Source organism: Agarivorans litoreus (genome assembly GCF_019649015.1).
Lineage (GTDB): Bacteria > Pseudomonadota > Gammaproteobacteria > Enterobacterales > Celerinatantimonadaceae > Agarivorans > Agarivorans litoreus.
In genome coordinates this window covers 577,501-692,843 of sequence record NZ_BLPI01000001.1, presented here as the reverse complement: position 1 = coordinate 692,843, position 115,343 = coordinate 577,501, and the positions used below count along the sequence as shown (strand labels likewise).

General features: G+C 43.9%; 102 protein-coding genes and 1 rRNA gene (2 of these 103 only partly in view). 70 read left to right on the top strand and 33 right to left on the bottom strand.

The window, feature by feature from the left end; all coding sequences use genetic code 11:
• A protein-coding gene (locus K5L93_RS03160) for a bifunctional transcriptional activator/DNA repair enzyme AdaA (protein WP_220718442.1) crosses the window boundary here: on the top strand, window positions 1–488 show its 3' portion. 391 nt of this gene lie to the left of the window's left edge; 488 of the gene's 879 nt are visible here — the last part of the coding sequence; its start codon lies off the left edge, out of view; it ends in the stop codon at window positions 486–488.
• Window positions 485–964: a GNAT family N-acetyltransferase gene (locus tag K5L93_RS03155; protein WP_220718441.1), complete on the top strand. Its 480-nt coding sequence runs from the start codon at window positions 485–487 to the stop codon at window positions 962–964. Before K5L93_RS03160 ends, K5L93_RS03155 begins: the two co-directional genes overlap by 4 nt.
• A 62-nt stretch (window positions 965–1,026) precedes the next feature.
• On the opposite strand, the gene K5L93_RS03150 is transcribed toward K5L93_RS03155, so the two are convergent.
• The 6 genes from K5L93_RS03150 to K5L93_RS03125 all read right to left on the bottom strand — a co-directional run bounded on the left by K5L93_RS03150 (window position 1,027) and on the right by K5L93_RS03125 (window position 8,192).
• Window positions 1,027–1,233: a cold-shock protein gene (locus tag K5L93_RS03150; protein ID WP_163132538.1), complete on the bottom strand. Its 207-nt coding sequence runs from the start codon at window positions 1,231–1,233 to the stop codon at window positions 1,027–1,029.
• A 253-nt stretch (window positions 1,234–1,486) separates the two neighbouring features.
• Window positions 1,487–2,149 (bottom strand): tRNA-uridine aminocarboxypropyltransferase, encoded by a 663-nt coding sequence (locus tag K5L93_RS03145; protein WP_220721430.1) that lies wholly within the window; start codon window positions 2,147–2,149, stop codon window positions 1,487–1,489.
• Window positions 2,150–2,399: 250 nt separating this feature from the next.
• Window positions 2,400–4,268, bottom strand: coding sequence for an aspartate:alanine exchanger family transporter (locus tag K5L93_RS03140; RefSeq protein ID WP_220718440.1), 1,869 nt, complete (start codon window positions 4,266–4,268; stop codon window positions 2,400–2,402).
• 83 nt (window positions 4,269–4,351) lie between these two features.
• Complete coding sequence (gene gad, locus K5L93_RS03135; protein WP_220718439.1) at window positions 4,352–5,725, bottom strand: glutamate decarboxylase; 1,374 nt, start codon at window positions 5,723–5,725, stop codon at window positions 4,352–4,354.
• 317 nt (window positions 5,726–6,042) lie between these two features.
• Window positions 6,043–6,408: a hypothetical protein gene (locus K5L93_RS03130; protein ID WP_220718438.1), complete on the bottom strand. Its 366-nt coding sequence runs from the start codon at window positions 6,406–6,408 to the stop codon at window positions 6,043–6,045.
• A 173-nt stretch (window positions 6,409–6,581) separates the two neighbouring features.
• The gene (locus K5L93_RS03125) at window positions 6,582–8,192 is read right to left on the bottom strand and encodes a glycoside hydrolase family 43 protein (protein ID WP_220718437.1); all 1,611 of its coding nucleotides are present in this window, start codon (window positions 8,190–8,192) and stop codon (window positions 6,582–6,584) included.
• Between the two features lie 91 nt (window positions 8,193–8,283).
• Here K5L93_RS03125 and K5L93_RS03120 point away from each other — a divergent pair, with 91 nt between their 5' ends.
• Together K5L93_RS03120 and K5L93_RS03115 are read left to right on the top strand one after the other, a co-directional pair.
• Window positions 8,284–9,159, top strand: a complete 876-nt coding sequence (locus K5L93_RS03120; RefSeq protein WP_220718436.1) for a helix-turn-helix transcriptional regulator — start codon at window positions 8,284–8,286, stop codon at window positions 9,157–9,159.
• Between the two features lie 580 nt (window positions 9,160–9,739).
• Window positions 9,740–11,182 (top strand): DUF2867 domain-containing protein, encoded by a 1,443-nt coding sequence (locus K5L93_RS03115; protein ID WP_220718435.1) that lies wholly within the window; start codon window positions 9,740–9,742, stop codon window positions 11,180–11,182.
• 36 nt (window positions 11,183–11,218) lie between these two features.
• On the opposite strand, the gene K5L93_RS03110 is transcribed toward K5L93_RS03115, so the two are convergent.
• Entirely contained in the window at window positions 11,219–12,271 is a 1,053-nt protein-coding gene (locus K5L93_RS03110; protein WP_220718434.1) for an aldo/keto reductase, read from the bottom strand.
• Between the two features lie 175 nt (window positions 12,272–12,446).
• On the opposite strand from K5L93_RS03110, the gene K5L93_RS03105 reads away from it, so the two are divergent.
• Window positions 12,447–14,813, top strand: coding sequence for a helicase-related protein (locus K5L93_RS03105; protein WP_220718433.1), 2,367 nt, complete (start codon window positions 12,447–12,449; stop codon window positions 14,811–14,813).
• Between the two features lie 69 nt (window positions 14,814–14,882).
• Here the strand turns inward: K5L93_RS03105 and K5L93_RS03100 are convergent, their stop codons facing one another.
• Window positions 14,883–15,419, bottom strand: coding sequence for a cytochrome b (locus K5L93_RS03100; protein WP_220718432.1), 537 nt, complete (start codon window positions 15,417–15,419; stop codon window positions 14,883–14,885).
• Window positions 15,420–15,628: 209 nt separating this feature from the next.
• On the opposite strand from K5L93_RS03100, the gene K5L93_RS03095 reads away from it, so the two are divergent.
• The 9 genes from K5L93_RS03095 (at window position 15,629) to K5L93_RS03055 (ending at window position 23,554) form a co-directional block, all read left to right on the top strand.
• Window positions 15,629–16,282 carry a SanA/YdcF family protein gene (locus K5L93_RS03095; RefSeq protein ID WP_246614968.1) on the top strand — a complete coding sequence of 218 codons (654 nt, stop codon included), beginning with the start codon at window positions 15,629–15,631 and terminating at the stop codon, window positions 16,280–16,282.
• A gap of 4 nt (window positions 16,283–16,286) precedes the next feature.
• The gene (locus K5L93_RS03090; protein ID WP_220718431.1) at window positions 16,287–17,237 is read left to right on the top strand and encodes a S1 family peptidase; all 951 of its coding nucleotides are present in this window, start codon (window positions 16,287–16,289) and stop codon (window positions 17,235–17,237) included.
• A 77-nt stretch (window positions 17,238–17,314) separates the two neighbouring features.
• Window positions 17,315–18,361 carry a tRNA preQ1(34) S-adenosylmethionine ribosyltransferase-isomerase QueA gene (gene queA, locus K5L93_RS03085; RefSeq protein ID WP_220718430.1) on the top strand — a complete coding sequence of 349 codons (1,047 nt, stop codon included), beginning with the start codon at window positions 17,315–17,317 and terminating at the stop codon, window positions 18,359–18,361.
• 87 nt (window positions 18,362–18,448) lie between these two features.
• Complete coding sequence (tgt, locus tag K5L93_RS03080) at window positions 18,449–19,573, top strand: tRNA guanosine(34) transglycosylase Tgt (RefSeq protein WP_220718429.1); 1,125 nt, start codon at window positions 18,449–18,451, stop codon at window positions 19,571–19,573.
• A gap of 105 nt (window positions 19,574–19,678) precedes the next feature.
• The gene (gene yajC / locus K5L93_RS03075) at window positions 19,679–20,017 is read left to right on the top strand and encodes a preprotein translocase subunit YajC (RefSeq protein WP_016401246.1); all 339 of its coding nucleotides are present in this window, start codon (window positions 19,679–19,681) and stop codon (window positions 20,015–20,017) included.
• A gap of 28 nt (window positions 20,018–20,045) precedes the next feature.
• Window positions 20,046–21,899 carry a protein translocase subunit SecD gene (secD, locus tag K5L93_RS03070; protein WP_220718428.1) on the top strand — a complete coding sequence of 618 codons (1,854 nt, stop codon included), beginning with the start codon at window positions 20,046–20,048 and terminating at the stop codon, window positions 21,897–21,899.
• Between the two features lie 49 nt (window positions 21,900–21,948).
• Window positions 21,949–22,860 (top strand): protein translocase subunit SecF, encoded by a 912-nt coding sequence (gene secF, locus K5L93_RS03065; protein ID WP_220721428.1) that lies wholly within the window; start codon window positions 21,949–21,951, stop codon window positions 22,858–22,860.
• Window positions 22,861–22,909: 49 nt separating this feature from the next.
• The gene (locus tag K5L93_RS03060; protein WP_220718427.1) at window positions 22,910–23,281 is read left to right on the top strand and encodes a rhodanese-like domain-containing protein; all 372 of its coding nucleotides are present in this window, start codon (window positions 22,910–22,912) and stop codon (window positions 23,279–23,281) included.
• Window positions 23,282–23,284: 3 nt separating this feature from the next.
• Window positions 23,285–23,554, top strand: a complete 270-nt coding sequence (locus K5L93_RS03055; protein ID WP_220718426.1) for a hypothetical protein — start codon at window positions 23,285–23,287, stop codon at window positions 23,552–23,554.
• Here the strand turns inward: K5L93_RS03055 and K5L93_RS03050 are convergent.
• Together K5L93_RS03050 and suhB are read right to left on the bottom strand one after the other, a co-directional pair.
• On the bottom strand, window positions 23,547–24,083 hold the full coding sequence (locus tag K5L93_RS03050) for a hypothetical protein (RefSeq protein WP_220718425.1): 537 nt from the start codon (window positions 24,081–24,083) through the stop codon (window positions 23,547–23,549). The two genes, K5L93_RS03055 and K5L93_RS03050, sit on opposite strands and share 8 nt — an antisense overlap.
• A 98-nt stretch (window positions 24,084–24,181) precedes the next feature.
• On the bottom strand, window positions 24,182–24,985 hold the full coding sequence (gene suhB, locus K5L93_RS03045) for an inositol-1-monophosphatase (RefSeq protein ID WP_220718424.1): 804 nt from the start codon (window positions 24,983–24,985) through the stop codon (window positions 24,182–24,184).
• Between the two features lie 171 nt (window positions 24,986–25,156).
• Here suhB and trmJ point away from each other — a divergent pair, with 171 nt between their 5' ends.
• The 20 genes from trmJ (at window position 25,157) to K5L93_RS02945 (ending at window position 42,431) form a co-directional block, all read left to right on the top strand.
• The gene (gene trmJ, locus K5L93_RS03040) at window positions 25,157–25,888 is read left to right on the top strand and encodes a tRNA (cytosine(32)/uridine(32)-2'-O)-methyltransferase TrmJ (RefSeq protein WP_220718423.1); all 732 of its coding nucleotides are present in this window, start codon (window positions 25,157–25,159) and stop codon (window positions 25,886–25,888) included.
• 90 nt (window positions 25,889–25,978) lie between these two features.
• Window positions 25,979–26,452: a Fe-S cluster assembly transcriptional regulator IscR gene (gene iscR, locus K5L93_RS03035; protein WP_220718422.1), complete on the top strand. Its 474-nt coding sequence runs from the start codon at window positions 25,979–25,981 to the stop codon at window positions 26,450–26,452.
• Window positions 26,453–26,487: 35 nt separating this feature from the next.
• Entirely contained in the window at window positions 26,488–27,702 is a 1,215-nt protein-coding gene (locus K5L93_RS03030) for an IscS subfamily cysteine desulfurase (RefSeq protein ID WP_220718421.1), read from the top strand.
• 31 nt (window positions 27,703–27,733) lie between these two features.
• Window positions 27,734–28,117, top strand: a complete 384-nt coding sequence (gene iscU, locus K5L93_RS03025; protein ID WP_016401236.1) for a Fe-S cluster assembly scaffold IscU — start codon at window positions 27,734–27,736, stop codon at window positions 28,115–28,117.
• An 18-nt stretch (window positions 28,118–28,135) separates the two neighbouring features.
• Complete coding sequence (gene iscA, locus K5L93_RS03020; protein WP_016401235.1) at window positions 28,136–28,459, top strand: iron-sulfur cluster assembly protein IscA; 324 nt, start codon at window positions 28,136–28,138, stop codon at window positions 28,457–28,459.
• Window positions 28,460–28,471: 12 nt separating this feature from the next.
• Window positions 28,472–28,990, top strand: coding sequence for a co-chaperone HscB (gene hscB, locus K5L93_RS03015; RefSeq protein WP_220718420.1), 519 nt, complete (start codon window positions 28,472–28,474; stop codon window positions 28,988–28,990).
• 5 nt (window positions 28,991–28,995) lie between these two features.
• Window positions 28,996–30,849 carry a Fe-S protein assembly chaperone HscA gene (gene hscA, locus K5L93_RS03010; protein WP_220718419.1) on the top strand — a complete coding sequence of 618 codons (1,854 nt, stop codon included), beginning with the start codon at window positions 28,996–28,998 and terminating at the stop codon, window positions 30,847–30,849.
• Between the two features lies 1 nt (window position 30,850).
• Entirely contained in the window at window positions 30,851–31,189 is a 339-nt protein-coding gene (gene fdx, locus K5L93_RS03005) for an ISC system 2Fe-2S type ferredoxin (protein WP_016401232.1), read from the top strand.
• A gap of 11 nt (window positions 31,190–31,200) precedes the next feature.
• Window positions 31,201–31,401 (top strand): Fe-S cluster assembly protein IscX, encoded by a 201-nt coding sequence (gene iscX / locus K5L93_RS03000; protein ID WP_220718418.1) that lies wholly within the window; start codon window positions 31,201–31,203, stop codon window positions 31,399–31,401.
• Between the two features lie 43 nt (window positions 31,402–31,444).
• On the top strand, window positions 31,445–32,740 hold the full coding sequence (gene pepB, locus K5L93_RS02995) for an aminopeptidase PepB (RefSeq protein WP_220718417.1): 1,296 nt from the start codon (window positions 31,445–31,447) through the stop codon (window positions 32,738–32,740).
• Between the two features lie 61 nt (window positions 32,741–32,801).
• Window positions 32,802–33,227, top strand: coding sequence for a nucleoside-diphosphate kinase (gene ndk / locus K5L93_RS02990; RefSeq protein WP_016401229.1), 426 nt, complete (start codon window positions 32,802–32,804; stop codon window positions 33,225–33,227).
• 157 nt (window positions 33,228–33,384) lie between these two features.
• A complete protein-coding gene (gene rlmN / locus K5L93_RS02985) occupies window positions 33,385–34,503 on the top strand; it encodes a dual-specificity RNA methyltransferase RlmN (protein WP_152779309.1) in 1,119 nt (372 codons plus the stop codon).
• Window positions 34,504–34,525: 22 nt separating this feature from the next.
• On the top strand, window positions 34,526–35,299 hold the full coding sequence (pilW, locus tag K5L93_RS02980; protein WP_220718416.1) for a type IV pilus biogenesis/stability protein PilW: 774 nt from the start codon (window positions 34,526–34,528) through the stop codon (window positions 35,297–35,299).
• Window positions 35,289–36,326: a RodZ domain-containing protein gene (locus K5L93_RS02975; RefSeq protein WP_220718415.1), complete on the top strand. Its 1,038-nt coding sequence runs from the start codon at window positions 35,289–35,291 to the stop codon at window positions 36,324–36,326. The genes pilW and K5L93_RS02975 overlap by 11 nt, the downstream gene beginning before the upstream one ends.
• Before the next feature lie 15 nt (window positions 36,327–36,341).
• On the top strand, window positions 36,342–37,439 hold the full coding sequence (ispG, locus tag K5L93_RS02970; protein WP_016401225.1) for a flavodoxin-dependent (E)-4-hydroxy-3-methylbut-2-enyl-diphosphate synthase: 1,098 nt from the start codon (window positions 36,342–36,344) through the stop codon (window positions 37,437–37,439).
• Window positions 37,440–37,524: 85 nt separating this feature from the next.
• Window positions 37,525–38,802: a histidine--tRNA ligase gene (gene hisS / locus K5L93_RS02965; RefSeq protein WP_220718414.1), complete on the top strand. Its 1,278-nt coding sequence runs from the start codon at window positions 37,525–37,527 to the stop codon at window positions 38,800–38,802.
• A gap of 13 nt (window positions 38,803–38,815) precedes the next feature.
• Complete coding sequence (locus K5L93_RS02960; RefSeq protein ID WP_016401222.1) at window positions 38,816–39,451, top strand: YfgM family protein; 636 nt, start codon at window positions 38,816–38,818, stop codon at window positions 39,449–39,451.
• A complete protein-coding gene (gene bamB / locus K5L93_RS02955) occupies window positions 39,444–40,634 on the top strand; it encodes an outer membrane protein assembly factor BamB (RefSeq protein WP_220718413.1) in 1,191 nt (396 codons plus the stop codon). The genes K5L93_RS02960 and bamB overlap by 8 nt, the downstream gene beginning before the upstream one ends.
• 84 nt (window positions 40,635–40,718) lie before the next feature.
• Complete coding sequence (der, locus tag K5L93_RS02950) at window positions 40,719–42,188, top strand: ribosome biogenesis GTPase Der (protein ID WP_220721427.1); 1,470 nt, start codon at window positions 40,719–40,721, stop codon at window positions 42,186–42,188.
• 9 nt (window positions 42,189–42,197) lie between these two features.
• Window positions 42,198–42,431, top strand: a complete 234-nt coding sequence (locus K5L93_RS02945) for a zinc ribbon domain-containing protein (RefSeq protein ID WP_220718412.1) — start codon at window positions 42,198–42,200, stop codon at window positions 42,429–42,431.
• A gap of 48 nt (window positions 42,432–42,479) precedes the next feature.
• Here K5L93_RS02945 and K5L93_RS02940 read toward each other — a convergent pair whose 3' ends face one another.
• Window positions 42,480–44,309 (bottom strand): alpha/beta fold hydrolase, encoded by a 1,830-nt coding sequence (locus K5L93_RS02940; RefSeq protein WP_220718411.1) that lies wholly within the window; start codon window positions 44,307–44,309, stop codon window positions 42,480–42,482.
• Window positions 44,310–44,787: 478 nt separating this feature from the next.
• Window positions 44,788–46,167 (bottom strand): exodeoxyribonuclease VII large subunit, encoded by a 1,380-nt coding sequence (gene xseA, locus K5L93_RS02935; protein ID WP_220718410.1) that lies wholly within the window; start codon window positions 46,165–46,167, stop codon window positions 44,788–44,790.
• A gap of 86 nt (window positions 46,168–46,253) precedes the next feature.
• Between xseA and guaB the strand changes: the two genes are divergently transcribed.
• The 6 genes from guaB (at window position 46,254) to rlmM (ending at window position 53,651) form a co-directional block, all read left to right on the top strand.
• A complete protein-coding gene (guaB, locus tag K5L93_RS02930; RefSeq protein ID WP_220718409.1) occupies window positions 46,254–47,714 on the top strand; it encodes an IMP dehydrogenase in 1,461 nt (486 codons plus the stop codon).
• Window positions 47,715–47,789: 75 nt separating this feature from the next.
• A complete protein-coding gene (guaA, locus tag K5L93_RS02925) occupies window positions 47,790–49,370 on the top strand; it encodes a glutamine-hydrolyzing GMP synthase (RefSeq protein ID WP_152779295.1) in 1,581 nt (526 codons plus the stop codon).
• Between the two features lie 330 nt (window positions 49,371–49,700).
• Entirely contained in the window at window positions 49,701–50,876 is a 1,176-nt protein-coding gene (locus K5L93_RS02920; protein ID WP_220718408.1) for an MFS transporter, read from the top strand.
• 426 nt (window positions 50,877–51,302) lie between these two features.
• Window positions 51,303–52,229, top strand: a complete 927-nt coding sequence (locus K5L93_RS02915; protein WP_220718407.1) for a transcriptional regulator GcvA — start codon at window positions 51,303–51,305, stop codon at window positions 52,227–52,229.
• Window positions 52,230–52,231: 2 nt separating this feature from the next.
• On the top strand, window positions 52,232–52,597 hold the full coding sequence (locus K5L93_RS02910) for a DUF423 domain-containing protein (RefSeq protein WP_220718406.1): 366 nt from the start codon (window positions 52,232–52,234) through the stop codon (window positions 52,595–52,597).
• Window positions 52,590–53,651: a 23S rRNA (cytidine(2498)-2'-O)-methyltransferase RlmM gene (rlmM, locus tag K5L93_RS02905; protein WP_220718405.1), complete on the top strand. Its 1,062-nt coding sequence runs from the start codon at window positions 52,590–52,592 to the stop codon at window positions 53,649–53,651. The genes K5L93_RS02910 and rlmM overlap by 8 nt, the downstream gene beginning before the upstream one ends.
• 68 nt (window positions 53,652–53,719) lie before the next feature.
• Here the strand turns inward: rlmM and K5L93_RS02900 are convergent, their stop codons facing one another.
• The 7 genes from K5L93_RS02900 to queF all read right to left on the bottom strand — a co-directional run bounded on the left by K5L93_RS02900 (window position 53,720) and on the right by queF (window position 63,992).
• A complete protein-coding gene (locus K5L93_RS02900) occupies window positions 53,720–54,727 on the bottom strand; it encodes an isocitrate dehydrogenase (protein ID WP_220718404.1) in 1,008 nt (335 codons plus the stop codon).
• A 194-nt stretch (window positions 54,728–54,921) separates the two neighbouring features.
• A complete protein-coding gene (locus tag K5L93_RS02895) occupies window positions 54,922–56,808 on the bottom strand; it encodes a methyl-accepting chemotaxis protein (RefSeq protein WP_220718403.1) in 1,887 nt (628 codons plus the stop codon).
• 160 nt (window positions 56,809–56,968) lie between these two features.
• Window positions 56,969–57,751, bottom strand: a complete 783-nt coding sequence (gene xni / locus K5L93_RS02890; protein WP_220718402.1) for a flap endonuclease Xni — start codon at window positions 57,749–57,751, stop codon at window positions 56,969–56,971.
• Between the two features lie 24 nt (window positions 57,752–57,775).
• Complete coding sequence (ppnN, locus tag K5L93_RS02885; RefSeq protein ID WP_220721426.1) at window positions 57,776–59,137, bottom strand: nucleotide 5'-monophosphate nucleosidase PpnN; 1,362 nt, start codon at window positions 59,135–59,137, stop codon at window positions 57,776–57,778.
• A 92-nt stretch (window positions 59,138–59,229) separates the two neighbouring features.
• Window positions 59,230–60,822, bottom strand: a complete 1,593-nt coding sequence (locus K5L93_RS02880; protein WP_373869964.1) for a GGDEF domain-containing protein — start codon at window positions 60,820–60,822, stop codon at window positions 59,230–59,232.
• 116 nt (window positions 60,823–60,938) lie between these two features.
• On the bottom strand, window positions 60,939–63,062 hold the full coding sequence (locus K5L93_RS02875) for a hypothetical protein (RefSeq protein ID WP_220718400.1): 2,124 nt from the start codon (window positions 63,060–63,062) through the stop codon (window positions 60,939–60,941).
• Window positions 63,063–63,128: 66 nt separating this feature from the next.
• Window positions 63,129–63,992: an NADPH-dependent 7-cyano-7-deazaguanine reductase QueF gene (gene queF, locus K5L93_RS02870; protein ID WP_220718399.1), complete on the bottom strand. Its 864-nt coding sequence runs from the start codon at window positions 63,990–63,992 to the stop codon at window positions 63,129–63,131.
• A gap of 60 nt (window positions 63,993–64,052) precedes the next feature.
• Here queF and syd point away from each other — a divergent pair, with 60 nt between their 5' ends.
• The gene (syd, locus tag K5L93_RS02865; RefSeq protein ID WP_220718398.1) at window positions 64,053–64,595 is read left to right on the top strand and encodes a SecY-interacting protein; all 543 of its coding nucleotides are present in this window, start codon (window positions 64,053–64,055) and stop codon (window positions 64,593–64,595) included.
• Here the strand turns inward: syd and K5L93_RS02860 are convergent.
• Genes K5L93_RS02860 through K5L93_RS02850 form a run of 3 tightly spaced genes read right to left on the bottom strand, consistent with a single transcriptional unit; the run spans window position 64,592 to window position 66,708 of the window.
• Window positions 64,592–65,365 (bottom strand): Zn-ribbon-containing protein, encoded by a 774-nt coding sequence (locus tag K5L93_RS02860; RefSeq protein WP_220718397.1) that lies wholly within the window; start codon window positions 65,363–65,365, stop codon window positions 64,592–64,594. The genes syd and K5L93_RS02860 overlap by 4 nt on opposite strands.
• Before the next feature lie 2 nt (window positions 65,366–65,367).
• Window positions 65,368–65,652: a hypothetical protein gene (locus tag K5L93_RS02855; protein WP_220718396.1), complete on the bottom strand. Its 285-nt coding sequence runs from the start codon at window positions 65,650–65,652 to the stop codon at window positions 65,368–65,370.
• A gap of 9 nt (window positions 65,653–65,661) precedes the next feature.
• Window positions 65,662–66,708 carry a DUF3549 family protein gene (locus K5L93_RS02850; RefSeq protein ID WP_220718395.1) on the bottom strand — a complete coding sequence of 349 codons (1,047 nt, stop codon included), beginning with the start codon at window positions 66,706–66,708 and terminating at the stop codon, window positions 65,662–65,664.
• Window positions 66,709–66,835: 127 nt separating this feature from the next.
• On the opposite strand from K5L93_RS02850, the gene K5L93_RS02845 reads away from it, so the two are divergent.
• The 5 genes from K5L93_RS02845 (at window position 66,836) to K5L93_RS02825 (ending at window position 71,745) form a co-directional block, all read left to right on the top strand.
• A complete protein-coding gene (locus K5L93_RS02845) occupies window positions 66,836–67,147 on the top strand; it encodes a YqcC family protein (RefSeq protein WP_246614967.1) in 312 nt (103 codons plus the stop codon).
• Window positions 67,147–67,908, top strand: a complete 762-nt coding sequence (truC, locus tag K5L93_RS02840; protein WP_220718393.1) for a tRNA pseudouridine(65) synthase TruC — start codon at window positions 67,147–67,149, stop codon at window positions 67,906–67,908. The genes K5L93_RS02845 and truC overlap by 1 nt, the downstream gene beginning before the upstream one ends.
• Window positions 67,909–68,326: 418 nt before the next feature.
• A complete protein-coding gene (locus K5L93_RS02835; RefSeq protein WP_220718392.1) occupies window positions 68,327–69,688 on the top strand; it encodes a carbohydrate porin in 1,362 nt (453 codons plus the stop codon).
• Between the two features lie 79 nt (window positions 69,689–69,767).
• Window positions 69,768–70,655, top strand: a complete 888-nt coding sequence (locus K5L93_RS02830; RefSeq protein WP_220718391.1) for a MalM family protein — start codon at window positions 69,768–69,770, stop codon at window positions 70,653–70,655.
• Window positions 70,656–70,800: 145 nt separating this feature from the next.
• Window positions 70,801–71,745, top strand: a complete 945-nt coding sequence (locus tag K5L93_RS02825; RefSeq protein ID WP_220718390.1) for a MalM family protein — start codon at window positions 70,801–70,803, stop codon at window positions 71,743–71,745.
• A gap of 320 nt (window positions 71,746–72,065) precedes the next feature.
• Here K5L93_RS02825 and lamB read toward each other — a convergent pair whose 3' ends face one another.
• On the bottom strand, window positions 72,066–73,358 hold the full coding sequence (gene lamB / locus K5L93_RS02820) for a maltoporin LamB (protein ID WP_220718389.1): 1,293 nt from the start codon (window positions 73,356–73,358) through the stop codon (window positions 72,066–72,068).
• A gap of 542 nt (window positions 73,359–73,900) precedes the next feature.
• On the opposite strand from lamB, the gene ptsG reads away from it, so the two are divergent.
• Window positions 73,901–75,334 carry a PTS glucose transporter subunit IIBC gene (gene ptsG / locus K5L93_RS02815; protein ID WP_220718388.1) on the top strand — a complete coding sequence of 478 codons (1,434 nt, stop codon included), beginning with the start codon at window positions 73,901–73,903 and terminating at the stop codon, window positions 75,332–75,334.
• A gap of 124 nt (window positions 75,335–75,458) precedes the next feature.
• Window positions 75,459–76,769: an IS4 family transposase gene (locus tag K5L93_RS02810; protein WP_220718387.1), complete on the top strand. Its 1,311-nt coding sequence runs from the start codon at window positions 75,459–75,461 to the stop codon at window positions 76,767–76,769.
• Window positions 76,770–76,815: 46 nt separating this feature from the next.
• Here the strand turns inward: K5L93_RS02810 and K5L93_RS02805 are convergent, their stop codons facing one another.
• From K5L93_RS02805 to map, 4 genes are all read right to left on the bottom strand, one after another.
• Window positions 76,816–77,193, bottom strand: coding sequence for a DUF3461 family protein (locus K5L93_RS02805; RefSeq protein ID WP_220718386.1), 378 nt, complete (start codon window positions 77,191–77,193; stop codon window positions 76,816–76,818).
• A gap of 190 nt (window positions 77,194–77,383) precedes the next feature.
• On the bottom strand, window positions 77,384–78,421 hold the full coding sequence (gene dapD, locus K5L93_RS02800; protein WP_220718385.1) for a 2,3,4,5-tetrahydropyridine-2,6-dicarboxylate N-succinyltransferase: 1,038 nt from the start codon (window positions 78,419–78,421) through the stop codon (window positions 77,384–77,386).
• A gap of 36 nt (window positions 78,422–78,457) precedes the next feature.
• Entirely contained in the window at window positions 78,458–81,067 is a 2,610-nt protein-coding gene (gene glnD / locus K5L93_RS02795; protein ID WP_220718384.1) for a bifunctional uridylyltransferase/uridylyl-removing protein GlnD, read from the bottom strand.
• 24 nt (window positions 81,068–81,091) lie between these two features.
• Window positions 81,092–81,886 carry a type I methionyl aminopeptidase gene (gene map / locus K5L93_RS02790; protein ID WP_220718383.1) on the bottom strand — a complete coding sequence of 265 codons (795 nt, stop codon included), beginning with the start codon at window positions 81,884–81,886 and terminating at the stop codon, window positions 81,092–81,094.
• Window positions 81,887–82,192: 306 nt separating this feature from the next.
• Between map and rpsB the strand changes: the two genes are divergently transcribed.
• The 18 genes from rpsB to tilS all read left to right on the top strand — a co-directional run bounded on the left by rpsB (window position 82,193) and on the right by tilS (window position 102,412).
• Window positions 82,193–82,927: a 30S ribosomal protein S2 gene (gene rpsB / locus K5L93_RS02785; protein WP_220718382.1), complete on the top strand. Its 735-nt coding sequence runs from the start codon at window positions 82,193–82,195 to the stop codon at window positions 82,925–82,927.
• A gap of 102 nt (window positions 82,928–83,029) precedes the next feature.
• Window positions 83,030–83,878, top strand: coding sequence for a translation elongation factor Ts (tsf, locus tag K5L93_RS02780; protein WP_220718381.1), 849 nt, complete (start codon window positions 83,030–83,032; stop codon window positions 83,876–83,878).
• Window positions 83,879–83,953: 75 nt separating this feature from the next.
• The gene (gene pyrH / locus K5L93_RS02775; RefSeq protein WP_220718380.1) at window positions 83,954–84,703 is read left to right on the top strand and encodes a UMP kinase; all 750 of its coding nucleotides are present in this window, start codon (window positions 83,954–83,956) and stop codon (window positions 84,701–84,703) included.
• 11 nt (window positions 84,704–84,714) lie between these two features.
• Window positions 84,715–85,272 carry a ribosome recycling factor gene (gene frr / locus K5L93_RS02770; protein ID WP_220718379.1) on the top strand — a complete coding sequence of 186 codons (558 nt, stop codon included), beginning with the start codon at window positions 84,715–84,717 and terminating at the stop codon, window positions 85,270–85,272.
• A gap of 69 nt (window positions 85,273–85,341) precedes the next feature.
• Complete coding sequence (gene uppS, locus K5L93_RS02765) at window positions 85,342–86,133, top strand: polyprenyl diphosphate synthase (protein WP_220718378.1); 792 nt, start codon at window positions 85,342–85,344, stop codon at window positions 86,131–86,133.
• Window positions 86,126–86,968 (top strand): phosphatidate cytidylyltransferase, encoded by an 843-nt coding sequence (locus K5L93_RS02760; protein WP_220718377.1) that lies wholly within the window; start codon window positions 86,126–86,128, stop codon window positions 86,966–86,968. The genes uppS and K5L93_RS02760 overlap by 8 nt, the downstream gene beginning before the upstream one ends.
• Before the next feature lie 6 nt (window positions 86,969–86,974).
• The gene (ispC, locus tag K5L93_RS02755) at window positions 86,975–88,177 is read left to right on the top strand and encodes a 1-deoxy-D-xylulose-5-phosphate reductoisomerase (protein WP_220718376.1); all 1,203 of its coding nucleotides are present in this window, start codon (window positions 86,975–86,977) and stop codon (window positions 88,175–88,177) included.
• A complete protein-coding gene (gene rseP, locus K5L93_RS02750) occupies window positions 88,174–89,526 on the top strand; it encodes a sigma E protease regulator RseP (RefSeq protein WP_220718375.1) in 1,353 nt (450 codons plus the stop codon). Before ispC ends, rseP begins: the two co-directional genes overlap by 4 nt.
• Before the next feature lie 27 nt (window positions 89,527–89,553).
• Window positions 89,554–91,983, top strand: a complete 2,430-nt coding sequence (gene bamA, locus K5L93_RS02745; RefSeq protein ID WP_220718374.1) for an outer membrane protein assembly factor BamA — start codon at window positions 89,554–89,556, stop codon at window positions 91,981–91,983.
• Window positions 91,984–92,007: 24 nt separating this feature from the next.
• Window positions 92,008–92,517, top strand: a complete 510-nt coding sequence (locus tag K5L93_RS02740; protein ID WP_220718373.1) for an OmpH/Skp family outer membrane protein — start codon at window positions 92,008–92,010, stop codon at window positions 92,515–92,517.
• Between the two features lie 2 nt (window positions 92,518–92,519).
• Window positions 92,520–93,545, top strand: coding sequence for a UDP-3-O-(3-hydroxymyristoyl)glucosamine N-acyltransferase (gene lpxD / locus K5L93_RS02735; RefSeq protein WP_220718372.1), 1,026 nt, complete (start codon window positions 92,520–92,522; stop codon window positions 93,543–93,545).
• A 14-nt stretch (window positions 93,546–93,559) separates the two neighbouring features.
• Complete coding sequence (gene fabZ, locus K5L93_RS02730) at window positions 93,560–94,015, top strand: 3-hydroxyacyl-ACP dehydratase FabZ (protein WP_220718371.1); 456 nt, start codon at window positions 93,560–93,562, stop codon at window positions 94,013–94,015.
• A 12-nt stretch (window positions 94,016–94,027) separates the two neighbouring features.
• Entirely contained in the window at window positions 94,028–94,816 is a 789-nt protein-coding gene (gene lpxA / locus K5L93_RS02725; protein ID WP_220718370.1) for an acyl-ACP--UDP-N-acetylglucosamine O-acyltransferase, read from the top strand.
• Window positions 94,816–95,958 carry a lipid-A-disaccharide synthase gene (lpxB, locus tag K5L93_RS02720; RefSeq protein ID WP_220718369.1) on the top strand — a complete coding sequence of 381 codons (1,143 nt, stop codon included), beginning with the start codon at window positions 94,816–94,818 and terminating at the stop codon, window positions 95,956–95,958. The genes lpxA and lpxB overlap by 1 nt, the downstream gene beginning before the upstream one ends.
• Before the next feature lie 31 nt (window positions 95,959–95,989).
• Window positions 95,990–96,586, top strand: a complete 597-nt coding sequence (rnhB, locus tag K5L93_RS02715) for a ribonuclease HII (protein ID WP_220718368.1) — start codon at window positions 95,990–95,992, stop codon at window positions 96,584–96,586.
• Window positions 96,587–96,588: 2 nt separating this feature from the next.
• Window positions 96,589–100,074, top strand: coding sequence for a DNA polymerase III subunit alpha (gene dnaE / locus K5L93_RS02710; RefSeq protein WP_220718367.1), 3,486 nt, complete (start codon window positions 96,589–96,591; stop codon window positions 100,072–100,074).
• 12 nt (window positions 100,075–100,086) lie between these two features.
• Window positions 100,087–101,043 (top strand): acetyl-CoA carboxylase carboxyl transferase subunit alpha, encoded by a 957-nt coding sequence (gene accA / locus K5L93_RS02705; RefSeq protein WP_220718366.1) that lies wholly within the window; start codon window positions 100,087–100,089, stop codon window positions 101,041–101,043.
• A 46-nt stretch (window positions 101,044–101,089) separates the two neighbouring features.
• Complete coding sequence (gene tilS, locus K5L93_RS02700) at window positions 101,090–102,412, top strand: tRNA lysidine(34) synthetase TilS (RefSeq protein WP_220718365.1); 1,323 nt, start codon at window positions 101,090–101,092, stop codon at window positions 102,410–102,412.
• Here the strand turns inward: tilS and K5L93_RS02695 are convergent.
• The 6 genes from K5L93_RS02695 to rcsF all read right to left on the bottom strand — a co-directional run bounded on the left by K5L93_RS02695 (window position 102,390) and on the right by rcsF (window position 108,062).
• Complete coding sequence (locus K5L93_RS02695; RefSeq protein WP_220718364.1) at window positions 102,390–103,271, bottom strand: GGDEF domain-containing protein; 882 nt, start codon at window positions 103,269–103,271, stop codon at window positions 102,390–102,392. The genes tilS and K5L93_RS02695 overlap by 23 nt on opposite strands.
• A gap of 80 nt (window positions 103,272–103,351) precedes the next feature.
• Window positions 103,352–104,497 carry a patatin-like phospholipase family protein gene (locus tag K5L93_RS02690; RefSeq protein ID WP_220718363.1) on the bottom strand — a complete coding sequence of 382 codons (1,146 nt, stop codon included), beginning with the start codon at window positions 104,495–104,497 and terminating at the stop codon, window positions 103,352–103,354.
• Between the two features lie 104 nt (window positions 104,498–104,601).
• Window positions 104,602–106,302, bottom strand: coding sequence for a proline--tRNA ligase (locus tag K5L93_RS02685; protein ID WP_220718362.1), 1,701 nt, complete (start codon window positions 106,300–106,302; stop codon window positions 104,602–104,604).
• 59 nt (window positions 106,303–106,361) lie between these two features.
• Entirely contained in the window at window positions 106,362–106,982 is a 621-nt protein-coding gene (locus tag K5L93_RS02680) for an acyltransferase (protein WP_220718361.1), read from the bottom strand.
• Entirely contained in the window at window positions 106,972–107,691 is a 720-nt protein-coding gene (gene tsaA / locus K5L93_RS02675; protein ID WP_220718360.1) for a tRNA (N6-threonylcarbamoyladenosine(37)-N6)-methyltransferase TrmO, read from the bottom strand. The genes K5L93_RS02680 and tsaA overlap by 11 nt, the downstream gene beginning before the upstream one ends.
• Window positions 107,691–108,062 (bottom strand): Rcs stress response system protein RcsF, encoded by a 372-nt coding sequence (rcsF, locus tag K5L93_RS02670; protein WP_194164041.1) that lies wholly within the window; start codon window positions 108,060–108,062, stop codon window positions 107,691–107,693. The genes tsaA and rcsF overlap by 1 nt, the downstream gene beginning before the upstream one ends.
• Before the next feature lie 168 nt (window positions 108,063–108,230).
• Here rcsF and K5L93_RS02665 point away from each other — a divergent pair, with 168 nt between their 5' ends.
• The 4 genes from K5L93_RS02665 to K5L93_RS02650 all read left to right on the top strand — a co-directional run.
• Window positions 108,231–111,902: an ATP-binding protein gene (locus tag K5L93_RS02665; protein ID WP_220718359.1), complete on the top strand. Its 3,672-nt coding sequence runs from the start codon at window positions 108,231–108,233 to the stop codon at window positions 111,900–111,902.
• 107 nt (window positions 111,903–112,009) lie between these two features.
• Window positions 112,010–114,010 carry a HAMP domain-containing methyl-accepting chemotaxis protein gene (locus tag K5L93_RS02660; RefSeq protein WP_220718358.1) on the top strand — a complete coding sequence of 667 codons (2,001 nt, stop codon included), beginning with the start codon at window positions 112,010–112,012 and terminating at the stop codon, window positions 114,008–114,010.
• 36 nt (window positions 114,011–114,046) lie between these two features.
• Window positions 114,047–114,601: a D-glycero-beta-D-manno-heptose 1,7-bisphosphate 7-phosphatase gene (gmhB, locus tag K5L93_RS02655; RefSeq protein ID WP_220718357.1), complete on the top strand. Its 555-nt coding sequence runs from the start codon at window positions 114,047–114,049 to the stop codon at window positions 114,599–114,601.
• 481 nt (window positions 114,602–115,082) lie between these two features.
• Window positions 115,083–115,343: ribosomal RNA gene (locus tag K5L93_RS02650) — 16S ribosomal RNA — on the top strand; it runs 1,284 nt beyond the window's last position.

Genomic DNA, 115,343 nt, shown 5'->3' with positions numbered 1-115,343 from the left:
CATTTATTGCGACTACGCATAGAGGGATTTGCCAGTTAAGTTTCTGTGAAGCAGAGCAGCAGCAAATACCATTGGAAGAGCTCACCAAGGCGTGGCCTAAAGCCAAATGTATTCATGATGATGATGCGATAAGGCCCTTGTTGACTCAAATATTTAGCCAAAAAGCGCCTCCTAAACAAGCTTTATCGTTATGGCTAAAAGGAACAAACTTTCAGTTACAAGTGTGGCAAGCTTTGTTAAAAGTGCCTAGCGGCAATTTGTGTTCTTACCAGTTTTTGGCACAGCAGGTGAGCTCGGCTAATGCGACTCGCGCAGTTGCCAGCGCTGTCGCAAAAAATCCCATCGCATTTATTATCCCTTGTCACCGTGTGATTCGCAGAAGTGGTGCTTTGGGTGGCTATCGCTGGGGGCTAGATAGAAAACAATTAATGATGGGCCGCGAAGCGGTATTGGCTGAGCAAAGTAATCAATATGGGGAGAGTGCATGAGGCCAGAGATGGATTTGCAGCCTTTTGCAGAACAATATTTAGCGCAGGTTTTGGCGCTACAAGTAGCTCCGGAGCAGCAAAACTACGTAAAAAACATCGCAGATATTTTACAACAACTGAGTGAGCAACAATCAGCGCATTTGATGATGGTTGATAAACAATTAGTCGGTTTTTTTGTGATTGATCAGCATTATCCATATCACCAAAGTTTGCCACTGAACAAGGCTGTATTGTTGAGGTCATTTTTCATCGACCATCGTCACCAAGGAAGAGGTTACGGATATCAAGCGGGTTTGCAGCTTAAGGATTATGTCTCTCGGTTACATTCAGGTTTTGAATTTTTATGCTTAACGGTAAATTGTCGCAATCACGCTGCGCAGGGTTTATATAAAAAGTGTGGATTTAAAGACAGTGACGTTTTGTATCGGGGAGGGCCAGCAGGGCCGCAGCATATCTATTTAATGAAACTAAAGTGAATAAGCGAAAATTACAGATAGGAAGCATAACCTAATCCCAAGGTTATGCTTCTAAGCGTTATTTATACAAGCTCTACGTTGGCTGCTTGTGGGCCTTTTTGACCGTCTTCAACGTCAAATGCTACTTTCTGGCCTTCTTCAAGTGATTTAAAGCCGTCTCCTAAAATTGCACGGAAGTGTACAAACACATCTGCGCCAGATTGCTGAGAAATGAAACCAAAACCTTTCTTTTCGTTAAACCACTTAACGGTACCAGTGCTTTTAGACATTATGTCTCCTGAAACAATTGAAATAATACTTTATTTTTGAATTTGCTTGGTCTGCAGGGTTTAATAATTTTGTTCAAATTATGCGCTGTCTTGTCAAGCGCCAACATCATAACAACAACTAAAGGCTTAGGCATAGTGACAAAACGCAGCAAAACCAATTTTGCTTGATAACGTTTTCAATGCGTGATGTGTCTCACGAAAGTAGTCGCTTAAACCGCTGGTTTTTGACGCTAAACATGGTGATTAATACTGGTTAATGGCTCCTGCCAGCAAGGGTTTGTTGAGTAAATTGACTAAAGCGTTGCTCCAGCAGTTTGCCATTGTTTTTTTCTCCATTCATCGCGAGTAATTGGGCTGCTACTTCTGCTGTGGCCCATTGGCCTTTTATGGGCCGCGAACGTAATCCATAACTAGAAGCTTGCTCGGGATTAATCGAAATGACGGGAAATTTATCTAACCAAGGGCTTTGGTGAAACATTTTTCTGGCCTCGCGCCAACTACCATCCAGCATAATGAATAAGGGCTTACAACCTTGTGTTAATTCTACTTTTTCTCTTACTCGCTCTGGTTGACTAAATGCAGCGGGGAAAACCACATAAGGTTGCCATTGTGGTTGCTCGCATAGCTTAATTAAGGCTTGGCAAGGATCTGTTCGTTGCCAAATAAACGCGTAGGTGTCAGGGATAAGATCAGCAATAAATCGCCCAGTATTGCTGGGGCGCAATACTTCCTTGTTGTGCATTAGTAGCACAAAACCACAGTTACTATCTTGTAAAACAGCTTGCTCACAAAAGCAATGTTGCTGAGGCATTTGGCAGGTTTGGCAACGCTCTCGGCGTGCTCCACGACCTTTAAATTGAGTTGTGGCGGAGGCTTTGCGTTGGGCATAAAGTTGTAAAAAGCGATTCACTAGCATTAACACAGTAGAAAAAACAGCAGTATACGCGAACACTTAGATCAACACGAATAAAGCGCAGTGCTTGTGTTATCGGCTGCTTTAGTAAATTATTTTGTTACCAAAACAAGGGCTGTAAGCGTCACAATGTAAAGCGGAAAGCGTAGGGGGGGCTAAGCTTTTAGAGATGGCAGGAAAAAAGCCTTAACAATACTCAAGGTAGTGTTAAGGCTTCATCGTGTGGTCTATGGAGCGGTAATATTGTTGTTACTTATGAGAACACCATCGCTATATAGCCAAGGATTAATACAATGGCAGAAGTAAGCGCATAAGGTACTGGGTAAGCTACCGCGGCAATACCACTTTTAGAGATGTCCTGTATGCCATTTAGTGCTGGTGTGCTATTGCGTCCGCCAGCACAGGCTCCCGCTAGTACGACAGGGTTCATTTTTCTAAAGTAGTAACCATATATCCAAGCTAAGAATGGTGGAACTAGTGCACCTAATAGACCTAGTACCGCAATCCAAATCACCACTGTACCTTGGAATGATGACATGATTTTAGGACCCACGCCTGCGGCTAGCACTGCAACAAACAAGCTTAAGCCAATATCGTTCAAGAATGCGCGTGCACCTTCGCTAGTTGGACCACCAAAATCTGGATTTCTGGTACGTAACCAAGATACTAAAATCCCCATAAGCATACAGCCTGCTGAAGTACCTAAGGCGAAAGGAATACCGCCTATTTCAACACTGGCATGGCCAATCACAAAGCCAATAAATAGTGCGAAAGACATAAATGATACTTCTGTATAAGTGCTTTCTACGATTGGTACAGCTTTTAATTGTTTTGCGGCTTTTTCTACGCACCAAACAGGGCCTGCAATACGTAATACATCGCCTTTTTCTACAATAGTTTTAGGTAAGTGAGGAATGGCCACACCAGCTCTAAACATTGATTTTAGGTGAATGCCAAACCCTATTTCATTGGCTACTTCTGTTAGGGTTTTTCCTGCAAATTCACTTTTGCCTACGTGAACGTCTGCAACTTCTATCTCGGTCATTCGGGCACGAGGTTCTGATACTTCTTTACCTACTTTAGTTTCACCACTAAGTAGTAGATTGTAATTGCCCATTACGCCAACGATGTCACCTAGTTGCAGAGTTGGGTTGTCTTGTGCGTCAATAACTTCGTCATCACGCACAACTTTTAAAATGGCAGCATGTGGATTCATTTTAAATAGTTGGTTTACAGTTTTACCCACTAACTCTTGATGCTCGACTAAATAAGAGCGAATTTGCTTGTCTGTAAAGCCTAGTTCTGAAGTTCCTGCTGTGCCTGGGAGCGCTCCACCGTCTTCACCACCACCAAATTCACCTTCAGCTTTTTGTGCTTCAATCACTGGATCTTTACCAAACATTTTTGGTAGGTATTTAATTAACAAGATAATGAAGATTGAAGATAATACGTAGCTGATGGCATAACCGGCAGCCATGTTTGCCCCAACCATATCGGCAGTAACACCTTCTGGTAAATGGAAAGCTCCACTATTTACCGCGGATTGAGCAACCCCCATAACCGCAGTTACGGTATAACTACCTGAAATAATGCCCGCAGCATAACCAGGGCCTAAATCGAGAACTTTCACTCCAAAGAACACTATTAGGAAGTTAGAGAACACAACAATTAATCCAATAACTAGAAAATCTACCCCACCACGCGCTAGGCCAGAAAAAAATTGTGGTCCAACACGCATACCTAGGGCATACATAAACAGCATTAAGAAGATGTCTTCTACAAGGCCTGGAATGTTGTAAGTAATACCGTATAGGGCACTAGAAGCTAAGGCTATTAGAATGCCTGTTACTAGTGTACCGGCAGTAGCGCCTAGGCAAATGCCGCCTACCGTGATGCGGCCTATGGGATAGCCAATCGCAAGTGTAAGAAATAGGTAAGCGAAAGGGTTTTCTGCAAGATAGCTAAGTGCCCATGCAATGCCACTTGATGCTTCTGGTTCTACGGTGGCGGCATAAGCATTGCCAAAGAATAATATTGCTAGTGTGCATAACCCCAGCATTAAGCTCATCATGCGTTTAGAGGGGTGGGCTAAAGCCCCTAATAATGTCGTTCGATTGTTCATTGCGTTATCCAGCTTTGTTTTGAAGAAAAGAAGAAGTAACTGCACTGTACTTCTTCTTTATAGCTAAGAGATTGAAAGGGTTATTAGCACTTACTTGGAGAAACTTTGTGCGTATTGTGTAACTTAGGAGGGGTAGCGTTGCCACCATGCTCTTCCAAGTATTCACAGGCCATTTCAATATCTCGAGCAAGAATCTCTGCAGCGTCACGGTTAAGATGTGGTCTAACAACAATCCGTAGGCTGTTTACTTCTTGTGCGTTAGCTGGCATTGAGTAAGCTGATAAAATCCAGCCACGTTCACGTACTTTATTTGAAATATCAAACTCGTTATATCGAGTGACTGACTCATCCAGAGTTAATGCAACTACAGGAATACGCTGGGTTTCATTCATAATTTTGAATTTGCCAGTAGCAAGTAGACGGTCGCGTAGGTACTCGGCATTTTCCACTGTTTGCTTCATGATGCGAGTGTAGCCTTCTTTACCTAGTCGAATGAAGTTGTAGTACTGCGCCAGAACGGTAGCTGAGCTTTTACTAAAGTTAAGAGTGGCTGTTGCTGCTTCACCGCCCAAGTAATTAACATAAAATACTAAATCTTCATTAAATACTGCTCGCTCGCGGAAAATAATCCAACCTAGTCCAGGAGGTACTAAACCAAATTTGTGGCCTGATGCGTTGATAGACTGTACGCGTGGTAGGCGAAAGTCCCATTTGTAATCTGGGTAAAGGAAAGGGTTAACAAAACCACCAGACGCAGCATCGATATGCATAGGGATCGAAATGCCCGTTTTTTCTTCGTAAGCATCTAACCAATCGTGGATAGCTTGGAAGTCATCATCTTCACCTGTGAAGGTTTGACCTGCAATACCCACTACACAAATCGTGTTCTCATCAACGTATTCATCTAGTTGATCTGCAGTTAATCGGTATTGACCAGGTTTTAGCGGAACAATGCGTGGCTCAACGTCAAAGTATTTTAGGAACTTTTTCCATACAATTTGCACGTTACCACCGGTTACCATGTTTGGTCTTGAGGTATCTTTACCTGCTTTTTCACGGGCTTGACGCCAGTTCCACTTATGCGCTAATCCAGCAAGCATACAAGCTTCTGATGAGCCAATAGTTGCCGCACCGTAAGCTTCTACATCTTTAGGGCCATTCCAAAGGTCATGCAGCCACTTAACACATTTTTCTTCAGTTGCTTTAGTGTGAGGGTACATGTCTGGGTCTGCAAAGTTACGGAAAGACCCGTCTTTAAATATTTCTGCAGCTTCAGGTTCAACAAAGGTCGTTACGAAAGAAGATAAGTTAAGCATTGGGTTTGCGTCGGTCCAGCATTCGCTTTTTACTAAAGAAGCTGCTGCACGAGCTGCCATACCTTCTTCAGGAAATGCTTCTGGTAATTGTACGTTGAATTGTTCGTATGGAGTTAAATCAGCGTTTTTGTCGTGTGACATAGTTCTTCCTACTTAGTTTCGTAAAGGCTTATTTGTTGCCTTGAGTGTTAAATATGAATGTGCTTTTTTCTTTGGGATACCAGCAGTTAACCCTGCTAGAACCGACTGAGGCCTATATTATTTGTGCTGATTGAATTTCTTAACTCGTGCTTGATGGATTCAATCCATCAACTTATGTCTGGCAGGATGGATCTTTATTTAAGTGTTTGTTTAAGTTGGTTTTATTTCTATTTTATTGCTGAGGGGGCACTAAGGATTTAGTTAAATAAATCTAAAAAAGGCAGTATTTGTTTAAAAAAAGAGTATGAGAGTAAGTTTTAGCGGAATAAATATTGGCGTGGGTACCCAAAGTAGCGGCGAATTTTGTAATGCTGAAACAACAAGGCAGTGGCGAGGTGCAACAAGGCAACGGCCCCAAGGATAAATGCCATGCGTAACCAAGGTTGATCATAGGCGCTGCGAACGACGTAAATTTTTGCAATGGTATTAATCCACTCTGCGGTAAGCAGCATCATTGCGCATTGGTTTAGCCGCAAGCAAATTGGATGACGAACTAAAATACTAAAAAGGCCCATTACGCATAATGTAACGTAAATTTGCTGGTGAGCGTGGTAGAAGTGGGCAGCACTTAGCAGAAAACAGATACAACAGGGGGCGAGAAACCAACGAATTGAAGATTGCATACTGTGCGGCTTAGTGGTTAAAAATGATGCAGCGAGTGTGGCAATCTCTATATAGCAAGATACTGATTTAAATCAAAATAACTGTTTTCTGATTAGTGCAATAGTTGAAACTAAGAGTTAGATCGCACTACCTAGTACTCTAAATAGCGCAATCTAACTTTGGTTATTTCAGACTAACTTAACGTTTGGTAGTCGAAGTAATCAAAGTCAGCTTCAATCTGCTTACCTGTTAGGTCACAAGCAAATAAACCAACAAACGAGCCGGTGAAGCGAAACACATCGTTGCTGCCTTCATCTGATAAGTGAGTGGCATTTAAAGGTTCACCAATGGTTTGCCAAACTTTTCCGTCTGAAGAATAGCTAAATTGATACCACTGAGTACGTTGCTCTAGGCGCATGTAAACCCGTTTACTGCGGCCAATAACGATTTCGTCAGTGTATTCTTGATACTTATCATCAATGTCGCCCACAACTTGAATGATTTGTTCGCCAGCATCGTTAGCTGAGGTTTTTAAAAAGTAGTGTCCGCCACGTGAGTAGTAAGCTACCAAACCTGCCATTTGCCGTGGTGAGCGGGGGTCAAACTCTACAGCGGTTTCGCTGATGCAGTTAAATGCGGTAACTCGCTGCGCCAACATGCTTTGGTTGTAGCGTGAGTACAAGTAGTCACGGCCTGCTAGGCGTAGATAACCCGGGCGCTTGTTTAAAGATATCCATGATTCTTCAAATGGGTCTTTTAGTGATTGGTATTTTACCGCTAAGGTGCTGTTATCAAAGTCATCACGGCTTGCTTCAACCGGCCAAGGTTGAGCCGCTAGTTTTGGCGCTTGGATCTCTAGTCTTGGGGTTGTACCGCCTACAACATAGGGCCAGTTAGCACGCCACTCTACGTTTTGTAACGCGGTCTCTCGACCTAAGGTACAGCGACCTTGGGCATATTTTGATGTCTCTTTAGGATTTTCTGGGTCGCTAATTGGACGGCCACACAAATGCGACAAATACCATTCGCCATTTTGGGTTTCTACTAAAAAGCCATGCCCCGCACGTTGTAATTCGGCGTCGTCTTGGTGGCGAGAAGTTAGAATTGGGTTTCCTGGGTGCAGCTCATAGGGGCCCCAAACATTTTTGGCGCGGCAAACAGTGACTGCATGGTCGTATGATGTACCGCCTTCTGCAGTGATAAGATAATACCAGCCATCTTTTTTAAGAATTTGTGGCCCTTCTGTACAGCCCAGCTTGGTACCGTTAAAGATTATTCTTTCTTTGCCAACTAGCTGGCCTAACCCGGCATCAAATTCTTGTAGAACAATGCCACCAAAAAAGTCAGTTTTTTTACGGCCATCCCACACCATGTTTACCATGTATTTTTTGCCATCGTCATCATGAAACAGTGATGGGTCAAAGCCATAGTTGCCTATGGATACAGGTTTACTCCATGGGCCGCGAATGTCCTCGGCGCTTACCACATAGCTGGGAGTAGACATCCAAGTTGCGCCACGACAAGAATGCACGTTAGAGAAGCAGCACCAAAACTTGCCATCGGCATAACTTAAGGCTGGCGCGTATACCCCTTCGGAGTTGTCCATACCACGCATATCTAAGTGGTCAACGGTGTTAAGTACATGGCCGATAATTCGCCAGTTCACTAGATCTTTGGAGTGGTGGAGCATGATGCCCGGAAACCATTCGAAAGTAGAGGTAGCAATGTAGTAATCGTCTTCTACGCGAATAATCGATGGATCGGGACGAAAACCAGTAAGAATAGGGTTAGTAATAGTAGCCATAGTTACTCCTAAAGTTTGTACTGGTAATTTATTGCTTTAAATTATGCTTATATGTAATTTATAGGCTTTAAAGTATAAAGATATTGCTATTATGGCTGCGCATCCTCTCAGTTTTGAAAACATCCACCTTCCTCAGGGTAAATCCTACTATTTGCGCCGTTTTCACATTATTGATGAACCCAGTTTAGGGATCCCAACTCACTTTCACATGTTGTGCGAGCTTATGTTGTTTAAAAAGATCAAAGGGCAGGTGGGGATCGGCGGGCAATCAATAGAGTTAAATGATAATTCACTGGTATTTGTTCCTTCATTGGCGATGCACGAAATGGAGATGCAAGGTGAAGAGCGAGAGTTTAGTCTGCTGCAGTTTCAGCGATATTTATATAGCGAGTTAGCCTTATTGGATGTGGCCTCTCAATTAGAGAAGCCTGTAGTGTTGCAACTTAATGACCAGCAAGCAGGGTACTTACATAGCCAATTTGCTTGGTTAGAGAACGTAGATAACAACAATGATGGACGGAATTTGGCGCATAGCTTATTGCGCACATTATTTTTGTTTTTGGCCGGCCAGCAATCTCGCTGCCAATTCAGTACCGAAAAAAATGCTAGCGTATTAAAAGAAAACAAAGGCTTAGCAAAAATAATCCCCTTGCTTCACCACCTAGAGAGCCAGCAAACACTTAACTTAAGTTTGCAACAAGCCGCTGATATTTGTGGTATGTCGAGATACCATTTTTCACGGGTATTTAAGTCTTTATTTGCCCAAAACTATAAAGATTATTTACTCAAACGAAAAATTAATACCGCAGTTGCTATGCTCAGCGACAGTAAACAAAGCATTACCCAAATAGCTTATGCCTGTGAGTTTTCCGATAGCGCATATTTTTGTGCCAAGTTTAAGCAAGTAATGGGCATGTCACCGGGTCAGTTTCGCCAGTCTACTCAAACGGTGTTGTCATTTGGTTAGGTAACCTGAGCTCGAGATAATAAACTGGTTTCTAGCGGCTACTTTTACTTATTTCGGTGTTGAAGCTACTTGCATTGCAATAGGCTAGCTATTGGCGCGCAGCTTCGCCTTGAACTAAGCAAAACTATTTCGCAAGAAACATGAAGCTAGATTAAGTACTGGGTTGCAGAGTTATCGTCACTTCTTTATCCAGAGCTCAGGTTAAGTAAGACTGAATAGCCAATCCACTATAATTTTGGTGTACGTCAATAAGCATCAAACCGTTTTAAGTTGTAGCCTCCAAGCCTTGTTAGCTAACCCTCATAATCCAGCTAGAAAATACTGTTATTTTAGCTGCTTAGAAAAAATTCTCTTAAATTGTGGGAAAATTCAGCTAGGCTGTAGTTAACAAATTTATACCAATCACACTAAGTAAGGGATCAGAAATATCGCAGGAAAAATGCTCGAGAATAAGGCAGGATTTTTCGATAAGTAGTTATTCTACAATCAAAAATTCTAACGCAGTTATCGAGTATTTTAACCAGATAGAATGAACAGTTACTTAGTACGATTGGTATTAACAGTAGATTAGGGTTGTTTAGTGCGAATACTGGTTATTGGAGCATTGGGTACTATTGGTCGAAAGCTGGTGCCGGCTTTGGTTGGGGCTGGTCATCATGTGAGTGTTAGTTCGCGCGACCCTAATAAACCAGCGCCTTGGCCAGAGTTAAGTTGTCCGCGTTTTACCTTAGACTTGCTGGAGCCTAGTAGCCTGCCAGATGCTCTGGAAGACATTGATCTTGTGTATTACCTAATGCATGGCATGAGCGATGGTCAGGCTCATAGCGAACTAGAAGCGATTGCCGCCAAAAACCTTGCCAATGCAGCAGCTGCGGCTAGGGTGCAGCGTATTATTTATATGGGCAGTTTAGTATCGGTTAAACCTAAGTCTGAGCACATGCTCGCGCGTATAGCGACTGCTGAAGCGTTGGCCTCGAGCGGGGTTGCTGTGACGGAGTTACGAGCAGGCATTATTATTACACCCGGCTCCGCTGCTTTTGAGGTGATGCGCGACTTGGTGGGGCATATGCCTTTAGCTTTTGTACCTAAAGCCATTGAGACTAAAGCGCCGCCAATAGCCTTGGAAAACGTGCTCCATTACTTGGTTAAACTCGCCAACATGCCAGAAACGGCAGGCATGGTATTAGATGCGGCCGGGCCAGAATGGTTAAGCTATCGACAGCTTATGTTACGCATTGCTAAGCACTTAAATAAGTCGATAAAAATTATGGTGCTACCTGGACTGCCAATAAAGCTTGCTTGCACCGTGTTAGGTTTAATAACCTCTGTGCCACAAAGTTTGGCTAAGGCTTTGATTGCAGGGTTAGCTGAACAGTTGGAGGCCAAACCAGAGGTATTACGTGGTTTAATTCCTCAACAATTAATGTCAATTGACGATGCCATTGCGCAGGTATTTGAAGAAGAGCAAGTACATACTTACCCTAAGCGCTGGCAAGATGGCGTGCCCACCTTCAGAAACTTTTCCTCATTGCATGGCTTTTATGCCAAAGTGGCTAAAAAAACCGTCACGGTGAATGCCTCAGCAGCAAACACTTGGCGAGTAATAAATTTACTAGGTGGTAAGCATCGTTACTTTTACCTCGATGTGCTGTGGGCTCTGCGCGAATGGATGGATTTTGCAGTTGGTGGAAAAGGTAGAGAACACGGGCGCAGTGATTATCGAATGCTGCAAGTAGGGGATCGAGTCGATTCTTGGACCATCTTGAGTGTTGAAGAAGATGAATACTTAGTGATGCGTTTTGGTATGAAAGCACCCGGGGGCGGCGGTATGCAAATTAGTATCGAGCCTTTGAGTGAAAATAAACACCAATTGGAAGTGGCTTTGTATTGGCATCCGGCCGGTTTCTGGGGCCTAGTATATTGGTACTTTTTTGCGCCTTGGCATGGCTGGTTACTTTGGGGAATGACTAAAAACATGGCCAAGTTGGCAGAGCAGAATCAGCAAACTGAAGAACAAAAGTAGTCCACCATTAATCACAACTAATGGTGGACTTAAACCCTAGTAAGGTGCTGGGTAGCGTTTAAATACTTCGCCAATGTCGGCCATTGCCTTCTCACTTAAAGGCATAGCAAATGCGGCAATGTCTTCTTCTAACTGCTGCATGCTGGTGGCACCAATAATGGTAGAGCTTACTCCGTCTACTTGGTCGCACCAGGCTAAGGCTAATTGCGCAGGCGTATAGCCATAGTGCGCTGCTAGGTCGGCATAGGCGGCAACCGCTTGGTGAGCAAGTTCGGTATCGCGGAAAATGCCGTTGCGTTGCATAAAGGTCCAGCGGCTGCCTTCTGGGCGAGCGCCGTTGGCATATTTACCGCTAAGCATCCCCCCAGCCAACGGAGACCAAGGCAAATAGGCAATATTCTCTTGCACACAATTCTCAATCAAATACGGCCAATCTTTAGCATGTAACAAACTAAACTCGTTTTGAATCGACACCATGCGTGGCAAGTTATGTTGTTCGCTCAACTTAAGATAAGTATTTATTCCCCAAGGAGTATCGTCAGATAAGCCGCAGTGACGAATTTTTCCGGCTTCAATACAGCGTTGCAAGCCTTGCAGTATATCTAGCATCTGGGCTTGGTGGTCAGCAGCATCTAGTGCGGTTGGTTGAATATGATTCGGCCAGTGTTTACCAAAGTGTGGAGTGGAGCGATTTGGCCAGTGTAGTTGGTACAAATCAATATAGTCGGTTTGTAAACGCTTTAATGAGGCATCTACTGCTGCTACCACTTCTTCACCATTAATAGGGCCGCCATCACGCACCCAAGGCAAGCCAGCACCAGCAATTTTAGTGGCAATAATTACATCGTTACGTTTCTGCTGGTTGGCTGCAAGCCAATTGCCAATAATGGCTTCGGTTTTGCCGTAGGTATCTGGAGAGGGTGGAACAGCGTACATTTCTGCAGTATCAATAAAATTAACCCCTTGGCTTAGGGCGTAATCAATCTGTTGATTAGCATCTTGCTGATTATTTTGTAGGCCCCAGGTCATACTGCCTAAGCACACTCGCGAAACTGATAAGTTACTGCTGCCAAGTTTAGAAAAATTCATGTTAGGTCCATTAATCGGGTTAGCGCACAAGCAGTTAGCTTAGGTGATGGCTAATTGTGAAAGCAAGTACAAATAATTCTTGATGGTAGATTAGCTGAGTAACATGGCTAGGATTCGCGATAAAGTTTGCTTAAGGGTAATATGCCAACGTTTCAAATAAGCCATTGGATATTACGTGAGCGACTATAAACCCTCGTCATTACCTATTGATTCCCTGCAAACGCGGTTTGTTGAGCAACTTGCTCATGATCATTTGGTGGTAGAAGCTGCCACTGGCTCAGGCAAGTCCACCCGTTTGCCGGTGTGGGCGGCTAGCTTAGGTAAAGTGCTGGTGGTGCAACCAAGGCGGATAGCTTGTGAGGCTTTATCCACTTATGTCTCTGAACAGCTGAGTTTAAGCGGATTGCCTTTTAAGGTGGGTTATTCAATTCGTTTCCACTCAAGCGTTAATGAAAATACTAACATTGCTTTTGTCACTCCCGGGATCGCCTTGCGTTGGTTAGCCGAAAATAAACTTGCTGATTATGCAGTGCTGATTATTGATGAGTTTCATGAGCGCCGGTGGGATTGCGATTTGTTGTTAGCTTTAGCTAAGTTTTTACCACTTAAAGTGGTGGTAACTTCGGCTACCTTGCAAGGCAATAAGTTGAGTGAATATTTAGCTGCGAAGGTGCTCAAAACTACCGGGAGAGAGTTCCCAGTTAGTGTGAGTTATGAAGCGCGCGAGTCTCATCACCTGCCAGATAGCCGACGAGTTACCGAATCAGTTAAGCAGGTTGTTGAGAAGGCTTTGCTAAAGGATGAGGGCGATGTATTGGTGTTCTTGCCAGGCCGAGCAGAGATTCAAGCCTGCCAAGCTAGTTTGAGTGGGCTTGATGCAGAGGTATTGCCACTGCACGCAAGCATTAGCGCGCAAGAGCGTAAAACCATACTGGACAACAGCAGCGAACAGCGGGTAAGGCGAATTATTCTTGCAACAAACGTTGCCGAAACCAGTTTAACCATTCCAAGAATTACCAGTGTGATTGATTCTGGCCTGGAGCGGCGCACCAAGCAGCGCGCCGGCAGAACGGTATTGAGTTTGGAGCGGGTGTCACGCGCCAGTGCCGAGCAGCGACGTGGCCGAGCAGGCCGAGTATGTGCAGGCCATTGTTACCGTTTATGGGGAGAGTTTGCGCCGCTAGAGTGTGTAACGCCGCCACAATTGCTGCGTGAAGAGTTGTTAGAGCCGATGCTATTTGCGGCAAGCTGTCATCACGCTTTAGCAAAGCTTCAATTTCTTGAAGCATTGCCTGAAAAGTCATTAAGCATTGCTAGTGAACGGCTAAACCGAATGCAGGCTTTGCGCACCGAAGACAGTTTAAGTGAACACGGCCAACGCTTATTAAACTTACCGATTGACAGTTATTTTTCGCATTTGGTCAACCTTGTCCCCAAGGGGCCGGAGCGTGAGGCTATGCTCGACTTGGCCGCGGCCTTAAGTATTAATCGTAGCCTTTATCAAAAGCCAAAATCGGAACACGCTTTAAAAGTGTTGAGCCAGTGGCAACCTTTGCATTGTGATATGAGCATTACACTAGATTTGCTGCGCGGGAAAACTTGGCCGGATGAACTAACGGTAAACCAAGACGCTTTAAAGCAAGCGCAGGAGTTAGCCGAGCAATTACGTTCAGTAATGGCTTTAGATGATCTTGCTTATGCGAAAAGCTATAGCCGCGATAAACTGCTAGAAGCCTTGTTAGTTGGCGCTAAAGAACTGGTATATGTAAGACGAGAAAAGCGCACCAATGCGATGGGAAATGGAAATGCAGAGTTGCAAATTAGCAGAGAAAGCTTATTTGATGATGCTCAATTAGCGGCAGTGGTGTTTGATCTCTACAGTTTACCCGGGCGAGGAGTAAAGCAGTTAAATAACATTGGTTTGTGCTTAGCGCCGGTGAGTTTAGAGTTATTGGCAAAACACCGCTTTGGCGAGCTACAAAGCAAAACGAGTGTTGCTGCTGATGGCTCTCAGCTGATGCAACGAGTGTATGCAGGCAGAGTGATTGGCAGTGAGAAAGTTGCCTTAAGCGCAGAAGACTATCGCCAAGCGCTGGCTAAGCGGATACTCGCCAATCAACAGTCTGGCTTTAGCCAACTAGATTTTATTCAAGATATTGCGGCTTGGAACTTATGGGTAAGCCTTGGTGAAAAACACGGCGGTGGAGAAGGTGACAAAGTAAATTCTCTAGAGTGGTTGAGTTCTCAATTGGCTTTATTAGGCGTAGAAAATGCCGAAGACTTTAGTTTAATCGAAGCTACAGATTTTGTATTTGAGGGGATCCCCCAATGGCAACGCGAAGACTTTGAGCAACGCTACCCGCGACAGTTAGTATTGGCAGACTTAAAACTGGATGTTGAATACAAAGCAGGTTCTAAACAAGTGATTGCTCACTATGCTTCTGGCGGTCGTAAAGCGGGACCTAAACGTTGGGAGCTGCCAACATGGGCAGGTTGGCGAGTGTTTTATGTTAAAGCGAGCAAGCGAGTGGCTCTTACTTAATTTGTGCTTTTAGTTAGCGCTCGCAGCAAGTTGTTTAGCTTAACAGCGAGTCGCTAATAAAGGTGTTTTCTATTTAGCGGTCATTCGTTTTAGTGTGTCATCTTTTAGAATGAAGTGGTGATATAAAGCTGCGAGTACATGCACTGCAAGCACCACATAGAGAAGTTGGCCGCCGTAGTGATGAATAGCCGAGCCAATCTCGTTAAGTGTTTCATTTTTTTCTGCAAAACCGGCTACCGTAAACAAGCCAAAAAACTTAACATCATGGCCGCCAGACAACGACATAATCAAGCCGGAAATAGGCATTGCTAACATCAGCAGATATAAAGCGATGTGGCCTAGATGTGCCATCTTAAGCTTTATCCCTTCACCAATAGGAGCGGGTACTTTACTTACGCGGTGCCAAACAATTCGTATTGCTATCGCTACAATAGCGAGTAAGCCTAAACCTTTATGAAGGTCGTATAGTTCAAACTTCTCAGGTCCTCTAGGCAAGGTATCCATATACAGTGCAACGGCAATTAAGCTTAAAATAAGTAGTGCCATTAACCAGTGAATCAGTTTACTAAGAAGCCCAAAGCTCTGCGGGCTATTTGTTAAGTTCATGTGTTAAATACCATTACATTAAATGTGGCTTAACTTAGCAAAAAGTCTGTTTATGTAAACTGTATTTACGCTTCTTTACGCAGCCTTTAAAACTTGCCAAGGTATTGTTGATAAGACTTTTTTCAAGCAAAAATGTTTTGGTCACTGGGTTGCTAAGTTTGGCTATGCTAGCATGGCGTTAATTGTAGATTATGGTCGGAGTGCTAGTAGTGAAACGATTCCTTGGCGTAGTGTTGCTGATGGTTATCGTAGTGCTGTCTTGCCTAGTGGCTGTAGATCGTTATATTTCTCGCCAAGTTTCTGGACAGTGGTTTCGCGATATGCAACAACTGCCGCCTCAGCCAGTTGCTTTAGTATTAGGCACAAGTAAGTATGTGGGTAAGCGACTAAATACTTATTATACTTTTCGAGTTGAAGCTGCAGCTAAGCTATACCATACCAATAAGGTTCAGGCGCTAATCTTGAGTGGCGACAATGCTACCCGCTATTATAATGAACCTATAACCATGTTAAACGACGTACTGCGCTTAAATGTACCCCGTGAGCATATTGCCTTGGATTATGCAGGGTTTCGTACTTTTGATTCTATTGTGAGAGCTAAAGAAGTGTTTGGCCAGCAGGCCTTAATTATTGTGTCGCAACAGTTTCATGTTGAGCGGGCCTTATACATTGCTAACCAATATGGTATCGAGGCTTATGGTTACGTGGTAGATGATGCACCGCAAGCTTTTCATTGGCGGGTTAGGCTGCGTGAGGTATTGGCGCGAACCAAAGCGTTGATTGATTTACATGTACTGCATGCTGAGCCGCATTTTTTAGGTGCTCCTGAACACGTCACAATTCGTGAAAATAATGAAGAATAAGCAAATGAGAATAATCAAAGTATGGCCGGTTGTGGTGTGTCTTTTGTTTGGCTTTAGTCCTTCTCTTAAGGCAGAACAAGAGATTGTCCCATTTATTGTTGGTGGTAATGATGCACCGGCTAATTATCCGTGGATGGCGCAAGTTTTTCTTGGCTCATCGCGCTGTGGTGGGGTGTTAATTGGTGAGCGCTGGGTGTTAACAGCCGCTCATTGTACCTATGACTCTAGCCGACTGAATCGAACGATTGCTGCTTCAGAGGTAAAAGTATTGTTGGGAAATTACCTGTTTGCCAGTAGTGCTCACTCGGATGCCTTGCAAGTGAGTGAGGTATATCAGCACCCAAGCTATGTTAATCCTTCCGATTCTGGTCCTGCCTTTGATTATGATGTTAGCCTATTGCGATTAACTGAAGCACAAAGCGTAACGCCGGTTATTCTTAATGCGAATAAGGTGACCGATGCGCTCAATATTGGTGGTTTTATGCAGGTGATTGGCTTTGGGCGAACCAATACTGACCCTTTGAATCCAATTTATCCAGACGTGTTACAGCAAGGTAACCTGAGCTTGATAAGCGAAAGCCGTTGTGAAGATGAGTGGTCCGCTTCTTCAATTACCGAGCAAATGTTTTGTGCCTATGGCACTAACCAAGACGCCTGTTCGGGTGATAGCGGAGGCCCGGTTTTTATTGAGGAGCAGCAGCAACATCGTTTATTGGGCTTGGTAAGTTGGGGGAATCTGTCTTGCCAAGGCAGTTCAGGGGTGTATGCAGACATAGGCACCGTTTGCACTTGGATCAGCGATACCGCCAGCATTGCTGGCGATAGCAGCCTTAATTGCAGTATTGCGGATACTCCCTCGTCAAGCGGTGGTGGTGCCAGTTGGTGGCTATTAGTTTTAGGCTTGCCTTTGTGGCTATTGCGGCGGTTTAGCAAAGCACAGCATTTCAAGCGCTAATCCTTGCTATTACAGGTCGCAATCACTAAAATTGCGGCCTTGTTGATTATTGAATAGCCCACAGAGTTTTTAGCCCAATGCGTGTTGCCGATTTTTCTTTTGAACTCCCCGATGAGTTGATCGCTCGTTATCCAAAACAGCAACGTCGCGATAGTCGTTTATTGTGTCTTAATGGCAATACTGGTGAGCTACAGCATCAGCAGTTTCCAGATCTACTAGAGCACATTAAAGCTAACGATTTATTGGTTTTTAACAATACACGGGTTATTCCTGCGCGTTTGTTTGGTCACAAAGCGAGTGGCGGAAAACTTGAAGTGCTGATTGAGCGTGTTTTAGATGAGCACCGAGTGCTGGCGCATGTTCGCTGCTCTAAATCGCCTAAACCCGGTTCAGCGCTGCGTTTGGCCGATGCGTTTGATGCCACCATGCTAGCTCGTCATGATGCCTTATTCGAACTACGTTTTGATGACCAGCGAACAGTACTAGAACTGCTTGAAGCCTACGGCCACATGCCATTACCTCCTTATATTGACAGGCCTGATGAAGACGCAGATAAAGAGCGTTACCAAACGGTGTATAGCGAGAAACCCGGTGCCGTTGCCGCGCCAACTGCTGGCTTGCATTTTGATGATGAGTTAATGCAACAAATTAAAGACAAAGGTGCAGATATTGCCTTTGTTACCTTGCATGTTGGTGCTGGTACGTTTCAGCCGGTGAAAGTTGAGTCGGTAGATGAGCATGTGATGCATTCTGAATACGCCGAAGTTGGCGAGGATGTTGTGGCTAAAATAGCTAAAGCTAAAGCAGCTGGTGGCAGAGTGATTGCGGTGGGTACCACTTCTGTTCGTTCATTAGAAAGCGCGGCTAAAGATGCCAAAGCCAGGGGGCAAGCTTTACAAGCTTACGCGGCAGAAACTGATATTTTTATTTATCCTGGTTATCAATTTGAGTTGGTTGATGCCATGGTCACCAACTTCCACCTGCCTGAGTCTACATTGATCATGCTGATTTCGGCATTTGCCGGTAAAGATAATGTGACCAAGGCTTATCAAGCCGCTATAGAGCAGCGTTACCGGTTTTTTAGTTATGGCGATGCCATGTTTATTGAGCGTAAAGACGCTTAGTTAATCCTATTTTGGCGATTAGACAATTATCTAAGCGCTTATTTGAGGCAATCTGAATCGGACTGTTTTTCCGATCTGAGGTAAGTTATGAAATATGAATTATTGGCGCAAGACGGCAAAGCACGTCGCGGCCGTTTAGTGTTTGAACGTGGCACAGTAGAAACCCCTGCATTCATGCCTGTGGGTACTTACGGCACCGTAAAAGGCATGACGCCAGAAGAAGTAAGTGCAACGGGTGCAGAGATATTACTGGGTAATACCTTCCACCTTTGGCTTCGACCTGGTCAAGAAGTGATGAAAGCCCACGGTGATTTACATGATTTTATGAACTGGCAAGGGCCTATTCTTACCGACTCAGGCGGTTTCCAAGTATTTAGCCTGGGCGATATTCGCAACATTACTGAGGAAGGCGTACATTTTCGCAACCCGGTAAACGGCGATAAAATCTTCTTAACTCCAGAAAAATCGATGGAGATCCAAAAAGATTTGGGCTCCGACGTAGTGATGATTTTTGATGAATGTACGCCTTACCCCGCGACTGAAGAAGAAGCGGATAAATCGATGCAAATGTCCTTGCGTTGGGCTGCTCGCTCTCGTCAGCGCCACGATGAGTTGGAAAACAAAAATGCCTTGTTTGGCATTATCCAAGGTGGCGTATACGAGCATTTACGTGATGTGTCGTTGGAAGGCCTAACTAACATTGGTTTTGATGGTTATGCGATTGGCGGCTTAGCAGTTGGCGAACCCAAAGAAGATATGCACCGCATTCTTGATTATGTGGCGCATAAAGTACCTGAAGATAAACCACGGTACTTAATGGGGGTTGGTAAACCTGAAGATTTGGTTGAAGGTGTGCGCCGAGGTGTGGATATGTTCGATTGTGTAATGCCCACTCGAAATGCGCGAAATGGTCACCTATTTACTAGTGAAGGGGTGATTAAAATTCGCAATGCACGTCACCGCGAAGATACAAATACACTGGATAAAGAGTGTGATTGTTATACCTGTCAAAATTATTCTCGTTCCTACTTGCATCATTTAGACAAGTGTAATGAAATCCTTGGCGCTCGTTTGAATACCATTCATAACCTACGTCACTATCAGCGCTTGATGGAAGGGTTACGTGGTGCAATTGCAGCCGGTAAGTTAGACGATTTTGTAGCAGAGTTTTACGCAAAGTTGGGGCGTGAAGTCCCACCTTTGGCGGAATAATGCCCGATTGAGCAAGCAAAGCCTTGTTTTTGCTTGCTCCGTCTCCATTTAATAAGGTAGTTGTATAGATTATCTTAAGTTTTTAATTTTTTAATGAGGGTAACAATGAGCTTATTTATTTCTCCAGCATACGCAGAAGGTGGTGCAGCGGCACCTGCAGGTGGCGGCATGGAACTAATTTTCATGATGGTGATTTTCGCGGTAATTTTCTACTTCATGATTTACCGTCCACAGTCTAAGCGTGTTAAAGAGCATAAGAATTTGATGTCTTCATTGTCTAAAGGCGATGAAGTACTCACCACTGGTGGCTTGGTAGGTAAAATCATCAAGATTTCTGATGAAAATGACTACTTCCAATTAAGCCTAAGCGATGACACCACCGTTACGCTTAAGAAGGACTTTGTATCAGCGGTATTGCCAAAGGGCACGCTGAAGTCGCTATAGTAGCTATTCGGTCACTAGGGATAAGATTTTGTTAAATAGATACCCTTGGTGGAAGAACCTGATGGTAATCGCTGTGATTGCCATCGGCTTTCTTTACGCCACGCCAAACTTGTACGGAGAGGATCCTGCAGTACAAGTGTCTGGCACTCGGGGCGCTCAAGTAGAGCTGGCCCAATTAGACGAGATTCGCAACTTCCTCACAGAGCAGTCTATCGACTTTCGCTCTGTTGCCTTTGAAGATGGTTTAGCCTTAGTACGTTTACGTAACGATGCTGACCAACTTAAAGTAAAAAGCCTCTTACATGATTTATTGGGCGACGACTACATCGTTGCATTAAACCTTGCTCCAGCAACGCCTAGTTGGTTAGATGCCATCGGTGCGGGCCCGCTTAAACTTGGTTTGGACTTACGTGGTGGTGTGCACTTCTTAATGGAAGTGGATATGGATGCCGCAATCAGTAAAGCCCAAGAAGGTATGATTCAAGATTTTCGAAGCGACTTACGTGAAGAAAAACTGCGTTATGCTGGGGTAAGATCGCAAGGCGATTCTGTGGTAGTTCGTTTTCGTGACGAAGACACCCTAGATAAAGCCATTAGCTTTTTAGACCGCAAATACAATGAATACCAATTTAGTGATGCTAGCCAAGGCGACCAATTCCGTCTTAGCGCTAAAATGACTGATGAGAAGCTAAAAGAAACTCGCGAGTATGCACTGCAGCAAAACATTACCATTATCCGTAACCGGGTAAATGAGTTAGGTGTTGCTGAGCCACAGGTACAACGACAAGGTTCTGAGCGTATTGTGGTGCAATTACCAGGTGTTCAAGACACCGCTCGTGCTAAAGAAATTTTAGGTGCAACCGCTACTCTTGAATTTAGAATGGTAAATACCGACGCTGATGTGCGTGATGCAGCCGCAGGCCGAGTACCTCCTGGTTCTCAACTGGCAAAACGTGTTGATGGCTCGCCAGTAGTATTGCGTAACCAAGTTATTTTAACCGGTGACCATATCGTTGGTGCACAGTCGGGTTTTGATGAGTACAGCCGCCCGCAGGTTAACATTAGCCTTGATAGTCAAGGTGGTAGCAAAATGGCTGCCTTCACTAAAGATAATGTTGGCCAATCAATGGCGACTTTATTTATTGAGTACAAACCTACTGGCAATAAAGACAGTGAAGGTAAAACTATTCTAGAGCGTCAAGAGGAAGTGATTAACGTTGCTACCATTCAATCGCGCCTTGGTCGTAGTTTCCGAATTACTGGTATTGACTCTCCTGCCGAAGCACAAAACTTAGCGCTACTTTTACGTGCTGGTGCGCTGATTGCGCCGATTCAAATTGTTGAAGAACGTACTGTTGGCCCAAGCCTAGGTCAGGACAACATCGATAAAGGCTTCATGGCTATTGTGGTTGGTTTGTTAGCACTGCTGGTATTCATGCCTCTTTACTACCGTAAGTTTGGCTTAGTGGCTAATTTTGCCTTGATTGCAAACGTTGGGGTAATTGTTGGCGTAATGTCGATGATTCCAGGTGCTACCTTAACCTTACCGGGGATGGCGGGTATTGTACTCACCGTTGGTATGGCGGTTGATGCTAACGTGCTTATCTTTGAGCGTATTCGTGAAGAGCTAAGCGACGGCCGCAGCCCTCAGCAAGCAATTCATTACGGTTATAGCAACGCACTTTCAACGATTTCTGATGCTAACATCACTACCTTTATCACTGCGTTGATTCTTTTCGCGATTGGTACCGGCGCTGTAAAAGGCTTTGCTGTGACGCTAGCGATTGGTATTGCAACATCTATGTTCACTGCCATTGTAGGTACCCGTGTAATTGTTAACTGGGTATGGGGCGGTAAGAAAATAGACAAGTTGTCTATCTAGGAGCTACGACGTGTTTTATTTATTTAGACCAAAAGGCACCGTGCGCTTCATGTCGCACCGCAAACCATTTATTTGGTTTACTGTTTTGCTGATGGTGGCTTCGGTAGCTAGCCTAGCGATTAACAAAATCAATTGGGGTCTCGACTTTACTGGCGGTACTTTGATTGAAGTTGAGTTTTCTCAGGCAGCTGATCTTACAGAAGTACGAGAAGTGATGGGCAACAATGGTTACCCTGATATCGTTGCACAATACTTTGGTTCTCAAACCCAAGTATTGTTGCGGATGATGCCGCGTGAAGGAATTGATAGCCAACATTTAGGTGACAGCATTATGGGTTTGCTTCGCAGTGAAGTAGATTCTAATGTTGAAATGCGCCGGATTGAATACGTAGGCCCAACGGTAGGTAAAGAGTTAGCAGAGCAGGGTGGCTTAGCTATTATCGCCGCTCTGGGCTGTATCTTGCTGTATGTGGCAATGCGCTTTGAATGGCGAATGGCTTTAGGTGCGGTGTTAGCTTTGGCTCACGATGTAATCGCAACCTTAGGTTTGTTTTCACTATTACAGTTAGAGTTTGATCTCACCGTTATTGCTGCGCTGCTAACCGTAGTAGGTTACTCCTTGAACGATACCATTGTTGTATCAGATAGGATCAGGGAAAACTTCCGTAAGTTACGCAAAGGCGACCCTGAAGAGATTATCGATGTTTCTTTAACTCAAACCTTTAACCGTACAATTGTGACCTCGTTAACCACCATCATGGTACTGGTATCTTTGTTCGTGTTGGGTGGTGAGTTGATTCACAACTTTGCTACGGCTTTATTGTTTGGTGTTTTCATTGGTACTCACTCTTCTATTTACGTTGCTAGTACGCTGGCATTGTACTTAGGCATTAAGAAAGAAGACTTTATGCCCAAAGAAATCGAAGAGAAAGAAGGTGCCGATCAGGACCCTATCGCATAATTATCTAAACCCGCTTCGGCGGGTTTTTTGTTATTAAGGAGAAAACACAATGGCTCATAATTCTCGTTTTTTGGCGCTAGTTGATGATTGTCGTAGTCGTATTAAAGAGTGTGACGTTCACCAAGTAAAACAATGGCTGGACCAAGGTTTGGCATTCACCTTGATTGACAATCGAGAGCAAGATGAGTGGCAAAAAAGCCGTATCCCAATGGCTAAGTATATGGGGCGAGGGGTAATGGAGCGCGACGTAGAAACGGCTATTCCTGATTTAGATACCATGATCGTTATCTATTGTGGTGGTGGTTTTCGTTCGGCTTTGAGTGCTGACAATTTGGTGAAGATGGGTTATACCAATGTGATTTCTATGGATGGTGGGATCCGAGGCTGGAAAGAAGCGGGCTACCCCTTAGAAGGCGCATAAGAGATGACTGATCAAGTTAACCCAATTATTTATGCTTTTGATATTGTTGAAAACACCTATTACTTTTTTGATCAGCTTGAGGCTGAGCAGGCCTTTCAGCAAGCGGAAGTTAAAGGCGATTATCCAGAGTGGCGAGAGCCTACGCCTATGCTTGAGCTATTAAGAATAAAAGATGCGCTGTTAGGAGAGTTTGCTAAGCGCATCGCATTTTTAGAACTACAACTAGAGCGGGCTGAATTAGGGGCTGATAGCTTTGATTTAGGGGCTAATTAGTATCAAATTCCCAGCCTAGCTCTTGGCTTATTTTTGATACTTGAGGCGCTATTAGATCGATGTCACTTTGTGGCACAGATTTTAGTTGGGTAAACCACTGGTCACCGATTTCGAATGAGTCCAACAGTTGTTGTTTTTGTTCAGCCGTTAGCTCGGGGTTATCTAACAACTGTTGCTTCATGTTCTCGTAGACTTCAAGCTGTGGTTTATACTCTTCCAAGTTTACTGCCAAGATAGCAAATATTACTTGCTCGGTAGTTGCAGCCCAGCTCTCTAAGTTTAAGTTGTATTTATCCAGTACTTGCTTCACTTCGTTAATGTGAGCACTTTGATTGAGCTGAAGAACCATCTGTTCAGCTAACTCGCTAGGGTTTTCTACTTCTTCTAAGGTATTTTCTTCTTCGATTTTTTCAACAATTGGTTTAAGCATTTTGCTCGCTTCAAACCAGTTGTCTATTTGTTGTTGGCTTAAGTTAGCGGCGTTTGCATAAGCGCTTATTAGCAGAAGCAGCAGAGGTAGCAATCTCATTAATACATCCTAAATATGGTGTCTATTTATAAAATAGTGGTCTTAAAGACAAAAATAAAGCGGGCAGTGCCCGCTTTAGGTTGTTTCTGCTTAATTTACTAAGCTTTAATTGCATCCGTTAAATGCGGACGAATTGTAGATAACATGTGTTTTAGTACTTTAGGGTTTGCACATACAACATTTCCACTTTGGTAGAAATCAGTGTTGCCGCTAAAGTCTGTAACAATGGCACCTGCTTCGCGAGCAATTAGTTCACCTGCTGCGATGTCCCAAGGCTTTAAGTTTAATTCAAAGAAACCGTCTAAACGACCAGCGGCTACATAGGCTAAATCTAAAGCGGCAGAACCAGCACGGCGCATGTCTCCACACTCAGCAAAGATTGCTCCGAACATGGCTAGATAGCTGTCCATGTAGTGTTTGCGTTTGAATGGGAAGCCGGTACCAATTAGTGTGCCTTCTAAATCTTTAGCTTTAGTAACACGTAAACGGTAACCGTTTAATTGCGCACCTTTACCGCGTGAAGCAGCAAATAACTCGTTACGAAGAGGGTCGTAAACTACGCCGTGTTCAGTTTTACCGCGAACCCGTAGCGCAATAGAAATAGCAAAGTGAGGAATGCCCTTAATAAAATTGGTGGTTCCATCCAATGGGTCTATCACCCATTGATATTCATCATCTGTGCCTTTAGTTAGACCGCTTTCTTCCGCGATGAACGAATGATCCGGGAAAGCATTTTTAATGGTGTCGATAATGCTTTTCTCAGCGGCTTTATCAACATTAGTTACGTAGTCGTTAGTGCCTTTTGTTGTCGCTTCAACTTTATCTAGCTGTTCGTAAGCTTGAGTTACGACTTTACCTGCATTTCGCGCAGCGCGAATCGCAATGTTTAGCATAGCATGCATGAATTACCACCAATTTGTAGAAAGAACATAAAATAACCGCCGGATTATAGGGAAAACCAAAATTAAACACAATTGATTATAGGCACTCTAGATAAACTTTTTCCAATCTAGCTGCTAAGGCTATGGCTATGTTACAATCCCGCGCAACAAATTTAGGGTGAAGTAAAAGTAATGTTGGAAAATGTTCGAGTGGTTTTAGTTGGCACTAGTCATAGTGGCAATATTGGCTCTGCAGCCAGAGCAATGAAAACCATGGGAATTAGCGATTTGTGCTTAGTAGCTCCAGAAGCTGAGATTGATGGTAAGTCGGTTGCGCTATCTGCTGGTGCATCGGATGTGTTGGGTGGTACCACAATTGTCTCAGAGTTATCAGAAGCAGTTGCAGACTGTCAGCTAGTTATTGGCGCCAGTGCCCGTTCTCGAACTTTAGATTGGCCGATGGTTGATGGGCGAGAAGCCGGTGTTAAACTCGCCGCAGAGGCCCAGCAGGGTAAAGTCGCTATTGTGTTCGGTCGTGAGAGCAGTGGTTTAAACAACCCAGAGTTACAGCAATGCCATTATCACGTTTGTGTACCAGCTAACCCCGAATATAGTTCGCTAAACTTAGCAATGGCTGTTCAGCTATTATGCTACGAAGTGCGTATGGCGTTTCTAGACCTGCAAAATACCCACCCAGAAGCTGCTCCCGAAGATTACCCTCATGCCGATGATTTAGAGCGTTTTTATCAGCATTTCGAACAGTCTATTGCTGACTCAGGTTTTATCATCAAGCCACACCCGGGCAAAGTAATGGAAAAAGTACGACGAATGTTCAACCGTATTCGTATGGAAAAACAAGAGCTTAATGTAATGCGTGGCATTTTAACTTCTTTTGACAAGCATATTTCTAAACCTGAAAAATAAACCTGACTAATTTAGTAGGTTTTATACTTGACTAAATTACTAGGGTATGGAAAGATTGTGACCAAGTTCACGGGAAAAAATAGGTTTGATATGCGCTTAACTTCTAAGGGACGCTACGCCGTTACAGCGATGTTAGATGTTGCTCTTCATATGGAAGAAGGGCCGGTCTCTTTAGCTGATATTTCTGAGCGACAAGGTATTTCTTTGTCCTATTTAGAGCAGCTGTTTTCAAAATTACGTAAACATGGCTTAGTAACCAGTGTGCGTGGCCCTGGTGGCGGATATCGCCTAGGTATGGACGCTGATGATATTGCAGTAGGCATGGTGATTCACGCTGTTGATGAGTCGATTGACGCAACACGTTGTCATGGTTCTGCAGACTGCCAAGGCGGCAAACCTTGCCTTACCCACTCATTGTGGAATGACTTAAGTGAAAGGATTGCCGACTTCTTAGATAACATAAGCTTGGGTGGCTTAATGCGTGAGCGACAAATTGTTCATGTAGCGCATAATCAAGACCAACTTCAGCACGTTGATAACAACACGATACAAATTAGTTTATGACGCTCGCTTTCGCCGAGTAGTAACGGAGAACTTTAATGAAATTACCAATTTATCTTGATTATTCAGCAACCACTCCGGTTGATCCGCGGGTTGCTGAAAAGATGATGCAATACCTTAGCGTAGATGGTATTTACGGTAACCCTGCTTCACGTTCACACCGTTTTGGCTGGCAAGCAGAAGAAGCTGTAGATATTGCCCGCAACCAAATTGCCGACCTAGTAAATGCCGACCCTCGTGAAATCGTATTTACCTCGGGAGCGACAGAATCAAATAACCTTGCTATTAAGGGTGCTGCTCACTTTTACAATAAAAAGGGTAAGCACATCATCACGTGTAAAACTGAGCACAAAGCTGTGCTAGATACTTGTCGCCAATTAGAGCGAGAAGGTTACGAAGTGACTTATTTAGACCCAGAAAGCAACGGTGTTATCAGCCTTGAGACCTTAACCGAAGCATTACGTGACGATACGGTTCTTGTGTCTATCATGCATGTGAACAACGAAATTGGCGTAATCCAAGACATTAAAGCGATTGGCGAATTATGTCGCTCTCGTAAAATTTTGTTCCATGTCGATGCTGCACAAAGCGCAGGTAAAGTTGAGATCGACCTTCAAGAGCTTCCTGTAGATATGATGTCTTTCTCAGCACATAAGGTTTATGGGCCAAAAGGTATTGGTGCTTTGTACGTGCAGCGTAAGCCACGCATTCGCCTAGAAGCGCAAGTACATGGCGGTGGCCATGAGCGCGGAATGCGTTCTGGTACCTTACCTACTCACCAAATTGTTGGAATGGGTGAAGCCTTTGCTATTGCTAAACAAGAGATGGCAAAAGATAACGAGCACATTCGCGCTTTACGTGACCGCTTTTGGGCAGGCATTAAAGATATTGAAGAAACCTATGTAAACGGCGACTTTGAACAACGTGTAGTAGCTAACTTAAATGTGAGCTTTGCGTATGTTGAAGGTGAGTCATTGATAATGGCGCTTAAAGATTTAGCTGTTTCATCAGGTTCTGCGTGTACCTCTGCAAGCTTAGAGCCGTCGTATGTTCTGCGCGCACTAGGCTTAGATGATGAACTCGCACACAGTTCTATTCGTTTCTCTTTTGGCCGTTTCACTACTGAAGAAGAAATCGATTACGCAGTTAAAGTGATTAACGAAGGTATTGGCCGACTCCGCGAAATGTCTCCACTTTGGGACATGTTTAAAGACGGCGTAGACCTCAGCCAAGTTGAGTGGGCACACCACTAAGTATTAAAAATAACGGATTTGGAGAGATATCATGGCTTATAGTGAAAAAGTAATTGATCATTACGAAAACCCGCGTAACGTTGGCGCTTTCGAAGATAAAGATGATAGCCACATTGGCACCGGTATGGTGGGAGCACCAGCTTGTGGCGATGTGATGAAGTTACAACTTAAAGTAAGCGACGAGGGCGTGATTGAAGACGCTCGTTTCAAAACTTATGGTTGTGGTTCAGCAATTGCGTCTAGCTCACTGGTTACCGAGTGGGTTAAAGGTAAGAGTTTAGACGAAGCTCAAGCGCTTAAGAATACCGATATTGCTGAAGAATTAGCCTTGCCGCCTGTGAAGATTCACTGCTCAATTTTGGCAGAAGATGCCATTAAAGCCGCCATTGCTGATTACAAAAAGAAAAACGCGTAGTAGATTTAAGGAGCCATCATGGCTGTATCACTAACTGAAGCTGCAGCAACACATGTAAGTCAATTTTTGAACAACCGAGGTGCGGGCACTGGCGTGCGCCTAGGGGTAAAAACCTCTGGATGTTCAGGCATGGCTTATATTTTGGAGTTTGTAGACCAATTAGCTGAAGACGACAAAGTATTTGAAAGCCACGGTGTAAATGTCATCGTTGATGAGAAAAGCTTACTTTACATCGATGGCACTGAATTAGACTTTGTTAAAGAAGGTTTGAACGAAGGCTTTGTATTTAACAACCCTAACGTAAATGGCGAATGTGGTTGTGGAGAGAGCTTTAGCGTTTAAATGGAACACGCTATGAATCATTTTGAGTTATTCTCTCTACTTCCGTCTTATCAGCTAGACCTAAATGGTTTAGCTGATAGCTATAGAGAGCTGCAACAACAATACCATCCCGATAATTTTGCAGCCGAGTCTAGCGAGCGCCAGGCTCAAGTGATGCAAAAAGCTGCGCAAATCAACGACGCTTATCAAACGCTTAAAGACCCTCTTAGTCGAGCGCAATACTTATTAAGTTTGCACGGTTTAGAGCTTGGAGGCGAACAGCAAACCATCAACGATGTTGCTTTCTTGATGAGCCAAATGGAGTTAAGGGAGCAATTGGCTGAAATAGAGCATGCAGCCGATCCTGAAGACGCTATTGATAACTTCTCAAGGTTATTGAAGCGGCAACGAAGCGACTTGAGCTCAAGCTTTGAAAAAGCCTACAATGAACAAAATTTTGAGCAAGCTGCAGACGATGTTCGCAAACTCAAATTCTATGCACGCCTGCAACAGCAGCTGCTTCAACTGGAAGAGAAAATTTTAGATTACTAATCTATATGGCATTACTACAAATAGCAGAGCCTGGGCAATCGGCTGTTCCTCACCAACATAAACTGGCTGTAGGTATCGATTTAGGTACCACTAACTCTTTGGTTGCAACTGTACGTAGCGGCAAAGCCGTTACTTTAGCCGATCATAGCGGTGATACCTTGCTTCCTTCGGTGGTTCGCTATCATAAAGATGGCGTAGAAGTTGGCAAGCTAGCCAAAGCACAAGCGGTTACCGATCCTCATAACACCATTACCTCGGTTAAACGTTTATTAGGCAAAGATAGCGCAGATATAGACCGTGAACTGTTTCCCTATAACTTTAGTGACGCTAAAACCCCGCATATTCAAACAGTAGCGGGCGATGTTAATCCTATTCAAGTTTCTGCAGAAATTTTAAAAAGTTTAGCAGCGAGAGCTGAAGAGTCATTACAAGGTGAGCCCGATGGCGTGGTTATTACTGTGCCTGCATACTTTGATGACGCACAGCGCCAAGGCACCAAAGATGCGGCTCAGCTAGCTGGTTTACATGTACTGCGTTTACTTAATGAACCGACAGCCGCGGCTATTGCTTATGGATTAGATAGTGGTGACGAAGGCGTAATCGCGATTTATGATTTAGGTGGTGGCACCTTTGATATCTCCATTCTGCGTTTATCTAAAGGTGTATTTCAAGTACTAGCCACCGGTGGTGATTCTGCGCTCGGTGGTGATGATTTTGATGATGCTTTAGTAGAGTGGATAGCTGAACAAGCGCAAGTCAGTGGTATTCGTTCAGCCCAGTTAAAGCGAGAGTTATCACGCATAGCCAATCAAGTTAAAGTAGCCTTAACTGACCAAGAAAGTACCAATATCAATTTGGATATTGACGGTATTAAATGGCAGGGCAGCATTAGCCGCGAGTTATTCGATAGCCTCATTGAAAGCTTGGTGAAGCGCACTATTCGCGCCTGTCGCCGCGCTTTACGTGACGCTGAAGTAGAGCTAGAAGATGTTAACAATGTAGTGATGGTTGGCGGTTCTACCAGAGTGCCAAAAGTGCGTAACGACGTAGCGAATTTTTTTGACAAGCAGCCTTTAACTAACATTGATCCTGACCAAGTTGTTGCGATTGGTGCAGCCATTCAGGCTGACACTTTGGTGGGAAACAAAAAAGATGGTGAGCTGTTACTGCTTGATGTTACACCTCTCTCACTAGGTATTGAGACGATGGGAGGCTTGGTCGAAAAAGTTATTCCACGCAATACCACTATCCCGGTTGCTCGAGCCCAAGAATTTACGACATTTAAAGACGGCCAAACAGCAATGGCTATTCATGCGGTACAAGGTGAACGTGAATTAGTAGATGATTGCCGCTCCTTGGCTAAATTTGCACTAAAAGGTATTCCACCGTTAGCTGCTGGTGCCGCTCATATTCGAGTCACTTTCCAAGTGGATGCCGATGGCTTGTTATCAGTGACTGCGATGGAAAAATCAACTGGGGTGCAATCGTCGGTTGAGGTTAAACCTTCTTATGGCTTAGCCGATGAAGAAGTGGCGAGAATGCTTAAAGACTCCATCACCAATGCCAAACATGATGTCACTATGCGCATGTTGCGTGAGCAACAAGTCGAAGCCGCTCGATTCATTGAAGATATGACTGCAGCTTTAGCCGAAAGTGGCGAACGCTTGCTGCAAGCTGAAGAGCGTCTTGGCATTGAACAAGCCATGCAGCAATTACAAGCTATTGCCGAAGGTGACTCTGTTTCCCAGATAGAGCAAGCTATTAAACATTTAGACAGTATCAGTCAAGATTTTGCCGCAAGGCGAATGGATGATTCCATTAAACAAGCCCTAAGGGGCCAGCAAGTAGATAGGATTTAAGATGCCTAAAGTGATTTTCTTGCCTAACGAGGACTTATGTCCTGAAGGCTCAGTAGTAGAAGCAAAACAAGGTGAAAGCGTATTGGATGTTGCCTTGCGCGAAGGTATCGACATTGAGCACGCTTGTGAAAAATCTTGTGCTTGTACTACCTGCCACGTAATTGTGCGCGAAGGCTTTGACTCGCTTGAAGAAAGCGATGAGCTAGAAGATGATATGCTAGACAAAGCCTGGGGATTGGAGCCCGAGTCTCGTTTAGGTTGCCAAGCAATGGTAAGCGATGAAGACTTAGTAGTAGAAATTCCAAAATACACCATTAATATGGTGTCTGAACAACATTAAGGAACAGGCTGATGGGGTTGCGTTGGATAGATGTTGAGCAAATAGCAATAGAACTGGCCGAGCAATTTCCAGAGCAAGATCCTAAGCAAGTTCGGTTTACCGACTTACACCAATGGGTTTGTCAGTTAGATGATTTTGACGATGACCCACAGCACAGCAACGAGCGCATATTGGAAGCAATTATTTTAGCCTGGATAGATGAACTAGACTAAGTTCCAAGGGCTCGTTGTCGATTACTCAAATGAGGAAGTATTGATGACCGCCGTTATGGATCTAGTTTTATGCGCCAAACCTGCCGCTGCTCAATGGGGCGAAAATGCCTTAGTTAGCTTTGAAGCTAACCAAGTTAATATTCATATCAATTCTGAAGGCGCAGCCCGCCTTCAAGATATTCAAAAAGCCGGCCGAAAATTAGATGCACAAGGCTTAAAGCACCTTTCTTTTATTGGCGATAGCTGGGATTTAGAAGCTTGCTGGGCTTTCTATCAAGGCTACTACAACGCTAAACAAGATAACCAACTAGACGTAGTGGTACTAAGTGATGCAGACCAGCAGCGCTTTGATGCGCTTAAGTCTGCTGCTGATTGGACTCGTAAAACGATTAATCTTGGTCCGGCAGCTATTTACCCACAAACTTTATGTGAATCTGCCGCTAGCTTCTTAAGTGGTTTATCTCCGGAACATGTTTCTTATGAGATTATCTCTGGTGAAGATTTACTGGAACAAGGCTGGGTAGGAACTTATCAGGTGGGCAAGGGGAGCAGCCAAGCTCCAGCGATGTTGCAGTTAGATTTTAATCCTAGTGGAAACCCAGATGAGCCAGTGGCCGTAGCCCTAGTAGGTAAAGGTATTACCTTTGACTCAGGCGGTTATAGCCTTAAGCCTTCCGACGGCATGTCAATCATGAAAAGCGATATGGGTGGCGCTGCCACGGTTACGGGTGGTTTAGGTTTAGCTATTGCTAATGGCCTAAACAAACGTGTGAAGCTATATTTGTGCTGCGCTGAGAACATGGTATCGGGAGATGCTTACAAGCTGGGCGACGTAATTACTTACAAAAATGGTGTTACGGTAGAAGTGCTTAACACTGACGCTGAAGGTCGCTTGGTGTTAGCTGATGGTTTAATTGCCGCTAGTGAGCAGAAGCCTCAAGTTATTATCGATGCAGCTACCCTAACGGGCGCAGCTAAAATGGCCTTAGGTCGTGACTACAATGCAGTGTTTGGCTTTGATGATGAGTTGGTTCATCAAGCCTTACAAGCTGCCAAACAGGAGCACGAAAAAGCTTGGCCTCTGCCCCTAGAACCTTTCCATAAAGGGCAAATTGGCTCTAGCTTTGCTGATATTGCCAATATTTCTTCAGGCGAGGGCATGGCCGGCGCATCTACTGCTGCAGCTTTCTTAGCCCATTTTGTTGAAAATGCAGAAGAAAACTGGCTGCATTTTGATATGTCAGGCTCTTATCAAAAATCTGGTAATGCACTTTGGGCAACTGGGGCAAAGGGGCATGGTATTCGCACCATTTCACGGTTGTTAACTGAGTTGAGCTAACTTATCATTCACTTACAATATCAAAGAGTGATATTCACCCAATTTTAGATGGAGCTAGTTAATGGCCTTAGAACGTACTTTTTCTATACTTAAGCCCGATGTGGTGGCGAAAGACGCAATTGGTGCAATTTATGCGCGTATGGAGTCTGCCGGTTTGCGTATTGTTGCTGCTAAAATGGTGCATTTGTCGCAAGAACAAGCCGCAGGGTTTTATGCAGAACATGAGGGAAAACCATTTTACCCGCCATTGATTGAGTTTATGACATCGGGGCCAATCATGGTGCAAGTGCTTGAAGCTGAGAATGCGGTGCAGCGTTATCGTGAATTATTGGGCGCAACCAATCCGGCAGAAGCCGCTGCCGGTACCTTACGGCATGACTTTGGCTCAGGCATGCCACCAAACGGCACCCATGGCTCCGATTCGCCTGAGTCAGCGTCGAGAGAAATTGCCTATTTCTTTGAAGACAATGAAATTTGTCCTAGATAAGTCAAATGGGGCAAAAGCTTCTTTGGCAAATGCGGCTTAATAGTTAAAAACTTATTAGCTGCCAACTGGCGCCGAGTACAGAGATTAACTGGCTTTCTGCTGTTATTATTTGTACAATTCGGCGCTTTTTTTATTTGGTCGATCGTGGAGTTGAGCGATGAGTGAGACAAAAACAAATTTACTTGATTTTAATCGAGCTGGATTACGTCAGTTTTTTGCTGAGATAGGTGAAAAACCATTTCGTGCCGATCAGGTAATGAAGTGGATTTATCACTTCGGTGTCGATGACTTCGACCAAATGAACAATATTAATAAAGCCTTACGCGAAAAGCTTAAGCGTTTGGCCGAAGTGCGCGCACCAGAAATTAGCACTGAGCAACGCAGCGCAGATGGCACCATTAAATGGGCGATGTTAGTGGCTGGTCAAGAGATCGAAACCGTTTATATCCCTGAGGGTGACCGCGCGACATTATGTGTATCTTCACAAGTTGGCTGCGCGCTGGAATGTACCTTCTGCTCTACTGGCCAACAGGGTTTCAACCGTAACTTAAAAGTGTCTGACATCATTGGTCAAGTTTGGCGAGCAGCTCAAGTGATCGGCCACAAAGGCATCGAAGGAAAACGTCCAATTACCAATGTGGTAATGATGGGTATGGGTGAACCGTTGCTAAACCTAAACAACCTGATCCCAGCCTTAGAGTTAATGCTAGACGATAACGGCTATGGCCTGAGCAAGCGTCGCGTAACAGTAAGTACTTCTGGTGTGGTTCCGGCCTTAGATAAATTAGGTGATAAACTGGATGTGGCGTTAGCTATTTCACTGCACGCTCCTAACGATAAGCTGCGCAGTGAAATCATGCCGATCAACGATAAATACAACATCGAAGCCTTTTTGGCTGGTGTAAAACGTTATATCGACAAATCAAACGCTAATAGAGGCAAGGTAACTGTTGAGTATGTATTACTCAATGGCGTTAATGACTCTATGGAGCAAGCCCACGAATTAGCCGAAGTCTTACGCGATACTCCATGTAAAATTAACTTAATTCCATTTAACCCTTACCCTGGTTCGCCGTTTACCAAACCGAGTAACAGCCGCGTAGATCGTTTTAGTAAGGTATTAATGGAATATGGCTCAACGGTAGTGGTTCGTAAAACCCGTGGCGATGACATTGATGCGGCCTGTGGACAGCTAGCAGGTGACGTTGTCGACAGAACCAAAAGAACCATGAAAAAACGGATGCAACAACAAGAAATTTCAGTCACAATTCAATAACTAACCTTATCGAAGGACGGATATGAAACACTGGTTGTACTTGTTTTTGGTTGTGTTTTTGGTTTCTGGTTGTGTAACCGAAACCCGTGTGAACGGACAAGAAGTAAACAATAAAGATAAGCAGCTTGATAAAGACACTGCCGCTAAAACGCGCATTAGTTTGGCTTTGCGCTACTTAGAAGCTGGCGATGCAGAACAAGCAAAACGTAATTTGGAGCTGGCGCAAGAGCTGGCGCCTAATCTGGTTGATGTTTACATCGCCCAAGCCCATTTCTATCAAAGCGTTCGCCAGCCGGAGCGAGCACTAGATGCCTATAAACGCGCTACATCTATAGCGCCACGTAATGGCGATGTTCTTAATAACTATGGAGTGATGCTCTGTAAGCAAAAAAAGTATGACCAAGCTGAGGAGTTATTTAAGCAGGCGTTAGCTAACCCAGAGTATATTCAGGTCGCTGGCACCAATGAAAATGCTGGTTTATGTGCCTTAACTGCCGGTGATTTAGATAAAGCCTTAGATTATTTTACCAGTGCCTTAGCTTACAATATTCGCAGGCCCGCTTCTTTGCTTGGTGCTACCGAAGTTTACCTCAAAAAAAATAAACCTGAGCAAGCCCGATTATATCTGCAACGGTATGATAGTATGGCTGAAACTACGGCGGAAAGCGCCTTCGCGTGGGTTCGCTTAGAAAGTGCAGCCGACAACTTTGCTGAAGAAGCACGTTGGGGCTTAACTTTACAACAGCAGTTCCCTAAATCTGAACAGACAAAACGATACATCGCTAATGACTACTAAAGCCGAATCAGAGCAAACAGAGCTAAGTGAAGACATTGAAGTTGTTAGCCCTGGGCAGATGCTGCAAGAAGCACGAGTTGCAGCCAAGCTAAGCCAAAATCAAGTTGCCGAGCGCTTAAAACTACGTTTACAAGTAATAAAGGATATAGAAGGCGATAGCTTCGATAGTGGTTTATCAAATACTTTTATAAAGGGCTACTTGCGCGCTTACGCACGTTTATTGAATCTTTCTGAAGATCTAGTGCTTTCTAGCTATACCCATTTGCATGATGCTCATGAACAACGCACAGAGATGCAGAGCTTTTCTGGGCGGATAAAGCAAGAAACTCATGACAGTCGTCTGATGAAATTTACCTACTTAGTGGGCCTTGGTATTGTTGTTCTGCTGGTGATTTGGTGGTGGCAAGAGAAGAGTCAACAAGTAGATTTTAGTCAGGCCAGCCCTGCTAGTTCAGAAAGTCGGATTATAGAACCGACCAGCGAGCTCGAAGTGGATGTTACTCCAGAAGCGAGTGCTGAAAATATCCAAGCGCTAAGCTCTGTTGAAGCTGAAGCTCCCCAAGCGCCATCGGCAAAACCTGTAGAGGCTGTTTCAGAGCCTGTTGTAGAAGCTGAAAATGCGGTTGATGCGAAACCAAAAGTTGAGTCCCAAATGGCGCTAGAGCCAGTCGCCGAGCCCTCTACTGAATCAGCGTCAAATGAGCCTGCTTCGCAAGCGTCTGGGGCCACCGCAATAAACAGCCCAGCTCCTGAGCAAGAAACAGAAGTAAACCAAGTAGCAACTTTAACTGCCTTAAACATGAGTTTTGAAAATGAGTGTTGGGTAGAGATTAGAGATGCTACAGGTAAACGCTTGGTGGCAGACATTAAACAGCCTGGTCAATCACTCTCTGTAACTGGTCCTTCTCCTTATAGTATCGTGCTTGGCACTAATGCAGGCGTGAGCGTAAGTTACGGACAAGAATCAATCGACTTATCGTCATTTACACGCGGTAAAGTTGTGCGCATGCAAATACCAAACAATTAAGATCTTTCGATTATTATGAATCAACCAACTCCGATTAAACGCCGTAAATCAACACAGATTATGGTGGGTAATGTGCCAGTGGGCGGAGACGCGCCCATCACTGTGCAGTCTATGACCAATACACGTACTACTGATGTTGCTGCAACGGTTGAGCAAATAAACCGAATTGCTGCAGTGGGTGGTGATATTGTGCGCGTTTCAGTGCCAACCATGGATGCTGCTGAAGCCTTCAAACAAATTAAGCAGCAGGTCTCAATTCCTGTAGTGGCTGATATTCATTTCGATTATCGCATTGCCTTAAAAGTAGCGGAGTATGGCGCTGATTGTTTACGTATTAACCCAGGTAATATTGGTAACGAACAGCGCATTCGCTCGGTAGTGGATGCTGCACGTGAGCGCAATATCCCAATTCGTATTGGTGTTAATGGCGGTTCCTTGGAAAAAGATTTGCAGGAGAAGTACGGCGAACCCACTCCAGAAGCGTTGGTTGAGTCTGCGATGCGTCATGTCGATATACTCGATCGCTTGAACTTCGATCAATTTAAAGTGAGTGTGAAAGCCTCTGATGTTTTCCTTGCCGTAGGCGCTTATCAAGGATTGGCCAGCCGAATCGACCAACCTCTACATCTTGGTATTACAGAGGCCGGCGGTTTACGCAGCGGTTCGGTTAAATCGGCAGTTGGCTTAGGTATGTTGTTATCACAAGGGATCGGCGATACCTTGCGAGTCTCTTTAGCAGCCGATCCCGTTGAAGAAATCAAAGTAGGTTTTGATATTCTTAAGTCTCTGCGTATTCGCTCTCGCGGTATTAACTTTATTGCTTGCCCAAGCTGTTCTCGCCAAGAGTTTGATGTTATTTCAACGGTTAACGCTCTCGAGCAGCGTTTAGAAGACATTGTAGAGCCAATGGATGTTTCTATTATCGGCTGTGTGGTAAATGGCCCAGGTGAAGCGCTTATCTCTGATTTAGGCATTACCGGTGGCAACAAAAAAAGCGGCTTTTATCAAGATGGTGTGCGCCAAAAAGAGCGTTTCGATAATGACGACTTAGTAGATGCTTTAGAAGCGAAAATCCGCTCGCGTATCGCGATTAAAGACATTACCGAAAGCTAATCTGCATTTAAATTTACCTCTTTGCTTAAAGGCCCTATAATCGAGGGCCTTTAATAATTATTGACCTGTTTTATTCGAGATTAATGTGGCTAAACAAATACAAGCAATACGTGGCATGAATGATTGCCTACCAAGTGATACTCCCGCTTGGCAGAAGGTCGAATCAGTAATTCGAGATGTGGTGGCAGCCTACGGTTACAACGAAATAAGAATGCCGATTGTAGAAAGCACTGATTTGTTTAAGCGCTCTATCGGTGAAGTGACTGATATCGTAGAAAAAGAAATGTATACCTTTGAAGATCGTAATGGTGATAGCTTAACCTTGCGACCTGAAGGCACAGCCTGTTGTGTACGTGCAGGCAACCAAGCAGGTTTGTTATACAACCAAGAGCAGCGTTTGTGGTACATGGGGCCAATGTTCCGCCATGAACGCCCACAAAAAGGTCGTTACCGCCAGTTTCATCAAGTAGGCGTTGAGTCTTTTGGTATTGCCAGCGCTGATATCGATGCTGAAGTAATTATTTTGTCTGCGCGCTTTTGGAAAGCCTTTGGCTTGGAAAACCACGTTACTTTGCAGCTTAACAGTTTAGGTTCAAACGAAGCACGTGCTAACTATCGTGATGCTTTGATTGCTTACCTAGAGCAGCATAAAGAAGCCTTAGACGAAGATGCAAAACGTCGCATGTACAATAACCCTTTGCGTGTTCTCGACAGTAAAAATCCTGAGGTGCAAGCGATGTTAGTTGACGCACCTAGCCTTAGTGAATACCTAGACCAAGAAAGCAAAGATCACTTCGAGCAACTATGTGCGTTGCTAGATAACGCAGGGATCGCTTATGAACTAAACCCGCGTTTGGTTCGAGGTCTTGATTACTATAACCGCACTGTGTTTGAGTGGGTAACATCAAGCTTAGGTTCACAAGGTACTGTATGTGCTGGCGGCCGTTACGATGGTTTGGTAGAGCAATTGGGCGGCAAAGCAACGCCTGCTGTTGGTTTTGCCATGGGTATGGAACGTTTAGTTCTATTGCTGGAAACACTCGAGTTACTGGGTGATTTACCATCAAGTGCCGATGTTTATGTGATCAATGCCGGAGAAGGAACACTTGGCGCAGCATTTTCGTTAGCCGAACAATTGCGAGATGCGTTACCCTCTGTTCGGGTGATGAGCCACTGTGGTGGCGGAAACTTTAAAAAACAATTTAAGCGAGCTGATAAGTCAGGCGCTAAAGTGGCATTGATCATCGGTGAAGATGAGTTAGCCAACCAGCAGGTTACTGTAAAGTACCTACGCGAAGATATTCAACAGCAGTGCATCGCTCAATCAGAGTTAGTTGCTTTGCTTAATACCGTATTAGTTTAGTTAAGGAGACGCTGTGGACATTTATTCCACTGAGGAACAGCAAGTTCAAGCCATCAAAGACTGGTGGAAGAAAAACGGAACATCAGTTATTGGCGGTTCGGTACTAGGTTTAGCTGCTGTATTTGGCTGGCGCTATTTTGGCGAATACCAAATTGAGCAAAAAGAAGCGGCTTCAGATGCTTTTCAACAAGTGGTTAGTCAACTAGCCACAAATAATGAAGAGTTAACTCCTTTAGCAAATTTTGTAGCAGCTAACCAAGGTGACAAAAACTATTCAGTATTTGCATCATTACTGTTAGCAAAAGAACTAGTGGTTAAAGAAGATTATGCTCAGGCGCAAACTCAGCTTAACCTAGCGCTTGAAGGTGCACCCGAAGAGCTTAAAGGCATGATCTATACTCGACTCGCTCGTGTACAAGCACAATTAGCCGAATTTGATAATGCCTTAGCCAGCCTAGATAAAGTGACTGAGCCCGCTTTAGTGGCAACTGTTGAACTGATTAAAGGTGATATTTACTTGCAACAGGGTGAGCAAGCATTAGCTCGTCAAGCCTATCAAGCGGCTGTTGCTGCTGGTGCAGCAGAGCAAGACCCTAGTGTTAACCTAAAACTTAATGATCTAACTGAAGTTGAGGCTGCTAATGGTTAAAGCTTGGCGTGTTGCTAGCTTTGCTTGTTTACTCGTTGGCTTGTCGGCGTGTTCTTTGTTCAACTCTGAAGAAGATGTTGTGCAAATGGCACCCGTGCCTGAGTTTGAAAACCAGTTTACAGTAGGCAAACAGTGGGAAACCCGAGTAGGCAAAGGTGTTGACGATTACTTCTCGGCGCTGTCGCCAGTTGTCGCCTACGATTCAGTGTTTGCCGCTGCCCGCTATGGTCAAGTGCGTGCCTTTGATTTAAACGGTAAACGCTTGTGGGACCAAGATTTATCTCGAGTTGAAAGTAACAATCGCTTCTCGGGTAACACCCCTAATGCACGTGTTTCTGGTGGCTTAACTGCTGCGTATCGCCGTATCTATTTGGGCACCGAAAACGCCGACGTATTTGCGTTAAATGCAGAAACCGGTGAAATAGTTTGGCAAGCTGAAGTGGCTGGTGAAGTGCTAGCGGCTCCTGCTGTAGAAGACAGTTTGGTGGTAGTTATCACCAGTAATGGCCATTTAGTTGCACTAGATGCTCACTCTGGTGAACAAAAGTGGGATATTAAAATTGATCAGCCAGCACTGTCGTTGCGCAGCAAAGCGCCACCTATTATTTCTAACGGCGCGATAATTTTAGGTCGTAGTGACGGTAAAATTGGCCTGTATCTTTTAGAAAGTGGTCAATTGCTGTTTGAAACAAAGTTAGCCCAGCCTAAGGGGTCTACTGAGATTGACCGAATTGTAGATGTGGATAGTAAGCCAGCCTTGATTGGCTCTCAGCTCTATGCGGTTGCTTACAACGGAAACCTTATTTCGGTTAATTTACGCAGTGGCGAAGAAGAATGGAAGCGCAGTTATTCTGCCTACCAGAATATTGCTTCTTCGGGTTTAAACCTATTTGTTACTGACGTTAGTGACAATGTTTATAGCATTGAGCGCAACAACGGCATAGAGAAATGGACCCAAGGTGCTTTGTCTTACCGTATCGTTACTGCACCCGCAGTAGACGGAAATAAGGTATTAGTAGGGGACAGCGAAGGCTACTTATATTGGCTTGATCGTGAAACCGGCGAGTTTGCTAGCAAAATGTTAGTAGATAAAAGCGGCTTATATGTTGCGCCTGTGGTAACCTCCGACAAAATTATCCTTCAAACACGAAGTGGTAAGTTAATTGCGCTAGATCGCAGTTAAGTTGTTATAATTATGAACAAAAGGCTCATGGTGAATTAACCATGAGCCTTTGTCATGTCATTTATTCTAGAAAATGAGGCCCTTATGCTTCCTGTTGTCGCCTTAGTGGGACGCCCAAATGTTGGCAAATCTACTTTATTTAACCGCCTTACACGTAGCAGGGATGCCTTAGTCGCTGATTTCCCAGGACTGACTCGTGACCGTAAATATGGTCAAGCCAAAGTCGCGGAGCAAGAATTTATTGTTATTGATACCGGCGGTATTGATGGCGATGAAGAAGGCATTGATGCAATGATGGCGCAGCAGTCTTTGCAAGCTATTGAAGAAGCTGATGCTGTTCTGTTTTTGGTAGATGCGCGCGCTGGAATGACCATTGCTGATGAGGCGATTGCCCATCATTTACGTAAACAAGAAAAGAAAGTTTTCTTGGTTGCTAATAAAACTGACGGCATTGATGCTGATACTGCCTGTGGCGAGTTTTATGCCTTGGCGATAGGTGAAGTTCATCAGATTGCAGCAGCTCATGGCCGCGGCGTAAACATGTTGTTAGAAGAAGCACTGCGCCCCTTTGTTACTGAGCAGGCTGAGAATCAAGCGGAAGAGCCAGAGTTAGAGCAAGCTGATACGCAAGAAATGACCGAGTCAGAACTTGATGAGTTAGCGCAGAAGTTTGCCGATCTTCCAATAAAACTGGCCATTGTTGGTCGCCCCAACGTGGGTAAATCTACGCTGACTAATCGGATTCTGGGTGAAGACCGAGTGGTAGTGTACGACATGCCAGGTACCACCCGAGACAGTATTTACATCCCTATGCAGCGAGAAGATCAAGATTACATCTTGATTGATACAGCAGGGGTACGTAAGCGCGGTAAGGTGACAGAAACAGTAGAAAAGTTCTCGGTTATTAAAACCCTTAAAGCAATTGAAGACGCTAATGTGGTGATGCTGGTAATCGACGCAAAAGATGGCATTTCAGATCAAGATTTAAGTTTGCTTGGCTTTGTGTTGAATGCCGGTCGCGCCTTAGTGCTTGCCGTTAATAAATGGGATGGTTTAGACAACGAACATAAAGAGCGGATTAAAACTGAACTGGATAGACGTTTGGGCTTTATCGACTTTGCACGCGTTCACTTTATTTCCGCATTGCATGGTACTGGCGTTGGCCACCTTTATGAATCGGTTCAGGAGGCATACGCAAGCGCCACTAAGCGCGTTTCTACCTCTATGTTAACCAAGATTATGCAGATGGCTCAAGACGACCATCAGCCGCCGTTAGTGCGCGGTCGTAGGGTTAAATTACGTTATGCCCACGCTGGCGGCTATAATCCACCTCGTATCGTTGTTCATGGTAATCAGGTTAACTCTTTACCAGACTCTTATAAGCGTTATTTAATGAATTATTACCGCAAAGCCCTAGAGATTATGGGCACGCCAATTCGCGTAGAGTTTAAAGAAGGTGATAATCCATTCTCAGATAAGAAGTCAAAACTTACCATGGCTCAAGAACGCCGTCGTAAAAAAATGCAAAATGTAAGTAAGTATAAAAAATCGTAGAGGAACACTATGACTACTGAAGTTGCTTGCCCAGAATGTGATGGACAGTTACAACACGAACATGACCACTGGTTGTGTGGCGCCTGCCACCATAAGTTCTCGCAGCGAGTGCATTGTGATAAATGCGATGCTGAACTAGAAAAGCTAAAGGCCTGTGGTGCAGTAGATTATTTTTGTAATAGCTGCAACGAGTTAAAATCTAAGCGAGCTGTTATTCGGCGTTTCGAGCGCTTAGACAGTTAATTAAAAAGGCGGCCACTGGCCGCCTTTTTTGAGAGTGGAGCTAGCAACTTAGTTACTTGCAACGCTTTTTAGTATCTCTGGCCACTGTCGATAAATCATGTAATGACCTTGTTCAGGAACGACAGTGAGCTTAGCGTTGGCTGCGCGCTCGACAAAGCGCTCGGCAAGCACCAATGGAATATGCCTGTCTTGCTCACCATGGAAGAGCTGCGTAGTAACTTTAACGTCTTCAATATCAAAACCCCAAGGTGACATCACTTGACGCACCTCATCAGAAAAAGCATTACCGCCTTGGATCTTTGATTCTTTTAAATAACGGCCAAACTTTTCTCGAAATTGTGGGCTCTCAAATAGCTCAACATCGGCACCTTCTAGATCGCGGGCTAATACCTTAAATAATTTGTTGGGGTCTTTGTGCAGGCCCTTATCAAGAATGTTAGTAAACAGGCGATGCATACTCGGGAAGTCACGAGCCAGCTTCATGTGCATGCGATATAGCTTGGCAGTGGCCTCGTAATCACTGTCGTAGGTGAGGGCATCACCCGAACTTACAATGGTCATACTGCTAATCCGCTCAGGAATTTTTGCTGCGCAGCAGGCTGCGTAAACGCCTCCTGTGGCATAGCCAAGTAACTGAACCTGCTCTAGCTCTAAATGGTCGAGTAGCGCCGCTAAGTCTTTTGACCAATTTACAAAGCCGTAGTTTTCGCAGTAGTCAGAACCACCAAATCCGGGGCGGTCGATGCTGATTAAGCGCAAACCTAGGTGTTTTGCTAAATCAACATCATCATAGAAGTTCTCTAAACGGCTACCTAAAATACTGTGGCAATAAACCACCGGCTTACCCTTTGGACTACCGTATTCTTGGTAACACAGCTTGCGTTGATCGGGCAGAGTAAAGTAGCGCGCGTTAAGGTCGTGGGCTTCGGCAAAATCAAAGTGGCGACTACTTTGCGATAACATTCCCCACGGCCCGGTTAGCACCAAACTTGCCAATTCGCTTTGGCTACTTACATTGGTTTTTTTGAAGACCGATTTGAGCTGGGTGCGCACGGTGTTGTAACTAACAAAAATTTTATCGGCAATGTCAGGTGGTGACATACCTTGCGCAATGTAATTAACGATGCGCGCTTCTTTTGGGGTTAAGTTGTAACCGTCGGCAAAGGCGGCTAGATCAAGCTCTACATCGGGGCGAGAAGGGGAGATAAATACCACCACACTGGCATTTCGCTCTAAACTTGGGTTTTGCAGATGGTTTACCGGGCTGAGAATCACCATGGTTTGTACATCGGTATCTTGACCAATTTGTATTGGTAAACCGCGACTACTTGATTCGTTCGGCCCTAGTGAAGAAAGTTCTTCAATATATTGATTGAGTAACTCAGTTGACTCGCTTTGTTGGGTGACCAAGTTTTTATTGCGTTGGTATAAGCCTTGGCCAAGTTGCAGAGTTTCTTCTGCTAGCTCGTTGGTGAGCAAAATTTCACTTTTAGCGTTTACCAAAATTACGCCAACCGGAATGTGGTCTAGCAAAGAGTTTAGTGAATGGTTCTTTTCTTCAAGCTGGTAAATGCGCTTGGCGATATTTAAAGCTTGGTTAAAGTGTTCAAGTAAAATTTGGTTTCGTTCAGAGTATTGATTCTGAGCCATCGATAGTTGCGGAGATACCGCATCGAGCATTTGGCTTAATTGTGCCGAAGAGGAGCCTGAGTGACCATGTTCTTCTGTGCTTTGAAGTTCTGGCATCATGTATAGGTGCTCAAGCAAATCGGGCCAATATTCAGGTTCTGCCGCCGCACGGTAAATCATACCGATTAACTGTTCCCTGTTATCGACACTGGTTAGCTCTCGCTCCTTGGTGCTATCCAATGAAATCATAGTATTGCTGCTAATTTATTTTTTATATTGATATCTAGTTAGTTACCCGAATGCTCGCTTTACCTCTTTAGTGGGTTTAGTCGAGATTCTAGCTAAACTGCGAACCAACTAGGTATTCGCTTTAGTCGAATCAATCTTATGTCAGAATTAACTAAAATCCCATCAATTTTGATGACTAACTCACTAGATGTGACCTTGGTGTTTAAAACGCTAGGGGCTGTTAGTCTTTCGTGGTTGAATTTTGTTCGCGAAAAAATCGTTTTAGGCGCGGCAAGGCGTGTGTAGCCTAGCATTTTAAGTGAATACGCCTTAACAAAGCATAAAACGATTTTAGCCGAACCCTTCGGGCAGCGTTTGTGGCTTATTTCTACTGCGTTATCAGCTTCTCATGTAGGCTCGCTACACATTAAAGCTTCTGCCTTGTATAAACCACAAACTGCTGCAAAAAACAGCTCGAAAGATAAACAGCCCCTAGAGCTTATTCAATAATTGTTGCCTTATGCTTTCCATCGGAAAACTTGATATTGACTTGGTCGCCAACACTTAACTCTGCAGCTGATTTAACTATTTTCTGTTGCTGAGTCACCAAGCAAAAACCTCGTTCCATTACACGCAGTGGGCTCAAATTATCCATTTGTCGGCAAACATTTACTAAGGCATCTTGCTGGTGTTGAAGGTGCTTATTACTGGCTAGGTTTAGCCGCTGCTTAAGTTGAACTAACAGTTGCTGATGACGGCTTAGCTTTTGCTCTAAAAGTAAGTGTTTTAAACGTGAGCGCGCTTCTAGGTGGCGCTGCTTGCTGCGGTTTAAGCTTTGTTGATGAGCAAAGCTTAAACGGTGGCTAAGCTCGTCAAAGCGTTGCTGTTGCTGTTCTAATAAATGGATAGGGGATTGGGTTTCTACTTGGTGATGGAGCTGCTTGAGGCGGATCTGTAGCCGACTAAGCAAATGTAAATAGCTTTGCTCTAATTGTTGTCTTTGTTTGGTTAAGCTTAACGAAAGGTGGCTGGCTTGCTGGCTAACAATTTCTGCTGCAGCTGATGGGGTTGCGGCGCGAATATCGGCAACTAAATCACAAATGCTGTCGTCTACTTCGTGGCCTACCGCAGATATAATCGGAATGTTTGAATTAAATATGCAGCGAGCGAGGGCTTCGTCATTAAAGGCGGATAAATCTTCTTTAGATCCTCCACCTCGGCCAACGATGAGCAGATCGACTTCTTCACGCTGATTAGCGATCTCAATCATATTGCTAAGTTGGCTTGCAGCTGCATCTCCCTGAACCGCAGCAGGATAAACGATCACTTTAATAGCGGGGGCGCGGCGTTGAAGCACTGATAAAATATCTTGTAAAGCAGCCCCAGAGGCGGAGCTTACCACGCCAATGGTACTGGGGTATTCGGGCAGGGATTGCTTGTCAGCTTGGCCAAATAAGCCTTCGCTGGCCAACTTCATTTTTAGTTGCTCAAACGCTTGCTGCTGGGCACCATCTCCAGCTGGGTGAATGGCTTCTGCAATAAGCTGATAATCACCGCGTGGTTCATACATGGTGATTTTGGCTTTCACTAATACTTGCATGCCATTTTCTGGTGTGAATAGAGCCTTGCGATTTGCACCCTTAAACATGGCACAGCGTACCTGGGCACCATCGTCCTTTAAACTAAAGTACCAGTGCCCCGAAAATGGCGTAGCAAAATTAGATATTTCACCTGCTAACCAAACTGTGCCTAGAGAGTTCTCTAGCAATCGCCTAACTTGCTGGTTTAATTGACTTACGCTGAGGATATTTTGGGCGATTTGATTGCTTTGCATTAGCCAACTCGAAGCTAAATTGAAAATAATGTAAGAAAATAACATTTTTCAATTTACCTTGGCCAGCTTTATACCTATAATCCGACCGCAATATTTTATCCCTTTATTAACTGATTTAGGCGAATGTTGCTATGTTGAGAATTACTAAAGAAGCCTTAACCTTCGATGATGTACTACTACTTCCTGCTCACTCAGAAGTACTTCCTAATACTGCCAATTTGGCGACTCGTCTAACCAAAGATATCCCGCTTAGTATTCCCATGGTGTCTGCTGCCATGGATACGGTAACCGAAGCTAATTTTGCCATTGCACTAGCGCAAGAGGGCGGTGTTGGTTTTATTCACAAAAACATGAGCATTGAGCAGCAAGCTGCCGAAGTGCGTAAAGTGAAGAAGTTCGAAGCAGGTATCGTTTTAGAGCCAATTACTGTAACGCCTGAGTTAACCTTGGGCCAAATTGCTGAATTGCGTCAAATCCACGGTTTTGCTGGCTTCCCTGTTGTGACTGAAGCGAATGACCTAGTGGGTATCGTAACTGGCCGTGATTTACGTTTTGAAACTGATTTTTCTAAAACTGTTTCTCAAGTAATGACACCTAAAGAGCGTTTGGTGACAACTACCGATACATCGCGTGACGTCGTTGAAAAACTGATGCACGAACACCGTATTGAGAAGATGCTAGTGGTAGATGACGCATTCAAACTGACCGGTTTGATTACCGTAAAAGATTTCAAAAAAGCTGAGCGTAAACCTAATGCTTGTAAAGATAGCTTTGGTCGTTTGCGTGTTGGCGCTGCAGTAGGTGCTGGTGCGGGTAACGAAGAGCGTATTGATGCCTTGGTTGAAGCTGGCGTAGATGTGTTGTTGATTGACTCGTCTCACGGTCATTCGCAAGGCGTTCTTGATCGCATTAAAGCTACTCACGAAAAATACCCTGACTTACCCATTGTTGGTGGTAATGTGGCAACGGGCGCAGGCGCTTTAGCCCTAGCCGATGCAGGTGTAAGTGCGGTTAAAGTAGGTATTGGTCCAGGTTCAATTTGTACTACGCGTATTGTAACGGGTGTGGGTGTACCGCAAATTACCGCAGTTGCTGATGCTGTTGAAGCGCTGAAAGGTCGTGATATTCCGGTTATTGCAGACGGCGGTATTCGCTTCTCAGGCGATATTGCAAAAGCCTTAGTTGCCGGCGCTTCTTGTGTGATGGTTGGTAGCATGTTTGCTGGTACCGAAGAAGCACCAGGTGAAATTGAACTTTACCAAGGCCGTTCGTTTAAGTCTTACCGTGGTATGGGCTCGCTTGGCGCAATGTCTCAAGGTTCGTCAGATCGTTACTTCCAAACAGACAATGCTGCCGACAAATTAGTTCCTGAAGGTATTGAAGGTCGCGTAGCTTACAAAGGCCCGGTAAAAGCGATTATTCACCAGCAAATGGGCGGTTTACGTTCGTGCATGGGCTTAACCGGTTGCGCTACAATTAACGAGTTAAATACCAAAGCAGAATTTGTGCGGGTAACTAGCGCAGGTATGGGTGAAAGTCACGTACATGACGTAACCATTACCAAAGAAGCCCCTAACTATCGTATGGGTTAAGCCTAATAAGTTTGTTTTTCTTCTCTAAGCGCCGAAAGGCGCTTAGTTCTATCAGCCTATTTTAAGTAAGTGATTATGAGCAGAGATATCCACGAACATCGTATTCTAATTTTAGATTTTGGATCGCAATATACCCAACTTATCGCGCGTCGAATCCGCGAAATCGGTGTGTATTGTGAATTGTGGGGCTGGGATGTAGAAGAAGCCGATATCCGCGAGTTTGCGCCGAACGGTATTATTTTGGCCGGTGGCCCAGAAAGTGTTACGGAAAATGATTCTCCGCGGGCTCCTGAGTACGTATTTAATGCTGGCGTTCCTGTTCTAGGTATTTGTTATGGCATGCAAACCATGTCTGAGCAACTAGGCGGGGCGGTTATTCAAGGCGAGGGCGAGCGTGAGTTTGGTTACGCTCAAGTTGAAGTGGTCGCGCAATCTCCATTGTTTAAAGCAATTGAAGACGCAGTAGCACCAAATGGCAATGCCTTATTAGATGTTTGGATGAGTCATGGCGATAAAGTGTCGGCCATTCCTGAAGGTTTCACCACCGTTGCGCAAACGCCAAGTTGTGAGTTTGCTGCCATGATGAATCAAGATAAGCATTTTTACGGTGTGCAGTTTCACCCTGAGGTGACCCATACTCGTCAAGGCTTGCGCATGCTAGAGCACTTTGTAAAAGATATTTGTGCTTGTGAAGCTTTATGGACCTCTGAATCAATCATCGAGAACGCCATTGCTCAAATTAAAGAACAAGTGGGTGATGACGAAGTTATTCTTGGTCTTAGTGGCGGCGTTGACTCCTCGGTTGTGGCAATGTTGGTTCAACGCGCAATTGGTGACAAACTTACCTGTGTATTTGTAGATAACGGTTTGCTGCGTTTGAATGAAGGCCAGCAAGTGATGGATATGTTTGGTAACCACTTTGGTTTAAACATCGTTCACGTAAATGCTGAAAATCGCTTTCTAGATGCAATGGCTGGCGAAAGTGACCCAGAGAAAAAGCGTAAGATTATTGGCCATGTGTTCATTGATGTGTTCGATGAAGAGGCTAAAAAGCTTAAAAATGCAAAATGGCTTGCGCAGGGCACGATTTACCCTGACGTTATCGAATCGGCGGCATCTAAAACCGGCAAAGCACATGTGATTAAATCTCACCATAACGTAGGTGGCTTGCCTGATGATATGGAAATGGGCTTAGTAGAGCCGCTTAAAGAGCTGTTTAAAGATGAAGTGCGTAAAATTGGCTTAGAGCTAGGCCTACCTTACGATATGTTATACCGCCATCCATTCCCTGGGCCTGGTTTAGGTGTACGTGTGTTGGGCGAAGTGAAGAAAGAGTACTGTGATTTACTACGCCGTGCCGATGCTATCTTCATTGAAGAATTACATAAGGCAGATCTTTACCACAAAGTAAGCCAAGCTTTCACTGTATTCTTGCCGGTTCGCTCAGTAGGTGTAATGGGCGATGCGCGTAAGTATGACTGGGTTGTATCATTGCGCGCAGTTGAAACTATCGACTTTATGACCGCACATTGGGCGCACCTACCTTACGATTTCTTAGGTAATGTGAGCAACCGTATCATCAACGAGATTGATGGTATTTCTCGTGTTGTTTACGACATCTCAGGTAAACCACCAGCAACCATTGAGTGGGAATAAATTTCCCTTCGTTGAATAAAGCGCCGTAATGGCGCTTTTTTTTGCCTCACATTCACTCAAAAGCTTTCTCAGCGTCGCTCCTTGCTGTTTAAAGCTGAACAACTAATTCACGTTCTCTATTTTCAAGATCTGCTCTATGATGATGTTTTAATACCAATCACACTAAGTAAGTGAGCAGAAGTAACGCAGGGAAAAGACTCGAGAATAAGCCAGTGTTTTTGATAAGTAGTTATTCTACAATCAAAAATTCTAACGCAGTTATCGAGTATTTTTAACCAGTTAGAATGATTAGTTACTTAGTACGGTTGGTATAACAGGGAGAGTCATGGCGTGAACATTTTTGTATGGATGCTGGCTACTTGTCAGGCCTTATTAACCTCCGGAAATATTTTGCTCGTGGCTGTCACCGGCTTAATTGGCCAGCAGCTCGCTCCTTCCGCTGCTTGGGTTACCTTCCCTGTTGCTATGCAATTTTTAGGGCTAATGTTAGCCACTATTCCAGCCTCTCTTATTATGGGGATAACCGGGCGCAAGAAAGGTTTTGTACTTGGTAACTTGGTTGGAATTAGTGGCGCACTATTAGCTACTTATGCGCTATACCACCAGCAATTTATGCTGTTTAGTTGCGCAACCTTTTTATTAGGAATAGGCATTGGTTTTGGCATGTTGTATCGCTTTGCGGCGGTAGAGCTTTGCTCCGAAGGGCAACAACCCCGAGCCATTTCAGCCATTATGGCTGGCGGGGTGAACGCAGCGGTGATTGGGCCAAGCCTAGCGGTTTATAGTCAGGCTTGGTGGCCTAATCAGCCTTTCATTGGCGCATTTGTTGGTTTACTTGCTCTGTATATGGTCGCCTTAATACTGCTGCTGATGATTCGTTTCAATGATACTGAAGCAAGTAGCCAGTCAACAATCGATGCTCGACCCCTAAGGGAAATAGTTAGTTCGGCCAATTACATCGTTGCCGTGGTGGCTGGCGTTGTTAGTTACTTTGTAATGAATCTCTTAATGACCGCAACGCCTTTAGCGATGCATCACCATGGCTATCATTTTGCTCAATCTGCTTCAGTCATTGAATGGCATGTATTAGGCATGTTTGCACCTTCGTTTATTACCGGCAGGCTAATATTGAAAATGGGGCTTTTCCCAACCATGCTGCTTGGTTTGGCGCTAATGTTTACTTGTGTTGTTGTTAATTTAATGGGCACTAGCTTTATTCATTTTGCAGTTGCATTAACCTTGCTTGGTGTAGGGTGGAACTTTATGTTCATTGGCGCGACCCAAATGCTAACTCAATCTTATCGCTTAAATGAGAAGGCTAAAGCTCAAGCTGTTAATGAGTTTGTGGTGTTCTCCTTAGTAGCTATTTCAGCTCTGTCTGCTGGCTGGTTAGAGCAAAGTTTGGGGTGGCGAGTGGTAAATGTTAGTGCCTTACCCATACTGACGCTTGGTTTGATTTGCTTGTTGTTTTATCAGCGTCAACACATAAGGCAACTATCTGTATGAGGCTAATTAAAGCCTAAATTTTTGTGCGTAACATCAAAGATTATTTTTTTTAATGCTAAAATCATGCGGCCTTTATTGATTAAAGCCACTGATGTGTTTGCTGATAGGCCTATCTCTATGAATTTCAGGTAAAAAAAAGCCACTGCATAAGCAGTGGCTCAAAATTCTTTTTGACAGACAGGGTCAAAATAAGAAACAGGGAAGTCAGCAATAGGGCTGACAAATGCAAACACAACATAGCAATCAAAGTAATTACAAATCCGGTAACTACTCAAAGAGGCCTGACATAACACCTTGATTTTAGGTGCTGTGTCAGACCCCTTCGCCTGATTGCGGGTGCATAGTAATCTGCAACTGGTTCTACAACAACAGATAAATTATAATGACCATAGATTAGAAAAACTTATCCGTTAATAGGATGTAAAAATGGCGCGTCGTTTGCCTCCACTTAATGCCTTAAAAGCCTTTGAAGCGGCAGCAAGGCATCTTAGTTTTACCCGAGCAGCAGAAGAGCTTTTTGTGACTCAAGCCGCTGTTAGTCACCAAATTAAAGCCTTAGAAGAATTCTTAGGTTTAAAGCTTTTTAGAAGGAAAAACAGGGCCTTACTGCTAACCGAAGAAGGCCAAGGTTATTTTCTCGATATTAAAGATATTTTTATTTCGTTAACTGAGGCTACCGACCGTTTGTTGGCTCGTGGCGCCAAAGGAACGATAACGGTTAGTTTACAGCCCAGTTTTGCCATCCAATGGCTAGTACCACGTTTATCTCAATTTAGTGAGATGCATCCCGATATTGATGTTCGTATTAAAGCGGTTGATTTATATGAAGGTTCATTAACCGAAGATGTGGATGTTGCAATTTATTACGGAAGAGGTAATTGGTCTGGCCTACGAGCCGACAAATTGCACACAGAGTATTTGGTTCCGGTATGCGCCCCTAGTTTGTTAGTGGGCGATAAAGCGTTAACTAAGCCTGAGGATTTGCAATATCACACCCTATTGCATGATACCGCTCGCCACGATTGGAAAGCGTGGTTTAAATTGGTGGGGCTGCGACAAATGAACGTGAATCATGGGCCTATTTTTTCGCATTCTACCATGGTGCTACAAGCGGCGGTGTATGGGCAGGGGGTGGCACTCGGTCATAGCGTACTGGCTAAACCTGAAATTGAAGCGGGTCGTTTAGTGTGCCCCTTTGAACAAGTTTTGCTGAGTAAAAACGCCTATTACATGGTGTGTAAACCCAGCCAAGCGGAACAAGGTAAGTTGGTTGCTTTTCGTGAGTGGATGATTTCTTTGGTTGAGCAAGAGCAACAAGAGTTTGTGAATGAAGGTTTGATAGACGCGGAGTGAGTATGTTGAATCAAACTGCCTGGCCCTTAAGGCTAGTGTTGGCTGTTAGTGGCGCTGTTACCGTGATTATGGGCGCGGGCGCTGCGCATGGCTTCAGTCGCTTTTTAGGTGAGGCGCAACTATCGTGGATTGAAACCGGCGTGTTTTATCAAATCATTCATTTAGTGGCTGCCTTGGTGGTGATAGATAAACGCCAAACAACTGCTTTACTTTGGATTTTGGGTGGTTGGTTATTTGCTGGTAGCTTATACTGCTTAGCTTTTTTCGGCTCAAAGGTGTTTGGGCCAATAACCCCAATTGGTGGGTTTATTTTGATTATTGCTTGGCTGAGCCTAGCTTTGCCAACAAAGAGAAGTGTAAATGAGTAGTATAATTTTGTATTGTCGCACTGGCTTTGAGAGCGACTGCGCTGCAGAGATCCAATTTCATGCTGAGCAGCTAGGGTTCTTTGGATTCGCCAAAGCGAGCAGTGGCGCTGGTTTTGTGGAGTTTAGCTGTTATCAAGCAGAGCATTCGCAAGCCTTGTATCAAGCGATAGATTTTCGTCAATTAGTGTTTGCTAGGCATTGGTTTTTAGCGCTTGCGGAATTACAACTCGATGAGGCAAACCGCGTCGCATCTATACTTGCCATCGAGCAAAAGCTACCCAAGTGTGGCAGCCTGCGTTTAGAGTACCCCGATACTAATGACGGTAAAGCTTTATCTAGCTTTTGCAAAAAATTTACTCGTCCCCTAGAGAATGCATTGGTGAAGCATCAATGGTTGACTAAAAAAGCAAATCCTAAGCTGCCGGCCATGCAGCTATTTTTTGTAAGCGGAACTCACTGCTGGATAGGCTACTCGGATACCCGCAACGGTAATGCTCAGCATAATGGTATATTACGTCTTAAGTTTCCTGCAGAGGCTCCAAGTCGCTCAACCCTTAAACTGGATGAAGCGTTTATGGTGTTGTTAAATGACGAAGAGCGAGAGCAGTACATTCAAAATGGCCAGCATGCTGTTGATTTGGGAGCATGCCCGGGTGGTTGGACTTACCAACTAGTCAGGCGAAACATGTTTGTAGCTGCTATTGATAATGGCCCTATGGCGCAATCGCTAATGGATACTGGCCAAGTGCAGCACTTTCGAGAAGATGGTTTTAAATATCAGCCAGAGCGTAGCAACGTAAGCTGGTTAGTTTGTGATATGGTAGAGCGTCCAGCTAAGGTAAGTCGTTTAATGTTGAAGTGGTTGGCAAATGGCTGGTGCCAATATGCAATGTTTAATTTGAAGTTGCCAATGAAGCAACGCTTTGCTGAGGTGAATCAGGATCTTAATTTGCTTAAAGAGGGCTTGAGTGAGTTAGGGTTTGAGCATGAAGTAAGGGCCAAGCACTTATACCATGACCGAGAAGAAATTACCGTTTTTGCGCGTGTTTATTAGGGCAGCAAGACCGAGCATTAAAAAAGGCAGCTAGGCTGCCTTTTTTGTTATTTATGCTGATATAAGCTTTATAGGCGATCTAGAATCGCTTGAGTAAACTCTTTCGTGCCGGCTGTGCCACCTAAATCGCGAGTGGTTCTGTCACCGCTGGCAATAACGTCTTTCACTGCGTTTAGAATATTGGCCGCTTTGTCTTCCATACCTAAATATTCAAGCATTTGAATACTGGCTAGAATAACTGACGTTGGGTTTGCAATATCTTGGCCTGCGATATCTGGTGCGCTGCCGTGCACGGCTTCAAAAATTGCTGCTCGTTCACCAATATTAGCACCTGGTGCCATACCAAGGCCGCCCACTAAACCAGCACACAAGTCTGACAAAATATCACCAAACAAATTAGTGGTAACCATTACGTCGAAACGCTCTGGGTACATCACTAAGTTCATACATGCTGCGTCAACAATCATTTCTTCAGATTCGATATCTGGGTATTGTTTTGCAATTTCACGCGCCACTTCTAAGAACAGGCCTGAAGTTGATTTCATGATGTTTGCTTTGTGAACTGCTGTTACTTTTTTTCGGCCTTCGCGGCGGGCAAGCTCGTAGGCAAACTTTACAATACGCTCTGCGCCGTCTCGAGTGATTACACTCATCGCTTCTGCGCTCGAGCCATCTTCGCTGCGCTTTTGGCCAATACCTGAATACATGCCTTCGGTATTTTCACGAACGGTAATAATATCTACGCCTTCATAACGTGCTTTAGTGCCAACAAAAGAGCGCACTGGGCGTAAATTGGCATAAAGGTCAAAATGTTTACGCATAGACACGTTGATTGATGTAAAGCCAGTGCCAACCGGTGTGGTTAGCGGGCCTTTAAGGGCGATGCCATTTTGCTCGATAAGTTGCAGTGATTTTTCAGGCAACAGGCTACCATCGCTTTCTAGGGCTGCTAGACCTGCGTTGGCAAAATCATATTCGAAACCACAACCCGCTTTATCCATAATCGCGATTGCACTTTCGATAATACTAGGGCCAATACCATCTCCAGGTATGACGGTGATTCGTCTTGTTGACATATCTCTTCCTAATTCGTAGGCATTTTTATTATTTAAGAGGGAGGAGGTAACACTCCGTGTTAATGCCCGAAGTTCGAGGAGTTCGGGCAACACAGAGTTTACAATTTTTTAACGCAATACTCAAAAGGAAATAGCTAATACTAAGGTATTAGCTTGATTACAATACAAAAATCTATTTGCGCTATTGAGCCTAGTTAAAACTTGAATACTTCTACTGATTTATTCAAACGCGTGGCAATATTGCTTAATTCTTCAACCATTTTTCTATTGTTTTCTGAGCTATCAAAGGTGGTTTTCGCTAAGTCATTTATGCCTACTATGCTGCTGTTTATTTCTGCTGCTACTAGGGTTTGTTGTTCTGCGGCGGTGGCTATTTGAGCGTTCATATCTTGGATTACCGAGATTGAGGTGCTGATAGCATTAAGCGCTTGAGTTGCCAGCTCAGATTTTTCTGAAGTGTGTTGGGCATCTTTTGCATTCGTCTCCATTAAGGAAACGGAGTTCTTGGCTTCAGTTTGCAGATTAGTGATCATTTCCTGAATTTCATTGGTGCTGTCTTGAGTTCTATTGGCTAAGTTTCTTACTTCATCGGCCACTACCGCAAACCCACGGCCTTGTTCTCCTGCTCGAGCAGCTTCGATCGCTGCATTAAGCGCCAGCAAGTTGGTTTGTTCAGCAATGCCTCTAATCACTTCTAAAATCCGACCAATGCCTTCAGTTTCCATTTCAAGTTTACCAATCACTTGCTGTACTTCTTTAATGCCTGAAACTAATAAGCTTATGTTACTGTTCATTTCATTGACTATGCTGATACCTTGGCTTGACTGCTCATTTGCTTCTGTCGCCGCGCTAGAGGCTTGCAGAGCATTGCGAGCTACTTCGTCAACGGTGACAGTCATTTGGTTCATTGCAGTAGAGGTTTGCTCTAGTTGCATCATTTGTGATTCTGAGCTGGTATTTACAGACGTCGCTGATTCATGAATGCGTGAAGATGATTGATTGAGCTGTTCGGTTGCAGTGTTTATTCCGGTAACAATGCTGGTTAGGCTATTCACCATTGATAATACCGCTTGGTAAATGCCTGTTTCCTGGCCAGATTGCTGGGAAGAGTATCGCAGGTCTCCTTTTGCAATATTTTGTACTATGGTTTCGATGGTGGCGGGCTCACCACCAATAGGGCCATACATAAGCTTCATTACCACCCAATAACACACGGCTAATGCGAGCAGCAGCAGGAATATTGCAATCGAGATAGTGAGTACAAGGTTCTCATTGGATGCGCGATTAATGTTTTCCCATTTATCCCACGCCCATACCGTCCAATTTAGGTTGGCAACTTTTGCTGACACTACAGAGTACTCATTTCCGTCAAATTCGTAGTCATGCTGGCTGGAGGCTTGAACGTTGTATTGACGATAGGATGGACGTAGTTCAAATAGGTTTTTGCCGATGTAGTCGGTGTACTTCGAAGCAATAACAAAGCCGTCTTCTCTGCTCACAAACAATTGGTTATTTTCCGATAGGCCGTCAATGAAGCTAGTGATCTGATTAAGCGCGAGATTTACCGACAATATGGCTACCGGCTTACCATTTCGAATAACAGGCACTGCCACCGCCATCACTACATCACCGGTACTACTTGTATATGGAGTGGTCACGATCTTAGGCTCATTGGCCATGCCTCTTCGATACCATTCCCTATTTAGTTGCTTTGCATTGAAGTTAGGAATGATACCGTCATTACTTGCTGCGTAAGTGTCGCCATTTTCCAATCCTACATAAGCATTAAGTACTTCTAAGGCGTCTTGTATTTTGTGCAGGCTAGCGACTAGCGGCTTTTCATCAATTTTTCCGCTAGCACTTAAAGGGAGTTCAGAAGCTTTGAGTCTAAGCGTATCGAAGTAACGATTCATTTTTTGTTCAATGGCTTTAGAAATTAAAAACGCCTGGTTGTTTAGTTGGCTGCTGTAATTAACTTCTGATGCAGACTTAAAATTTAAAAAACCGATGACAGAAATGAAAATGATGATGGCTGAAATGAGTAAACCCATTAGTAAAAGGATTTTGGCCTTAGCGCTCATAGAGTTAGTCCCTTAATTTTTGCAAGAGAATTAGCAGTAGTAAATAAAAACTGTTATTACACTATAGCCCACAAAAACGGGTGTTAAGCAACTGGATAGTTTTTAAGGAGTTAAATTAAAAACGCCGCTAAAAGGACTGCCACTTAATGAGCCTAGGGCGTTAATTGCTGGGCGCCTGTTGATAGCGCAGTTGTTTAAGAGAAAAGCCAAGTTGTAAATCGGTTCGCAGGCTTAATAGCTGCTTAGCTAGTTTGAGCTGTTCGGCATTGGTTTGTACTTTCTGGGCGAGTTTGTCGGGGGTAGGGGCATCTAATATAGCTTGTGCATTGGAATAGTTGTTTAACAGGGTTTTAGCGCTTTTAGCTCCTATTCCGGCAACGCCGGCAACATTAACGCTGCTAATACCAACAAGTGCCCAGTAGTCGGTAAGTTGGGAGATGGTAATGCCAAATTTGTTTTCTACTTCATCTATGGATATATATTCTCGGCGAAAATAATCGTACAGATTAACCCCGTTGTTAAGTAGGCTGTAATAGCCTCTGTCGGTAGACACTATGGTTACAGGGTAATTAGCCGTTGCTGCTTTGCTGGCAATAGTCGCACAGATATCGTCGGCTTCTTGATTTGGTGCTGACACGGAATCAATACCGAGATCTAACAAATGGTCTTTTAAGCTCTCTAACTGTTTGGCAAGCTGCTCCGGCATGGGCGAGCGGTTTTGTTTGTAATCGGGAAAAAGTTGTTCGCGCCAAGCGCAGCGTTCTCCATCGAATACCGCAATAATGTGTGAAGGTTTCAGGTTAGTAATAATGCGCTTACAAGCGCTGCCTAAGGCCATAGTAGTGGCATTATCTAAAGCCCCATTAGGCGTTCTTTGCTGCTGCACAGCAAAGATACGTCTAATGAGGTTTAATGCGTCGATGATGACAAGTTGCTTAGCCAATTTCGTACTTGCCTATGGCAAAAGTCATTTAGCTTTTCCAACCCTGTAGCAGGGTTCGTAATTACTTCCTGGCAGCTTCATTCGGTGTTGAGAGACAAAATCATTCAAGAGTTTATCTAACATTTTCATTATTTTGGGGTCACCGTCAATAATAAAGGGCCCGTGTTTTTCAATTTGTTTAATGCCTTCGTCTTTGACATTGCCACTTACAATGGCTGAAAATGCTCGGCGTAAGTTAGCTGCTAGATCTTGCGGAGCTTGTTCATAATGCAAATTGAGCTTTTCAACATTTTCGTGCAAGGGGTCAAAAGGGAGTTGAAAGTCATTATCAATTTTCAAGCTCCAGTTAAATGAGTATGCATCACCAATGGCTCGGCGGTAGTCTTTCACTTTTGGCATCATTTGTTTGATAACTTGCGCTGCACGAGCTGCATCGTCAATTATGATTTGATAGCGTTGCTGCGCTTCATGTCCCAAAGTTGCGCCAATAAACTCATCGATGCTTTTAAAGTACTCTTCGCTGGATTTAGGGCCGGTAAGTACAATAGGCAAAGGTTGGCGGGCATTTTCTGGGTGCATCATAATGCCAAGAATGTAGAGAAGCTCTTCTGCTGTGCCTGCGCCTCCAGGGAAAATGACGATAGCGTGACCCATTCGAACAAAGGCTTCTAAGCGCTTTTCTATATCAGGCAAGATAATGAGTTCGTTCACGATGGGGTTTGGCGGCTCTGCGGCAATAATACTGGGCTCGGTTAAACCGATATATCGGCCATCGTTAACTCGTTGTTTGGCATGGCCTACTGCCGCTCCTTTCATTGGCCCTTCCATTGCACCAGGACCACAGCCAGTGCAAATATTTAACTCACGAAGTCCTAGTTGGCTACCCACTTCTCGTGTGTATTGGTATTCAACGTCATTAATAGAATGGCCACCCCAGCAGACCACTAGATTTGGCTCGGTTCTAGGGTGAATAACACGAGCATTGCGTAGCATCGAAAAAACCAAGTTGGTAATGTGTGACGACTGATTGAGATCGAGGTGGGCTTGTTCTTTAATTTCATTCGAAACATAAAGAATGTCACGAAGTACACTAAATAAATGTTCTTGAATACCGCGAATAATTTCGCCATCAACAAAGGCATCTTCAGGGGCATTGGCTAATTCGAGTTTTACCCCGCGCTCACGACTTAATACATTTATCTCAAAATTTTTGTAACGCTCTAATATCTCACGGCTGCTGTCAGTTTTGCTGCCGGAATTGAGCACAGCTAAACTGCAGTTTCGGTACAGTAGGTAAATATCTTCTGAGGCACTTAAGGTGAGTTGATCTACTTCGAGTTTCGACAGTAAGTTCATACTGCCTACAGGATTAATATGGGTAATCATCGACACCTCATGGGTAATTTGCGGATCGCAACCTACAGTATAGCGTGAGGGAAGAGGGTGGCGTTGAGTTAATCCACTCAACGCCAAACTAACTAGCTGATTATGTTAACTTTGTCACGGCCGCTGCTTTTCGATTCATAGAGTGCTTGGTCGGCACGCTCAAAAGCATCTAGTGGTTTGTCGCTTTCTTTAAACAAGGTTGCTCCAATAGATACTGTGATCGACACTTGTTGGTCTTTAAACCTAAATGGCAACGCTTTTATTTGCTCTCTAATGTTGTCTAGTGGAACCAATACCGCATCAGGAGAAATATTTGGCATTAATAACACAAACTCTTCGCCACCAAAACGTGCTAGAAAGTCGGTATCTCGCAGGTTGTTTTGCAAGGCTCGGGCTATCACTTTGAGTGCTTTATCGCCGGCCATGTGGCCAAATTTATCGTTAATTGACTTGAAGTGGTCTATATCGATAACGGCCATGCCTAGATTATAGCCGTAGCGCTTCCAGCGTTTGTATTCAAGCTCTAATCGTTCATCTAATGCGGCGCGGTTATATACTTGAGTGAGGCTATCAATAAACAATTTGTGTTTGTGAGCATTAAGGCGCTTTTTGTACTCGTGAGTTTCTTCACGAACTAGACGAAGCTTTAGCTCTACGTTGCCTAGTTCATCTAAAAGTTCGCTAGTACGTTGTTCAAGTTGCTCTTTCTCTTTAAACACATCGGCAATTTGAATTAAGCGATTCTGAATTGAGCTTTTTAAGGTATCTAAATCGTTGCTTGAACGAACTTCGGCACCTAACTCTAACAAACGATTTTTAAGTAGACCGTCACTCTGTTTTTGGTCTTTATGGATAGATTTAGACTGACTCAAAGAGTCATTAAATTGATCGTGAACGCCGCCCAGGCTTTCATTGAGTGAATATAAAAATTCTTGCGAGGCTTTACGTTCTTCGCGGCTACCTTCTATAACTAATTGGATAACTTTGATACATAAATTTGGTAGCTCTTCAGGTTCGATGCCTACTAATAGGTCTGAGCGAACTTGGCCAAGTTTGGTTCCTACATCACCGGTGTAATCTAATTCGGTAATTAGCCGCTGAAGGTCATCGCAAATTCGCTTGTGAAGGCGATTATTGAGAATACTTTCTTTAGGTTTGAGAGCAGGTGTTGAGTCATTTGATAAGGGAGCACCACCAAGAGCAGGCTTATTGATTAGAGCTTGATAATAGTAATTGAGAAGTTGTTCAAGTCGCTGCTGATTGTCGTTATGTGAATAAGCTGGTTCTTGTTCTAAAAAATCGGTTAGTTTGCGACGTAATTGCGGTGGTAAACCGTTGATACGTTTAAGCGACTCCCCCGATGTTTTAATTATTCGTTGATTGTGCGCCAGCAGTGTTTTTAGGGTTTCGCTATGTTGCTTGAATAGCCCATCTAATTCGTTTTGGTATTGAGAAATAGCCGACAGGTCTTCATTACTTTCAACTTCTTGAATAAGTTGCCCAAGTTTCTGATCGAGCTGTTCGTCTAGGCCATAACAAATTTTTGATAGGCGAGAAATTAGCTGGCTTATTGCTTTTTTTTCCATTCTAACCTTTGCATCTTGGTTTGAAGAATTTTTGTTGGAACTCTCTATTTCGTTTCTCACCAACGCAAGTCGCTTCTTAATAGTGATGATATCGCTCATCGTTTAAACCAATACTTCCTAGCGTGCCTAACATAATAAAAGTTAGCATAACATGAGATCTTTGATAACTACAGCAGCCGACGTAGCATTGTGTTTAGCCTGCTGTTTGCATAAGTTTACCAATTTATTAAGCTCTTATCGTAGGAAGCGTTTACTTTCACCAAGCCTTTGGCAATGGCTTGTTTCACATCTTGGGTTACGTCACTACAGAAAAATGCAGCATGTGAGCCACTCATTGCTGTAAGTTCCACCCATTGGTTGTTATTTGTGTGTTTGCAAAGCTGCTGCGCACCTTCAAGTGCTAACCACACAACTTCAGTCATACCTATATCGTCAATCGCATCTTTAGCTTTAGCTAAAAATGGCAAGCTGCAACATCCGATAGCTAAAACTAATTCCATTTTTTGCTGTTCTGCACATATTTTGGCTCGACCACTAAGCTGTTGGCCTAACTGTTGTGGACTTAAGTTCGCTTGTTCTATGCATAACACCATTTGTTTGTCGCTAATATGACCTAAGTGGAAGTTACCTTCTATGTCTTCAATCAATTCTTCAATAAAGCGTTTAATTAGGTTTCGTTGAGCTTTAAAGCCAAGAGTTTGTTGGTTTGCTAGGTTAATGCTTTCTATAGAAAGCATTAATAGAATACGAGTTTGTTGTTTGTCCGTTAGCCTTTCACGTAAGCATACTAAAGGTGCTTCGCTGTTCGCTAATTGCTGCAGGCCGGTTACTGGATGATGGTTTAGTTGATAACTTAAGTCGTTTAAGGAAGCGTTTCTGCTTAGTAGTTTTTGGCGGGTCACCAAGAATAAAAACAGCAGCATAATGCCAAACACACAAACTAATACCAGTACGAGTTGCTGAAAGTTACTTTGCTGCAAGATAATGGCTTTTTCACGAGTAAGATCAGATAGTTGCTGCGCTTGTTCTATGTATTGGTAGTGTTGCTTAAACTGCTCGCGTTTAAGCTCGTTACGAATTTGTTGATATTGCTGGTTTAGACTGTGGTATATCTTGAACTGCTCTAGTGCTAACGCGTAGTTACCATTTTTTTCATAGGCTTGGGTTAGTAACTTATACACTTTACTATGGCTGCTACTTAGCCCCATGGTGTTAGCTAATTGTTCGGCTTTTTCTAACTGTAAGATGGCTAAGCCGTTTTCATTATTATTAATGTGTAGCTCCCCTAACAGCAGTAAACTACGTAATAATTTATTGGGCTCATTTAAGCTAATAAATAGCTGTCGCGATATTTGTAAATGAACTAATGCTGGCGTGTAATCGGCTAACTCCATATAAGTTTTACCTAATTGCTGTTCAATGTCAGCCAATAGGGGCACGTTGTTACTGGCTTTGGCTATTTCTTTTGCATTAAGGTAGTGCACTAGCGCTGCATCGATGTCGCCGCCTAATTCAGACATATTACCCAGCGTAGCAATTTGTTGTGCTTGTAAATCAAAGTTTCCTAACTCAACTGCATTGGCTATGGCGTCTTGTTGAATTTGTTGGGCGATTGCTAATTCACCTTGTCCCAAGTACACACGAGCGATATTGGCGTGCAGTTTGCTCGTTAGCAGCAGTGCTTCGTTGGTATTAATATCTTGTTGGTCTAACTCTGCTTCCCTTAAATGGCTAAGTGCAATTTCCGGTTGGTTATTGGTCAGGTAATAGTCGGCTAATAAGGCCTCTGACCAGGCCCGCAAAATAGGGGATTTACTGGCATAGGCTTCTTCTTTTGCCTTAAGCAAGTAGGTTTTTGCTTCGTTGCTCTTTCCTTGATTTAGGTGATGGAGCGCTAATACTTTTTGTAGCTGGAAGCGCATATTCGGTAGCGGAAATATTTTGAGTTTTTCCAAGTTGGCCTGAGCGAGTTTTATGTAAGTTTCAGTTTCGCTGGAGCGGTTTGGGTTATTGCTAAGAATTAGCGCTGCAATAATGTAAGCCTGAGTGAGGTGAGCTTGGTGCTGTTGTCGCTGGGCTAGCTCGATGGCATGGTCGATATACTGCAGCGCTTGCTCAGTATCATTAATCCGATAGGCGCATAAAGCACCAAGTTGATAACTGAGCAAGACAACGCTCTGCGACTCTGCGTTCTGAGAAACCTGTTGTTGATTGTTTAGCTGTTGTTCGACTTGTTGTATGCATTCTCTTGGATTGGCAATTAGCAATTGTCGCAGCGGCTCTAGGGTTTTGGGAACATGAACAAAACCATGTTCGTAAGCCGAAGCACCAAAGCTCATTAGGCACGTAATTAAGGTTAGTACACCTGTTATATAAGCTTGAACTCTCAACAATTAAATTACCTTCTATTGACGTAATAAACGCCAGTTGCCTAATTTGGCGGAAACGTTTGGATCATTTGAGCGCATAGGGTTGATGTCTAGCCCTCCGCGGCGGGTATAGCGCGCATAAACAGTTAAGGTCTTCGGTTTACAAAACTGCATAATGTCGCAAAAGATCCGTTCTACACACTGTTCGTGAAACTCGTTGTGTTGCCGAAAAGACACTAAATAACGAAGGAGTGCTTCTTGATTGATTTTTGGACCGTGGTAATCGATATATACACTGGCCCAATCGGGTTGATTTGTGATCAGGCAGTTTGACTTTAGAAGGTGGCTATTTAGCGTTTCACTGACAATGTGCTGGAGATCTGCGGTGTTTCTCAACAGACTTGGGTCTAGTTCATAATTGTTGATGCTGATATTTTGTTGGTCAATGTTTATACCAGGTATTGGCCTTACGTCTATTTTGCTAGAAATCGGTAGTACTCTTACTTCTACATCGCCTTCAGCGCAGTGTTGCAAGTCATTTTTAAGCGTACTTTCTATCGTTTCAACATCGTCAAATTTACTTTGATTAAAGCTATTTAAATACAATTTGAATGATTTTGACTCGATTAAACAACGCGAGCTTGCTGCTACTTTTACTTCGGCAACGGCTACAACTGGCAAACCAAAAGGGTTTAACCAAGACAATTCGTACAAGTTCCACAAATCATAGCCATTAAAGGGCAAGGTTTGGTTTTCATCCAAGTTAATCTGCTGGCGATTTAACGTTCTGGGAACGCCTTGCAATAACTCTGGAGAGTAGTGGCTAATGTAATCGGTGGGTTTACCGAGGCTTAAACTGTCTTTTAACTGTTGTGAGGTGTGTAAAGGCTGCTTTTTCATGGTGTTGTTACATCGAATTAGTTAGGCTTAGTCTATCTTAATTCTAAGCGAAACACATCCATGAGCAGTGTCATATCACACCCATTATCTCTCGTTTTTAATAAGTTTGAGGAACAATGGCAACGTAGTGCCTTTCCAAAGATTGAATATGATGAAGATTGGTTGTCTCCTTGTATTATGGGAGAGCCTGAGCAACAAGAGGTGAGTTGGAAACCGGTATTACGCGATAAAAAAGGCGATTTTTCGGGGATAGAACATGCCCTAGAACTTACTTTGCACTCAAGTATTAAAGCTTTTTACGGCGATTACTTTTCCGAAACCTTGGCAGTAGATTATCAAAACAATCGTATTGAGTTGGTACAAGCATGGAATGAGCAAGATTTTGACATGCTGCTGGAGAATATAATCGGCCATGTGATGATGCAACGTCGATTAAAGCAAAAAGAAACGGTGTTTATTGCCAGTACAGAAGACGAGATGCAGGTAGTGAGTATTGATAACCAATCTGGTGAGGTAGTGTTGGAACAACTAGGTAAGGGGATCGATCGAGTGCTGGCCGCCACACTCGATGAATTTGCTGCTAAGTTGGAGCTATGTGATTAACGTTTAAAGTCCCAGGAGATATTAGACACCAAACGGCAGCTATCACATTTAAAGTCAAAAATATCATGGATGGTATTTTCTAATAACCAAGCTCCACCGCAATTCGGGCAGCATCGTTCTTTTTCTGTCTTAAGGCTTTCGCCACCAACCCTATAGAGATACAAATAAGTAGGTACTTTGCTTAAGTATTCTAAACGTTTAGTTAAGTCTGAGCCTCTTCGATAAAGGCGACTAGTGATATCACTCATCTCTTTTAATGCAGAATGCTCCAGTATACTGCCATTCATCTGCAATTGGTCACAGGCTGACCAATCTTCTTGCCACTTAATTAGCTGCTTGTGATCACCATTGGCTACTGCGGGCAAGTGGTAAAGCGGAATGGGGGTAAAATGGTCACCACAGCGAACTGGAGAACAGCTTTGCAGATAATTAGTATACAAGACCTGCCAGCTAGGTGTTTCGCAAGTATCACTGTCATCTGAGTTGATGTCTCGGCCAAGGATTTTAAGTTTTGGGCTGAGTAAACCTGCCTCACTTAAGGCTAGCTTGGCGCGTTTTGCTTGCTTACTTTGAAAACTGTCTAATAGGCTATTTTCTTCGGGGCAAACAACTCGCACTGAAAAAGTGGCGTCTTTTAATACAATAGGGAACTCGCGACCAATGATTTGCCCATGGTAACGCCAACTATCTAACAATAGGTTTATCGCTTTTTCAGCGCGGGTAATAGTTGTGTCGGTATAGCATTCAAAGTTTACTTCGCTTAAGTACATCGCTAGTTCTTCGCTTCTAGTTGTTCGATGCGTTGCAATAATAGCTGAACTTGGCTTTCTAGCTCCATCACGCGTTGTTCAATAGCCTTTGGTGCCTCTTTAACTGGAGGCGCTTCAGCCACAAGGTTTTCAACGATAGAGGGATCCTTCTTAAAAGCATTTAGCGCTGCAATTACCGTAGGCATTGGTAGCCTGGTGGTGAGCTTACCTTTTACTAAAGCAAGGGTAGGTTGTTTGTTTTCGTCCAATAAGGCTTTTATCGCGATCAATGCAATTTGTTGAGACATAACTAATCCTTAGTGGTGTTTAGGTGATTGATACAGTTTAATCAACTGCGCAATGGATAGCTGCAGAGCTTCTGAGTTATTGGGGTCACGAAGCTGGGCTAATACAAAACTACGTAAGCTTGGAATGAATACTAAATCAGCGAAAATCTGTTGAAACAGTTCTGGGTCGTTTTGGTCTGCAATAGTTTCGAAGAAATATTTGAGTAAGTGAGGCTCACTCAAGGATTGCCACAACCTTCCTGCCACCGCGATAAAGCTGTGAATCGAGTTTGCATTAGCAAGCTGTTGCTTAATTGCTTGTTGGGTAAGTGACTTAACAGAAGCCCCAGCTAAAGCTCGAAGATACAAACTTGCCAGCTCTTCATTACTTAGCAGTTGCTGCTGATGCAAAGATGCAATGACATGACTAAGCTGCTGATCTAACTTAGCATGCTCTAATAATTCTAGGGTTTTGTTGGCTACTTCTAGTGGCAGATGTGGGAAGGCTAGGCTAAGCAGTTTACTATTATCATCTCTATCTAGCCTTGCCACTAAGTCTGCAATGCCTTGCAATGCTAGGCCCTGCCAATTTTCCCATTCACCGTTGTTTTGTAGATAGCGACGAACAGCCAAGTAGTGTTCTGATGGCGCTAATTGAGTGTCTCTTTTATATAAGGCATTAAAAAAAGCGAGCTTTTCCTCAATGGGTTTATAGATATATTGATTGTTCGCGAGGGCTTGCTGCTGTTGCTCATCAGGTTGTTGGTTTAACTCTTGTCCTAAAGCCTCAACAACCAATTGAATGAACTGATCGCGCGCAGCAAGATTGATAAAACCTTGCTCGTTAACGGGTAATTGCAAAAACCATATATAAGGTGTTGTAGATTGTTGCTTTTGCCAAAAACAAACTGCAAATCTAGCGTGTTGTTGAATGGGGGCAGGGTAGGGCTGCTTTGCTACTTCCATTTGGTAGAAGTCTTGGTTACTGATGTGATGGATCTGTCGACCCATTTCATACACCCGTAGGTCACTGCCTGAAGCCTGAAGGATTTCGCTTAATGTGCTTAGTTTATTCATTGTTACTGTTCGATCCACAACATTTGGCGTCAGTATCCACATTTATAGTGGAGAGGGCAATTATCTCAGTTTGGTAGGTAATGCTTGGGTGGAATGTTACACTGCGATTTTTGCTTTGATGAATACGATGTCTCAAAAAATTATGCCAATGCTTTTGGAACTTGAGCAGTGCTTAAAACAAGCTAATTGTTGGCAAAACACCCTGCCAAGTAACGAGCAACTTGCTAGTACTCAGCCATTTTGTATCGACACCTTAAGTTTGCCGCAATGGTTACAGTTTATTTTTATTCCTAAAATGCGTGAACTTATTGAACTAGGTGCCCCCTTACCTCAAAAAGTTGAGATAAGCCCTTATGCAGAAGAGGCGGTAAAACAATTGGCATTTGACGCTAAGCCTTTGTTGGACGTTATAAAAACGATCGATGAGAGTTTTAAGTAATGACCGACGATGAAAACATTAACGAAGAGGCTATTGAAGCTATTCCCGAGCAACTACAGGTGTTGTTTGAAGATGACCATTATGTAGCGGTATATAAACCGGTTGGATTGTTAGTTCACCGAAGTTGGATAGCTAAAGAAGCAAGCCAATTTGCTTTACAGATATTACGCGATCAAATTGGCCAATATGTGTACCCGGTGCACCGGCTAGACAGACCCACCAGTGGTGTACTTATCATGGCTAAGTCATCTGAAGCTGCCCGTAGGCTTTCCGAACAATTTGCTGCACAACATATAGATAAGCAATATCTTGCTTTGGTTAGAGGTTATATAGAGGGGGAACACCAGCTAGATTATCCGTTGAAGGAAAAGCTAGATAAAATGGTGGATGCTATGGCACAGCAGGATAAACCTGCCCAATCAGCCCTTACTTTTTACACCGGATTACAAAAAGCAGAGTTACCTTATCCATCAGGTAAATTTGCAACTTCTCGGTATAGTTTGGTGTCACTTAAACCTAAAACTGGAAGAAAGCACCAATTACGGCGTCACATGCATCACCTAAGTCATCATATTATTGGTGACACTACTTATGGTGATGGTCGTCATAATCGCTTATTTCGCGAGCTGGGGTTACCTGGGCTTTGGTTGTTTTCTAAGCGATTAAGCTTCGTTCATCCTTATACTAACAACGAAATCATCATCGAATGCCCCATGCCTGAGCGCTGGAAACAGCTATTTAAGCGAATGTCTTGGAAATAGTTCCCTTTTTATTGGTGATCTTGGTCACACTTGTGAAAGGTAATTGGAACTTTGAAAAGGCTTTCATGGTCGTGAAAAAAAATTACTTTTTTTTGCTCGTAACCTTAAATATTAGTTCAAATTTTGTTTTTTTTTAGTAATTAACCTACTGAAAGCCTTTTCTTTGTGATTGAAAGCATTTTCAAGGCTTTTCTTATGGTCATTGGATGATGTGATCCACACCCTGTTTTCACCCCTGAAACCCTTGTTTTCAAGCGATTTTCAGAAAAATCATTCTGTGAGCCAGTTCAAAGTTGTGTCTAAATAGGCTCCCTATAATCCTCCTCAGTTAGCGGATATAAGCACTCTTACAAATGCACCGCTAGCTCTTACTAAAAGGTAAGGGATTAGTAGTTCAAAAAGGAAAAGGACAAGGATTATGAAATTGAAAGCACTTTCAATTGCAGTTGCTGCAGCTACATTGGCAACTATTTCTACAGGCGCTTCTGCGGAGTGGACTGTAGGCGGTTACGGTAAGTTCAAGTATGACTTTGGTGAGTCGTACGACCGTTCATCAACTTGGGAGCACCGTCGTGATATGCGCGCGGCTGGCCCATTCTTCTCTGCTAACGTTAACCAAGTAGAATTTAGCTTGAAAAAGGAAAGCACTTACAAAAATGGTGTTTGGGCTAACTACGTTCTACGTACTGAATACGGCAACAACGAAGGTGGTAACGGTCAACCGTTCTATGGTTCTTCTTCAGGTAACGAAGGCCACTTAGAAACTGGTCAGTTAGAATTTAAAGAAGCTTACGTTGAGTTAGGTGCTCTGCCTTCAGTACTGCCAAAAGATGGCAGCATCTGGGCAGGTCGTCGCTTCTTAAACCGTCAACAAGGCTTAGTATCAAAAGAATTCTGGAAACAGTCTTCTGGTGTTGGTGCTGGTTTTAACTTAACTAAATCAATTGGTCTAGCCATTGTATCTGCTGACCCAGGTGAAGGTAGTTGTGACACAAATGGCGACAATGATAGTGACAGCAACGCCAAAAACTGTAATGCAGTAAACGCTGATGGCACGCGTTCTACACTAAACTCTGTAGATTTTTACGCTTATCAAATTGAAGCGCTTGGTGGTACTTTTGACTTCGATCTTAAATATTCATTCCGTGCAAATACAGATGAATTAGGCACTGTTGGACAAAACAACGCTAAAGCTGCAGATGATGGTTACGGCGCGTCTATCATGTACGCAACAACTTACTATGGCCTAGAAGGTTGGTCGGTAACAGCTTTGACTTACGGTAAAGGTATGGCTTCTAACCGTGGTGTAAACTTCGGACAGTGGGACGGCGGTTGGGCTGAAGATGACTCATCAATCTTCTTTACCTCTAATGGTGTAGTTAACGCAACTGACTCTATTCAAATTGGTACCGAGGTTACATACTGGGGTATTGATATGAAAGATAGCCGTAACTGGTGGACTGATAGCGTAGATCGCTTGTTCGTAGGTGTTACTCCATCTTTTAAAGTTAATGAAAACTTCCGTGTTGAGTTAATTGGTACTTGGGCTCGTGAAACTTTGGGTGACACTGGAGACTGGGGTCGTCAAGACAAGTCAACAGACTTCTTCACTGCTACTTTAGCACCTGTATGGACAGTTAATGCTGACTACTTTGGTCGTCCACAAGTTAAGCCTTACGTAACATACATGACTTCAAGTGATGACAACTACCACTGGACTTCTGGTAACGATAAGAGCAACCAAACAGTATTCGGTGTTGAAGCTGAAATCTGGTTCTAAGCTAGTGTTTGCTTAAATAACACATTACACTTGAGGCAGTCTTTTGACTGCCTTTTTTTTTGACTTTTTAGGTAATTATATGAATCGTAAGTTTGCTGTTTTAGCCTTTATGGGCTCTATTACTTTGCTGTCTGCTTGTTCTACCCCTAAACCTGTTCCCAAAGAAACAGTGCTTGCTAGTAGTTGTTGTAGCGCAGTTAATCAACTGCCGTTTTACCAGATATCAAATCCTGAGTTTAAACAGGTTTTTGAAATAGCACCTAACTTATCGCCAGTCTATGAGTTCAATAGTGGAGCTAGTCCTTTTCAAGCTGTGGAATTACCTCCACATGTAGGAAAACTTTCCGTTAAAGTGTCTAGTATTCTAGAAAACCAAGTGTTTATTCCTTATGTGCTTGTTTTGGATTCAAATTTTAATGTGACTAAGACAATAGACGCGAACAGCCTAAAGCTAAACTACGGAAAGATCGGTACAAAGGTTTACAAGGAAACTTCTTTTGATGTAGAGACGAACCCTTATGATGCTAACGCAGACCGTTATTTAGTTATGTTTACTAAGCCTGAGCAAATCGGTAAACACACTGAGTTTAAATCCGCAGAAACGATTCGAGCAGAGGACGAAGGACTAGCTAGACCTATAGCAACCGACCCAAAGCTACCTAATGGGTATTATGGTTCTATCGAGTTGCAATTGAAGCCACTCACATTTGGTACGGTAACAAAGCAACAACAAGCTGCTGGAAAGGTGGTCTCTCCGTCAAGTCAAAGTACCGTAATATCTTCATCAAGTAAAAGTACCAAAACAAGTCCGATGTTGCCTGAATCTGAAGCTTTTTATAACAAGATGATTGAAGATTTTGTTAATAATGGAGAAGTCGAGAAAGCCTTGAAGTTGGTTGAAGAGGCTGAATATGCGGGTTCAAGTACAGCTCGCTCTACATTTATTAGTGCAATTAAAAACCAGTAACCGTCATTAGTAAGCCTGTTGCTCATAGCGTAGGCTTGCTATTGAACCCCTAACTTTTCTACAATCTGCGGTTTTAGTTTGCTTTACTAGCGTTTAATATGAAGCAAAGAAGTGAGCTTAAACTGTTACGGATGGCAGTATTTATATGGACATAAAAACAAGAATCGTAGCTTTAATATTTGTAATTGTTTCGATTGCTGGTTGTAGCCAAAAGCCAAAACCAGAGAAAACAGTCCTTGCAGCTGTTTGTTGCTCTAGTATCGAGACTATACCTTTTTATCAAATTACAAATCCTGAATTTAAACAGCGCTTTGAGATCACCCCTGAAACATCACCTGTATTTGAGTTTGATAGCGGGGTGAGCACCTTTCAAGCAGTTCGTTTACCCGAGCATATTGGTACAGTTAATTTTCAAGTAGGAAGTGTTCTAGAAAACCAAGTGTTTTTCCCTTACTTTTTAATCTTGGATGAGAGCTTCTCCGTTATTGATAAGATTGCAGCAGATAGAGATAGCTTACGCTATGGTACGATTCGTAAAAGCGTTTATATTGATACCCAGTTTGAATTAGATACCAACCCATATAACTTAGGGGCCGCTAGATATGTTGTTATGTATACTAAACCTACTGAGATAGGCTTGTTTACTAGCTTTAAGTCAGCAGAAACTTTACGTTCTGATGAACAGGGATATGCCCCCCCAATTGCTGCAGACCCAACATTACCACATGGGTATTATGGTACGTTGCAAGTAGAAATTACTCCAAAATCATTTGGTAATGTAACTAATCAGCAGCTGAAAGATAAAGAAGCTAGGGATGTTAAAAAGGGCGTTGGACAGGCAAATAGCAACCCAGTTAGCCAGGTGGTGGTTGCACCTGTAGTGGTCGATGCTCCGACGATATCTTCACCTGCTAAGCCTAAGCCTTCAAGTAGTATGTTAAAAGAATCTGAAGACTTTTATAATCAGTTAATAAGCAAATTTGTCAATGAAGGTGAAATTGATAAAGCCTTAAAACTGGTTGAGGAGGCCGAGAAAGCGGGCTCTGACTCAGCTAGAAGCTCTTTTATAGAAGCTGTGAAAAACAAATAAGGCTTCCTTTAGTTTGATATTAAGCCAGCGTTAAGCTGGCTTTTTGTTACTTGATATCCGGTAGAAACGGGTTACACCAATGGGGCTTAGTTGTTGTAAAGTTAGTATAACTTCTTGTACAGCACTTAGAAGGGGAAGAAGTGCTGATCTAGCTTCGGTTACAAAAGCTATTCGCAAGTGATTGCTTCGCGTTAGTCATTGTTTCTATCTGACTAGTGTTTTCGATTATAGCGTTTGGCAGGCTTGTTAGTTAAATGCTTACAGGTAATAAAAAGCCCTCTTGCGAGGGCTAAAAAATAGGCATTTTTATTGTTTGGTGTTTACCACCAAGCTTCGGCTTGGAAACCAAAAGTTACTTCATCTTTCGAGCTAGAGTCACGAGAGATGTATTGGTCTGATTTTGCGTAAGTCGCAAAGGCGCGTAGCGCAGGACGTGCAAATACGTTTGGACCTGCTTGCCATTGTTGAGCAATGGTTACCTTAGCTAGCTTGTTATCTTCGCTGCCATTTGCTTTAGCTGCATCTTGAAACTCAACTACATCGTAACCAAGGTCTAAGATAGTTGATAAATTATTGTTCCAGTTGTACTGAGGACGAACACCAACAGTGAACAAGGTAGAGCCTTTGTTATCATCTTTGTCGTAGTTTTCGTAGTTAACTACGTAAGACATGGCTGTTGACTCGCCTAAATCAACTACACCCCAGTTTAGTAAGCGGTACCAGCTGCCTTCATTGCTGTCGGTGCGGTAAACCGGATCATCACCTTCGTCTGCCATGTTTTCGTAGCCAAACCCGCGAAGTTGACCACTTGCGCCAATACCCGCCATAGCGTCTGTTGCGTAAGATACAGAGAACTTGTTAAAGCCACCAAAGAAATCACCTTGAGTGTGCTCAGCCATCACGAACACGCCGTTGTCTTTTTGGTTTTCGATGTTGAAATCTTGGTCAGCCGCTTCAGAGTACATGCCGTAAATACCTACTAAGCTCAACTCGCCGTTTGAGTTAGTAGAGATGCCGTCTAAGCGTAAATCTAAGTTGTTACCAGAGAAATCAGCCATAGTTTGGCCAGAGCCGGCAATGTTGGCATCAAATAAGGCTTCTGAAGTATTACGAACCCATGCAGCAGATAGCTTAGCAAAGCCTACGTCAATGTTTTCAATACCCGCACCTGCACCAGCATTAGCTAGGTAGTAGTAATCAATTTGGTGAACGTCGCGACGTTGGTAAAAGCGCTTACCTGCCCATAGGTTTGAACCTTCGAAAGACTCAACCATGTTTTGGCCAGATACGTACATTTCGCGCACTGCAGAAGGGCTTTCTTCCCAATCGTTACGTTGATCTACAGAATGAGCAAGTAGGGTATGTACACCCATTGCTTTGTTGCCTTCTTCATACAAAGGCGCAGATAATGCTATTTCAGCATAGGTTTCACATTCGTTACCCAAACGGTGCTTATATGGTGAACCGTCGGCTTGAAAGCACATTTGCTCGCCGCCCGAACCAGTAGCGCCAATTCCTGAACGCATGTAACCGTTAAATTCTGGAGTAGCTGCAATGGCTTGAGTAGACATCGCGGCTGATGCTACTGCGATCGAAAGTGTTTTTAATTTCATTACATAAACCTTATGTGTATTAATTTCCAAATTTGGACATAAATAAGCACCCTGTTCTGTAAATTCCAATTCCTATGGAACATTATGTCGAAAGCATTGTCTCAGTAGTTTGGTTGTTTGTCGTGTGAGCTAAATCACAATAGCAGTGTGAAAAGCCTTTCTTGTGCTTTTTTTTCTTTGTGAGTTGGTTTTTTGTGCTCTCGATGCTCTAGTTGTTGGAGGTATATGTTGGGTTGTGGTGACTAATTGTTTATTAAAATATTGGTGGGCGACAGGTGAATAAAACGAAATAGTTACTCGATGTGGCATTTTTATCTCAGGCGAGACCAAGTGTTACAAAGCGTTACAAAAAGTGAGGTTTAACTTGTGCTAAATCGCATTTTTCTAAGTCATACCCGCCTAAACTAACACCCTGAAATCGTAAGAAAACGAATTTAGCGGCAACATCAAAATAATTATATTTAAGCCGCTTCAAAATTGGCCTTTTGAAGGAAAATGGCTAAGGCTTTATTTAGTACACTATCAGCCCCTAGGAGCTCACTATGTTTAAAAATTTGTTTGCGCAAGCGCAAAAGGTAGGTAAAGCACTGATGCTACCCGTATCAGTTCTACCGGTTGCGGGTATCTTGCTTGGTGTAGGTGCGGCCGACTTTAGTTGGATGCCAGGTATTGTTTCAGAGTTAATGGAAAATGCCGGTGGTTCGGTATTTGGCCAAATGGCTCTACTATTCGCCGTTGGTGTGGCACTTGGCTTCACTAACAACGATGGTGTAGCTGCCTTAGCTGCAATTGTTGGTTATGGAATCATGACTGCAACACTAGGTGTTATGGCTGGTGTTATGGGGGTTGATAAGATTGATACAGGCGTGCTTGGCGGTATTTTGGCTGGTGGTGTAGCTGGCTGGACCTTTAATCGCTTCTTCCGTATTCAACTGCCCGCTTATCTAGGCTTCTTTGCGGGTAAGCGAAGTGTACCGATTATTACCGGTTTCCTAACTATTTTCTTAGGCGTAGTACTGGCTTTTATTTGGCCTCCAATCGGCAACGGCATTGCCGCATTTTCTCACTGGGCTGCTGAGCAAAACCCAACTTTAGCTTTTGGTATTTACGGCGTGGTTGAGCGCTCTCTAATTCCATTTGGATTGCACCACGTTTGGAATGTTCCATTCTTCTTCGAGGCTGGGCAATGTACAACTGCTGCTGGTGAAGTGGCTAATGGCGTATTAACTTGTTACCTACAAGCGGATGAAGCGTCTCGCGCGGCGGGCAATGGCTTTGGTCAATTAGCCGGTGGTTACATGTTCAAAATGTACGGCCTACCTGCTGCTGCTATTGCTATTTGGCATGCTGCTAAGCCAGAGAACCGCGCTAAAGTAGGCGGCATCATGATCTCTGCTGCGCTTACTTCATTCCTAACGGGCATTACCGAACCCATTGAATTTGCGTTCTTGTTTGTAGCTCCAGTACTTTACGTAATTCACGCTTTATTAGCTGGCTTGGCTTTCGTAATTACTAATACTTTAGGTATGGTACACGGCACATCTTTCTCACACGGTTTAATTGACTTCATCGTATTGTCGAGCAACGCTCAAAAAATCTGGTTGTTCCCAGTAATTGGTTTGGGCTATGCCGCGGTTTACTACACAGTGTTCCGTGTGGTAATTGCAAAATTAAACCTTAAAACTCCAGGTCGTGAAGATGAAGAAGATACTGTTGCTACAGCAGCGGTTTCTGAAGACGAAATGTCTAAGAACCTAGTAGAAGCGTTTGGCGGTAAAGCTAACATTGTTAGCCTAGATGCTTGTATCACTCGCTTACGTATTCAGGTTAAGTCAGTAGAGTCTGTTGACCAACCAAAGCTTAAGAGCTTAGGTGCAGCTGGTGTAGTTGTTGCTGGCCAAGGTGTTCAAGCTATCTTTGGTACTAAGTCAGATAACTTGAAAACTGATATGGAAGCTTACTTACAAACCGTTTAAGGTTTAAGGTAAGTGTTAAAAAGGAGGCTTAGGCCTAATGCCGATCAGTTAAGACAGATCCATTGACGATCTTTCTAGGTATAGCAAAATCCGATGTCATTAATGGCATCGGATTTTTTCGTTTATGGACGTCTCACAAGCACTCAACATCATCAATGACTGGAAGCCCAATCAAATTGAAACACTGGCTGATTTGTTACCCCTTGAGCTCATTAATGATGCCTATGCTTTGTCCGATACGGTTACGCTGAGAAAGCGCAAACTGTCGCTTGAGTCACTGGTCTGGTTGCTTGTTGGAATGGCGCTTTATAATGATAAGTCGATAGCCAATATCGTGAATCAGCTCGATATTGTTGACCGTGAAGGTAAGCCTTTCGTTGCGCCAAGTGCACTCACGCAACGGCGTAAACAGCTAGGCGAACAAGCGATACACGATGTCTTTCAACTCATGTCAAAGCGCTGGTGCCAACAAGCCAACTTCGCTCACTGGAATGGTTTAACGCTACTCGGTGTTGATGGTGTCACTTGGCGTACTGATGATTCTAAAGAGAACAGCGATGCATTTTCTCGACCTAAAGGCACACAATACCCACAAGTGCGCATGGTGTGTCAGATGGAGTTAAGCACACATCTCATCACCGCCAGTGCTTTCGACGACTACAACGTCAACGAAATGGTGTTAGCCGAAAAGCTGATTAAAGATACGCCAGACCATAGCCTAACGATGTTCGACCGTGGCTTTTATTCGATGGGGTTACTACATGCTTGGCAGAGTGCAGGTACAGAGCGCCACTGGCTTCTGCCATTAAAGAAAAACACTCAATATACCGTGCTGAGAAGCTTTGGGCGTAACGATAAACTTGTCACCCTTACTAGTAATCCTAGAGCGCGTAAGTTATGGCCAGAACTATCCGAAACGATGACAGCTCGTCTCGTGACCCGCAAAATCAATGGCAAGACATTTGAGGTACTCACTTCTATGATTGACCCGATGCGCTTTCCCGCAGCAGATATTGGTTCATTGTATGGACACCGTTGGGAAATCGAACTGGGATACCGAGAGCAAAAACAGTTTATGTTGGGAAGGCGTTTGACACTCAGAAGCCGTAAACCGGAGCTGGTGCGCCAAGAGTTATGGGGCATTTTGCTGAGCTATAATTTGATACGGTATCAAATGGTTGAAATGTGCTTTGTGTTGAAAGGGAGCTACTTGCCTTACCAGCTGAGTTTCAATGGCGCGTTAGCGCATGTCATGAGGTTATTGGTAGGACTGCCTTATTCCAGCCCAGGGGCAATTCCTCGGCAGCTCAAGCATTTTTATGGGATGGCAGAAAGCCTCATTCTTCCGCCAAGGCGAGAACGAACCTTTCCAAGGTGCGTTAAGCCCAGACCGCAGCGATACGCTAGAAACAAAAATGCCGTTCACCTTAAGTGAACGGCATTGAGGCTTAGGCCTCCTTTTTTGTATCTGTATTTGGGGCTTATAGGCGTTCTAGTTTTGCTTCAATCTCAGCAATTTTGTTTGACACTACTTTTTCTAGATGTCTCAACTCAGTAAGTACTTGTTGTTTGGTGTCTTTTTCTTGCTGGTCTCTGCGAGTAATTTTATCTAATTCTTCTACGATAAAACGCAGGTTAGCGTTTATTTCGGTAGTATCTTTGTAAGTGCCGCGACCACCATCAATAAGTACCGTTTTTTTCTGCCTTGGGTATTTAAATTTTACACTGCGGGTGAGAAAGTCACCTTTTTCCTTATGGAAGTAAATCTTGAGCGTATCAGAATTGGCTTCTTGGCGGAGGCTATAACGTTCAATGTCGCTTGGGTTGGTAATGCCAATGCTTTTTAGATTTTTGTACATAAAATTTCCTTCATAACGAATTGTCATTCTATTGCTAGAAACAGTCGCCGCCGCATTGTTCTGCAGAGCCTGTATATTGCAGCATAGCTCATTACGCGTAGAAGGAGTGTGAACTAGTGGGCTTTTTATGTTGAGGAATTAAAGAGAGAAAGTAGGCTCAAGCTACCAGAGTAACTTGAGCCTGAATCGGTTAGTTATGTGCGTGTAGCTCTTCGTTTAAGGCAATCGCTGTTTTATTGGTTAAGCATTCAATTGCGCCAGTAAGGCTGTTACGGCGGAATAGCAGATCTGATTTACCGGCAAGCTCACGGGCTTTAATGGTGCCTGCTTGTTGCTTATTTTCGTCTATCAATACCACTTTGGTACCAGAGGTAATGTATAGGCCAGATTCGATGGTGCAGCGGTCACCTAGTGGAATGCCTGTACCAGCGTTTGCTCCAATTAGCGATTCTTCACCTACCGCGATAACAATGTTACCACCGCCTGAAAGGGTACCCATGGTTGAACAACCACCACCTAAATCAGAGCCTTTACCTACAAATACTCCAGCAGAGATACGGCCTTCGATCATACTCGTACCAGCAGTACCTGCATTAAAGTTACAGAAACCTTCGTGCATAATCGTAGTACCTTCGCCGATGTAAGCACCTAGGCGCACGCGTGAAGTTGCCGCAATACGCACACCACTTGGGACCACGTAATCAGCCATTTTTGGAAACTTATCTACAGAAGTAACCTGTAGTAATTCACCTTTAGCGCGTGCTTCTAGTTGGCGAGCAGGCAGTTCGGTTAAATCGATAGCACCTTGGTTGGTCCACGCTACGTTAGGCAGCACCGCAAAGATACCGCTTAAATCGGTACCGTGAGGTTTAACTAAACGGTGAGAGAGCAAGTGTAGCTTGAGGTAAGCTTCAGGTGTTGAAGCAGCAGCATCATCTTGGCTTAATAAACATAAAACGCGAGGCTGCTCGCTGCCTAGTAACGCTTTAAAGGCGGTTACTTGCTCTGCTAAACCTAGTGCCTCTGCATTGGCAATCAAGGTGTTTAATGCTGTGTCGTCCAGTTCAATGTCTTGTTTGCCATTGTTGTAATCTAAACCTTTAGTTAGGCCTGATACTTCTGCTTCGCTTGGGTTTAACACCGGAGCAGGGTAAAAAACTTCTAGCCATTGGCCATTTGCGTTTTTACTTCCCACACCAACGGCGTAACTAAAAAAGTCTTTAGACATGATTGTCTCCAAAATAGTGGTTGAGCTTGCTAAATATTATTGTTTGAGCGCTTGCTCCAGAATCTTCTTAAGCTGTTGCTTTTGTTCGGGAGTGAGCTTTTCACGTTCACAGTTGCTAATGCTGAAGAAGTCTTCTGCTTTTTCACCAATGGTGGTGACCTTAGCTGCATGAATCGTGTAATTAAAGGATTGAAATACGGCGCTTATTCTAGCCAATAAGCCAGGTTTGTCCAAGGCTACTATTTCAATTAGTGTTCGCTTGCCTTTAGCGGGTAAAAACTCTACACGGGGAGCGATAGAAAATTGTTGTACTTGACGTGGAACTCGGCGCTGTTTTAAGTCTATTGGAGCGGCTACCAAAAGTTTTTGCGCCAGGGTTTGCTGTAATAAAATACCGCGTTCTAGCGAAAGGGGGTCACCTTCGTGATCGAGCACAACAAAGGTATCTAGCACATATCCATCGCGGCTAGACATGATTTGCGCATCATGAATATTTAGGTTCTTTTGATCGAGTTCAGCAGCAACTGAAGCGAATAAATGTGGAATGTCTTGGCAATGAATAAAGATTTCGGTGCCGCCCCGCGTTGCTCGGCGGCTCACTAGTACTAAAGGTTGATCTTCACTGTGACCCCATAAATGGTCGCTGTGCCAAGCAATTTGCTGTGGTGTATGTCGAAGAAAGTAATCAGCTCTAAAGCGTTGCCATAGACTTCGTATTTGCTCTTCGGAATAGCCTTTAGCTGCGAGTCGTTGAATCGCTTTTTTCTGCTTGTCTCGAATAACGCCGCGAATGTCTACCGGGTTTTCTAAGCCTCTACGTAATGCTTTTTGGGTTGAGTGATAAAGCTCACTTAATAGGGTTCGCTTCCAACTGTTCCAAGTATCATCATTAGTTGCACATATATCTGCTACCGTTAAACAAAGCAACATGTCTAGGTGGCGTTGATCCCGCACTACCTTGGCAAACTCGGTAATGACTTCGGGATCATAAATATCGCGGCGTTGAGCAGTGACCGACATCAATAAGTGGTGTTTAACTAGCCAAGCTACAGTGCGAGCGGAAGGTTTACTAAAACCATGAGCTAAACAAAACTCTTCGGCATCTACCGCACCCAAGGTTGAATGGTCGCCTTTACGTCCCTTAGCAATATCATGAAAAATTGCTGCTAAAGCCAATAAATCAGGTCGTTCTAAACGCGGGTATACTTGGCAACAAAGAGGGTGAACCTCTTTGGTTTTTTCATCATTAAACGAATGAATTTTGTTAATCAGGCGATGGGTATGTTCATCAACAGTGAAAGCATGGAACAAATCAAATTGCATTTGACCAACAATGCGGCTCCAAGCAGGGAAATAGGCTGATAAAACCCCATAGCGATGCATTAAAGTTAGGGGTAGCCCAGTCACGTTGGGGTGCTTAATAAGGCGTCTAAAGTAGCGTCGGCACTCTGGTATGTCTTGCAACCAATGGGTCAGTCTGCGTCTTGCTTCACGTAATTGGCGTAAGGTTGCTGAGTAAATGCCGGTAATCTTCGGATTGTCGGCAATGTGTAAAAACATCACCAAAATTTGCTCTGGGTGCGCTAAAAACAGTTGGCCATTAGCGCTATCTATTAGGTTGCCACGTAGCATGAAGTTTTCATCGACTGGCTGAACATCCATGGCGGTGTTACCAAGGATCGCTTCATCGAAGAGCTGCAGTAGCATTTCATTTAGTTCAGAAATTCGACGCACCGTTTGGAAGAAGTGCTTCATTAGGCGTTCAACTGGCGCATTGTGCTCACCGCTATAACCCAGTGATTGCGCTACTGCTAACTGGCGGTCAAATAACAAGCGGTCATCACTTTTGGGCAAGTGAATATGCAGAGCAAAGCGTACACGCCACAAAAAGTCCCTACAATCTTGCAATTCTCTACATTCTGCTAAGGTTAGGAAGTTTTGTTTGGTGAGTTCGTCTAAATCGCTACTGCCAAAGTGGCGGCCTGCAACCCAGCAAATCGTTTGAATATCTCGTAAACCACCCGGGTTAGCTTTAATGTCTGGTTCAAGGGAGTAGGCGTTACCTTTATATTGGCGGTGACGACTCAGTTGTTCATCTTTTTTAGCGCGGAAAAAAGCTTCGCTAGGCCAAAAACTGTCGGCGCATACAGCCAAACACAGTTCTTGATATAGGGCTTTGTCACCAAACAATAATCGAGACTCTTGCAAGTTGGTAGCAATGGTAATGTCTTCCAGACCTAGCTCTAAACACTCTTTGAGCGTGCGAACGCTTTGGCCTACATCTAAGCGTATATCCCAAAGCAATGTAATAAACGCTGATATTTTGTCTGCTATTGCTGGTTCAACTTGCTCTCGAGTGAGAATAAGAATGTCGATATCTGAACGGGGGTGAAGTTCGCCACGGCCATAACCACCTACGGCAAGCAAGGACAGCCCTGGGTGTTCGGCCAAATCAAAATGCTTCCATAAGCAATTAAGTAACAAGTCCATTTGTTGAGAGCGCAATTGCACTAATTCAACAACATGCACGCCTTGATTGAATTGATCAGCCAAGTACTCTTGTAAATCATCTAGATATTGCTTGCTGCTCTTAAGCGATATGTCTTTTGTGCAGGGCAAAGGCGGTGCTGCTAACGTCGTTTCCATGACTAAACCTCTGAGACCTGTCTGTTAGTTTTTAATAATGCGTGGTAAGTCTTCTTCATCACGAAGTGTTAGTACTTCAACACCGTCGTTAGTGACTAATAACGTGTGCTCCCACTGTGCGGAGTTTTTACCGTCGTTGGTACGTGCTGTCCAGCCATCTTCTTCATCAACCCAGTTGCCTTTTTTGCCTTGATTAATCATCGGTTCAATGGTGAAACACATGCCTGCTTTTAATACCGTTCGGTCGTTGTTGCGGTAGTGCATGATTTGAGGATCTTCATGGAAACCTTCACCAATACCGTGGCCACAAAAGTTATCGACAATGCCGTAGCGATAGTTGCCTTTTTTCAAGTATTTTTGAATTGCATTACCTATGTCGCTGACTTTATTGCCAGGTTTTACCACTTTAATGGCTTGGTAGAGCGCTTGCTGAGTCACGCGGCATAACAGTTTATCGGCAGGTGAGGCATTGCCCACCAAAAACATTTTGGAGGTATCGCCGTGATAACCGTCTTTTATTACTGTGATATCGATGTTGATTACATCGCCATCTTGCAAAATATGGGTACTAGAAGGAATACCATGGCATACCACGTCGTTTACCGAGGTACAGATTGATTTAGGAAAGCCATGGTAATCTAGCGGTGCTGGAATGGCCCCTTGCTCGTTTACTATGTAGTCATGGCAGCGTTGATTAAGTTCATCGGTGCTAACGCCAACCTTAACATAAGGGGCGATCATGGTGAGAACGTCTGCCGCTAGGCGACCAGCAACGCGCATCTTTTCAATTTGTTCAGGGGTTTTTATTACTATGCTCATGAGTACTAATAGTTGAGTGTTTACCTTGGTTTTGCCGCTAGTTTACCGTAAGGGCGAGGGGAGTTGTAGTAGCTAGAAAAATTAACGAAAAGTTTAGCCTTAGCTTTATCAATATCGCTATTTATGGTATAAAGCGCGCCGTAAGTCATTACTCTGGTTTTCGAATTAGCGTGGATGCTTACATAAATTAAATATTTATATTTTAAACACACACACACATCGTCACGTTTTCCGGGGTGCTGGGCAATTTGGTCTGGTCGGTAAAATGGGATGTGTGGAGGCCTAACCCCATTTGAGGAAATTATAATGGCAAACGTTTCAATGCGCGATATGCTTCAAGCAGGCGTACACTTTGGTCACCAAACTCGTTACTGGAACCCAAAAATGAAGCCTTTCATTTTTGGTGCTCGTAACAAAGTTCATATCATTAACTTAGAAAAAACTGTACCTATGTTTAATGATGCAATGTCTGTTCTTAAGAAAGTTGCATCTAAGAAAGGTAAAGTTCTTTTTGTTGGTACTAAGCGCGCTGCTGGTGACACCATCAAAGCTGAAGCACTTCGTTCAGATCAATTCTACGTTAACCACCGCTGGTTGGGTGGTATGTTGACTAACTGGAAAACAGTACGTCAATCTATCAAGCGTCTAAAAGATCTAGAAGCTCAAAGCCAAGACGGTACTTTCGAAAAGCTAACCAAGAAAGAGGCGCTGATGCGTACTCGCGAAATGGAAAAGCTTGAGAAAAGCCTTGGCGGTATCAAAAACATGGGCGGTCTACCAGACGTATTGTTTGTAATCGATGCTGAACACGAGCACATCGCTATTCGCGAAGCAAACAACCTAGGTATTCCAGTTATCTCTGTAGTTGATACTAACTCTGCACCAGACGGTGTTGATTACATCATTCCTGGTAACGACGACGCTATCCGTGCAATTAAATTGTACCTTGGCGCAGCTGCTGATACTGTTATCGAAGGTCGTCAAGACGACATCGTAGTACAAGCTGAAGAAGATGGTTTCGTAGAGGAAGCTGCTGAGTAATTAAATGCAATAAACTGCATTTACACTAAGTGAGCTTGATGATTAGCAGGGGGCAAGCTTGTCCCCTGAGTTTTATCCGATAAACAGTCGAGGATCAAACAAATGGCAATTACTGCTGCCCTAGTAAAAGAACTGCGCGAACGTACCGGCGCAGGCATGATGGATTGTAAAAAAGCGTTGACTGAAACTGATGGTGACATCGAGTTGGCGATTGAAAATATGCGTAAAAGCGGTGCAGCTAAAGCTGCAAAAAAAGCGGGTAACATCGCTGCCGAAGGCGCAATTATTATTAAAGAAGGCGCTGGTTTTGCTGCCTTGTTAGAAGTCAACTGTCAAACTGACTTTGTTGCTAAAGACGCAAGCTTTTTAGCGTTTGCTGAAAAAGTTGCTGAAGCAGCTGCAGCAGCTAAAACTGACATCGAAACTTTGAAAGCTGATTTTGAAGAAGAGCGTGTTCAGTTAGTCGCTAAAATTGGCGAAAACATCTCTGTTCGTCGCGTAGAGTACTTAGATGGTGCAACTATCGCTTCTTACCGTCACGGCGAGCGCATTGGTGTTGCTGTAACTGGTGAAGCTGATGCTGAAACGCTGAAGCACATTGCTATGCATGTTGCTGCTTCTAAGCCAGAGTTCTTATCTCCTGAAGATGTTCCTGCTGACGTAGTTGAGAAAGAAGAAAAGCTTCAAATCGAAATTGCGATGAATGAAGGTAAACCAGAAGAAATCGCTAAGAAAATGGTAACTGGCCGTATGAAGAAATTCACCGGCGAGATTTCATTAACTGGTCAAGCGTTCATCATGGAACCTAAGAAAACTGTTGGCGCAATCTTGAAAGAGAAAGGTGCTTCAGTAGCTGGTTTCATTCGCCTAGAAGTTGGCGAAGGTATTGAGAAAAAAGAAGAAGATTTTGCTGCAGAAGTAGCTGCACAAATCGCAGCAGCTAAAAAGTAATTTTAGTTGTTCTTCAGGTTGCGGTATCATGCCGCAACCTTCTTGTATTTCTAAATAAGAGAGATCATCATCGCTATGAGCACCAATCCTAAACCTGCATATCGTCGCATTCTTTTAAAACTTTCAGGTGAAGCCCTAATGGGTGATGAAGGTTTTGGTATAGACCCTAAAGTATTGGATCGTATGGCTCTTGAAATCAAAGAGTTAGTAGAATTAGGTATCCAAGTTGGGCTAGTTATTGGTGGTGGTAACCTGTTTCGAGGCGAAGGCCTTGCAAAAGCAGGTATGAACCGAGTAGTAGGCGACCACATGGGTATGCTAGCAACCGTGATGAACGGCTTAGCGATGCGAGACGCACTACACAGAAATTTTGTAAACGCGCGCTTAATGTCGGCCATTGAGCTAAACGGCGTGTGTGATTCATACAACTGGGCAGATGCTATTAGCAATCTTAAAGCGGGCAAAGTTGTTATTTTCTCAGCGGGTACGGGTAATCCTTTCTTCACAACAGACTCTGCAGCGTGTTTACGTGGCATTGAGATTGAAGCTGAAGCAGTGCTTAAAGGCACTAAAGTAGACGGTGTATTTACCGCCGATCCAGTTAAAGACCCTGCAGCAACACTTTACCGTGAGCTAGATTACGCTGAAGTATTAGATAAAGAATTAAAAGTGATGGATTTGGCCGCATTCACCTTAGCACGTGATCATAACTTGCCAATTCGTGTATTTAACATGAACAAACCTGGTAGTTTGAAGAACGTTGTGATGGGTGCAGACGAAGGTACTACAATTTGTCACGTATCAAATAAAACAGAAACAGAGTAGGGATAGTTATCGTGATTAACGAAATCAAACAAGATGCTCAAACACGCATGGGTAAAAGCATTGAGTCTTTAAAAACTCAAATGTCTAAGGTCCGCACTGGCCGCGCCCACACAAGTCTATTAGACGGCATTATGGTGCCTTATTACGGTGTAGATACGCCGCTGAAGCAAGTTGGTAACGTATCAACTGAAGACTCGCGTACGTTAACTGTAACCGTTTTTGATGCAAGCTTAATTAGTGCGGTAGAAAAAGCAATTATGAGCTCAGACTTAGGCTTAAATCCGTCTTCGGCCGGTACCCTTATCCGCATTCCGTTGCCAATGCTTACTGAAGAACGCCGTCGCGATCTTATTAAAATTGTTCGCGCCGAAGCTGAGCAAGCGCGTGTGGCAATTCGTAACATTCGTCGTGACGCAAATGGTGATGTTAAGGAACTGCTTAAAGAAAAAGAAATTGGTGAAGATGATGATCGTCGTGCTCAAGACGAAATTCAAAAAATTACTGATGCGGCTGTTAAGCAAGTTGATGAAGCTTTAGCCGCAAAAGAAGCAGAGTTGCTTGAAGTTTAATCGATTTATAGATTGAAAATAGCCGTGTCTTGTTACACGGTTTTTTTTTGTAAGTAAGAGTAGTGAATTATGACCTTACCTGAAGCGCAGCAGTTAGCCGTGAAAGATGCTATGCCAAAGCATGTTGCCATCATTATGGATGGCAACGGGCGTTGGGCTCAGCAACGTGGCAAATTGCGCATGTTTGGCCACCAAGCAGGGGTGAAGTCTGTAAGACGGGCTGTAAGTTTTGCCACTCAATTAGGCGTAAAGTCGTTAACTTTGTTTGCCTTTAGCAGTGAGAACTGGCGACGCCCGGAAGAAGAAGTGTCAAGCTTAATGAATTTGTTTTTGACAGTTTTGCAACGAGAAGTTAAAAAACTGAAAAACAATAATGTACAACTAAGAATAATTGGTGATACTTCTCGCTTTAGTGACAAATTGCAAAAACGCATTGCCATTGCCCAAAATGAAACAGCGGCAAACGATGGCTTAGTACTAAACATTGCTGCTAACTACGGTGGCCGCTGGGACATTGTAAACGCTAGCCAACAATTAGCTGAACAAGTTAAAAAGGGTTACTTAGATGCGCAAGACATTAGTGAAGAGCATATCTCGGCATTAATGGAAAGCGACACTGTGGGCGACGTGGATTTATTAATCCGCACCGGTGGCGATCACCGAATTAGTAACTTTTTGCTATGGCAAACCGCTTATGCAGAGCTTTACTTTAGTGATGTGTTGTGGCCAGACTTTGACGAAGATGCATTTGGCGAGGCCATTGCTGCATTTGTGAGTCGCGAGCGTCGCTTTGGTTGTACTGGGGAACAGGTACAAGCTTTGTTGATAGACAATCAAAAAAATGAGGATCATTTTGCTTAAGCAAAGAATCATAACGGCGCTGATATTAGCGCCTTTGGCCCTAGCTGCAATTTTCATGTTACCGCTGTTTGGCTTAGCGGTGGTATTTGCTTTGGTGCTGGTATTGGCAGCCAGAGAATGGGCTAGAGTGGTGTCTGACCGAGGCTCAAAGCGTTTGAGCTTTTTTGTTGTCTTCTCATTGGTTTTTGGGTTTAGCTTGTGGCAACTCCCACTCGATAGCCTCGCGCAATCAACTTGGTTTAGCGCCATGCTCGGCCTTGCTGTAGCTGCTTGGCTAAGTAGTTTATATTTACTTTCACGTTATCCTCATTCGGCGACGTTTTGGCACAACAGTAGCGTCTTTAAGTTGCTAGTTGGGCTTGTAGTGCTACTGCCATTCTTTTGGTCTTTAGTCTTTTTACGCTCGGTTGACCCTAGCAATCCAGCTGTTGGTGGTGCTTGGGTACTTTATGTATTGTTGCTAGTTTGGGCTGCAGATACTGGGGCTTATTTTGCCGGTAAGCGTTTTGGTAAGCGCAAGTTGGCTAAAAATGTTAGCCCAAAAAAAACCATTGAAGGTTTGTTAGGTGGCTTGGCTGTTGCGGCTCTAGTTACGGTTGGCGCATTTATCTTCTTAGACATACCAGAAGGCAAAGAGTGGGTATTAGTGATTGCCAGTGGATTTACTGTTCTAGCCTCGGTTGTTGGTGATTTAGTTGAAAGCATGTTTAAGCGTCAAGCTGGAATAAAAGACAGCGGTAGTTTACTTCCAGGCCATGGCGGCTTACTTGACCGGATTGACAGCATGACGGCAGCGATGCCAGTATTTGCTTTTTTCTTCCTTCATTGGATGTAGCCCTTGATGAGCAAGCAATTGGTTATTCTTGGCGCCACCGGGTCGATTGGTAGCAGTACCCTTAAAGTTATTCGCGAAAACCCACGGAGTTTTTCTTTATTTGGTGTGACGGGGGGGAAAAACCTAAGCGCTATGTTGGAAATTTGTCGAGAGTTTTCTCCTCAATACGCGCTAATGGCCGACGAACCTAGTAATCATAAACTGCGTGAAGCGATTAAAGTTGAGTCTCTTAAGGTAGAAGTACCTAGCGGTGATAAGGCCATTGCGGACCTGGTTAAGGCCTCTGAAGTTGAATTGGTGATGGCTGCTATTGTTGGCGCAGCGGGTTTGTTACCTACATTGGCTGCAGTAGAGGCAGGCAAAACCGTGTTGTTGGCTAATAAAGAAGCCTTGGTAATGAGCGGCGCTATCTTCATGGAAGCGGCCAAAAAAAGCGGTGCTCAAATTCTACCGGTCGATAGTGAACATAATGCCATATTCCAATGTATGCCAGAACAAGTTCAACAGCAGCTTGGTTATTGTAATTTGTCTGAGGCTGGCGTAAGCAAAATTTTGCTTACCGGTTCTGGTGGGCCTTTTAGATACACCGAGTTGGCAAGCTTGTCGTCGGTAACTCCAGCGCAAGCTTGCGCACATCCAAATTGGTCGATGGGGCAAAAGATCTCGGTAGACTCAGCCACCATGATGAACAAGGGTTTAGAGTATATAGAAGCTAAGCGCTTATTTAATACTCAACCTAATCAAATAGATGTGATTATTCACCCTCAATCAATCATTCATTCCATGGTGCAGTACTGCGATGGTTCGGTGCTTGCGCAAATGGGCCAACCGGATATGGCTACGCCAATCGCCCATGTGATGGCATACCCACAACGGCAAGTTTCTGGAGTAGAGGCTTTGGATTTCTTCAGCATTGGCGAATTGAGCTTTATTCCACCCGATTATGCTAAATACCCTTGCTTGAAATTGGCTATCGATGCCTGTTATGACAGCCAAACTGCTACGACTTGCTTAAATGCGGCTAACGAAATCGCCGTGGAAGCATTTTTGGCAGAGCGGATAAAATTCACCCAGATTGCCGAAGTTGTCGCCACTTGCTTGGATAAACAGAGTTATATGGGCGCCGAAACTGAACTTTCAGTTTTACTAGAGGTCGACCAAAGGGCGCGAATGCATGCTGATGCAGCGGTTAAAAGGATCTGTGCATGAACGAAGTGATTTGGAACACCAGCTTTTTTATTATTGCCCTAGGCATCTTGGTAACAGTGCATGAGTTTGGCCACTTTTGGGTCGCCCGTCGTTGTGGTGTTAAAGTAGAGCGCTTTTCAATAGGCTTTGGTAAAGCGCTGTGGCGTAGAACTGCCAAAGATGGTACTGAATACGTAGTGGCGATTATCCCGCTTGGTGGCTACGTGAAAATGCTCGATGAACGAGTAGCCGAAGTGCCTGCCGAGCTTCGCTCTCAAGCCTTTAATAATAAAACATTGGGTCAGCGCAGTGCTGTTGTCGCGGCTGGTCCTATTGCTAACTTTTTGCTAGCTATATTAGCCTTCTGGCTGATGTTTGTTATTGGTGTTCCTTCAGTAAAACCAGTTCTAGGTGGTGTTGCACCTAACAGTATTGCTGAACAAGCGGGCCTTCGTTCAGGTCACGAGATTATCATGATTGACGGCCAGAAAACCCTAGATTGGGAAAGCGTCAACTTAGCCTTGGTTAGCCAGCTTGGTAATGAGTCGATGGCGGTAGAAGTCAAAGATACAGAAACCCAACGAACTCAAACAGCTTACTTGGATATTCGCCAGTGGCAGTTGGACAGTGAGCAGCAAAGTCCAATTATTAGTTTAGGCCTACAGCCATTTAGTCCAAGCATCTCGATGAACGTTGCTAAGGTGGTTGCTGGTAAACCTGCCGCAGAGGCTGGTTTGTTAGAGGGCGATAAGCTGTTAGCACTAGATGGCGTTAATCTCGCTTCTTGGCAAGATTTTGTAACTTATGTTCAAGCTAGGCCGCATCAGTCAATTGTTGTTGATGTTGAGCGTTCTGGTAGTCCAGTACAGCTAACCATGACTCCTGAAGCTAGAGAATACCAAGGTAAAGAAAGCGGCTACGTGGGTTTAGCGCCCGAAGTATCCGAGTTTCCAGAAGAGTACCGAATTGACTTGCATTATGGTGTTTTTGATGCATTTGGTAAGTCACTCGAACGAACTTGGCATTTAAGCAAATTGACAGTGTCAATGATCGGTAAATTGGTGACAGGGGTGGTTTCATTAGATAACCTTAGCGGTCCAATCTCTATCGCTAAAGGTGCTGGTGCCACGGCTGATTATGGGTTGGTGTATTTTTTAGGTTTTGTTGCTTTGGTTAGTATTAACTTAGGCATTATTAATTTATTTCCCTTACCAGTACTAGATGGAGGGCACTTAGTGTTTTTTGCTGTCGAAGGTATTACTGGTAAACCCGTGTCAGAGCGTGTGCAGGAAATTGGATTTAGGATTGGTGCAGTATTAGTAATGGCTTTGATGAGCCTGGCTATTTTTAATGATTTCATGCGCTTATAACAATTAAATAGGACGTTCTTTTTTCTTATGTTCAAAAAGCAGTTGGTTGTTGGACTTTTACTAGCCTGCATCTCGGGAACGACTCTCGCCGCGGACAATTCGGCGTTTACTGTTGCAGATATTCGGCTCGAGGGATTGCAAAGGGTATCGTTGGGTGCCGCGCTGTTACAAATTCCTTTACGCGTTGGTGATGAGGTTGATAGCTCTCAAGTTAGTGAGAGTATTAAGCGATTGTATCGCAGTGGAAACTTCGAAGATATTCAGGTTTATCGTGATGGAGATGCGCTGGTATTCAAGGTTCTTGAAAGGCCAACTGTCAGCAATATTGAGTATTCAGGTAATAAAGATATAAAAACGGAACAACTTGAAGAGTCATTGCGCTCATCAGGGATAAAAATTGGTGAGCCGCTAGATAAAACTAACTTGCGTAATATAGAAAAAAGTCTAGAAGACTTTTACTACAGTGTGGGTAAGTACAGTGCTCGAGTAAAAGCCATTGTTACGCCATTGCCGCGCAATCGAGTTGATTTGAAGTTTAATTTCCAAGAGGGACTATCCGCGGAAATTGAACAAATTAACATTATTGGTAATCAAAAATTTTCTTCGGGTGAGCTAATTAAGCGTATGACGCTCACTGATAATGCTCCTTGGTGGAATGTTTTAGCTGATCAAAAATATCAAAAGCAAAAACTGGCTGGTGACTTAGAAACCATCAACAGCTTTTATTACGACCGTGGATATATCCGCTTTAAAGTCGATTCCACTCAAGTTGCTTTAACGCCAGATAAGAAAGGCATTTACATCACCATTAACGTTGATGAAGGCGAGATTTACACGGTAGAGAAAGTTGAGTTAGCGGGTAACCTCCTAGATAAGAGCGCTGAGTTAAATGGATTAGTTAGCATTAAAGAAGGTGATACATACAGTGGCGCCGAAGTGACAAAAACAGAAGAGTTGCTTTCTAAGTTTTTAGGGCGCTATGGCTATGCTTATCCTCAGGTAAATGTATTCCCGGTTATTGATGATGAGACTAAATCGGTGGTACTTAACATAAACATTGATCCTGGTAGTCGAGTGTATGTGCGTCGTATCAATGTTAGCGGTAACACCATTACTAAAGATGAAGTGCTGCGTCGTGAAATGCGTCAAATGGAAGGCACTTGGCTTTCAAATCGTTTGGTGGAGCAATCAAGGGCGCGTTTAAGTCGACTAGGCTTTTTCGAAACTGTCGATGTTGATACAGTAAAAGTGCCTGGCTCAGACGATCAAGTTGATGTGAATTTTACCGTTAAAGAACAGCCTTCTGGTTCGTTCAATGCTGGCGTAGGTTTTGGCACAGAGTCTGGTTTGAGCCTTTCTGCTGGGGTGCAACAGGATAATTTTCTTGGTACAGGTAATCGAGCGGGTATTAATATTAGTACCAATAAATACTCTAAGAACTTCGACGTAAACTTTACAGACCCTTACTTCACTAAAGACGGTGTAAGCTTTGGCGGGAGATTTTACTATACAGATTTCGAAGCATCAAAAGCTGATATCGTAGACTATAACAATGAAACCATTGGTCTACGCGGCACTCTTGGGTTCCCGGTAAATGAATACAACCGCCTAAGTGTCAGCCTAGGTTTAGAGCAAAATAAAATTTCGCAATTAAATGCCTATGCGCAAATCCAACAGTTTTGGGATATTTATGCGCCACATCGAAATGATGATGGTTCATTGACCTTTGGATCTCTAGATACCACTTTGGGGTGGAGTCGTAACACTTTAAACAATGGCTCAATGCCAACCGCAGGTTCGTCGCAAAAGTTTGATACTAAAATCACCATTCCTGGTTCAGACGTTCAGTATTTTAAAATGAGTTTTGATACTCGTCACTTCTTCCCTATTACCACCAATCATGACTGGGCTTTAGCCGTTAGAGGTAAGGTGGGATACGGGAATGGTTACGGACAGATAGAGGGTAACGATCAAATTTTACCTTTCTTCGAAAACTTTTATGCCGGTGGTTACTCCACCTTACGTGGTTTCCGTTCAAATACCGTTGGCCCACGAGCGCTTTACCTGGTGGATAACAACGGCAGCTCTTATGTTACCTCGTCTGATGATTCAGTAGGTGGCAACGCCTTAGCGGTCGGTTCAGCTGAACTTATCTTCCCAACACCATTTCTTGACGAAGCCTATATTCGTCAAGTTCGTACTACTGCATTTATAGATTTTGGTACAGTCTGGGATACAGAGTTCGATTATGAACGATATAGTCAAATGCAATGTATTAGATATTGTGACCGTTTTGGTGATTATTCATCACCAGACCGAATTCGAGCATCAGTAGGTGTGTCTATACAATGGTTTTCTCCAATGGGACCATTGGTATTCTCATTTGCTAAGCCAATTAAGAGTTATGAAGGAGATCGTTCTGAAGCCTTCTCATTTAATATTGGCCAAACTTTTTAACTTTTGATTTTAGGAGTCAATCTTTTGAAAAAACTAATTGCTGCCGTTGCCCTTGCTGCAACTATTGTAACCCCAAGTTTTAGCGCGCTAGCAAAAACAAAAATTGCTGTGATAAATATTGCTGAAGTATTCCAGCAATTACCACAGCGCGATACCTTACAAAAAACGTTGAAAGATGAGTTCGAAGTACGCGTTCAAGAGGTTCGGGGCTTAGAAACCGAAATGCAAAGACTTTACGACAAACGCGAGAAAGATGGTGAACTCCTTGGCCAACAAGAAGTAACCAAAATTACTCGCCAACTAGAAACTATGCAGGCTGAATACAAGCTTAAGCGTAAGAATTTAGAAGAGGACCAGCGTCGTCGCGGTGCAGAAGAGCAACAGAAATTAATGGTTAAAGTTCAAGATGCGATTGTTGAAGTATCTAAAGCACACGGCTACGATTTAGTATTACCTTTAGATGCAACCGCGTACGCATCTGATTCTTTAGATATTACCAAAAAAGTTGTTCAACAAGTTAGTAAGAGTAAGTAAATATGGCACTAAGCCTTGGCCAAATCGCTGAGCATCTCGGGCTTCCCCTAAAGGGGGACCCCGAGCAACTTATTTCAAATATAGCGCCCTTCGACAAAGCTGGGGCGCAAGAGATAAGCTTTTTAACGAATGCAAAGTACAAACCTTTGCTAGCTACGAGTAAAGCAGGGGCGCTTATTCTGCCTAAAAATTACTCAGATGCTTTTTCTGGGAATACGCTAATTAGCGAAGACCCATATGTGAGTTACGCTCAGTTGGCGCAGCTTTTAGACACAACACCTGATTGTGCTTACGGAATTCACCCATCTGCTATCATCGATGATAACGCGAGTATTGGTAGTAATGTATCAGTTGGCGCAAATGCTGTTATTGAAAGTGGCGTTGTATTAGGTGACGGCGTGCAAATCGGTGCAGGTTGTTTTATCGGTAGAAATGCATCTATTGGCGCAGAAACAAAGCTATGGGCTAATTGCAGCGTTTATCACGAAGTTGAAATTGGCCAACAATGTTTAGTTCAAAGTAATACTGTAATTGGTGCTGATGGTTTTGGTTACGCGAATAAGCAGGGCCAATGGCTTAAAATACCGCAATTGGGTACCGTAATTATTGGTGACAAAGTTGAAATAGGTGCGTCAGTTTCTATTGACCGAGGCGCGCTCGATAATACTGAAATAGCATCGAACGTTCTTATTGATAACCAAGTACATATTGGACACAACGTAACGATTGGTAGTGGAACTGCGATTGCTGGCACTACCGGAATTGCCGGTAGTACCAAAATTGGCTGCTACTGCATAATTGGTGGTGGTGTGGGCATTAATGGTCACATTGAAATATGCGACAAAGTGACGATTACCGCTTTCTCAATGGTCATTAAGTCAATCAGTGAGCCAGGGGTTTATTCTTCCGGCATGCCCACCCAAGCTAATCGCCATTGGCGAAAATCTATGGCCCGCTTATCTCAAATTGATGAGATGCATAAACGAATTGTAAGCTTAGAACGTAAACACAACGCAAAAGCCGACTAAATTAGGAACAGATTTTGACTAAACCACTTAACCGCCTAGAAATTCAAGACATCATGGAGCTTTTGCCGCACCGCTACCCATTTTTGTTGGTAGACCGGGTATTAGATTTTGAAGAAGGTAAAACTCTACACGCCATTAAAAACGTAACTTTTAATGAACCGTTTTTTACTGGCCACTTTCCACAACAACCCGTTTTCCCTGGCGTATTGATACTCGAGGCGTTGGCTCAATGTACTGGAATTTTGGCGTTTAAATCTACCACAAAACCGGCCGATAACGAGCTTTACTACTTTGCCGGTATTGATAACGCTCGCTTTAAAAAGCCGGTTGGCCCTGGTGACGTTTTGCACCTTGAAGTTGAATTATTGCGCGACCGTCGCGGCATAGGTAAATTTAACTGTGTCGCTAAGGTAGAAGGCGAAGTGGTATGTAGCGGCGAAATCATGTGCGCACGTAGGGCCTACAAGTAAGTGGAGCTGAATATGATAGATAGCACTGCAAGTATACATCCAAGCGCCATCATCGGAGGTAATGTAAAAATTGGTGCCAACACTACTGTTGGTGCTTTTACCATTATTCGCGGTGAAGTGGAGATTGGTGATAACTGTCAAATCGCTTCACATGTAGTGATTAAAGGTCACTCCAAAATTGGTAATAATAACCGCATTTTTCAATTTGCCTCGGTAGGTGAAGATTGCCAAGACTTGAAATATGCCGGCGAAGAAACTTATTTAGAAATTGGCGATAATAATACCATTCGAGAAAGTGTCACTATTCACCGCGGTACGACTCAAGACCAAGGCATTACTAAAATCGGTAGCAATTGTTTATTTATGATTAATGCGCATGTTGCTCATGATTGTGTAGTGGGTAATGGCTGTATTTTTGCAAATAATGCTACGTTGGCTGGCCACGTGACTATTGGTGATAACGTGATTTTTGGTGGCCAAGCAGCTATTCATCAGTTTGGTAAAGTTGGCTCTTACGCCTTTGTTGGTGGATGTGCGGCAGTAAACAAAGATGTTCCTCCCTATGTGATGGCTGTGGGTAATTACGCTCGTCCCGTAGCGGTAAATACCGAGGGTTTGTTGCGCAGGGGGTTTAGCAAAGAGGCTATTAAGGCAATTCGTCAAGCCTACAAAACGCTCTATCGCAGCGGCAATACTTTAGAAGAGGCGCTTAAACAAATAGAGTTATCAGCTGAGCAATTCCCAGAAGTAAAATTGTTTGCCGATTTTCTAAAAGAAAACGGCCGAGGCATTGTTCGCTAATGGCGCAAGCTGATTTGCATATAGCCATTGTCGCCGGGGAAGTCTCCGGCGATATTTTAGGTGCAGGGTTAATTGCTGCACTTAAGCAACAATACCCCAGCGCACGCTTTTCTGGTATTGCTGGCCCGCTAATGCAAAAACAAGGTTGTGAGGCCTTGTTTGATATGGAAGAGTTATCGGTAATGGGCTTAGTCGAAGTTTTAGGCCGGTTACCACGGATTCTTAAAGTTCGTAAGCAGTTGCTTCAGCATTACATACAATCGCCTCCTGATATTTATATTGGTGTTGACGCTCCAGACTTCAACTTAGGCGTAGAACACAAGTTACACACAAAAGGTATAAAAACCGTCCATTATGTGAGCCCGTCAGTATGGGCGTGGAAGCAAAAACGCGTTTTTAAGATTAAAGAAGCTTGCAATAAAATTCTCGTTTTCTTGCCATTTGAAAAAGCTTTTTATGATCGCTTCGAAGTGCCTTGTGAGTTTGTTGGCCATACCCTTGCGGACCAAGTTGCTATGCATAGTCCGCAGCTCCCAGCTATTGAACAGCTTGGCTTAGATAGCACCAAAAAGGTGTTGGCAATTCTGCCTGGTAGTCGAAATGCCGAAGTAGATTTGCTTACACCTGTGTTCTTAGAATCGGCTAAAAAACTGGTTCAACAGTTTCCTGGTATACAGTTGGTTGCCCCTTTGGTTAATCAACGGCGACGAGAGCAATTTGAAGCTTTAGTCAATGAGTATGGGCCAGAGTTAGATATCAAAATTGTCGACGGTCAAGCTCGTACCGTAATGACTGCTGCAGACGCTATTTTATTAGCTTCTGGCACGGCAACGTTGGAAGCTATGTTAGTAAAACGCCCAATGGTCGTTGGCTATCGTTTCAAGCCTTTGACTTATCGAATAGCTAAAATGATCGTAAACGCAAAATTCGCTGCTTTACCCAACTTGCTTGCCGATAAAATGATTGTGCAAGAATTTGTGCAAGATGAGTGCACCAGCGATAATATTGTCGAAGAATTAAGCAAGTTGCTGCAAAACGATAACAGTGAACTGATTGATACTTTTACAGAGCTTCACCAAAAAATTCGCTGCGACGCTGACTATAAAGCAGCTAAAGCGGTTATTGAAGTCATAAATAGTTAGTTATTCCTAATACCTTTTCTTTGGAGTTGTAATGACGCCCTTTGTTTATCCTTCTGGTTATTCTGTTTTTGCTGGCGTAGATGAAGTAGGGCGTGGCCCTTTGGTGGGGGATGTGGTAACCGCCGCGGTTATCCTTGACCCTAAGCTGCCAATTGCTGGACTAAACGATTCCAAAAAGCTCACCGAGAAAAAACGTTTGGCGCTAGCCGAAGAGATCAAGCAACATGCAATAGCTTGGGCTATCGGCCGCGCAACTCCCCAAGAAATAGATGAGTTGAATATTTTGCATGCAACCATGCTGGCGATGTCTAGAGCCGTTGCGGCTTTGAGCGTTACTCCAGAGTTTGCTTTGATAGATGGCAACCGTGAACCTAAGTTAAATATCCCATGTTTGGCTGTTGTTAAGGGTGATGGTTTGGTGGCCGAAATTAGCGCGGCGTCTATCATCGCTAAAGTGGCTCGAGACCAAGAAATGGTAGAGTTAGATGCTCGTTATCCAGATTATCAGTTTGCTAAACACAAGGGTTATCCAACAGCCTTGCATTTAGAAATGCTCGAGAAGCATGGTGCGATTGCCGAGCATCGCCGCAGTTTTAAACCCGTACAGCGGGTACTAGGAGGGCGGTAGTTTTGTCAGAGCCTGCAGCAACTCCATCCTTCATTCATCTTAGGGTCCACTCAGACTTTTCGATGGTTGATGGCTTAAAAAAAGTAAAACCGATTGTTGCAAAAGCGGCCGAGTTAAATATGCCTGCAATTGCATTAACCGATCAAACTAACCTTTGTGGCTTAGTTAAGTTTTACGGCGAGGCTCACAACCAAGGGATTAAACCCATCGTAGGTTGTGATTTTTTTGTTCAGTCAGAAGAATTGGGTGATGACCAATTCCGGCTAACCTTGTTAGCCACTAATAATCAAGGCTATCAGAATATTACGATGCTCATCTCAAGGGCATATTTGCGAGGGCAGCTGCAGGGTAAGCCAGTTATTGATAAGCAATGGCTGAGTGAGCATGCTGAAGGAGTGATTGTTCTGTCTGGTGGTCGCCAAGGTGATGTGGGCAAAGCCTTACTTAAAGGTAACCACGATATCGTTGAGCGAAGTCTTGCATTTTATCAACAATACTTCCCTGATCATTACTTTTTAGAGTTGATTCGCACCGGCCGCCCCGATGAAGAAAATTACTTACATATGGCGGTTGCGTTAGCTGGCGAAAAAGCCTTGCCTGTGGTGGCAACAAATGAAGTTGTATTTTTAGAAGAAGATCAGTTTCAGCCTCATGAAGTGCGGGTTGCTATTCATGATGGCTTTGCTATTGATGATAGTCGGCGGCCTAAAAAATATAGTGCGCAACAATATCTTCGCAGCGAGCAAGAAATGCAGGAGTTGTTTGCTGATATACCTGAGGCGCTGCAAAACTCGGTAGAAATTGCTAAACGTTGTAATGTAACGGTGCGCTTAGGTGAATACTTTTTGCCAGACTTCCCGACAGGCGGGTTACCCATTGAGGAGTATTTCTGCAAAGTTTCTTGGGATGGCTTAGAAGAACGCTTAGCGTTTTTGTTTCCCGATCCTGAAGAACGGGCAAAACGTCGTCCCGAATATGATGAGCGGCTGCAAATTGAGCTTGATGTAATTAATCAAATGGGCTTCCCTGGTTACTTCCTTATCGTGATGGAATTCATTCAGTGGAGTAAAGATAATAATATTCCCGTGGGTCCGGGTAGGGGCTCTGGCGCAGGTTCACTCGTCGCTTACGCGCAAAAAATTACCGATTTAGATCCACTTGAGTTTGACTTGCTGTTTGAGCGATTCTTGAACCCCGAGCGGGTATCTATGCCCGACTTTGATGTCGATTTTTGTATGGATCGCCGTGATGAGGTGATCGATCACGTAGCCGAGTTATATGGCCGAGATGCGGTATCGCAAATTATCACCTTTGGAACTATGGCTGCCAAAGCAGTAGTGCGCGACGTGGGCCGTGTGCTTGGCCATCCCTTTGGTTTTGTTGACCGGATCTCCAAGTTGATTCCACCAGATCCAGGCATGACCTTAGAAAAAGCCTTCGAGGCTGAGCCACGTTTACCAGAGCTGTATAACGCAGACCAAGAAGTTCGCGAGCTAATCGATATGGCTCGTATCCTCGAAGGGGTAACCCGTAACGCGGGTAAACACGCCGGTGGTGTTGTAATTTCGCCCACCACTATTACCGACTTTGCGCCCTTATATTGCGACGCTGAAGGTAAAAACCCAGTTACCCAATTTGATAAGAATGATGTTGAATATGCCGGTTTGGTGAAGTTTGACTTCTTAGGCTTGCGTACACTTACCATCATTCAATGGGCCTTGGATATGCTTAACCCAGTGTTAGAAGCCAAGGGTGAGCAGCCGATCGATATTGCGGCGATTTCTACCACAGACCCCAAATCGTTTAGGCTACTGCAAGATTGCAAAACAACCGCGGTATTCCAGTTGGAATCTCGTGGTATGAAGGATTTGATAAAGCGTCTTAAGCCCGACTGTTTTGAAGATATGATCGCACTGGTGGCCTTGTTCCGACCTGGTCCATTGCAATCAGGTATGGTTGATAACTTTATTGAACGTAAACACGGTCGAGAAGCTATTTCCTACCCGGATGAAACTTGGCAACACGACAGTTTAAAACCTATTCTAGAGCCTACTTACGGCATTATTCTTTACCAAGAACAGGTAATGCAGATCGCTCAGGTTCTAGCTGGTTACACCCTCGGTGGCGCAGACATGTTACGTCGCGCGATGGGTAAGAAAAAACCTGAAGAAATGGCCAAGCAGCGAGCAGTGTTTGAAGAAGGCTCTATTAAGAATGGGGTTGATGGCGAACTGTCGATGAAGATCTTTGACTTGGTAGAAAAGTTCGCAGGCTACGGTTTTAACAAGTCCCACTCAGCCGCTTACGCCTTAGTTTCTTATCAAACCTTGTGGATGAAGGCCCATTACCCTGCGTACTTTATGGCTGCGGTGATGTCGGCCGATATGGATAACACCGATAAAATTGTTACCTTAGTAGATGAGTGCAACAACATGGGGCTTAAGCTGGTCCCGCCTGATGTAAACACCGGATTATTCAAGTTCTCGGTGAATGCCGACGAAGAAATTGTTTATGGTATAGGGGCAATTAAAGGCGTGGGTGAAGGCCCCATTGAAGCGATATTGGAAGCAAGAAAAACCGGCTCATTTATCGATCTCTTTGATTTTTGTTGTCGCTTAGATCTTAAGAAAATCAATAAGCGCGTGATTGAAAAGCTGATTATGGCAGGTGCTATGGATAAGCTCGGCCCACATCGCGCAGCGATGATGGCAACCTTACCAACAGCGATGCAAGCTGCATCACAGCATGCTAAAGCGTCTGCGCGCGGTCAAGAAGACTTATTCGGCATTATTGCTGAGGAGGATGATGAACGGCCAGAGTTTGTTGATGAGCCAGTATGGACCGAAAAAGTTTGGTTAGAAGGGGAAAAAGAAACCCTTGGATTATATCTAACCGGGCATCCGGTTAACCGCTATCTAAAAGAGTTTCGCCACTATACCACTGGCCGCTTAGTTGATATTCGCCCTACAGCTCGAGGTACGACCTCGACAGTTGCGGGGTTAGTGCTATCAACTCGGGTGATGCTCACTAAGCGTGGCTCCAAAATGGGCATTATTCAGTTAGATGATCGCAGTGCTCGTTTGGATGTGATGTTCTTTAGTGAAGCCTTCGATACCTACCAAGAATTATTAGAAAAAGATCGCATGTTAGTGATTCAAGGAGAGGTCAGCGTTGATGATTTCTCCGGAGGCATTAAAATGACTGCTCGTGAAGTCATGGATTTATCGATGGCGCGTGAACGTTGGATGAAAAAATTGCGTTTACGAATGTGTCGAGACCAGCTAGACGAGCTATTTTGGCAAAGATTTTACGAAGTATTAGAGCCTTATCGAGCAGGAACCTGCCCAATAGCAATAAGTTATGAGGGCGATAATGCCAGTGGCATGTTAAGCTTAGGCACCGATTGGCGAATTACGCCGAGTGAAGATTTAATAGAGGCGTTGACCCAACTGCTGGGACAACAGCAAGTCACCCTAGAATTTAATTAAGAAAAAGATTATATGAATCCGAATTTTCTAGAGTTTGAGCAGCCGATTGCTGAGCTGCAAGCGCAAATTGAAGAGTTGTGCATTGTAAATGAAGAATCTGGCGTAGATGTAGATTTACAGGAAGAAATCTCTCGTTTGCAACAAAAGCAAAACGATTTAACCCAAAAAATATTCTCAGACTTAGGTGCTTGGCAAGTTGCGCAGCTAGCGCGTCATCCTAATCGCCCTTATGTGTTGGATTATATTGAGCACATTTTCACCGACTTTGATGAATTGGCTGGTGATAGAGCTTATGCTAATGATGAAGCAATTGTTGGCGGTATGGCACGCCTAGATGGCAAACCAGTGATGGTAATTGGCCAGCAAAAAGGTCGTGAAACTAAAGAAAAGATCCGTCGCAACTTTGGTATGCCAAAACCAGAAGGCTACCGTAAAGCGCTTCGTTTGATGGAAATGGCTGAGCGTTTTAATATGCCGATCATTACCTTTATCGATACTCCTGGTGCATACCCAGGCGTAGGCGCAGAAGAGCGTGGACAAAGTGAGGCCATTGCTAAAAACCTGTTGGTTATGGCTGGCTTAAAGGTACCAACTATTTGTACCGTTATCGGTGAAGGCGGCTCTGGCGGGGCTTTAGCAATAGGTGTAGGCGACCGCGTTAACATGCTTCAATACAGTACTTACTCGGTGATTTCTCCAGAAGGTTGTGCCTCTATCTTGTGGAAGAGTGCCGACAAAGCCCCTGTTGCAGCAGACGCTATGGGCATTACTTCAGAGCGCCTTAAAGAATTAGATTTAATTAATGACATTGTTCCAGAGCCATTAGGTGGCGCACACCGCGATGTTGCAGCAATGGCGCTTAATCTAAAAACTAAGCTATTGAGCGATTTAGAAAGCCTATCAGCATTAGACACTGACACCTTGTTGGAGCAACGCTATCAGCGTTTAATGTCCTACGGATATTGCTAAGTTAATTGGGGCATTGGTTTTACCAATGCCCCAATAAGAGGTTATTTTGTCCCTTCAAGCTCGCTTTAACCAGTTTTTCGACTTCTTGCCTTTAACCCCTCAGCGCCTTGTCATTGCCTTTAGTGGCGGCTTAGATTCTAGCGTTTTGCTTCATTTGACAGCTGAGTATCTCAAATCTCATCGGCACATAGAGTTGCTAGTGGTTCACGTAAACCATGGTCTGCAACAGCAAGCTAACAGTTGGCAAAGTTGCTGTCAGCAGCAAGTGGAAGCGCTAGGTTTGCCGTTTGTGGCGGAGTTGGTTGATGTTGAAGTAAAAGCACGCTCTAGCTTAGAAGCGGTGGCGAGAGAAAAGCGTTATCAAGCTTTAGCTAAGTATGTGGATGCACATAGCTGTTTGCTAACTGGACACCATGCTGACGACCAGTTTGAGACCTTTATGCTAGCACTAAAGCGAGGAAGCGGCCTACAGGGTTTAGCTGCAATGCCGCCAGTGAGAGATTTTGCCTCCGGTCAACTACTGAGGCCTTTACTGCCGGTTTCTCGTGCAGAACTAGAAGCTTATGCACAGCAAAAAAAGTTGGCTTGGATTGAAGATCCTAGCAATCAGTCTTTAGAATTTGACCGCAATTTTTTACGGCACAAGGTGTTGCCAGAGCTGAGCACGAGATGGCCCCAATGGCTAGAGTCTACTCAACGCAGTGTTCAGTTTTTGCAAGAATCGGTAGATTTATTGGAAGAGTTAGCCGATGCGGATTATCAACAATTAATTCTCGAACAAACACTGTGCTGCGATAGGTTATCGCAACTTTCTTTAAAGCGGCAACGAAATGTTGTGCGTTATTGGTTTAAGCGCATGGGCTGGGCTTATCCAAGCCAAGCGCAACTGGAACAAATTCTTATTCAAGCCGCAGCACAGCAAGATGCCAAAGTATCAGTAGTTCTAGCAGAAGGAGAGCTGCGGCGTTTTCAAGCGCGTTTGTACCTGTTAAAAAAATATGAGTTATTAGAATCAAATACAGTGATAGTTTGGGACCTAAACTCAATGCCGGTACTCAAGCTTGATAATAATACTCAAATAGCTTGGCAAGAAGGCGGCAATCTTCTGCCGCCTTCAAGTACAACAACAGTAAGCGTTAAATTTAGGACTCACATTGAGCAAACCGATTTTGACGCCGCAAGGCGAGCAGGGCGAAGAAGTATCAAAAAGCTACTGCAAGAATGCGGATTGGCGCCATGGCAGCGTAATCGAATTCCTTTTATATTTTATGACGATGTGTTGGTGGCTATTGGTGACTGTTTTATTCAAAAAGAGTACGAATGCCCTTATAACAAGGGCATTACGCTTAACTGGTTGCCAATTTGTTAGCGTATAGCTGCTCATCAGCGCTTTGAATAAGGCTTTCACTGTTACTACCAGGTGTCCATTCACTAACGCCAACACTGGCTGAAATGTCGTATTGAGCTAGCAGTGGCGACTCTTCAAGCTTGCTGTGCAAGCGTTTAATTACCTTTTGGGCTGACTGTTCGGTGGCCGGACGTAACAACATCGCAAACTCATCACCTCCTACTCGAAACGCTTGATCACCGCTTCTAATCACCGACTTGAGTACTTTCGCAAAACCAATCAATACTTGGTCGCCAACAGGGTGACCGAGAGAATCATTTACTTGTTTAAATTTGTTCAAGTCTAACAGCATAAGTACTAAGCCGCCTTGTTGTTGGCTTTGACGGGTTTGCTGTTCAATTGAAGTATGCAAAGATTCATCGAAGTGAGCGCGATTGCCAATGCCGGTTAAATAGTCATTGCGAACTCGCTCTTGTAAACGCGAAATTTGCAAAGCATGTTTTAAGGGAGTTTGTAGCAATTGGGTTAGCTGACGAAGCTGATGAATTTCGTTACGCTGAAAAGGCGTATCGCGGGTAAAAGTGATAATCGCTAAAGGTTGATTTTTGTTATTTAGATTAAAACTACGGTAATAACGTTGCCCCTCAAATAGGCTAACTTCGGTTTGCAGCTTATCACTGACTAAACGCATTGCAGAAAACTCAACGTAGTTAGTTGCCAAGGCGGCAAAGTTTTGCAGTAACTCTTCTAGCTGTAAGCTTTCTTGCAAAGACTCAAGAATACTAAGTTTTTGAACAGCACTAAGCATAGCGTCATTAGAAAAATGTGATATTTTTCTTGTGCTTACAATGTTGTTTTGAGCCAATTGTAGAGAATCCATACTTACTTTACTCTTGTTTTATCTTGCTGATTAGCGTCAAAAAACGCCGCTAGTTACGAGTAAAGCAATTTGTAGGCCAGCTAATCTTCCAAAAAAGCCAAAATTTTGTCAATTTGCTGTAGGGTGTTTTGGTAACCCTCTCTTATCAGATAGTTAGTGTAGTTTTGTTCGAACATTAAAAAGCTGGTGATAGCAGAAGGCTTGTCTTTTTTAATGCCTAAGGTCGCCAACATTAGTCGAACGGAAAGAGGTAAAATTGTAAAGTGATCATGTGCAATTTGTTCAAAATCAATATTAGGTTTGATACTTAAAGAGTGAATAGAGCGTAAATCTAATTGTTTTTGCTGTTGAGGTGTTAATAACTCAATGGTTCGATTAATACGTTGTAAGCGTTCTAAATCTGAATTGAGCGTATCGGAAAATACTGAGTCGAGAAGGTGACCTGCAATGGTCGCGCTATTCGGCGGAGGGCAATCTAGCTCGCAGTTGGATTTACGAGGCTGCTCTAAATGAATCGCCAGTATTTTATCTGCACCTAAGTGTATTGCAGGGCTAAGAGGGCAAAGTTGATGTATTGAACCATCGCCATAGTAATCTTGACCTACTTTCTCCGCCGGAAAAATCAGAGGTATTGCCGTTGATGCGAGTAGGTGACTGGTATGGATTTGGGTTTTTTGCCCCTGTCGCCTAGCACGTTGCCAGTTTTGTTGATGTTGTTTGGCTTGAAAAAAGGATAACGATTGACCGTCACGGTAATTTGAAGCTGTAACCGATAAAGCATGTAGGTAACCTGTGGCAATATTTTGGTCGATTCGCTTGTAGTTTAGATAGTTGTTCAATAAGGTTTGCAGAGGTTGATTGTTGAGTAAAGAAAAACCCTGTTGCTGGCTGTAATCAGCATGCAAGCTTTTGCATACTATCGATGAGAGCTGTTTGGCTATAGCTATCCCATCGGTTCTAAATACCTGCTTACACTTAAAGTTTCGCCAAATATATTCGAGTTTTTTTACTCCCAAGCGAAAACATGACGCATATACGCCTAATGCTGTCACATTTATGGCACCCGCTGAAGTACCACAAAGTATAGAAAAGGGGCTGGCATGGTTTCTTGGGTATTGCTCAGCAATCGCTTTTAGTGCCCCAACCTGGTAGGCCGCTCGTGCGCCGCCGCCGGTAAGAACGAGAGCGACTCTGGGTTTATTTTTAGTGCTAGCCTTTTGATTCATAATAATATCTTAGCACAGCGTTTTACCACTGCTTGCTGGTGATATCACACTCCCAAAAACAAAAAAAGCCGGCGAAGGCCGGCTTTTAAATCAATCTACAGATTTCAGAATTGGTCGAAGATTTGCTCTACAGCCACTTCAACTTTTTCTCCACTGCGTCGGTTCTTGTATTCAATCACACCTTTGTCTAGGCTGCGGTCACCAATAACGACAACGTGTGGAATGCCAATCAATTCGATGTCGGCAAACATAACACCTGGGCGTTCTTTACGATCGTCAAACAATACATCTATACCACGTTGCTTAGCTTCTTCGTAAAGCTTGTTAGCCACTTCTTGAACGCGATGAGATTTATGCATGTTCATCGGCACAATGGCTAGCTTGAATGGTGCAATATTATCCGGCCATATAATGCCGTGTTTGTCGTGGTTTTGCTCAATGGCTGCTGCAACGATACGAGAGATACCAATGCCGTAACATCCCATTTCTAGGGTTACATTTTTACCGTTAGTACCCAGCACACCGCAATTCATTTTTTCAGAGTAGTTGGTGCCAAGCTGGAAAATATGGCCAACTTCGATACCGCGTTTTAAGGCAATAGTACCTTTGCCACATGGGCTTGGGTCGCCTTCAACAACATTGCGGATATCTTCAACACGACCCAGCTCTACATCACGCTCCCAGTTAATGCCAAAGAAGTGTTTATCATCTATGTTAGCGCCTGCGCCAAAGTCACTACAGTGCGCGGCAGCACGGTCTACAATAACTGGCATTGGTAAATTAACTGGTCCTAAAGAGCCTGGGCCTGCGCCAACTGCAGCGCGAATTTCTTCTTCACTAGCAAACTCAAGCGGTGAAGCTATCTCAGTTAAGTTTTCTGCTTTAATTTCATTGAGCTCGTGGTCGCCACGCAAAATTAAGGCGATAAGTGAATGCTCAGAGTCTTCACTGGCTTTTACTATTAAGGTTTTCACTGTTTGTTCAATTTTGATATTGAACTGCTCAACTAGCTCGGCAATGGTTTTAGCATTCGGTGTGGCAACTTCTTGCATATCTTGGCTAGGTGCTGCGCGCTCGCCTGAAGGTGCTAATGCTTCAGCTTTTTCAATATTCGCTGCAAATTCTGATTCAGTAGAGAAAGCAATTAAATCTTCTCCGCTCTCTGCCAATACATGGAATTCATGCGATGCAGAGCCGCCAATCGCACCGGTATCAGCTAGCACTGGGCGGTAGTCTAGGCCCATGCGGTCAAAGGCCTTACAGTATGCCTGATGCATTTGGGCGTAGGTTTTTTCTAAACCTTCTTTATCGATATCAAAACTGTACGAGTCCATCATGGTAAATTCGCGCGAACGCATCACGCCAAAGCGTGGACGAACTTCATCGCGGAACTTGGTTTGGATTTGATATAGGTTTAGCGGTAATTGCTTGTAAGAGTTTACCTCATGACGAACCAAACTAGTGATGACTTCTTCAGCAGTAGGGCTTAATACAAAAGGGCGTTCGTGGCGGTCAGTAAAGCGCAGTAGCTCTGCTCCCATTTTTTCTGAGCGGCCGGTTTCTTCCCACAACTCAAAAGGCTGAACAACAGGCATTAAGGTTTCAACTGCACCAGCGTTATTCATTTCTTCACGAACAATGTTTTCTACTTTTTGCAGAACGCGTAAGCCGTTTGGTAACCACGTATATAGACCTGAGGCGAGTTTGCGCACCATACCCGCGCGCAGCATTAACTGGTGAGATACAATCTCTGCGTCGCTTGGAGTTTCTTTCTGAGTTGCCAGAAGATATTTGCTAGAACGCATATCTGTCCTTTCATTTAGCTATTAAATTGCGGCGATTGTATCAGGCTAATTTAGCTCTGTCAGGCCTTGTCACGGCGGTCGCCGATGATTTTTGCAGGGTTACCGGCAACGATAGCCCATTTAGCCACATTTTTGGTGACTACTGCCCCCATTCCCACGACCGCATGGTCGCCAATTTCAATGCCGTCAACAATACAGGCGTTAGCACCAATCCACACATCTTCGCCAATTATTACACCCTGGGATTGGCTGTTTTGCCGCCAAATATCTTGCTCTGGGTGCATGCCATGGTTGAAGGCATAAATTTTAACGCCGTTGGCAATACGGCTGTTGTTGCCAATGCTTACGCCTTTTTGCCCGCCGTCGATGGAGCAGCCGTGGTTTATGGCTACGTGGTCGCCAATGGTTATTGGGCCATGCAAGAAACTTTGAGCTGCTACAAATGAGCTATTGCCTAGCGAGATTAAACGGCCGGGTTCGGCAAAAATATTGGCATCGGGAGCTATGAAACAGTTCTCACCAATTTGTACGGTTTCTAGCGCTTGCAAATGTTGTTGGATATCATTTTGCCAGGGTTTGGCCCATTGCAGGTGTTTAGCCTTTAAGCGGTAATAAAGCCATGGCATCCAAGCAAGGCGCTGTTTATGTTGTTGCTGATAGTCCTGAGGTTCAAGCTGCATGGGTCACCGAAACAATTTCTACTTGTGACTCACTTGCATTAACTTCTAGGATTCGCCAGCGGATATTGAACTGATATAAGGCCACACCGTATTCTCGGTCGTCAGTTTTGTTTTGTTTGTATGCGGGGCGCGGATCTTGGGCTAACACTTGCTCTATCACTAGCCGATGAGTTTGTTCAATATTCAGTTGTTGAGCTTGTTGTAAGGCTTGTTCAGTCCAAATCACTAGTAACTGTTGCTGTGGTGCTTGCTGTGCGTAACCAGCCTGCGCATCTGGAATGCTGTCGGCATAAGGTAAGTAGGGCTTTACATCATAGATAGGAGTGCCGTTAACTAAATCGCCACCTTTGAAATACATGGCTAACTTATTTGGGCTGCGTTCAACGTGACTAAGTTCAAGTAAGGATAACCCTAAGTGATTAGGACGAAACGACGAACGAGATGCTAATACGCCCACTTTTTTGTTACCGCCTAAACGTGGTGGGCGTACCTTGGCTTTCCAGCCAGATTTAATATTTTGATGAAAGGCGAATACTAACCAAAAGTGACTAAACTGCTCCACATTGTCTAGTAAATCAGGATCATTAAAGTTGGAGTTGAAGACTAAGCTGCTGGTTGTGGCACTAACCAAGCCGGGTTGGCGTGGTACCGAAAACTTCTCTTGATAAGGGGAGTGGATAAGGCCCAAAGGAGATAGCTGGATATTCATTACTTTTCAATTCTGTAAGCTTTGCCAAAACAACTTAGCATGGCAATGCATGCTGCAGGTTCTTCAATTGGGTAGCATTGTTGAATAGTGACTACATTAGCCCCAATACCGGCGGCTTGCTCGCGAAGATTATTGCGTGCATCCACTTTCTGCGGTGGTGCTTGATTGGCTTTTTCTTGGCAACTTAGCCCTTCTACAATGCCTAAGTATTCTGCTTGCAGGGGATCGATTTGTTCATCGTTAACTATTTCCACTTCGGTGGCAGGCAAATAGTTTTCAAAGTTTTCTTTATCTACGTTGGTATTAAAACTGTAGTTGCCACTACAAGCTATTAGGCTGCTGCTAAGCGCCATTATTAGAAAAACACGCATACATTTCCTTTGAATCAAATACTTGAAGCTGGTCATTAGCTGGTAAAATTGACATGTACTTATTGATAATACTGGGTTTATTATAACATCACTTAGTTTCGCTTGTTGTTTCAAGTTAATGCTGAATAGCGAAAAAGTTTTTAGGATGTTTTACCAAGGATATAGGTAATGGCTAAACCTAACATCAGCATGTTTCGCAATTTAGATTTAGCATGGCGGCACAGCATAGGCTTGCTATTTTCGCTGGTGTTGGTGGTAGCTCTGGCCTTTTGGGGGCGTCAGTCATCAGCGTCAGTAGCGCCTTTAATTACTGTTATTGTAGCGATACTTAATATTATTTTGCCACTTTCTGTTGGCTTAATGTGCCGCAGTTTTTACCGTAAAAAATACAGTTATACCATGTTGGTTTTTGGCGCCGCCTTTTTCTCGGTGTCGGGCTTAGAGCTTTGCTATTTTATTCTCAACTATCCCTCCTTTTTAAGTGTTCTGCCACTATCTTCGAATACTGTAGCTATCTGGTCTGGGCTGATTACGCGTGGATTTTTAGCCGCTGTGTTGCTCATTTGTGGGGTGCTGCTTAGCCGTTACGAACGCTTAGCCAACGGTGGGAAAATGAGCATCGCGGTGCTGGCTATCGGTAGCGTGATATTTTCTTTTCTAAGCGTCGCCTTTCTTTATGTGGTGTCATTACCATTTATGCAGGTGGCTTTAGCCCATCTTCATTCAGTGTTGGAATTATTGGTTACTGCGGTATTTGCCATTGCTATCGCTTACTTTGGTTGGCGTGGCCGATGGTTAAATTGCACCCTTGAGTGTGGTGTATTTGCTTGTGTGTGTATTCAATTTATTTTGTACTTTTGGCCGGTTTCAGAAAACTTAGGTGTTAACAGTTTTGCAGTGTTTTCCTTGTCGTTAATTAAGCTAAGCAGTTACTTGGTGGTAGCCGTAGCTAGCTACTTAGAGTTAAGAGCGCCTGCGCCAGTAACCACCATAGAGCGTGAGCGACGCCGTGAAGACCGGCTAATTCGCTTAATGGAACGAGCCAGAGGGAAGCAGTACTCGTGGTTTAAACGCAGTAAAAGCTCGATCAGTACTTACGTTACCTTGCTCAGCGGTTGCTTGGTGGTAGCCGGGGTAACGGTAACTTACCTTATCTTTTATTTTTCTTTTGTTGCCAGTTTAGAGAGCGAGCGAGAACAGCAACTAAGTTTACGAAATGCCATTCAAGTTGAACGCCTAGATCGAGAAATATCTCATGCTTATGAAGAGCTCAGTCATCTAGCAGAGCAATCTTTACTTGATGGATTTATTCAGCAGCAATTTGTAGACGAACGCTTCATCAATGTTGAGCCCGATTTTTGGCATTCGCGCTTAAGTAGCGATATTCGTCAGTTACTTAAACGGGAAAAAGCTTTATTGGCCGCGCATCTTATTGTGGTTAGCCAAGGCCAACAATTTGAATATCTCTCAGTAGGAAAGCGCATTGGCCAAACGCTGCCTAAGACATTGCTGTTGGATGCAGAAAATTTGCCAGACAAAGTGCATGCTCAAACAATTAGACAAAATAGCCAAGGTGTGTGGTATTTGGCTACCAGTGTCCAGCATAATGATGGCGTCGTTGCCGCTATATGGCTTTTTGAGTATCGCCTTGATGATTTATTTAAAGTATCGCAGCAGGCCTCATCAAATCATTCTAGCCAATACGCTGAAACCACCATTGGACCTTTGTTAGTGTTCGATATCAATGGAGAGAGGTTGTGGCGAAGTGAGCATGGCAGGGGGCAGTCTACCAGCTTTCAAGCTTCAGAGTATCAGCGCATCAAGCAGCTACTTAATTCCCCGGTTAAAGACTTACCAGAACAAGTGGTTAAGTATGGCTCTTACATACTAAGTATTCAGCGCCTGCTTTATTTGCCATCGAACGACCAAGAGTATTTGGACTTAGTGCAAATAACCGATTACGAGGAAACTATCGCGGCCTCACAAACGGCGGCTAAACAAGCCTTGTTAGCTGCTGCAGTGGTTATCGGCTTAATGGTGCTTGTAGGCTGGTTTTTTGCTCACACTATCGTTGCGCCATTACGCTACATTACCAACGCAACGCTGTTGTTTGGTGAGCGCAATATACAGGTAACTTTACCGGATAAGTCGAATGATGAAGTGGGCGTATTAGCCCGAGCCATAGGTCAAATGACGGCAAAAGTGGATGCCCGTACTGAACAGCTCAATGATGAGATTGCTGAACACCAGCGTAGCCAGCAGCAGTTAAGCGTTGCCAGGCGAGATGCAGAAACAGCTTCGCAAGCAAAAAGCGACTTTTTGGCAATGATGAGTCACGAGATCCGTACCCCGCTAAACGGTATTTTGGGAATGACTCAGTTACTCAGCGCTTCCTCGTTGTCTGAGGAGCAAATTGAGCAGGTGAATACTATTCGTCTGTCTGGCAAAGCTTTATTGGTAATTGTTAATGACGTATTGGATTTCTCAAAGGTGGAAGCCGGAAAAATGGAATTGCGTTTGGATGCCTTTAGCTTGCATTTAACCTTGCTGGAGGTGGTTAAGTTATTTTCTCCTCAAGCTAAAGCTAAGCATTTGAGTTTGCATCTCGATTATCCTGAACATTTACCTAAAGTGTTCATTGGAGATCAGGGCAGGGTGCAGCAAATATTCATTAATCTTGTTAATAATGCGATTAAGTTTACCGAGGTGGGCACGGTGAATTTAAGTGTTGAATATAGTCAACAGCTAGGTGCCGAGGAAACTGTGTTAGTAAGAGTAACCGACAGCGGCATTGGTATTGCGGAGGAGTCTATCAACAACTTGTTTATGCCTTTTGCTCAGGCAGACAGTTCAACAACCCGTCGTTATGGCGGCACTGGCTTAGGCCTGGCCATTTGTCAGCGCATTGTTTCCTTAATGGATGGTAATATATCCGTGACGTCGGGTTTAGGGGTTGGCTCAGAATTTAGTGTGAGCTTACCTTTGCAAAGTGTAGAAGATGATGTGTTGAGCGTAAGTGTTACCGACAGTTGTGAACAGGCAGTATTAAGCAAGTTATCTGGCCACGTATTGTTGGTTGAAGACACCGTGGTTAATCAACGTGTTGCCAGCCATATGTTAGACAGTTTTGGCCTTAAAGTGATGATCGCCCGTGATGGCCATGAAGCCATAGATCTGTTTAAGCGGTGGGGCTCAAAACTATCTCTCATCTTGATGGATTGCTTAATGCCTGACATGGATGGTTATGAAGCTACTATGGTTATACGGGAACTTGAAAACCTCGCTCAGCGTGTTCCTATTATTGCGTTAACAGCAAGCGTTAGCTTGGAAGCAAGACAGGCTTGTTTTGATGCTGGAATGGATGACTATGTAACTAAACCATTTGACCGAGTGGGCTTATATGTTTGCTTGCGTAAATGGTTGAATACAAAAAATGCGAGTGTTGAGCAAACATTGCTAACAAGCAGTGATGAGCTTTCTAACGTTCAATATCAACGTATTTCCACAACTGAGCTTACCAAGCTGCAAGAAAGTATGGGGGATGAGTTTGACGCCTTATTGCAGGAGTATCAAAAGGGCGCAGAGGCGATGATTGAAGAGCTATTACAGGCTTTAAAGGTTAAGCGTTACCAAGATGCAGTACGCTTAGCGCATGGCCTTAAATCTAGTAGTAGTTATTTCGGTGCCAGCAGTTTACAAGCTCAGTGTTTAGCGCTTGAAGAAGGCTTGAAAAAACAACCGATTTTGGATGAACATATAGCACTTGCTGCTGGTTTATTTGAAACTCTTAGTGAAACTATGCTGGAAATCGAACAGCATATCCGCTTATATTCTAAATAGATTCGGTTTTTAGGTTTGCTGGATGTAAACCGCGATGCGTTGTAGCTTTAGGCAAATAGACTAGCCTTAAATAACAGCATCGTTTTTTGTGGAAAGGAGTTATCTTCGTGTCTATCTCGAATAAGCTGTTATCGGCTTTTGGTTTCGTTGCTATTTTGATGTTTTGTTCCGCCGTTATTGTGTTTATTCAACTAGATAAAATTGCTCAAAAAGAGCGGCAAATAGTTGAAGTTAGTGTTCCTGTGGTTGCCCAAAGCAAAGAAATTGAGCGACACCTTCAGCAATCACTGAGTGCACTTCGAGCTTACCTTATTCATGGCGCCGATAAACAACGTGCGGAGCATTTTCAAAGCCTATTTGAACAGTCTTGGCTCAACATTGACTTGGCCGTAGAGCAAATACAACTATTAAGCGATATAGCGGTTCCAGAACAAACCTTAACTAGCTTTTTAGCCTTAAAAGAACTGCAGCAACAAATTATTAAAATTTCCAATAGCGAAGATAACCTACCTGCACACGCTTTATTGCTGTTTGATATTGCCCCCTTAGCTGAAGAAGCGATGAACCAAGTTTCTAGCGCAGTCACCGAAGAAATTTCTCAACCCGGCTTATATAGCCCCAAAAAGCGGGTACGCTTGTTAGCAGATATGAGCGAAGCGCGTAATGAACTGGCCAATGCCCTTACTAGCTTGCGTAGTTTTATTATTACTGGCGATAAATACGAACAAGAGAAATACCAAGAGTACTTTGCCAGGCATAAACAGCGGGTAGCCGATGTAGAGGCCGCAAATAATTTATTTACCGAAGAGCAAGCTCGGCTGTGGCAACAATTTGTCGAGTTAGTTGATATTTTTGTTCCCTTAGTCGATGAGATGTTTGTGATACGAGCAGCACCTGACTGGAATATTGCCAACCACCGGATGGCCAACGAAGTTATTCCCTTAGTGGCCGATATTGAACTGCAACTTAATGACTGGAATATGCAGCAGCAAAATGTGTTAGTTAGCCACCAACAGGATCTAGAGCGCTTAGGCGAGCAAGTTGTGCTGGTGGTATTTGCTGGTGCTGCTATTGCCGCGTTATTAGGTGGCTTGGTGGTGCTTTGGTTAACTCGTCAAATTAAATCCAACTTGGCTCTAGTTAATCAGCGGGCAATGCAAATAGCCAACGGAAACCTTTCGCAACCGGCATTAAAGGTTAGCGCTAAAGACGAGGTGGGGCAGCTTACTGGCTCCATCAATGCGATGGCAGAACAGCTAAAAGGATTAATAACAGAGGTGAATCAAACTGCTGCAGATGTGAGTCAAAGCAGTGTGAAGGTCTTTGATAAGAGCTCGGGCATTGGCACCGCTCTTGATGAACAGCGTTCGAAAGTTGACTCAGCGGCTACCGCTATAGAAGAGATGTCTGTAGCAGCCAGAGAAATAGCGCAAAACACTTCTCAAGCTGCTGATCATGCAAGAGATTGCGGAGACGTAGCAAGCCAAGGTGGGCAAGTGGTGACGGATACCATTTCCATTATGCAAAAAATCGAAGGTTCTGTAAGTGATAGTAATCAGCACATCGCTAAGTTAAACCTGGCGGGTGAAGAAGTAGAAAAGATTACTGATGTAATCGCTGGTATCGCTGAACAAACCAACTTGTTAGCGCTAAATGCAGCCATTGAAGCAGCTCGTGCTGGCGAGCAAGGGCGTGGCTTTGCTGTAGTTGCTGACGAGGTGCGTAGTTTGGCTAGCCGAACCAGCCAATCTACAGAAGAGATTGCTCGAATTATCAATCAAATTCGTAGCCTAACTGAAGCGGCTAACCAGAGTATGTCAAAAAGTACCGAACTGGTTTCTAGCGGCCGCAATGTGGTAAATAAGGCAGGAGATGCATTGCATCAAGTTATCGACACTACTCAAGGTGTGACCGAAATGGTTACCGCGATTGCAGCTGCCACCGAGGAACAATCTGCAGTGGCCTCCGATGTAGCGGCAACACTGGAAACAATTGCCCTTATTGCTCAAGATTCAGTGAGCGAAGCCCAATCTAGTGTAAATGATGCAAAGTCGTTAGAAGAAAAATCCAATCAACTCAAGCAACAAATTCAGCGCTTTGTATTGTAGAATGAGCCCTTAATTGACCGAGTAAAGAAAAAATTAATGAAACAAGCAGCAGTGTTTTTGGACCGAGATGGAGTTATCAACCACGATCGGGCCTATGTATCCCAAGTTGATGACTTTGAGTTTATCGACGGCGCTATTGAAGCGATGCAAAAACTTAAAGAAGCTGGTTGGTTGCTTGTGGTTGTAACTAATCAAGCGGGTATTGCGCGTGGCTACTTTAGTGAAGATCAGTTCTTAAGCCTAACCGAATGGATGGATTGGTCGCTTGCTGATCGCGGCGTCGATTTAGATGGTATCTACTACTGTCCTCATCATAGCGAATACGGTGATGAAAATTACCGCCAAGATTGTAATTGTCGTAAACCTAAACCAGGTATGTTGCTAGAAGCCGCAGCAGAACTAGATATTGATCTAGAAAAGTCTTGGTTAGTCGGGGATAAAGCTTCAGATATCTTGGCCGCCAAAAATGCCGGAGTGCCAAACAGATTGTTGGTAAGCGGTCAGTACGATGTAAGCGAACAAGATAAAGCCTTAGCGACTGCTACGATTTCGTCTCTAGCTGAAGCGGCTAAGTATATTTTAAAGGGCTAGATCAATTTTCTTCCTTTTATCTTCACTTTCTAGTAACTCTGAGGGGATAGATTTATGCAAATAAGCTATCCTTTTAAAGCTTTGTTGTTCACTATCTGAACATTTGAACGTGTTTCTGTGATTTTCTTCAAAAAACGCTTGCGCCGCGGGAATCGATCCCTATAATGCACCTCCACTGACACGGCACGCAGCGCACTAAAGCGAAGCAAGGCTAAGTCAGGGTTAGCAAGGCCTAGGGCTAAGTTAGCCGGCTCTTAAACTTCTTTTTAAAATGTTTTAAAAAGCGGTTGACAGCCACAGAGGAAAGCGTAGAATGCGCACCTCGCTTCGGCAAGAAGCAACGCTCTTTAACAATTTATCAAGCAATCTGTGTGAGCACTCACAGGACCTTAAGCGAAAAAATTAAGCTTAAGTGAACTGGAGTCTTGCACTGTAAAACACAGTAATAATTTCAGTTTTTAACTTTGAGCGAAAAAACTTTTGATTGAAGAGTTTGATCATGGCTCAGATTGAACGCTGGCGGCAGGCTTAACACATGCAAGTCGAGCGGTAACAGAGAGTAGCTTGCTACTTTGCTGACGAGCGGCGGACGGGTGAGTAATGCTTGGGAATATGCCTTTACGTGGGGGACAACAGTTGGAAACGACTGCTAATACCGCATAATGTCTTCGGACCAAAGGAGGGGACTCTTCGGAGCCTTTCGCGTAAAGATTAGCCCAAGTGGGATTAGCTAGTTGGTGGG

Coding starts and splice junctions, on each gene's coding strand:
- K5L93_RS03030 (WP_220718421.1), top strand. CDS start 26,488: ATGAAATTACCAATTTATCTTGATTATTCAGCAACCACTCCGGTTGAT.
- K5L93_RS03050 (WP_220718425.1), bottom strand. CDS start 24,083: ATGAGATTGCTACCTCTGCTGCTTCTGCTAATAAGCGCTTATGCAAAC.
- tsf (WP_220718381.1), top strand. CDS start 83,030: ATGGCAATTACTGCTGCCCTAGTAAAAGAACTGCGCGAACGTACCGGC.
- K5L93_RS02855 (WP_220718396.1), bottom strand. CDS start 65,652: ATGTCTCAACAAATTGCATTGATCGCGATAAAAGCCTTATTGGACGAA.
- K5L93_RS03060 (WP_220718427.1), top strand. CDS start 22,910: ATGGCTCATAATTCTCGTTTTTTGGCGCTAGTTGATGATTGTCGTAGT.
- rlmN (WP_152779309.1), top strand. CDS start 33,385: ATGAGTGAGACAAAAACAAATTTACTTGATTTTAATCGAGCTGGATTA.
- glnD (WP_220718384.1), bottom strand. CDS start 81,067: ATGGAAACGACGTTAGCAGCACCGCCTTTGCCCTGCACAAAAGACATA.
- K5L93_RS02695 (WP_220718364.1), bottom strand. CDS start 103,271: ATGGATTCTCTACAATTGGCTCAAAACAACATTGTAAGCACAAGAAAA.
- K5L93_RS03125 (WP_220718437.1), bottom strand. CDS start 8,192: ATGGCTACTATTACTAACCCTATTCTTACTGGTTTTCGTCCCGATCCA.
- secF (WP_220721428.1), top strand. CDS start 21,949: ATGTCGCACCGCAAACCATTTATTTGGTTTACTGTTTTGCTGATGGTG.
- lpxA (WP_220718370.1), top strand. CDS start 94,028: ATGATAGATAGCACTGCAAGTATACATCCAAGCGCCATCATCGGAGGT.
- ispC (WP_220718376.1), top strand. CDS start 86,975: ATGAGCAAGCAATTGGTTATTCTTGGCGCCACCGGGTCGATTGGTAGC.
- map (WP_220718383.1), bottom strand. CDS start 81,886: ATGAGCATAGTAATAAAAACCCCTGAACAAATTGAAAAGATGCGCGTT.
- K5L93_RS02895 (WP_220718403.1), bottom strand. CDS start 56,808: ATGAGCGCTAAGGCCAAAATCCTTTTACTAATGGGTTTACTCATTTCA.
- yajC (WP_016401246.1), top strand. CDS start 19,679: ATGAGCTTATTTATTTCTCCAGCATACGCAGAAGGTGGTGCAGCGGCA.
- K5L93_RS03150 (WP_163132538.1), bottom strand. CDS start 1,233: ATGTCTAAAAGCACTGGTACCGTTAAGTGGTTTAACGAAAAGAAAGGT.
- lamB (WP_220718389.1), bottom strand. CDS start 73,358: ATGAAATTAAAAACACTTTCGATCGCAGTAGCATCAGCCGCGATGTCT.
- hscA (WP_220718419.1), top strand. CDS start 28,996: ATGGCATTACTACAAATAGCAGAGCCTGGGCAATCGGCTGTTCCTCAC.
- K5L93_RS02910 (WP_220718406.1), top strand. CDS start 52,232: ATGTTGAATCAAACTGCCTGGCCCTTAAGGCTAGTGTTGGCTGTTAGT.
- K5L93_RS03120 (WP_220718436.1), top strand. CDS start 8,284: ATGGCTGCGCATCCTCTCAGTTTTGAAAACATCCACCTTCCTCAGGGT.
- ptsG (WP_220718388.1), top strand. CDS start 73,901: ATGTTTAAAAATTTGTTTGCGCAAGCGCAAAAGGTAGGTAAAGCACTG.
- pepB (WP_220718417.1), top strand. CDS start 31,445: ATGACCGCCGTTATGGATCTAGTTTTATGCGCCAAACCTGCCGCTGCT.
- iscX (WP_220718418.1), top strand. CDS start 31,201: ATGGGGTTGCGTTGGATAGATGTTGAGCAAATAGCAATAGAACTGGCC.
- rlmM (WP_220718405.1), top strand. CDS start 52,590: ATGAGTAGTATAATTTTGTATTGTCGCACTGGCTTTGAGAGCGACTGC.
- der (WP_220721427.1), top strand. CDS start 40,719: ATGCTTCCTGTTGTCGCCTTAGTGGGACGCCCAAATGTTGGCAAATCT.
- lpxB (WP_220718369.1), top strand. CDS start 94,816: ATGGCGCAAGCTGATTTGCATATAGCCATTGTCGCCGGGGAAGTCTCC.
- trmJ (WP_220718423.1), top strand. CDS start 25,157: ATGTTGGAAAATGTTCGAGTGGTTTTAGTTGGCACTAGTCATAGTGGC.
- rcsF (WP_194164041.1), bottom strand. CDS start 108,062: ATGCGTGTTTTTCTAATAATGGCGCTTAGCAGCAGCCTAATAGCTTGT.
- K5L93_RS02825 (WP_220718390.1), top strand. CDS start 70,801: ATGGACATAAAAACAAGAATCGTAGCTTTAATATTTGTAATTGTTTCG.
- K5L93_RS03155 (WP_220718441.1), top strand. CDS start 485: ATGAGGCCAGAGATGGATTTGCAGCCTTTTGCAGAACAATATTTAGCG.
- K5L93_RS02860 (WP_220718397.1), bottom strand. CDS start 65,365: ATGTACTTAAGCGAAGTAAACTTTGAATGCTATACCGACACAACTATT.
- K5L93_RS02975 (WP_220718415.1), top strand. CDS start 35,289: ATGACTACTAAAGCCGAATCAGAGCAAACAGAGCTAAGTGAAGACATT.
- hscB (WP_220718420.1), top strand. CDS start 28,472: ATGAATCATTTTGAGTTATTCTCTCTACTTCCGTCTTATCAGCTAGAC.
- K5L93_RS03145 (WP_220721430.1), bottom strand. CDS start 2,149: ATGCTAGTGAATCGCTTTTTACAACTTTATGCCCAACGCAAAGCCTCC.
- iscA (WP_016401235.1), top strand. CDS start 28,136: ATGGCTGTATCACTAACTGAAGCTGCAGCAACACATGTAAGTCAATTT.
- K5L93_RS02805 (WP_220718386.1), bottom strand. CDS start 77,193: ATGTACAAAAATCTAAAAAGCATTGGCATTACCAACCCAAGCGACATT.
- rnhB (WP_220718368.1), top strand. CDS start 95,990: ATGACGCCCTTTGTTTATCCTTCTGGTTATTCTGTTTTTGCTGGCGTA.
- bamB (WP_220718413.1), top strand. CDS start 39,444: ATGGTTAAAGCTTGGCGTGTTGCTAGCTTTGCTTGTTTACTCGTTGGC.
- guaA (WP_152779295.1), top strand. CDS start 47,790: ATGAGCAGAGATATCCACGAACATCGTATTCTAATTTTAGATTTTGGA.
- tsaA (WP_220718360.1), bottom strand. CDS start 107,691: ATGAATATCCAGCTATCTCCTTTGGGCCTTATCCACTCCCCTTATCAA.
- K5L93_RS02810 (WP_220718387.1), top strand. CDS start 75,459: ATGGACGTCTCACAAGCACTCAACATCATCAATGACTGGAAGCCCAAT.
- K5L93_RS02690 (WP_220718363.1), bottom strand. CDS start 104,497: ATGAATCAAAAGGCTAGCACTAAAAATAAACCCAGAGTCGCTCTCGTT.
- K5L93_RS03110 (WP_220718434.1), bottom strand. CDS start 12,271: ATGAATTTTTCTAAACTTGGCAGCAGTAACTTATCAGTTTCGCGAGTG.
- pilW (WP_220718416.1), top strand. CDS start 34,526: ATGAAACACTGGTTGTACTTGTTTTTGGTTGTGTTTTTGGTTTCTGGT.
- K5L93_RS02830 (WP_220718391.1), top strand. CDS start 69,768: ATGAATCGTAAGTTTGCTGTTTTAGCCTTTATGGGCTCTATTACTTTG.
- dapD (WP_220718385.1), bottom strand. CDS start 78,421: ATGTCTAAAGACTTTTTTAGTTACGCCGTTGGTGTGGGAAGTAAAAAC.
- iscU (WP_016401236.1), top strand. CDS start 27,734: ATGGCTTATAGTGAAAAAGTAATTGATCATTACGAAAACCCGCGTAAC.
- accA (WP_220718366.1), top strand. CDS start 100,087: ATGAATCCGAATTTTCTAGAGTTTGAGCAGCCGATTGCTGAGCTGCAA.
- bamA (WP_220718374.1), top strand. CDS start 89,554: ATGTTCAAAAAGCAGTTGGTTGTTGGACTTTTACTAGCCTGCATCTCG.
- K5L93_RS03130 (WP_220718438.1), bottom strand. CDS start 6,408: ATGCAATCTTCAATTCGTTGGTTTCTCGCCCCCTGTTGTATCTGTTTT.
- queA (WP_220718430.1), top strand. CDS start 17,315: ATGCGTGTTGCCGATTTTTCTTTTGAACTCCCCGATGAGTTGATCGCT.
- gad (WP_220718439.1), bottom strand. CDS start 5,725: ATGTCACACGACAAAAACGCTGATTTAACTCCATACGAACAATTCAAC.
- xseA (WP_220718410.1), bottom strand. CDS start 46,167: ATGTTATTTTCTTACATTATTTTCAATTTAGCTTCGAGTTGGCTAATG.
- queF (WP_220718399.1), bottom strand. CDS start 63,992: ATGAAAAAGCAGCCTTTACACACCTCACAACAGTTAAAAGACAGTTTA.
- suhB (WP_220718424.1), bottom strand. CDS start 24,985: ATGCATGCTATGCTAAACATTGCGATTCGCGCTGCGCGAAATGCAGGT.
- K5L93_RS03100 (WP_220718432.1), bottom strand. CDS start 15,419: ATGAACTTAACAAATAGCCCGCAGAGCTTTGGGCTTCTTAGTAAACTG.
- K5L93_RS02940 (WP_220718411.1), bottom strand. CDS start 44,309: ATGATTTCATTGGATAGCACCAAGGAGCGAGAGCTAACCAGTGTCGAT.
- lpxD (WP_220718372.1), top strand. CDS start 92,520: ATGGCACTAAGCCTTGGCCAAATCGCTGAGCATCTCGGGCTTCCCCTA.
- truC (WP_220718393.1), top strand. CDS start 67,147: ATGACCGACGATGAAAACATTAACGAAGAGGCTATTGAAGCTATTCCC.
- K5L93_RS02835 (WP_220718392.1), top strand. CDS start 68,327: ATGAAATTGAAAGCACTTTCAATTGCAGTTGCTGCAGCTACATTGGCA.
- tgt (WP_220718429.1), top strand. CDS start 18,449: ATGAAATATGAATTATTGGCGCAAGACGGCAAAGCACGTCGCGGCCGT.
- guaB (WP_220718409.1), top strand. CDS start 46,254: ATGTTGAGAATTACTAAAGAAGCCTTAACCTTCGATGATGTACTACTA.
- pyrH (WP_220718380.1), top strand. CDS start 83,954: ATGAGCACCAATCCTAAACCTGCATATCGTCGCATTCTTTTAAAACTT.
- ndk (WP_016401229.1), top strand. CDS start 32,802: ATGGCCTTAGAACGTACTTTTTCTATACTTAAGCCCGATGTGGTGGCG.
- rseP (WP_220718375.1), top strand. CDS start 88,174: ATGAACGAAGTGATTTGGAACACCAGCTTTTTTATTATTGCCCTAGGC.
- K5L93_RS03090 (WP_220718431.1), top strand. CDS start 16,287: ATGAGAATAATCAAAGTATGGCCGGTTGTGGTGTGTCTTTTGTTTGGC.
- K5L93_RS02850 (WP_220718395.1), bottom strand. CDS start 66,708: ATGAATAAACTAAGCACATTAAGCGAAATCCTTCAGGCTTCAGGCAGT.
- K5L93_RS02685 (WP_220718362.1), bottom strand. CDS start 106,302: ATGCGTTCTAGCAAATATCTTCTGGCAACTCAGAAAGAAACTCCAAGC.
- K5L93_RS02665 (WP_220718359.1), top strand. CDS start 108,231: ATGGCTAAACCTAACATCAGCATGTTTCGCAATTTAGATTTAGCATGG.
- K5L93_RS02945 (WP_220718412.1), top strand. CDS start 42,198: ATGACTACTGAAGTTGCTTGCCCAGAATGTGATGGACAGTTACAACAC.
- ppnN (WP_220721426.1), bottom strand. CDS start 59,137: ATGATTACCCATATTAATCCTGTAGGCAGTATGAACTTACTGTCGAAA.
- gmhB (WP_220718357.1), top strand. CDS start 114,047: ATGAAACAAGCAGCAGTGTTTTTGGACCGAGATGGAGTTATCAACCAC.
- K5L93_RS03140 (WP_220718440.1), bottom strand. CDS start 4,268: ATGAACAATCGAACGACATTATTAGGGGCTTTAGCCCACCCCTCTAAA.
- K5L93_RS02845 (WP_246614967.1), top strand. CDS start 66,836: ATGTCTCAAAAAATTATGCCAATGCTTTTGGAACTTGAGCAGTGCTTA.
- K5L93_RS03055 (WP_220718426.1), top strand. CDS start 23,285: ATGACTGATCAAGTTAACCCAATTATTTATGCTTTTGATATTGTTGAA.
- ispG (WP_016401225.1), top strand. CDS start 36,342: ATGAATCAACCAACTCCGATTAAACGCCGTAAATCAACACAGATTATG.
- K5L93_RS02900 (WP_220718404.1), bottom strand. CDS start 54,727: ATGTCAACAAGACGAATCACCGTCATACCTGGAGATGGTATTGGCCCT.
- K5L93_RS02880 (WP_373869964.1), bottom strand. CDS start 60,822: ATGAGCGATATCATCACTATTAAGAAGCGACTTGCGTTGGTGAGAAAC.
- fdx (WP_016401232.1), top strand. CDS start 30,851: ATGCCTAAAGTGATTTTCTTGCCTAACGAGGACTTATGTCCTGAAGGC.
- uppS (WP_220718378.1), top strand. CDS start 85,342: ATGACCTTACCTGAAGCGCAGCAGTTAGCCGTGAAAGATGCTATGCCA.
- K5L93_RS02875 (WP_220718400.1), bottom strand. CDS start 63,062: ATGAGCTTTGGTGCTTCGGCTTACGAACATGGTTTTGTTCATGTTCCC.
- iscR (WP_220718422.1), top strand. CDS start 25,979: ATGCGCTTAACTTCTAAGGGACGCTACGCCGTTACAGCGATGTTAGAT.
- K5L93_RS02915 (WP_220718407.1), top strand. CDS start 51,303: ATGGCGCGTCGTTTGCCTCCACTTAATGCCTTAAAAGCCTTTGAAGCG.
- K5L93_RS02680 (WP_220718361.1), bottom strand. CDS start 106,982: ATGCAGCTTGAACCTCAGGACTATCAGCAACAACATAAACAGCGCCTT.
- syd (WP_220718398.1), top strand. CDS start 64,053: ATGAGCAGTGTCATATCACACCCATTATCTCTCGTTTTTAATAAGTTT.
- rpsB (WP_220718382.1), top strand. CDS start 82,193: ATGGCAAACGTTTCAATGCGCGATATGCTTCAAGCAGGCGTACACTTT.